The sequence below is a fragment of the Nitrincola salilacus genome (assembly GCF_046271865.1).
Classification (GTDB): domain Bacteria; phylum Pseudomonadota; class Gammaproteobacteria; order Pseudomonadales; family Balneatricaceae; genus Nitrincola; species Nitrincola salilacus.
In genome coordinates this window covers 2,590,071-2,705,413 of the sequence record NZ_CP176580.1, presented here as the reverse complement: position 1 = coordinate 2,705,413, position 115,343 = coordinate 2,590,071, and the positions used below count along the sequence as shown (strand labels likewise).

General features: G+C 51.3%; 103 protein-coding genes (2 of these 103 cut by a window edge). 77 read left to right on the top strand and 26 right to left on the bottom strand.

The genetic code is table 11. The annotated features are described in order from the left end of the window. Both ACK3CJ_RS12775 and ACK3CJ_RS12770 read right to left on the bottom strand, forming a co-directional pair. Window positions 1-586, bottom strand: the start of a protein-coding gene (locus ACK3CJ_RS12775) for a 3'-5' exonuclease (protein WP_409522597.1). 1,445 nt of this gene lie to the left of the window's left edge; only the first 586 of its 2,031 coding nucleotides appear in the window; its start codon is at window positions 584-586; the stop codon falls past the left edge of the window. A gap of 4 nt (window positions 587-590) precedes the next feature. Then, a complete protein-coding gene (locus ACK3CJ_RS12770; protein ID WP_409522596.1) occupies window positions 591-962 on the bottom strand; it encodes a response regulator transcription factor in 372 nt (123 codons plus the stop codon). Window positions 963-1,103: 141 nt separating this feature from the next. Here ACK3CJ_RS12770 and ACK3CJ_RS12765 point away from each other — a divergent pair, with 141 nt between their 5' ends. Beyond that, window positions 1,104-2,312: an EAL domain-containing protein gene (locus ACK3CJ_RS12765; protein WP_409522595.1), complete on the top strand. Its 1,209-nt coding sequence runs from the start codon at window positions 1,104-1,106 to the stop codon at window positions 2,310-2,312. A 72-nt stretch (window positions 2,313-2,384) separates the two neighbouring features. On the opposite strand, the gene ACK3CJ_RS12760 is transcribed toward ACK3CJ_RS12765, so the two are convergent. From ACK3CJ_RS12760 to purM, 3 genes are read right to left on the bottom strand one after another with little or no spacing between them, the layout of a single operon-like run. Further along, entirely contained in the window at window positions 2,385-3,092 is a 708-nt protein-coding gene (locus ACK3CJ_RS12760) for a DUF3108 domain-containing protein (RefSeq protein ID WP_409522594.1), read from the bottom strand. A gap of 34 nt (window positions 3,093-3,126) precedes the next feature. Further along, on the bottom strand, window positions 3,127-3,771 hold the full coding sequence (gene purN / locus ACK3CJ_RS12755) for a phosphoribosylglycinamide formyltransferase (protein ID WP_409522593.1): 645 nt from the start codon (window positions 3,769-3,771) through the stop codon (window positions 3,127-3,129). Between the two features lie 3 nt (window positions 3,772-3,774). Beyond that, complete coding sequence (purM, locus tag ACK3CJ_RS12750; protein ID WP_409522592.1) at window positions 3,775-4,833, bottom strand: phosphoribosylformylglycinamidine cyclo-ligase; 1,059 nt, start codon at window positions 4,831-4,833, stop codon at window positions 3,775-3,777. Between the two features lie 130 nt (window positions 4,834-4,963). Between purM and ACK3CJ_RS12745 the strand changes: the two genes are divergently transcribed. The 5 genes from ACK3CJ_RS12745 (at window position 4,964) to ACK3CJ_RS12725 (ending at window position 9,117) form a co-directional block, all read left to right on the top strand. Further along, the gene (locus tag ACK3CJ_RS12745) at window positions 4,964-6,154 is read left to right on the top strand and encodes a DUF2066 domain-containing protein (RefSeq protein WP_409522591.1); all 1,191 of its coding nucleotides are present in this window, start codon (window positions 4,964-4,966) and stop codon (window positions 6,152-6,154) included. A gap of 12 nt (window positions 6,155-6,166) precedes the next feature. Continuing rightward, window positions 6,167-6,874 carry a DnaA regulatory inactivator Hda gene (gene hda, locus ACK3CJ_RS12740; RefSeq protein WP_409522590.1) on the top strand — a complete coding sequence of 236 codons (708 nt, stop codon included), beginning with the start codon at window positions 6,167-6,169 and terminating at the stop codon, window positions 6,872-6,874. A gap of 62 nt (window positions 6,875-6,936) precedes the next feature. Then, on the top strand, window positions 6,937-7,161 hold the full coding sequence (locus ACK3CJ_RS12735; RefSeq protein WP_409522589.1) for a hypothetical protein: 225 nt from the start codon (window positions 6,937-6,939) through the stop codon (window positions 7,159-7,161). Window positions 7,162-7,194: 33 nt separating this feature from the next. After that, the gene (tcdA, locus tag ACK3CJ_RS12730) at window positions 7,195-7,995 is read left to right on the top strand and encodes a tRNA cyclic N6-threonylcarbamoyladenosine(37) synthase TcdA (RefSeq protein ID WP_409522588.1); all 801 of its coding nucleotides are present in this window, start codon (window positions 7,195-7,197) and stop codon (window positions 7,993-7,995) included. A gap of 48 nt (window positions 7,996-8,043) precedes the next feature. Continuing rightward, a complete protein-coding gene (locus tag ACK3CJ_RS12725) occupies window positions 8,044-9,117 on the top strand; it encodes an FAD:protein FMN transferase (RefSeq protein ID WP_409522587.1) in 1,074 nt (357 codons plus the stop codon). A gap of 330 nt (window positions 9,118-9,447) precedes the next feature. Here ACK3CJ_RS12725 and ACK3CJ_RS12720 read toward each other — a convergent pair whose 3' ends face one another. Next, window positions 9,448-10,314 (bottom strand): prephenate dehydratase, encoded by an 867-nt coding sequence (locus ACK3CJ_RS12720; RefSeq protein ID WP_409522586.1) that lies wholly within the window; start codon window positions 10,312-10,314, stop codon window positions 9,448-9,450. 158 nt (window positions 10,315-10,472) lie between these two features. Here ACK3CJ_RS12720 and rapA point away from each other — a divergent pair, with 158 nt between their 5' ends. Continuing rightward, on the top strand, window positions 10,473-13,331 hold the full coding sequence (gene rapA, locus ACK3CJ_RS12715) for an RNA polymerase-associated protein RapA (RefSeq protein WP_409522585.1): 2,859 nt from the start codon (window positions 10,473-10,475) through the stop codon (window positions 13,329-13,331). Here the strand turns inward: rapA and ACK3CJ_RS12710 are convergent. Continuing rightward, window positions 13,321-14,496, bottom strand: a complete 1,176-nt coding sequence (locus ACK3CJ_RS12710; RefSeq protein WP_409522584.1) for an MFS transporter — start codon at window positions 14,494-14,496, stop codon at window positions 13,321-13,323. The genes rapA and ACK3CJ_RS12710 overlap by 11 nt on opposite strands. A 521-nt stretch (window positions 14,497-15,017) precedes the next feature. Here ACK3CJ_RS12710 and ACK3CJ_RS12705 point away from each other — a divergent pair. Both ACK3CJ_RS12705 and amt read left to right on the top strand, forming a co-directional pair. Next, on the top strand, window positions 15,018-16,280 hold the full coding sequence (locus ACK3CJ_RS12705) for a methyl-accepting chemotaxis protein (RefSeq protein WP_409522583.1): 1,263 nt from the start codon (window positions 15,018-15,020) through the stop codon (window positions 16,278-16,280). 243 nt (window positions 16,281-16,523) lie between these two features. Continuing rightward, window positions 16,524-18,806: an ammonium transporter gene (gene amt, locus ACK3CJ_RS12700; RefSeq protein WP_409522582.1), complete on the top strand. Its 2,283-nt coding sequence runs from the start codon at window positions 16,524-16,526 to the stop codon at window positions 18,804-18,806. Here amt and ACK3CJ_RS12695 read toward each other — a convergent pair. Beyond that, on the bottom strand, window positions 18,803-19,063 hold the full coding sequence (locus ACK3CJ_RS12695) for a hypothetical protein (protein WP_409522581.1): 261 nt from the start codon (window positions 19,061-19,063) through the stop codon (window positions 18,803-18,805). The genes amt and ACK3CJ_RS12695 overlap by 4 nt on opposite strands. A gap of 137 nt (window positions 19,064-19,200) precedes the next feature. After that, window positions 19,201-20,202 carry a GlxA family transcriptional regulator gene (locus ACK3CJ_RS12690; RefSeq protein WP_409522580.1) on the bottom strand — a complete coding sequence of 334 codons (1,002 nt, stop codon included), beginning with the start codon at window positions 20,200-20,202 and terminating at the stop codon, window positions 19,201-19,203. A 197-nt stretch (window positions 20,203-20,399) separates the two neighbouring features. Here ACK3CJ_RS12690 and ACK3CJ_RS12685 point away from each other — a divergent pair, with 197 nt between their 5' ends. Continuing rightward, a complete protein-coding gene (locus ACK3CJ_RS12685) occupies window positions 20,400-20,990 on the top strand; it encodes a LysE family translocator (RefSeq protein WP_409522579.1) in 591 nt (196 codons plus the stop codon). A gap of 438 nt (window positions 20,991-21,428) precedes the next feature. Here the strand turns inward: ACK3CJ_RS12685 and ACK3CJ_RS12680 are convergent, their stop codons facing one another. Next, window positions 21,429-22,046, bottom strand: a complete 618-nt coding sequence (locus ACK3CJ_RS12680) for a DUF6036 family nucleotidyltransferase (protein WP_409522578.1) — start codon at window positions 22,044-22,046, stop codon at window positions 21,429-21,431. Between the two features lie 417 nt (window positions 22,047-22,463). On the opposite strand from ACK3CJ_RS12680, the gene ACK3CJ_RS12675 reads away from it, so the two are divergent. From ACK3CJ_RS12675 to thiI, 25 genes are all read left to right on the top strand, one after another. Continuing rightward, window positions 22,464-22,667: a YjfB family protein gene (locus tag ACK3CJ_RS12675; RefSeq protein ID WP_409522577.1), complete on the top strand. Its 204-nt coding sequence runs from the start codon at window positions 22,464-22,466 to the stop codon at window positions 22,665-22,667. A gap of 105 nt (window positions 22,668-22,772) precedes the next feature. Beyond that, window positions 22,773-24,773, top strand: coding sequence for a DNA topoisomerase III (locus ACK3CJ_RS12670; RefSeq protein WP_409522575.1), 2,001 nt, complete (start codon window positions 22,773-22,775; stop codon window positions 24,771-24,773). 229 nt (window positions 24,774-25,002) lie between these two features. After that, window positions 25,003-25,896, top strand: a complete 894-nt coding sequence (locus ACK3CJ_RS12665) for a hypothetical protein (protein WP_409522573.1) — start codon at window positions 25,003-25,005, stop codon at window positions 25,894-25,896. Between the two features lies 1 nt (window position 25,897). Beyond that, window positions 25,898-26,368, top strand: a complete 471-nt coding sequence (locus ACK3CJ_RS12660; protein WP_409522572.1) for a type II toxin-antitoxin system death-on-curing family toxin — start codon at window positions 25,898-25,900, stop codon at window positions 26,366-26,368. A gap of 331 nt (window positions 26,369-26,699) precedes the next feature. Next, window positions 26,700-27,311, top strand: a complete 612-nt coding sequence (locus ACK3CJ_RS12655) for a beta-ketoacyl synthase chain length factor (protein WP_409522571.1) — start codon at window positions 26,700-26,702, stop codon at window positions 27,309-27,311. Further along, complete coding sequence (locus tag ACK3CJ_RS12650) at window positions 27,304-28,098, top strand: lysophospholipid acyltransferase family protein (protein ID WP_409522570.1); 795 nt, start codon at window positions 27,304-27,306, stop codon at window positions 28,096-28,098. Before ACK3CJ_RS12655 ends, ACK3CJ_RS12650 begins: the two co-directional genes overlap by 8 nt. Continuing rightward, window positions 28,079-28,333, top strand: coding sequence for a phosphopantetheine-binding protein (locus tag ACK3CJ_RS12645; protein ID WP_409526590.1), 255 nt, complete (start codon window positions 28,079-28,081; stop codon window positions 28,331-28,333). The genes ACK3CJ_RS12650 and ACK3CJ_RS12645 overlap by 20 nt, the downstream gene beginning before the upstream one ends. Window positions 28,334-28,345: 12 nt before the next feature. After that, window positions 28,346-28,594: an acyl carrier protein gene (locus tag ACK3CJ_RS12640; protein WP_409522569.1), complete on the top strand. Its 249-nt coding sequence runs from the start codon at window positions 28,346-28,348 to the stop codon at window positions 28,592-28,594. Further along, the gene (locus ACK3CJ_RS12635; protein ID WP_409522568.1) at window positions 28,594-29,163 is read left to right on the top strand and encodes a hypothetical protein; all 570 of its coding nucleotides are present in this window, start codon (window positions 28,594-28,596) and stop codon (window positions 29,161-29,163) included. Before ACK3CJ_RS12640 ends, ACK3CJ_RS12635 begins: the two co-directional genes overlap by 1 nt. Then, window positions 29,144-30,559: an AMP-binding protein gene (locus ACK3CJ_RS12630; RefSeq protein WP_409522567.1), complete on the top strand. Its 1,416-nt coding sequence runs from the start codon at window positions 29,144-29,146 to the stop codon at window positions 30,557-30,559. The genes ACK3CJ_RS12635 and ACK3CJ_RS12630 overlap by 20 nt, the downstream gene beginning before the upstream one ends. Beyond that, window positions 30,559-30,939 (top strand): hypothetical protein, encoded by a 381-nt coding sequence (locus tag ACK3CJ_RS12625; RefSeq protein WP_409522566.1) that lies wholly within the window; start codon window positions 30,559-30,561, stop codon window positions 30,937-30,939. Before ACK3CJ_RS12630 ends, ACK3CJ_RS12625 begins: the two co-directional genes overlap by 1 nt. Then, the gene (locus ACK3CJ_RS12620) at window positions 30,929-31,684 is read left to right on the top strand and encodes a glycosyltransferase family 2 protein (RefSeq protein ID WP_409522565.1); all 756 of its coding nucleotides are present in this window, start codon (window positions 30,929-30,931) and stop codon (window positions 31,682-31,684) included. Before ACK3CJ_RS12625 ends, ACK3CJ_RS12620 begins: the two co-directional genes overlap by 11 nt. Further along, window positions 31,668-32,651, top strand: a complete 984-nt coding sequence (locus ACK3CJ_RS12615; RefSeq protein ID WP_409522564.1) for a lipid A biosynthesis acyltransferase — start codon at window positions 31,668-31,670, stop codon at window positions 32,649-32,651. Before ACK3CJ_RS12620 ends, ACK3CJ_RS12615 begins: the two co-directional genes overlap by 17 nt. Continuing rightward, entirely contained in the window at window positions 32,635-34,269 is a 1,635-nt protein-coding gene (locus tag ACK3CJ_RS12610) for an HAL/PAL/TAL family ammonia-lyase (RefSeq protein ID WP_409522563.1), read from the top strand. Before ACK3CJ_RS12615 ends, ACK3CJ_RS12610 begins: the two co-directional genes overlap by 17 nt. Continuing rightward, the gene (locus tag ACK3CJ_RS12605; RefSeq protein ID WP_409522562.1) at window positions 34,266-34,679 is read left to right on the top strand and encodes an acyl-CoA thioesterase; all 414 of its coding nucleotides are present in this window, start codon (window positions 34,266-34,268) and stop codon (window positions 34,677-34,679) included. The genes ACK3CJ_RS12610 and ACK3CJ_RS12605 overlap by 4 nt, the downstream gene beginning before the upstream one ends. Further along, window positions 34,669-35,280, top strand: coding sequence for an outer membrane lipoprotein carrier protein LolA (locus ACK3CJ_RS12600; RefSeq protein WP_409522561.1), 612 nt, complete (start codon window positions 34,669-34,671; stop codon window positions 35,278-35,280). The genes ACK3CJ_RS12605 and ACK3CJ_RS12600 overlap by 11 nt, the downstream gene beginning before the upstream one ends. After that, window positions 35,277-37,541, top strand: coding sequence for an MMPL family transporter (locus ACK3CJ_RS12595; protein WP_409522560.1), 2,265 nt, complete (start codon window positions 35,277-35,279; stop codon window positions 37,539-37,541). Before ACK3CJ_RS12600 ends, ACK3CJ_RS12595 begins: the two co-directional genes overlap by 4 nt. Then, window positions 37,542-38,795, top strand: coding sequence for an NAD(P)/FAD-dependent oxidoreductase (locus tag ACK3CJ_RS12590; RefSeq protein WP_409522559.1), 1,254 nt, complete (start codon window positions 37,542-37,544; stop codon window positions 38,793-38,795). Beyond that, window positions 38,771-39,349 (top strand): DUF3261 domain-containing protein, encoded by a 579-nt coding sequence (locus tag ACK3CJ_RS12585; protein ID WP_409522558.1) that lies wholly within the window; start codon window positions 38,771-38,773, stop codon window positions 39,347-39,349. The genes ACK3CJ_RS12590 and ACK3CJ_RS12585 overlap by 25 nt, the downstream gene beginning before the upstream one ends. Next, a complete protein-coding gene (locus ACK3CJ_RS12580; protein WP_409522557.1) occupies window positions 39,349-40,536 on the top strand; it encodes a beta-ketoacyl-[acyl-carrier-protein] synthase family protein in 1,188 nt (395 codons plus the stop codon). Before ACK3CJ_RS12585 ends, ACK3CJ_RS12580 begins: the two co-directional genes overlap by 1 nt. Then, complete coding sequence (locus tag ACK3CJ_RS12575; RefSeq protein WP_409522556.1) at window positions 40,533-40,985, top strand: hotdog family protein; 453 nt, start codon at window positions 40,533-40,535, stop codon at window positions 40,983-40,985. The genes ACK3CJ_RS12580 and ACK3CJ_RS12575 overlap by 4 nt, the downstream gene beginning before the upstream one ends. A gap of 2 nt (window positions 40,986-40,987) precedes the next feature. Then, entirely contained in the window at window positions 40,988-41,710 is a 723-nt protein-coding gene (locus tag ACK3CJ_RS12570) for a 3-ketoacyl-ACP reductase FabG2 (RefSeq protein WP_409522555.1), read from the top strand. Further along, a complete protein-coding gene (locus ACK3CJ_RS12565) occupies window positions 41,710-42,939 on the top strand; it encodes a beta-ketoacyl-ACP synthase (RefSeq protein ID WP_409522554.1) in 1,230 nt (409 codons plus the stop codon). Before ACK3CJ_RS12570 ends, ACK3CJ_RS12565 begins: the two co-directional genes overlap by 1 nt. A gap of 71 nt (window positions 42,940-43,010) precedes the next feature. Continuing rightward, window positions 43,011-43,442: an excinuclease ATPase subunit gene (locus ACK3CJ_RS12560; protein WP_409522553.1), complete on the top strand. Its 432-nt coding sequence runs from the start codon at window positions 43,011-43,013 to the stop codon at window positions 43,440-43,442. Between the two features lie 173 nt (window positions 43,443-43,615). Then, on the top strand, window positions 43,616-45,109 hold the full coding sequence (gene thiI, locus ACK3CJ_RS12555; RefSeq protein WP_409522552.1) for a tRNA uracil 4-sulfurtransferase ThiI: 1,494 nt from the start codon (window positions 43,616-43,618) through the stop codon (window positions 45,107-45,109). 31 nt (window positions 45,110-45,140) lie between these two features. Here thiI and ACK3CJ_RS12550 read toward each other — a convergent pair whose 3' ends face one another. Together ACK3CJ_RS12550 and ACK3CJ_RS12545 are read right to left on the bottom strand one after the other, a co-directional pair. Continuing rightward, window positions 45,141-46,097 carry a YbgA family protein gene (locus ACK3CJ_RS12550; protein WP_409522551.1) on the bottom strand — a complete coding sequence of 319 codons (957 nt, stop codon included), beginning with the start codon at window positions 46,095-46,097 and terminating at the stop codon, window positions 45,141-45,143. A gap of 150 nt (window positions 46,098-46,247) precedes the next feature. Then, window positions 46,248-47,315, bottom strand: a complete 1,068-nt coding sequence (locus ACK3CJ_RS12545) for a 3-deoxy-7-phosphoheptulonate synthase (RefSeq protein ID WP_409522550.1) — start codon at window positions 47,313-47,315, stop codon at window positions 46,248-46,250. 203 nt (window positions 47,316-47,518) lie between these two features. On the opposite strand from ACK3CJ_RS12545, the gene dsbD reads away from it, so the two are divergent. Further along, a complete protein-coding gene (gene dsbD / locus ACK3CJ_RS12540; protein ID WP_409522549.1) occupies window positions 47,519-49,423 on the top strand; it encodes a protein-disulfide reductase DsbD in 1,905 nt (634 codons plus the stop codon). 19 nt (window positions 49,424-49,442) lie between these two features. Here the strand turns inward: dsbD and ACK3CJ_RS12535 are convergent, their stop codons facing one another. Beyond that, a complete protein-coding gene (locus tag ACK3CJ_RS12535; RefSeq protein WP_409522548.1) occupies window positions 49,443-49,817 on the bottom strand; it encodes a helix-turn-helix domain-containing protein in 375 nt (124 codons plus the stop codon). Window positions 49,818-50,481: 664 nt separating this feature from the next. On the opposite strand from ACK3CJ_RS12535, the gene ACK3CJ_RS12530 reads away from it, so the two are divergent. Further along, window positions 50,482-51,330, top strand: a complete 849-nt coding sequence (locus tag ACK3CJ_RS12530; protein ID WP_409522547.1) for an EAL domain-containing protein — start codon at window positions 50,482-50,484, stop codon at window positions 51,328-51,330. Between the two features lie 260 nt (window positions 51,331-51,590). Here the strand turns inward: ACK3CJ_RS12530 and ACK3CJ_RS12525 are convergent, their stop codons facing one another. Beyond that, window positions 51,591-52,529, bottom strand: coding sequence for a sodium-dependent bicarbonate transport family permease (locus tag ACK3CJ_RS12525; RefSeq protein WP_409522546.1), 939 nt, complete (start codon window positions 52,527-52,529; stop codon window positions 51,591-51,593). A 174-nt stretch (window positions 52,530-52,703) separates the two neighbouring features. Between ACK3CJ_RS12525 and ACK3CJ_RS12520 the strand changes: the two genes are divergently transcribed. Genes ACK3CJ_RS12520 through ACK3CJ_RS12510 form a run of 3 tightly spaced genes read left to right on the top strand, consistent with a single transcriptional unit; the run spans window position 52,704 to window position 55,770 of the window. Beyond that, complete coding sequence (locus ACK3CJ_RS12520; RefSeq protein WP_409522545.1) at window positions 52,704-53,660, top strand: LysR family transcriptional regulator; 957 nt, start codon at window positions 52,704-52,706, stop codon at window positions 53,658-53,660. Between the two features lie 57 nt (window positions 53,661-53,717). Next, on the top strand, window positions 53,718-54,383 hold the full coding sequence (locus ACK3CJ_RS12515; protein ID WP_409522544.1) for a response regulator: 666 nt from the start codon (window positions 53,718-53,720) through the stop codon (window positions 54,381-54,383). A 1-nt stretch (window position 54,384) separates the two neighbouring features. Beyond that, window positions 54,385-55,770, top strand: a complete 1,386-nt coding sequence (locus ACK3CJ_RS12510; RefSeq protein ID WP_409522543.1) for a sensor histidine kinase — start codon at window positions 54,385-54,387, stop codon at window positions 55,768-55,770. Here ACK3CJ_RS12510 and ACK3CJ_RS12505 read toward each other — a convergent pair. The 4 genes from ACK3CJ_RS12505 to ACK3CJ_RS12490 are packed head-to-tail and all read right to left on the bottom strand — an operon-like array spanning window position 55,744 to window position 59,874. Continuing rightward, window positions 55,744-56,760, bottom strand: coding sequence for an AbrB family transcriptional regulator (locus ACK3CJ_RS12505; protein ID WP_409522542.1), 1,017 nt, complete (start codon window positions 56,758-56,760; stop codon window positions 55,744-55,746). The genes ACK3CJ_RS12510 and ACK3CJ_RS12505 overlap by 27 nt on opposite strands. A gap of 60 nt (window positions 56,761-56,820) precedes the next feature. Further along, on the bottom strand, window positions 56,821-58,344 hold the full coding sequence (locus ACK3CJ_RS12500; protein ID WP_409522541.1) for a tripartite tricarboxylate transporter permease: 1,524 nt from the start codon (window positions 58,342-58,344) through the stop codon (window positions 56,821-56,823). A 23-nt stretch (window positions 58,345-58,367) separates the two neighbouring features. After that, a complete protein-coding gene (locus ACK3CJ_RS12495) occupies window positions 58,368-58,820 on the bottom strand; it encodes a tripartite tricarboxylate transporter TctB family protein (RefSeq protein WP_409522540.1) in 453 nt (150 codons plus the stop codon). A 58-nt stretch (window positions 58,821-58,878) separates the two neighbouring features. Next, complete coding sequence (locus ACK3CJ_RS12490) at window positions 58,879-59,874, bottom strand: Bug family tripartite tricarboxylate transporter substrate binding protein (protein WP_409522539.1); 996 nt, start codon at window positions 59,872-59,874, stop codon at window positions 58,879-58,881. 223 nt (window positions 59,875-60,097) lie between these two features. Here ACK3CJ_RS12490 and ACK3CJ_RS12485 point away from each other — a divergent pair, with 223 nt between their 5' ends. Together ACK3CJ_RS12485 and ACK3CJ_RS12480 are read left to right on the top strand one after the other, a co-directional pair. Then, window positions 60,098-61,012 (top strand): D-2-hydroxyacid dehydrogenase family protein, encoded by a 915-nt coding sequence (locus ACK3CJ_RS12485; RefSeq protein ID WP_409522538.1) that lies wholly within the window; start codon window positions 60,098-60,100, stop codon window positions 61,010-61,012. Window positions 61,013-61,194: 182 nt separating this feature from the next. Continuing rightward, window positions 61,195-62,097 carry a phytanoyl-CoA dioxygenase family protein gene (locus tag ACK3CJ_RS12480; protein ID WP_409522537.1) on the top strand — a complete coding sequence of 301 codons (903 nt, stop codon included), beginning with the start codon at window positions 61,195-61,197 and terminating at the stop codon, window positions 62,095-62,097. A 52-nt stretch (window positions 62,098-62,149) separates the two neighbouring features. On the opposite strand, the gene ACK3CJ_RS12475 is transcribed toward ACK3CJ_RS12480, so the two are convergent. After that, entirely contained in the window at window positions 62,150-64,099 is a 1,950-nt protein-coding gene (locus ACK3CJ_RS12475; RefSeq protein WP_409522536.1) for an acetoacetate--CoA ligase, read from the bottom strand. Between the two features lie 100 nt (window positions 64,100-64,199). Then, a complete protein-coding gene (locus ACK3CJ_RS12470; RefSeq protein ID WP_409522535.1) occupies window positions 64,200-65,006 on the bottom strand; it encodes a hydrolase in 807 nt (268 codons plus the stop codon). A gap of 65 nt (window positions 65,007-65,071) precedes the next feature. Between ACK3CJ_RS12470 and paaY the strand changes: the two genes are divergently transcribed. Beyond that, on the top strand, window positions 65,072-65,686 hold the full coding sequence (gene paaY, locus ACK3CJ_RS12465; RefSeq protein ID WP_409522534.1) for a phenylacetic acid degradation protein PaaY: 615 nt from the start codon (window positions 65,072-65,074) through the stop codon (window positions 65,684-65,686). Window positions 65,687-65,744: 58 nt separating this feature from the next. Here paaY and ACK3CJ_RS12460 read toward each other — a convergent pair whose 3' ends face one another. From ACK3CJ_RS12460 to paaX, 3 genes are all read right to left on the bottom strand, one after another. Then, window positions 65,745-66,308, bottom strand: a complete 564-nt coding sequence (locus ACK3CJ_RS12460; RefSeq protein WP_409522533.1) for a DUF2889 domain-containing protein — start codon at window positions 66,306-66,308, stop codon at window positions 65,745-65,747. Between the two features lie 79 nt (window positions 66,309-66,387). Next, a complete protein-coding gene (locus ACK3CJ_RS12455) occupies window positions 66,388-67,731 on the bottom strand; it encodes an FAD-dependent oxidoreductase (protein ID WP_409522532.1) in 1,344 nt (447 codons plus the stop codon). Further along, window positions 67,732-68,652, bottom strand: a complete 921-nt coding sequence (gene paaX, locus ACK3CJ_RS12450) for a phenylacetic acid degradation operon negative regulatory protein PaaX (protein WP_409522531.1) — start codon at window positions 68,650-68,652, stop codon at window positions 67,732-67,734. A gap of 281 nt (window positions 68,653-68,933) precedes the next feature. Here paaX and ACK3CJ_RS12445 point away from each other — a divergent pair, with 281 nt between their 5' ends. Next, window positions 68,934-69,461, top strand: coding sequence for a VOC family protein (locus tag ACK3CJ_RS12445; protein WP_409522530.1), 528 nt, complete (start codon window positions 68,934-68,936; stop codon window positions 69,459-69,461). 34 nt (window positions 69,462-69,495) lie between these two features. After that, window positions 69,496-71,054, top strand: a protein-coding gene (locus ACK3CJ_RS12440) for an IS3 family transposase (protein ID WP_409522522.1) whose coding sequence is annotated in 2 segments (ribosomal slippage) — window positions 69,496-69,982 and window positions 69,982-71,054 — 1,560 coding nt in all. Because the reading frame shifts where the segments join, the coding sequence is not laid out codon by codon here. A 120-nt stretch (window positions 71,055-71,174) separates the two neighbouring features. On the opposite strand, the gene ACK3CJ_RS12435 is transcribed toward ACK3CJ_RS12440, so the two are convergent. Then, on the bottom strand, window positions 71,175-72,080 hold the full coding sequence (locus ACK3CJ_RS12435; RefSeq protein WP_409522529.1) for a LysR family transcriptional regulator: 906 nt from the start codon (window positions 72,078-72,080) through the stop codon (window positions 71,175-71,177). Window positions 72,081-72,404: 324 nt separating this feature from the next. Between ACK3CJ_RS12435 and ACK3CJ_RS12430 the strand changes: the two genes are divergently transcribed. From ACK3CJ_RS12430 to ACK3CJ_RS12280, 31 genes are all read left to right on the top strand, one after another. Continuing rightward, window positions 72,405-73,436 (top strand): amino acid ABC transporter substrate-binding protein, encoded by a 1,032-nt coding sequence (locus tag ACK3CJ_RS12430; protein WP_409522528.1) that lies wholly within the window; start codon window positions 72,405-72,407, stop codon window positions 73,434-73,436. 74 nt (window positions 73,437-73,510) lie between these two features. Next, window positions 73,511-74,743: an amino acid ABC transporter permease gene (locus ACK3CJ_RS12425; RefSeq protein WP_409522527.1), complete on the top strand. Its 1,233-nt coding sequence runs from the start codon at window positions 73,511-73,513 to the stop codon at window positions 74,741-74,743. After that, the gene (locus ACK3CJ_RS12420) at window positions 74,744-76,102 is read left to right on the top strand and encodes an amino acid ABC transporter permease (protein WP_409522526.1); all 1,359 of its coding nucleotides are present in this window, start codon (window positions 74,744-74,746) and stop codon (window positions 76,100-76,102) included. Continuing rightward, complete coding sequence (locus ACK3CJ_RS12415) at window positions 76,102-76,872, top strand: amino acid ABC transporter ATP-binding protein (RefSeq protein WP_409522525.1); 771 nt, start codon at window positions 76,102-76,104, stop codon at window positions 76,870-76,872. Before ACK3CJ_RS12420 ends, ACK3CJ_RS12415 begins: the two co-directional genes overlap by 1 nt. Window positions 76,873-76,920: 48 nt before the next feature. Next, complete coding sequence (locus ACK3CJ_RS12410; protein WP_409522524.1) at window positions 76,921-78,231, top strand: NAD(P)/FAD-dependent oxidoreductase; 1,311 nt, start codon at window positions 76,921-76,923, stop codon at window positions 78,229-78,231. Window positions 78,232-78,598: 367 nt separating this feature from the next. Further along, the gene (locus tag ACK3CJ_RS12405) at window positions 78,599-80,284 is read left to right on the top strand and encodes an IS1634 family transposase (protein ID WP_409522523.1); all 1,686 of its coding nucleotides are present in this window, start codon (window positions 78,599-78,601) and stop codon (window positions 80,282-80,284) included. Window positions 80,285-80,632: 348 nt separating this feature from the next. Then, window positions 80,633-82,191 (top strand): IS3 family transposase gene (locus ACK3CJ_RS12400; RefSeq protein ID WP_409522522.1). Its coding sequence is split into 2 segments (ribosomal slippage): window positions 80,633-81,119 and window positions 81,119-82,191, totalling 1,560 coding nucleotides; the frame shifts between segments, so codons are not numbered across the junction. Between the two features lie 242 nt (window positions 82,192-82,433). Continuing rightward, complete coding sequence (locus ACK3CJ_RS12395) at window positions 82,434-82,664, top strand: hypothetical protein (protein WP_409522521.1); 231 nt, start codon at window positions 82,434-82,436, stop codon at window positions 82,662-82,664. Between the two features lie 310 nt (window positions 82,665-82,974). Beyond that, on the top strand, window positions 82,975-84,405 hold the full coding sequence (locus ACK3CJ_RS12390) for a TolC family protein (RefSeq protein ID WP_409522520.1): 1,431 nt from the start codon (window positions 82,975-82,977) through the stop codon (window positions 84,403-84,405). Continuing rightward, entirely contained in the window at window positions 84,402-85,178 is a 777-nt protein-coding gene (locus tag ACK3CJ_RS12385; RefSeq protein ID WP_409522519.1) for an efflux RND transporter periplasmic adaptor subunit, read from the top strand. Before ACK3CJ_RS12390 ends, ACK3CJ_RS12385 begins: the two co-directional genes overlap by 4 nt. 25 nt (window positions 85,179-85,203) lie before the next feature. Continuing rightward, complete coding sequence (locus ACK3CJ_RS12380; RefSeq protein ID WP_409522518.1) at window positions 85,204-89,805, top strand: Ig-like domain-containing protein; 4,602 nt, start codon at window positions 85,204-85,206, stop codon at window positions 89,803-89,805. Further along, window positions 89,798-91,225 carry an HlyD family efflux transporter periplasmic adaptor subunit gene (locus ACK3CJ_RS12375; protein ID WP_409522517.1) on the top strand — a complete coding sequence of 476 codons (1,428 nt, stop codon included), beginning with the start codon at window positions 89,798-89,800 and terminating at the stop codon, window positions 91,223-91,225. The genes ACK3CJ_RS12380 and ACK3CJ_RS12375 overlap by 8 nt, the downstream gene beginning before the upstream one ends. Continuing rightward, window positions 91,222-93,330 carry an HlyD family efflux transporter periplasmic adaptor subunit gene (locus ACK3CJ_RS12370; protein ID WP_409522516.1) on the top strand — a complete coding sequence of 703 codons (2,109 nt, stop codon included), beginning with the start codon at window positions 91,222-91,224 and terminating at the stop codon, window positions 93,328-93,330. Before ACK3CJ_RS12375 ends, ACK3CJ_RS12370 begins: the two co-directional genes overlap by 4 nt. 278 nt (window positions 93,331-93,608) lie before the next feature. Beyond that, the gene (locus tag ACK3CJ_RS12365; protein ID WP_409522515.1) at window positions 93,609-94,232 is read left to right on the top strand and encodes a SagB/ThcOx family dehydrogenase; all 624 of its coding nucleotides are present in this window, start codon (window positions 93,609-93,611) and stop codon (window positions 94,230-94,232) included. A 421-nt stretch (window positions 94,233-94,653) separates the two neighbouring features. Next, the gene (locus ACK3CJ_RS12360) at window positions 94,654-95,646 is read left to right on the top strand and encodes a cytochrome-c peroxidase (protein ID WP_409522514.1); all 993 of its coding nucleotides are present in this window, start codon (window positions 94,654-94,656) and stop codon (window positions 95,644-95,646) included. Between the two features lie 22 nt (window positions 95,647-95,668). Beyond that, window positions 95,669-97,270, top strand: coding sequence for a methyl-accepting chemotaxis protein (locus tag ACK3CJ_RS12355; protein ID WP_409522513.1), 1,602 nt, complete (start codon window positions 95,669-95,671; stop codon window positions 97,268-97,270). Window positions 97,271-97,523: 253 nt separating this feature from the next. After that, window positions 97,524-99,878: a bifunctional salicylyl-CoA 5-hydroxylase/oxidoreductase gene (locus ACK3CJ_RS12350; RefSeq protein WP_409522512.1), complete on the top strand. Its 2,355-nt coding sequence runs from the start codon at window positions 97,524-97,526 to the stop codon at window positions 99,876-99,878. Between the two features lie 33 nt (window positions 99,879-99,911). Continuing rightward, on the top strand, window positions 99,912-100,343 hold the full coding sequence (locus tag ACK3CJ_RS12345; protein ID WP_409522511.1) for an acyl-CoA thioesterase: 432 nt from the start codon (window positions 99,912-99,914) through the stop codon (window positions 100,341-100,343). A gap of 45 nt (window positions 100,344-100,388) precedes the next feature. Beyond that, window positions 100,389-101,993 (top strand): AMP-binding protein, encoded by a 1,605-nt coding sequence (locus ACK3CJ_RS12340; protein ID WP_409522510.1) that lies wholly within the window; start codon window positions 100,389-100,391, stop codon window positions 101,991-101,993. Window positions 101,994-102,120: 127 nt separating this feature from the next. Next, window positions 102,121-103,290, top strand: a complete 1,170-nt coding sequence (locus ACK3CJ_RS12335; RefSeq protein WP_409522509.1) for an ABC transporter substrate-binding protein — start codon at window positions 102,121-102,123, stop codon at window positions 103,288-103,290. A gap of 142 nt (window positions 103,291-103,432) precedes the next feature. Further along, entirely contained in the window at window positions 103,433-104,353 is a 921-nt protein-coding gene (locus ACK3CJ_RS12330) for a branched-chain amino acid ABC transporter permease (RefSeq protein WP_409522508.1), read from the top strand. Window positions 104,354-104,357: 4 nt separating this feature from the next. Beyond that, window positions 104,358-105,386: a branched-chain amino acid ABC transporter permease gene (locus ACK3CJ_RS12325; protein ID WP_409522507.1), complete on the top strand. Its 1,029-nt coding sequence runs from the start codon at window positions 104,358-104,360 to the stop codon at window positions 105,384-105,386. After that, on the top strand, window positions 105,383-106,156 hold the full coding sequence (locus tag ACK3CJ_RS12320) for an ABC transporter ATP-binding protein (RefSeq protein ID WP_409522506.1): 774 nt from the start codon (window positions 105,383-105,385) through the stop codon (window positions 106,154-106,156). Before ACK3CJ_RS12325 ends, ACK3CJ_RS12320 begins: the two co-directional genes overlap by 4 nt. Next, window positions 106,153-106,863, top strand: coding sequence for an ABC transporter ATP-binding protein (locus ACK3CJ_RS12315; RefSeq protein ID WP_409522505.1), 711 nt, complete (start codon window positions 106,153-106,155; stop codon window positions 106,861-106,863). The genes ACK3CJ_RS12320 and ACK3CJ_RS12315 overlap by 4 nt, the downstream gene beginning before the upstream one ends. Window positions 106,864-106,955: 92 nt before the next feature. After that, a complete protein-coding gene (locus ACK3CJ_RS12310) occupies window positions 106,956-107,798 on the top strand; it encodes an alpha/beta hydrolase (RefSeq protein WP_409522504.1) in 843 nt (280 codons plus the stop codon). Window positions 107,799-107,964: 166 nt separating this feature from the next. After that, window positions 107,965-108,729 (top strand): SDR family NAD(P)-dependent oxidoreductase, encoded by a 765-nt coding sequence (locus ACK3CJ_RS12305; protein ID WP_409522503.1) that lies wholly within the window; start codon window positions 107,965-107,967, stop codon window positions 108,727-108,729. 32 nt (window positions 108,730-108,761) lie between these two features. Then, entirely contained in the window at window positions 108,762-109,571 is an 810-nt protein-coding gene (locus ACK3CJ_RS12300) for an enoyl-CoA hydratase family protein (protein WP_409522502.1), read from the top strand. Window positions 109,572-109,602: 31 nt separating this feature from the next. Next, window positions 109,603-110,793: an acyl-CoA dehydrogenase family protein gene (locus ACK3CJ_RS12295; protein WP_409522501.1), complete on the top strand. Its 1,191-nt coding sequence runs from the start codon at window positions 109,603-109,605 to the stop codon at window positions 110,791-110,793. Between the two features lie 17 nt (window positions 110,794-110,810). Next, window positions 110,811-111,206 carry a RidA family protein gene (locus tag ACK3CJ_RS12290; RefSeq protein WP_409522500.1) on the top strand — a complete coding sequence of 132 codons (396 nt, stop codon included), beginning with the start codon at window positions 110,811-110,813 and terminating at the stop codon, window positions 111,204-111,206. A gap of 167 nt (window positions 111,207-111,373) precedes the next feature. Next, window positions 111,374-112,390 carry a low-specificity L-threonine aldolase gene (ltaE, locus tag ACK3CJ_RS12285; protein ID WP_409522499.1) on the top strand — a complete coding sequence of 339 codons (1,017 nt, stop codon included), beginning with the start codon at window positions 111,374-111,376 and terminating at the stop codon, window positions 112,388-112,390. 140 nt (window positions 112,391-112,530) lie between these two features. After that, the gene (locus ACK3CJ_RS12280; protein ID WP_409522498.1) at window positions 112,531-112,998 is read left to right on the top strand and encodes a MarR family winged helix-turn-helix transcriptional regulator; all 468 of its coding nucleotides are present in this window, start codon (window positions 112,531-112,533) and stop codon (window positions 112,996-112,998) included. A gap of 57 nt (window positions 112,999-113,055) precedes the next feature. On the opposite strand, the gene ACK3CJ_RS12275 is transcribed toward ACK3CJ_RS12280, so the two are convergent. Then, window positions 113,056-113,694: a thiopurine S-methyltransferase gene (locus ACK3CJ_RS12275; RefSeq protein ID WP_409522497.1), complete on the bottom strand. Its 639-nt coding sequence runs from the start codon at window positions 113,692-113,694 to the stop codon at window positions 113,056-113,058. 24 nt (window positions 113,695-113,718) lie between these two features. After that, on the bottom strand, window positions 113,719-114,768 hold the full coding sequence (locus ACK3CJ_RS12270; protein WP_409522496.1) for a sensor domain-containing diguanylate cyclase: 1,050 nt from the start codon (window positions 114,766-114,768) through the stop codon (window positions 113,719-113,721). A gap of 161 nt (window positions 114,769-114,929) precedes the next feature. Here ACK3CJ_RS12270 and ACK3CJ_RS12265 point away from each other — a divergent pair, with 161 nt between their 5' ends. Continuing rightward, window positions 114,930-115,343, top strand: partial view of an efflux RND transporter periplasmic adaptor subunit gene (locus ACK3CJ_RS12265; protein ID WP_409522495.1) — the 5' portion only. The gene runs 861 nt beyond the window's last position; only the first 414 of its 1,275 coding nucleotides appear in the window; it begins with the start codon at window positions 114,930-114,932; its stop codon lies beyond the right edge, outside the window.

Genomic DNA, 115,343 nt, shown 5'->3' with positions numbered 1-115,343 from the left:
CTGCCGGGAGTCTGTCGAGTGTATCGGTCAGGTTTTTCAGTGGCAGGAGCTGGCCAAGATGTCGGCCGAGGCCCAGCGCTGGGTGATTGGTAAAGAAATGCTCTGCAGAAGGATTGAGCATCAATACACGTTGATGGCTGTCGCACAGCAGCAGAGGGGTCTCAAGTACCTGCAGCACAGCCTCAAGTTCGTGACGGATTCTGGTTGCGTCGCTGGCACCCTCTTCTCTGGCAGAGGACAGGGTATCACGATCTTTCTGCCAGCGTTGACGCAGTCGCTCAAGATCCGGCCTCAGTGAAGAGAGCCAGCCCTCGGGTGGAAAGTCCTCTCGGGCATCAGGATTGGCTGCCAGGCGAGCAAACTGAACCTGAAGGTGGCGTAAAGGGGCGAAGAGTTTACGTTCAAGTAGTATACCGATGAGTGCCAGAATTGCGCTGCTGCTCATTGCGGTGATCCAGAGCAGCCAGCGAGATGTGCCCGTAGGGGCGAGGGCAGATTCCAGCACAAACGCCAGTGCCAGCCCGCCAAAAAATGTCAGGCCTGTCAAAAGCAGCCATATTCCCAGTAACTGCTGGCGCTTAGGCATAGGTCTATCCCGATTCGTTAATCAGATTACGCACTTTGTTCACCAGAGCCTGGGTTGAGAAGGGCTTGGTGATATAGTCATCTGCACCGAGAGCAAGACCTTTCTCTCGCTCAACCTCACGACCATGGGCAGTCAGCATGATGACCTGCAATTTCTTGAGCTCATCACTGCTTCTGATTTTTTCCAGGACATCAAAGCCACTGATACCCGGCAGGCTTATATCCAGCAACACGAGATCGGGACGCTTCTCTTCGATCACTTCGAGCGCTGTTTCGCCATCGCCAGCCGTAAATACCTCAAACCCAGCCTGCTCCATCAGAAATTCCAGCGAGAGGAGTATGTTGGGTTCGTCATCAACAACCAGTACTTTTGTCATGGTCGATTCTCCGCAGTTCAGGCTATATTGTCATGAGTGTAGTGCTCAGTGGTAGTGCAGGAAAGTATAAGATGCCTTTTTAGGGTGCTGGCCTGTCTTTTGCATTAGATGGATGCGTTATCATCAAGGTAGTCAAATGTAATGAATATATTTCCGTGGTTTCAACCGATCATCGAGATTGCCAGTGGAAGAGTGGCGGGTTACGAGGCATTAGCTCGCACACGGAATGAGAAGGGTGAGATTGTTTCGGCAGCACAGATCTTCTGTGATGCAACAAGAACAATTGAGGAGCGCAGGGATCTGGACAGGCATGTTCGGAGGCAGGCATTGGAAAAGTTTGCGGGGCAACAGGATAATCAGTTCCTGACTGTCAACATTTCACCTCAGTGGATAGATTCTCTATCGAATCTGGATCTGTTGCCTACCCTTGAGATGTTGAAGGATGCTGGTGTCAGCCCGGACCGTGTCGTGATAGAGATTACTGAGCTGAATGGTGATATCGAGAGGATCAGAGCATTTTCAGAACGCTACAGACAGGAAGGGGTGCGGATTGCGTTTGATGATTTTGGCACCGGTTTTCAGCAACTGGATCGCATTCTGGCGTTCAGACCGGATATCATCAAGTTGGATATGAGAATGTTTCGTCATGGTGCGCAGGAGCACCAAAAGAGTGCATTGTTGCAGATGGTTGGCGATATGGGAGCAAGGCTCGGCTGCAAGATCATCTGTGAGGGTGTTGAAACGCCGGAAGAGTTTTTTCTCGCGCTGCATTGTAATGCCAGCTATATCCAGGGGTTTATTTTTGACCCGGCACTGCCCGAATTTGTAGCAGAGGATGCCAAGTGCAGTCAGATGAACGGTCTGCTGAATCAGCATCTGGATCTTGCCATAGATGAGACAACGCGGCGTCAGTGGCATGCTGAGCGGCTGCATTCAGAGTTGATCGCGCTGCGGGAGTTGCTGGTAAGTGGTGGCGAAGGTGGGCTCGAAGCCCATCATCCGGATGAGGATGTGCTACGGTTTTATATCTGTAACAGGGCGGGGCAGCAGATTTCACCCAATTACAGTTATGATCTCGGTATCTGGCAGGCAGATGACAGTGTTATCGGCAATAACTGGAGTTGGCGTCCCTATTTTTATCAACTGGTAGGGGCGAGTGATTTTGAACGCCGAGTGCTGCGCTCATCGCCATATCTGGATATTGCGACAGGTGAACGCTGTTATACCCTGTCACTGGCGCTTGATGATACTCGAGTGCTGTTGGTGGATGTGAAGGATCGGGCCAAGAGCAAGAATCAGATCTCTTCACTGATCTCATGCCATAGTGATTTGATGCCGGCATTGTCTTGAAATTATATGAACTGAGTTGATTCGGGCTGGATGGGGTCCGAATCAACTGCTTGAGAGAGGGGCGGTTGCCTTCTATTGCTCCAGGCTCTTGAGATACAGCAGATAGTTTTTACCGTCAGTCTCCACCTGATGAATACGAATCACCATATAGTCCAGCTCTGGAGCAAACCAGATGTAAGTTTCACGGTTGGCTCCCTCGCCACGGTCTCGCTCTACTTTGATAGCCTTCAATTGACCGAGTGGGGTGTCTATCACTTCTTCCCCGATGACTCGAAAGCGGTACTCCTGGAGTCTGCCTCCGTCCGCAACCTCATATACTAGCTCTTCTTTCCCGGCAGCCAGGTCCATGCGCATCTGTAGTTGATAGCTGAGCTTATCCTGCACGCCGGGTGAGATGGTCATTCGCCAGGGCTGGTTTTCAATATCGGTGGTGACGCTGTCGTTTTCCCAGTCAAAAGACAGCGAGGCTTCGCGATTCTTACCCATCACACGGCGCTGATAGTCATACTTGAGAGGTTTGAGGAGGCCGTCGTCAACCGCAAACTGACTGACTTCCCGTATGCTGGCAAACATGGCCGAGGCCTCAATCGAGAGTTGCCAGCTGCCATTATCAAGCTTTTTCAGCTCTCGAGTTGCTTCGCCGGTAAAAGAGATCCCGACATCCATCTCATTGCTGTAAATAGCTTTGTAGGGTGTCAGGTTCAGCTCATCCGCAAGTGTGCAGGACGCGCTGCCCAACAGGGTCAGCATAAGGGTTGCCAGTGTTGCAGCTTTTTTCATACAAGCTCCGATAGGTGCGCAGAACGAAATAGGGTCAATCTTTCAGTTGGAAACCGCTTGCTGAAAGTAGTTCACCATCAAGCCAGACACTTTTATCTGTGAGGCGTAAACGGTGGCTGCAGAACCAGCTGACCGCCATTGGGTAGATTCTGTGCTCCAGTTGATGAACGCGCTGCTGAAGTGACGTTGCGTCATCACCCGGGCTGATATTGGTTCTGGCCTGGATGATCAGAGGGCCTCCATCCAGTTCTTCAGTGACAAAGTGCACTGTGCACCCATGTACTGCATCACCTGCTTCAATTGCTCTCTGGTGTGTGTTCAGTCCTTTGTAGAGCGGAAGCAGGGAGGGGTGGATGTTCATCATCCGCCCCTGATAATGACGCACGAAGTCAGCTGTCAGAATACGCATGAATCCAGCCAGCAGTAACAGGTCCGGCTGATACTGATCGATCAGTTCAAGCAGCGCCTGATCAAAGCTGTCACGATCCGGATACTGCTTGTGATCCAGCGAGTGCGCCGCGATCCCGGCGTTTTCAGCGCGCTGAAGCCCATAGGCATCGGCGCGGTTACTGATGACCGCGACTATCTGCCCATCGATTTCACCCTGGCTGATGCCATCGATGATCGCTTGCAGATTGGAGCCGCTGCCGGAGATCAGCACCACTATCTTCGGTGCCATCTATCAGGCCCCCAGACTACGCATCTCAACCTGTTCTTCACCTGGCTGGGCAGTCTCTATGCTGCCGATCATCCAGGCTGTCTCACCAGCGCGCTGCATCTCGGCCAGTACTTTATCCTTATCGCTGTCACGCACGCAGATAATCATGCCGACGCCGCAGTTAAAAGTACGATACATCTCTTTCATATCAACATTGCCGGCTTCCTGCAGCCAGTTGAACACAGGAGGAAGCTCCCAGCTTGCGGTGTTCAGAACTGCCTTGGTATTGGCAGGCAATACGCGCGGGATATTCTCCAGCAGGCCGCCGCCGGTGATGTGAGACAGTGCATTCACCTGACAGTTTTTCATCAGTGCAAGCAGATTCTTGACATAGATGCGGGTTGGTTCCAGCAGAGCGGCAGCCAGTGTGGTATCTCCGAGCGGCTGCTGCAGGTCTGCACCGGTCACTTCAATGATCTTGCGAATCAGCGAGTAGCCGTTGGAGTGGGGGCCGGAAGATGCCAGCGCAATCAGCGCATCGCCAGGCTGCACACGTGAGCCGTCAATGATCTCTTCTTTTTCGACTACGCCGACGCAGAAGCCAGCCAGATCGTAATCATCTCCTTCGTACATGCCCGGCATCTCTGCCGTTTCGCCACCAACCAGAGCGGCACCGGCCAGTTCGCAGCCGCGGCCTATGCCTGTCACGACGTCGGCCGCCATGTCCACATTGAGGCGGCCTGTGGCATAGTAGTCGAGGAACAGCAGAGGCTCTGCGCCAGCCACGATCAGGTCATTAACGCACATCGCCACAAGATCTATGCCGATGGTATCGTGCTTGCCCAGATCCATTGCCAGTCTGAGTTTGGTGCCGACACCATCTGTTCCGGATACCAGTACAGGCTTGCGGTAGCCTTCGGGAATCTCGCACAGCGCGCCGAATCCGCCCAGTCCGCCGAGTACCTCTGGTCGGGCTGTCTTGCGGGCGACGCCTTTGATGCGTTCAACAAGGGCATTGCCTGCATCGATATCGACACCTGCATCTTTATAACTCAGTGAAGTTTTGTCAGAACCTGTAGACATGGCGTTAAGAACCTTTCCAACCAGCGGGGGATCAAAGAAATTTGGTGTGCAAGTTTATCAGGTTGATGGAGAGGGGGCTATTGTGTGTTAAAGTTGGCGCAAAATTTATTGGTATTTGGTTCTGATTCCCATGTTATTACGTCAATATCTGCTTGCGATCTCTCTTGCCTTTCTGCTGATGCTCCCGGCAACATCAGTATTGGCAGTGGATGAGGCGTTGCTGAGTACCGGAAGGATAACAACTCGCGACGTCAGCGCTTTTCCCTCAGATGAACAGTTGCAGGAAGCGCTGGCGCAAGTGTTGATCAGGATCAGTGGTCAGCGTGATGTCACCAATCGAGAGGCAGCGAGGTTTCTGTTGTCAGATGCCGGACGTTTTCTGCAGCAGTTCCGATTTGCCCCGTTGGCAGTGCCTGATTCGCAGGGAATGACGAATGAGCTGGAAATTGTGTTTGACGGGCGCTCATTGACAGAAGAGATGCGTGAGCTGGGAATGCCCGTAGTTGAGGCGGTCCGGCCCAGGGTTTTGCTCTGGCTGGCACAGGAGCAGGGTGGTCGGCGTGACTTTGTCGACTCGTCTGATGAGTTGATTCAGAGTTTGCAGCAGGCGGCCAGGCAGCGTGGATTGCCGTTGTTTTTGCCGATACTTGATTTGACCGATCAGCAGGCTCTCCCGGTGGATGATCTCTGGGGCTTTTTCTCAGCGCCTATACAGCAGGCTTCTGCTCGCTATGGTGCGGATCTGGTGATGTCTGCCCGCGTTATCGGAGCGGGCAATACAACGCAGATTCAAGCAAGCCTCTGGGCTCCGGGTGCGCAGCAGATTCTTCAGGCTTCTGGTGACAGACAGTCGGCTGCCCGTCAGTTAATGGAGCAGGTTGCCGATTTTGTGTTGCAACCGGGTATGACTGCGCAGTCTCAGGCTTTATCGCCGCAGCAGAATATGCAACTGCCGCAGGCTGTCCAGCCAATTATTCAGCAGCCGCTACAGCAACCCATTCAGCCGGTACGTCCAAATGCCTCAATGCAGCCCTCGGTGGTGGCGGAGCCTTTTTCAGAGACGGCCCTGGAGTACACTCCGCCGGGCATACTGGTGACCATTTACGGTCTGGACGGTGCGGGTGCTTATCTTGAGGCTACCGGACTGCTCAGAAATCTGAGTGGTGTCCAGTCTGTGATGCCAGCGACGCTGATCCAGAATTCGGCACAGGTCAGATTGGTGTATGAAGGCTCCAGTGCGGAACTGGAGCAGCTTCTGAATCAGGAGCCAAGACTGCAGCGACGGTCTGGCGGAAGTTCACTCGAGTACATCTGGAATTGATATAGGATCAGGATGACGGAGCAGACAGCCCCTTTTCAGCTACCTCTTGGTATAACGCTGCGTGATGATGCCCGATTCGAGAACTTCGTTGTCGGCGATAATGCGCTGTTGTATGAGGCACTCAGGCACTCGGCTTCAGGCCAGGGAGAACAGTTGCTGTATCTCTGGGGGCAGCCGAGTACGGGGTGCTCGCACCTGCTGCAATCCTGTTGCCACCTTGCAGACTCAACCAAGCGTCAGGCTGTTTATCTGCCGCTGGCAGAGCTGCTGCAGCATGGTCCTGTTCTGCTTGAGGATATGGATCAACTTGAGCTGGTTTGTATCGATGATATCGAACAGATCGCGGGTCTTGCGGCATGGGAGGAGGCGGTATTCCATCTATTCAACCGTATGCGTGCCCAACATCACACCCTGTTGATCGCAGGGAAACAGCCGCCTAAAACCTTGGGGTTGAATCTGTCTGATCTTGAGTCACGTCTGCATTGGGGCATGGTGTTCCGCGTTAATCCGATTAAGGATGAAGAGAAGGTGGTTGCCCTGAAGTCACGTGCTCAGGCACGTGGTTTTGAGCTCAGTGATGAGGTGGTGAAGTATATGATGCATCATGGTAGTCGCGATATGGCGAGCCTGTTGAGTGTACTGAATCGTCTGGATCATGCCTCGCTCAGTGCCCAGCGGCGTATTACTGTTCCTTTTGTCAAACAGGTTATGGGTTGGTAGTTGAAAGATGAAAAAGGTGACTGGTGACAAGGTGGTAGGAAGCAAGGTGATAGGTAAAAGTGATGTCTGATCCCCGCAGTGAAGAGACGGTTCGCGATTTTCATGCCCGTTCCGAAGAGGAGCAGCAGGCGTTTCTGACCAACACCTGGTGCGATAACTGCCAGCAGGTGGATCTGGGAATGAGCGAGCCCAGAGAGTATGAGTTGCAGGGTACGATCTTTATCGAAGGGATCTGCAAGGGGTGCGGTCATCTTGTTTGTACTGAATTAACGGATGATAGTTTCTGATTTGGTTTCAATCTGTTGAGGTAAAGTGTCAAAGTGTCATCTGATCAATTTCAGGAGCGTTTCGGCGGGACCCGCCGCCTCTATGGCGAGAGTATCACGGAATTTTTCGCCAGTGCTCATGTGGCAGTCATCGGTATCGGAGGTGTGGGGTCCTGGGTCGCAGAGGCGCTGGCCAGATCCGCGATAGGTCAGATGACACTGATCGATATGGACGACCTGTGCATCAGTAACACCAATCGTCAGATCCATGCGATGAGCTCTACTATTGGTCAGTCCAAAGTGACAGTGATGGCGCAGCGAATTCGTGATATCAATCCCGCCTGTCAGGTAAATGAAGTATTTGATTTCATCAGTCCGCAGAATATCGAGCAGTTGCTGCCACCAGGGCTGGATTATGTCATTGATGCAATCGACAGTGTGCGTGACAAAGCTGCACTGCTGGCCTGGTGTAAGCGACATAAAATTCCGGTCATCACCATCGGTGGCGCTGGCGGTCAGGTTGATCCCACTCAGATCGCGGTCGCGGACCTGAGTCGAACTCAGCAGGATCCTCTGGCGGCGAAGCTGCGTTCGGTCTTGCGTCGGTATTACAATTTTGGCCGAGGCAAGGACAAGTTTGGCATTGACTGCGTTTACTCGACAGAGCAGCTTCGCTATCCACAACCCGATGGCAGCGTCTGTCATCAGAAAACGGCCACTGATGGCGCCATGCGTCTGGATTGTGCTGGTGGATTTGGTGCCAGTACCTGTGTCACGGCGAGTTTCGCTTTTGTCGCAGTGGCGCGTGTTCTGCAAAAAATGCAGGAGCGTTACGAGCGTCGTCAATCTGCCTGATCCTAAGACTACCCGATCTACCAATTTGCCCAGTCGGAATTAAAGTTCATGCACACCTCATTTTTGCAGCGTCTTCACTTTTCTGTTTTTCTGTCTCTGGCTGTTCTGTTGGCTACTGTGCTGGCAGGGTGCTCCAAGCCTGAGCAGGCTAATCCAAGGCTGGAGGGTAAGATCTATGGCACTTTCTGGCAGGTAACACTGCCTGGCTCCTTTACTGAGACCCGTATTTCCGAGCTGAATGATGGCATTGTCGAGGTGTTACAGCAGATCGATGCCAGTATGTCGACCTATCGTGATGATTCGGAGCTGATGCTGTTCAACCGTATGCCAGCCGGTGAGTGGATGTCGCTATCCAGGCCCCTGTTGGATGTGCTGCTGCTCAGTCAGTCCATCTCCGAGATCAGCGATGGCTCCTTCGATGTAACGGTTGGCCGATTGGTGAACTTGTGGAGCTTTGGGCCTGAGCAGAGACCACTGGCGGTTCCGGATGAGGCTGAGTTGCAAGAGCGCCTTGCACAAGTGGGTTATCATCATTTGGAGCTGGACGCCGAAGGTGGTCGAGCACGCCGACACAGTGATTGCTTTGTGGATCTTTCAGCCGTTGCCAAGGGGTTTGCTGTGGATGAGGTGGGTCGCTGGCTTAATAGACAGGGGCTGGATCATTTTCTGGTGAATATCGGTGGTGAGCTGTTGGCCGGTGGCGAGCGTGAGCCTGGGCAACCCTGGCGTATCGGTGTTGAGGTGCCGCATGAGGGGTTGCCGACAGCGCATCACGTATTGCCGCTCCGTGATATGTCGGTAGCCACTTCCGGCGACTATCGCAACTTTTTTGAAGAGAATGGGCAGCGTTTTTCTCATACAATCGATCCAACCACCGGCTGGCCAATCCGGCATAACCTTGCGTCAGTCACCGTTCTAACCCCGGATAATGCAAGTGCGGATGCCTGGGCAACTGCCTTTATGGTGATGGGGGCTGAGCGTAGTCTTGAAGTGGCGGAAGAGCAGGGGATTAAGTTGTTGCTGATCACGCGAGAAAATGAAGGATGGCGCAGTTATATCTCAGAAACCATGAGAGAGTATGTCGGGCCAGAGATGGCGGAAGAGATTCTTGCTCAGCATTGATGAAAATAAGCGATGCTCTGACTAATCCAGTCAGTTCAGTTTTGAAGTTGACGTATTAAAAGCAGCGCATGGAATTCTGTGTGCTGAGAAGTGAAGATTGTAAAAAGCCCCTCCCCCGAAGGAGAGGGGAATCAAAGTGCATACAACTCAGGAAGAGTTGAGAGATGGGATGCGATAGGTTCCATCTGGAGATGCAAAACCTTTCGCTGTCCTGAACAAGGTCAGGACACTTATCAAGATAGGCTATTTTTGTGCATTGCACAATAACAACAGCCCTTTATCTATAGACAACTTTAGTCTAAAAAAACAGTTTCTTGCTGCGCTGCAGCATTAGATATCAATGCGCAGGTGGCTGAGTCGGAAGGGGTGGGCCTGATAAGTGCCCATGACCCTCACCTCCTTGGCAAAAAAGTGCAGCTCCTGAAGTGCGTGCTGCATCGCCTGATCATGCGGATGCCCCTCTACATCAAGATGAAAGCTTGTTACCTGCATGGTTTCGGACGCCATGTAGCTTTCCAGTTTGACGATGTTCAGCCCATTGGTGGCAAATCCACCGAGTGTCTTGTACAGTGCCGCCGGAATATTGCGAGTCTTGAACATGATGGTGGTCATATAGCGCAGCTTGTCCTCCAGAGGGGGCATGCGGCTCTCTTTGGCCAGGATCAGAAAGCGGGTCGTGTTGCCGGTCTTATCCTGAAAATTCTCACGCAGAATATCCAGGCCATACAACTCTGCCGCCAGACTGGATGCGATGGAAGCCTGATCCGGTACGCGCGACTCGGACAGTTCACGTGCAGATCCAGCTGTATCGAGACTGGCAACTTGAACCAGACCCAGCTCCTTGATGTTACCTTCGCACTGAGCCAACGCCTGAGGGTGCGAGGATATGCTGCGCAGGTTTTCAATTTTGGTGCCCGGAAGAGCCAGAAGGCAGTGGTTCACCGGTTCAAAGTGTTCTCCGATGATATGCAGCTGGGTTTTCGGCATCAGGCGATAGATCTCTTCAACACGCCCGGCGGTGGAATTTTCCAGTGGGATCATGGCCAGGCGAGCCTCACCGCGCTCCACCATAAACATCGCTTCAACAAAGCTCCTGCAGGCTTTGGCTTTCAGTTCAGGATGAACTCTGCTGCAGGAAAGATGGGAATAGGCACCTTCGATGCCCTGATAGGCGATAATATCGTTATTCTGAGTCATGATGGCCTTGTTCAACTAAGCACGGTTCATAAAGCATTCATTATGTCACAGGGTTTTGAAATAGGCACGATCAGGCTTTGAAATCAACGAGATCAGAGCCTATCATTGCGACAGCAATATCGTTTCCGATAGTGGACGCAGAAATAAGGGTAAACAGATTGGCACAGATAGAGTTTGTTCCGGGACAACGCTGGATCAGTAATACAGAAGCAGAACTGGGGCTGGGGCTTGTACTGGAGTGCGCAAACAGGCGAGTAGAACTGATTTTTCCGGCTGTTGAGGACCGTAGAACCTATGCATCGGATAACGCGCCTTTAAGTCGTGTCTGCTATGAGGTGGGAGAGACAGTCACTGATAATCAGGGTGTTGAGCTGGAGATCCGTGAGCGCGTGGAGCATAAGGGCTGTTTTATCTATATTGGACTGGACTCCGAGGGTGAGGAGCGGATCCTGCCCGAGTTGGAGTTGAACAGCGCAGTGCATTTCAGTCGTCCGCAGGAGCGCTTGTTTGCTGGCCAGATCGATCGGCATGGTTTGTACAAACTCAGAGTAGAAACACTGGTGCATCAGCATAGATTGCGTCAATCGCCGGCATATGGTCTGACTGGTCCCAGAGTGCAGTTGTTGCCGCATCAGTTCCATATTGCAGCAGAGCTGGCTTCACGCCATGCGCCGCGTGCCTTGCTGGCAGATGAGGTCGGACTTGGCAAAACCATTGAGGCGGGTCTGTTGATTCATCAGCGCCTGTTCAGCGGAAATGCTTCTCGTGTGCTGATTGTGGTACCAGATTCGCTGGTGCATCAGTGGCTGGTAGAGATGCTGCGCCGGTTTAATCTGAGCTTTACCCTGCTGGATGAAGAACGTTGCGAGGCGCTGGAGGAATCAGGTACCGACAACCCCTTTGAGGGTAGCCAGTTGGTGATCTGCGCGCTGTCACTGCTGACACGTCATGAAAATCGTCAACAGCAGGCAGAACAGGCAGGCTGGGATCTGCTGGTGGTGGATGAGGCACATCATCTGGGCTGGAGCCGAGAGGTCGCGAGCCATGCCTACCTCTGTATCGAAGCGCTGGCTGCACTGTCGCCCGGCGTGCTGTTGCTGACAGCGACGCCTGAGCAGTTGGGGCCTGCCGGGCACTTTGCCCGACTCAAACTGCTGGACCCTGAACGTTATCATGATCTGGATGCCTTTCTGGCAGAGGAGCGCCAGTACCATCATCTGAATCGTATTGTGGCACCTTTGCTGGAAACCAACGGAGCCGAGCTGCTGCGAGGGGACACCTTACTGCAGCGTGAAGCTGAGGCCTGGGCGGGTAAGGATGCCATTGCCAGCTGGCTTGCACTGCCACAGATAGAGCAGCCCGCAGCATTGAACAAGCTGGTAAAAGAGCTGGTGGATCGACAGGGTACAGGTCGCGTACTGTTCCGTAACACGCGCCAGACCATCAGTGGCTTCCCTGCACGTATTCTGCATACCTATCCGCTGGAGCCGCATGATATATACGACATCATGCAGGGTGATGCCGAACTTGAGTCCTGCCTGCACCCCGAGTTGTTGCTGGGTGAGGACTGGATCAAGCTGGATCCGCGTGTTGAGTGGCTGCAGGAGTGGATCAGAAGTAACAAGAAAGAGAAGGCACTGATTATCTGTGCGCATGCTGCCAGCGCCATCGCTCTGGAAAACCATCTGTCGATGCAGGGCGTTCGCAGCTCTGTATTCCATGAAGGGATGAGCCTGGTTAACCGGGATCGCAGTGCGGCATATTTTGCAGATGAGGAGCTGGGTGCGCAGGTGCTGGTCTGTTCCGAGATCGGCAGTGAAGGGCGCAACTTTCAGTTCTGCCATCATCTGATTCTGTTTGATCTGCCCCTGAGCCCCGATCTGGTGGAGCAGCGTATCGGGCGTCTGGATCGTATCGGGCAGCATCGGGATGTACAGATTCATCTGCCTTATTATCGCAGCAGCCCGGCAGAGGTGTTGATGCGCTGGTACCGGGATGGCCTGGATCTGTTCAGTCGTGTCTGCGCTGTCGGGGATGCGCTCTACCACCAGTTTGCCAAGCCTCTGCGCGATGCCATGCATGAGCCGGGTGATCCCTATTCACTGGCGCGTCTGATCGACGAAACACTGCTGGTGCGAGAGGAGCTCGAAAACGAACTGGCGAATGGGCGAGATCGCCTGCTGGAGCTCAGCAGTTGCAATACGGCAGTGGCCGAACGGCTGCTGGAGCAGGTGAGGGAGCACGAATCAAACGATCTGCTGCAACCCTATGCTGAACGCCTGTTTGATCGGGTAGGTATCAGTGTTCAGCCTCATGGGCAGAAGGGCATTATCCTGCAGCAGGGTGAGAATATGCTCTGCCATCTGGCGGGTTTGCCGGAAGAGGGTTTGACCCTGACCTTCAGTCGCAAGCAGGCGCTGGCGCGTGAAGATATCCAGTTTCTGACCTGGGAGCACCCATTACTGAATGAGGTGATGGAACTGATCGGGCGTGGTGAACTGGGTAACAACACGATCTGTACCCTGAGGCTGCCTGCGCTGACGCCCGGTCTGATCCTGCTGGAAGCGATTTATGATCTGCATCTGTCGGCCCCCAGATCCTTTCAGCTTTCGCGTTTTCTGCCCTGTTGCTACCTGCGTACACTGGTAGACAGTGAGGGCAGAGATTTGTCGGGGGCTCTGGGGCATGCGCCTCTTAATCAGTTGGCGCAGCCTATCCCGCTTTCGACTTCGCAGAAGATGATGCGTCTGGCGCGTGAGCAGATCAGCAGCCAGTTGACGAAATCAGGAGCTATGGCTGAAAAGCAGCGACCAGCGATCATTGAGCAGGCGCTGGAAAAACTGCATCAGTTCAGAGACGCCGAATATGACCGCCTTCAGGCACTGGCGGCGGTCAACCCGGCTATCCGTGAAGAGGAACTAGCCGTCCATCAACGGGAGACACGGCAGATGCACGATGCGCTGAGCCGTGCCGATCTTAAGCTGGATGCCCTGCGGGTGATTATCGTCAGCGAATAAGGATGCCTGATGACTGCTTGCGGTGACTGATCCAGACCATGAACATGGCGATCAGCACTGCAGGCAGCATCAGCAGGTTCAGTACTTCCCAGCCAAGCTGCATCTGAAAATGGCCAGCCATCAGGCTGCCCAGAGCGGCAGCGCCGAATACACAAAAATCATTCAATCCCTGTACCTTGGCTTTTTCGGCGGGCCGATAGGTATGCGTCAGTAGTGATGTCGCACCGATGAAGGTGAAATTCCAGCCGATACCCAGTGCAACAAGCGCCGTCCAGAAATGCCAGTACAGGATGCCGAGTTGATTCAGCAGTATGCAACTGATCAGCAGCAGGCACCCGCTCTGGATGATCTTGATCTCACCAAATCGGCTGATCAACTTTCCGGTGAAGAATGAGGGCAGGAACATCCCCAGTACATGCCATTGGATCACACTGGCAGTACTGCTGAAGTTGAATCCACACTCCACCATTGCCAGCGGAGTCGCTGTCATAACCAGTACCATAACCCCATAACCGATCATGCCGGATGAGATGGCCGCCACCAGTTGTGGTTGTTTCAACAGGTCGGCATAAGAGCGCACATCTCCATGCTGTTCGGCAAAACCGGGTTTTTTCAGCGGCAGTGAACTGATCAGTATCAGGGTGATGATATACAGCATGATCAGCGCAGCAAATGCGCCCAGGTATTGGCGGTCAGGGAAGAAGTGTTCTGTCCAGATGGCCAGGTTGGGTCCCAGTATGGCGGCGAGCACACCGCCGGCCATCACCATCCCGATAGCGCGTGAGTGCAGTGCTGGTTCACAGCCTTCTATGGCTGCAAAACGATATTGCTGCCCGACGCCTATGGCCATACCCAGCAGAAAAGTGCTGATACAGAAAAGCACAAAATGATTGTCGGAGAGGGCGACGAAGGCCAGTATCGCACCAGCAACACCTATCAGATTGCCCAGCAAAAATCCGGTTTTCCGTCCTAGCCAGCGCATCAGATGCGCTGCCGGAATGGTGACACCCATCAGGCCGAGAAACTGTAAAGCGACCGGAAGGGTAACAAGTGCAAAAGACGGGGCAATCTGCTGCCCGATCAGCGCTGTGACCGATACCAGCAGAATATTACCTGTTACGAGCAGCGCCTGACCCAGCGCAAGACCCCAGACTGTAATGGGCATCCTTGTCTCCCTGATTATGAAAGAAAAAGTGAATATAACATGAAGGCCTCAAGGGTACCTTCAAATTTTAGCCATCACATGGCTACTTGGATTGTGACCTTGCTGATAGGCATGGGCCTTGGGGTCAACCGATGGAACTCCCCCCTCAACTGCTCTCAGAACCCGGCATGAACCTCTCAGATCACCGGGCGCCTATCAACCATGATCATGAATGCTATGGCAGCATTTATTGATCTTGTGTCGTCAAATGATGATGAAAAATCAATAAAGGCTGCCTGTCCTGGTTGGAGGTGAAAGTGATACCCGCACAAACCAGTACCAGCAATCCCGACGTTGACCTTCTCATATTCCGAATAACCTGTTTATACTGGCTCGGTTGCCTGGGCTGGATAGCCGCTACCGGCAATTGGTCTTTGGCTTTCTTTTCGGGCTTGATACTTCTACCTATTGCCGCCTTGGCGGGTACACGGTTCGCCGGGCATAGAATGTCACGGCACATCTTGGCGGCCACCCTGAGCATCATGACCAGTATCCAGGTGCTGCAGAGCGGTGGCATGATTGAAGCCCACTTCGGCTACTTTGTGATAGCTGCCCTGTTTTTCGTGTATCGGGACCCTTGGGTATTCCTGACTCACGTGGTTTTCGGGGCTGTTGCCCACGTTTCCCTGTTTGTGGCCCAGCATCAGCAGTGGGCCGGTATCCTGTTTTACTCACCAGACAACTGTTCCCTGGGAATTGTTGTCTTGCACGCGGCCTATCTTGTGTTGGAGTGCGGCGCCTTGGCGTGGCTGGCAAACAATGCCAAGTTCGACTACGAACTGGCCCAGGCTCTGGGATCTGTCGACAACAACGGCGATGGCCAGCACAATTTGACTGTGCGGCTGGATCACAAGAACCCTCTGGGCCAATGCTTTAACCGCTTGATGGACTCCCTGCAAACCACGTTGGGCGGCGCCATTAATACCGCTGACAATGTTAAAACCAAGCTCAGCCATTTGATGTCGAAGCTCTCACTTATTGACCATTTAACCCAGGAAGAGCACAACAAGACCTGCGCGATTGCCAGTGCCACGGAAGAAATGTCCGCAACCATTGCGCACATGGTGACAGAAATGACCAACGCTTACGACGAAGCCAACGTTTCGCTTGCGGCCAATAAGAATGCCACCAAGAACCTGTTTTCCAGTCACCGGGCTATTAACGAACTCTGCGGTATGCTCGCCCAGTCTGAGGAAACCGCTAACTCCCTTTCCAGGAACACCAATGAAGTGTCCGGTATTCTGAAGGTGATTAATGATATCGCCGAACAAACCAATTTGCTGGCTTTAAATGCCGCTATTGAAGCGGCGAGGGCGGGTGATCAGGGCCGGGGTTTTGCGGTAGTGGCCGACGAAGTACGCTCCCTTTCTACTCGCACCCGGGACTCGACCAAACTCATTGCCGATACCATGACGCAACTTCAAACCAGTAGCAAAGATGCGGTGGCCTTGATGAAACAATCCATTTCTCACGCTCAAAACAGCGCCGACAAAATACAGCAGGCCGTGGAGGATCTTGATATTTCAAGCAGTCGCATCGAAAACCTTACTCAGGCTAATGCCACGCTGCTGAGTGCTGCGGAGCAGCAAAATGCGGCCAGCGTGAGTATTGCCGAAGGCGCTCAGAGTATCCACCAACTGATCGAGAACTTGTCCGAGGAAATACGGTTGGTTAGAAAAACGGGAACCGACATTACCCAGGATACCGTTAGCCTTCATGAGGCTGTGGCGGTATTTCGAATCTGAACCTCTTTCGCTGGATGATCAGGCTCTGGATCACGCCGACGCACTTAGCCCAATGCTTTGGTAAGCGGATTTTTCGACAACAGGTCCGGGAGTTGAAACAGTCACGCTAAAGAGCTGAATAACGGCTGACTGAAATGTCGTTTTCATATGACACAAAAATCAATAAACGCCATATTTCACCTCCTGCCAGTGATCTGGATAATGCCTATGGAGTGAAATTCTAACTCAAATGGATTGATTCAGATGACCGCCGATGCCGTTCAAAGCAATATGGATCTGTTATGGATACTCATAGCCACTGCTATGGTGTTATTAATGCAGGGTGGTTTTACTGCGCTTGAATCTGGGGTTACACGACAAAAAAACACCATTAATGTTGCCACCAAAAATATGGTTGACTTTGTGGTGGCAGTGCTCGCCTTTTTCCTACTTGGGTATGCCCTAATGTTCGGGGAAACCATGGGTGGTTGGTTTGGTACAACGGGGTTTGCTTTAAAAGACCACACCGAGCCCGCAGAATACGCATTTTGGGTGTTTCAGGCAGCCTTTGTAGGTACTGCAGCCACCATAGTATCTGGCGCCATTGCAGAGCGTTGCAAGTTTTCCGCTTATATGATTATCAGCGTTGTGGTGAGCGCTTTAATTTATCCGGTATCTGGCCATTGGATTTGGGGAGATGGCGGCTGGCTAGCGGAGTTGGGTTTTGTCGACTTTGCGGGTTCTACTGTTGTGCACAGTCTGGGAGCTTGGGTCGGACTTGCTGGTGCTATTGTGCTCGGCCCTCGAATGGGACGCTTCAATAAGGACGGTAGCTCCAATGATATACCCGGCCATTCTCTAGTTCTTGCCGTTATTGGTGTACTGGTGCTTTGGTTTGGCTGGTTTGGCTTTAACGGCGGTTCTGAACTGGCCGCGAACGATGCAGTTCCCGGCATCATCGTTAACACCATGTTGGCAGCGTCCGCGGGTGGGGTATTCTGCCTACTGGTCTCATTTATAATGCATCCGGTGGTGAATGTAGAAAAACTGATCAATGGCGTTATTGGCGGGCTGGTAGCGGTAACGGCCGGAGCTTCAATTTTAGAACCTTGGTCGGCCGTGGTTATTGGCACAGTGGGTGGACTCGTTACCTACGGCGCAGATTGGTTACTGACCCAGATGCGTATTGATGACCCTGTGCGTGTCGTACCTGCTCATGGCTGTGCCGGTGTAGCGGGGACCTTGGGGCTTGCCTTATTAGCACCTATTGATACTTTACCCGCGCAGTCGGCCATGGCTCAGCTTGGCATACAAACAATTGGGGTGGGAGCCGTAGCCGTATGGGGCCTCGGGCTCAGTTTTATTCTGTTTTGGTCATTAAAGTTTATGGGCATATTGCGTGTTTCACCCGAAGGGGAACAAATGGGCTTAAACGTCCATGAGCATGGTGCTTCATCTAGTTTATTAGAAGCCTCAATGGCTTTACGGTCGGTATCTCTCGCCACCACCGGTGGCAAAGCCAATCTGGGCTTGCGCATACCCGTAGAGCCCAACAGTGAGGCTGGTGAAATAGCGGAGATTACGAATGTCCTGTTAGGGAATTTGGATACAACGGTCGCGGGCCTGCGTGCGAAAACTCTGAGCTCTCATGAGTCGGCAAATGCCATGAACAGTATGAATGCCTCTATTGCCAAGCAGATGAATATTCAAAATGACCAGTTATCGAAGACATTGTACGCCATCTCCGATATTTCTAAGTCTGTACATCTTGTGGCTGAAAATTCCGCTGCCACCGCCAGCAAAAGTGGGGATATAAGAGATGCCGCAGCCCAAGGCTATGAGGAGATCCAGTCAAGCCAAAACGAACTGACCGAGTTAGCTCAGTCGTTTGTCCGTTCCAGAGAAGAGATTACCGCGTTAAATGGCGATGCCAAAGCCATTGGCAATGTATTGAAACTGATTAGCGATATCGCTGAACAAACCAACTTACTGGCACTGAATGCCGCAATTGAGGCCGCGCGGGCAGGTGATAGTGGCCGGGGTTTTGCCGTAGTGGCTGAAAAAGTGCGCGAACTCGCCAATAGATCGCAAGAGGCAACCGGCGAAATTGATGAGGTGATCGGTCGAATACAGCGTAGAGTTGCCTTAAGTTCAGACATCGCCGAACGCTCTCAACTGCAAATGACATCTACAGAGGAGCGCTTAGAAAAATCCGGTCAGTCTCTGGCGCATGTGTTGGCATCGGTAGAGGAGCTTGTAGGTTATGCTTTCGATGTGGCATCACAAACGGAAGAACAAGCAGCCGTATTAGCGTCTGTCCGCGAGCTGATCGAAGAGGTCTATCAGAACGGTCAAATCATCAGTGGCGACTCATTGCTCGGTGAGCAACTCGCTTTCAGCCTTTTGAATTCAATCGATAACATCAATCTTGCCTTATCAGGATTTACTACGACATCCCCAAATTTGTCAGAACCCATCTATACATTGGGCCTCTTGGATAACGGTACTGGAATATCGGAAAAGCCTACTCAACATTACCTGCATTAAAGCAATGTACTGACGGGTATCTGTGCAGAGGAGAGGGCGACGAAGGCCAGTATCGCACCTGCAACACCTATCAGATTGCCCAGCAAAAATCCGGTTTTCCGTCCCAACCAGCGCATCAGGTGCGCTGCCGGAATCGTGACTCCCATCAGGCTGAGAAACTGCACAGCGACCGGAAGGGTAATCAGTGCAAATGACGGGGTTATCTGCTGTCCGATCAGCGCCTGACCCAGCGCAAGTCCCCAGACTGTAATGGGCATCCTTGTCTCCCTGATATATAGCATGAAGGCCTCAAGGGTGCCTTCACATTGTCGTTCTTGTTGTATTTGACGTAAGGTTTGACAAATTGTGTAGCAAAGACGGCCCCCGGGTTCTATCCGATAGCCAACAATGTTGCTCAACTATCAAGCCCAAACCTTTCTCTATACAGTGTGGGATTAATTCCCAGCCTCCGGGTAAATGCACGCCGTAAGCGTTCTTCATTTTCAAATCCACAGCGCTTTGAAATAGATTTAATTTTCATACAAGTGGTTTCAAGGAGAAGGCGTGCGGATTCAATACGAAGTGTTTCCACTGCTTTTTGAGGAGTGACTTCGGTCAATTTTTTGTACTCTCTGGCAAAGTTGCGTGGACTCATCGCCATGAAATCAGCCAGTGTATTGATCGATAAATCTTTGTCGAGGTTATCGATAATCCAACTATGGAGCGCATCGAACCGTCCTGACGAATCGCTACATTGTAAGTGAAGTGTGGAGCTGAATTGGTTTTGGCCACCAGGTCTCTTGAGATATACCACTAGATCGCGAGCTACGGATAGCGCGATAGCTCTGTTGTGATCTTCTTGTACTATAGCAAGCGCCAAATCAATGCCAGCAGTGACGCCCGCCGAGGTCCACAGTCCATGGTCATTGATATAGATGGGGGAGCTTTCAACTTTAATATCAGGATATCGTAATTGCAGTTCTACACAATGTTCCCAGTGTGTCGCAACTCGTTTTTGATGAAGGCAGCCTGTTGCGGCCAGCAAAAAAGCGCCCATACAGATAGAACCAATTCGGCGACAGGGAGTTATAAATCGTTTGAGAAGATTTATCAGGTTTTCATTATTTAGAAGAGAGTAAATACCCCGTCCACCAGCAATAAGGATTGTATTAGCTTTTTTACATAGCTCCTCATCCAGTCGGAAAGTATCAAGCGAGATCCCGGTGTCGGTGAGCACAAGACCACCATCCGGGCTAGCAACAATCACCTCATAAGGTAAAGAAACTTCATCGGTAATCAGCGCCGAAGAGAACACCTGTGCAGGGCCTGCTATGTCCAGCAAGTTAACGTTTGGATAGGCCAGCAAAACAATGAGATGCTTTTTTTGAAAATCAGATTTGGCGGAAAATGTGGTCACGTTGTCCTTCTCGTAAAGAATTTTGCCTGTAACATTCAGAAAATCAACCTGTTCTAAAGGAATCTCGCCGGGAACGCAATTGTAATTTTCGATTGATCATTATTTGTATATTTAATTATCTGTTCCTACGCATATCCGAGCATTAACTATTGTAAGGCTGCTGTCAGTAGGCGTTCAGACTCGTGGAGTAACTTTAGATGTCTATTACAGAAACGATCGCTTTAATTGCATTTTTATTTCCGTTGGCATACAGCCCCGGGCCAGGAAACCTGTTCTTTGCATCACTGGGATATGGTGTAGGCGTAAGGCGCTCTTTACCTTCAAATTTTAGTTATCACATGGCTACCTGGATTGTGACCTTCCTGATAGGGATGGGGCTCGGAATGGCGGTTATTAGTAATCTTTATGTCTCTATTACACTTAAATACGTGGGTGCTTTGTACGTCGCTTATCTTGGTTATCTATTCTTCACGGCTTCCACTATGGATGAGACTATCACCAGCAATAAAAAAACTGACTTGGCTACTGGAGCAATGCTATTGCTCACTAATCCAAAAGCATACGTGATAATAGCTTTAATGTTCACTCAGTTTCAGCCTGCAGCAGATCTTGAGCGTACTATATATATAGCCACTATTTTCACTATCAATAATTTTATTGCCTTCACACTTTGGACAGTTGCTGGTTTTTATCTCAGGAAAATTTTTGCCGACTCTATCACAGCAAAATTAGCTAATCGTTTCTTCGGCGTTTGTTTGATGGGTGTTGCTGTCTGGATGACTGTATAGCATCAATACCAGCTCAGGTACTCAGGCCGTGACTATGTCCAGTTGCATCTGCATAGGTCCGGGTCTGAAGAGGTAGCAGTGCTTTACGCAACGGAGCCGTCGCATCACTTAAACCCCATCGTTTACCAGGAGAGTAACGTCCCTGGATAGGTGTATCGTTATTGTCCAGCAGTTGCCTATGGAAACGTCTGGTGAGTTCTTGAAGATGTCGAGCTGTATCACGAGGGCACACGGGGTATTGGCTAAGCAACTCAAGAACGCAGAGGGTACGCTGGAATTGCTCGCGGGGCATTAAATCGCATAGACACTCTAATTCCCTTTGTGTAGGGCAATAGCCGCGATACCAAAGCGCTTCAGCAAGCTGTTTTACATCATCCACACTGCTCTCAAGGGGACGCGAACCCACGCGATATAGCCGTTTTCGTGTGACGGAAGGTGTCATGCCCGCTCCTCTCTGCTGCGATAATCGTCTAACACCGCTCTAAGGTTCCCTGATATTTGCTTTTGGTTTCCAACATAATAATTGATAGCTTCTCGGGCAAAGCGTTCAAACTCATCAATATCAACGTACGGGAGTTGAAGCAATGATTGTATATCCTGCTGGTCACGATCACCAAAACGGCCAAGCTTCGAGATGGCAACATCAATCGCACTCGCGATATACACCTCGACGTTTGGGATATTGCTCTGTGTTACCAACCGGATGATGCGGTCTTCATAATCTTCGTGTAAAGGACCCAGTGTTGTGTTGAAGCTGGAATCCAGTTCCAGCACCTGCGACACCCCCTCTTCGTCTGCAAAAATGTACGCATCCTCATCAAGTAGTGCAATAACTTCTGATTTCTTGGCATAACCATGAGATGCAATCTCTGCGTCTATATCCGCACTGCCTCTTGTCTGCGTGTGTATATGAACAGCACAACCACCGAAGACAATCGCTTGAAAAACTCCCTTGTCACCACAAGCGAATACAGGTTCAAGCACATCGAAAAAAGCCACAAGTGCATGGCCTAATGCTGTCTCGGGTTGGATTGTCGGATAGCTATCCAGTTTCATATAAATGCTTGTCCCTATAAGTCACAGCCAAAAAATTTATCATCCTACTCTCTAGCAAGCCACCTGAGGGTTAAAAAAATAATGCGGCATACAAACAGTCTTGCATCTTCAGTCTGATGAAGTATACAGCATTAGACTGGATGTCTATCTTGAGGGCTGCGGACGATGCTGAAATACTGATGACATTATCCACCTGTTACCCATACTACCAATTTCGGGGGCACTATCAATGCCGGTCGTTTGATGTTCGGTGGTTGCCGTCAGGTTACAAACTTTCACGATAGGTCTTCAGTTTCACAGCTGTCGGCCGATCACATGACTATCGGCACTCAAGCTGTTAGAGTGCCTGCATGGCTACATATGATATCTTGTAGTCAGGAATTTCTGCAGTCAGGAATTGCGAAAAAGGAGTCAAATATGAGTATGGTCAGTAGTCTGAGCAGTGTGTTCACAGGACTCGAGTCGGCACAACTTAAGAATCAGGTGTCTGTCAAAGTCGCTAAAATGGCACTGGATCAGGCAGCGCAACAGGGGCAGATGTTGGTTAATCTGATTCCCGATGCTCCTGCCAGCAGTGGTTCATCCGGTTCGCTGGGCCAGATTATCAATACTAAAGCCTGATTCATTTCGATATCAGGTCACATCCAGATACAATACTTTTACAGTTTCAAAAACTGTATAGCTTCAGAGCACTTATAACTCCAACACCCTTCAGATAAGCCCTGCATGATACTTTACATCGCTGAAAAACCGAGTCTGGGTCGTGCAATTGCTGAGGCGTTACCCGGTTCAAGGCAGAAGGGTGAAGGTTTTATCCGATGCGGCTCGGATGCGGTCGTGAGTTGGTGCATTGGTCATCTTCTGGAGCAGGCCGAGCCAGACGCTTATGATCCTCTCTTCAAACAGTGGCGCCCGGAGCATCTTCCGATTATTCCCACCCAGTGGCAGCTGCAACCCAAGAGCAATACGCGCAAGCAGTTGACGGTGCTGCGCAAACTGATCAAAGATGCGGATCAGTTGGTACATGCTGGCGATCCTGATCGTGAGGGTCAGTTACTGGTCGATGAAGTGATCGCCTATCTCAAGGTACCTGCCGAGAAACGTCAGCGCATGCAACGCTGCCTGATCAATGACCTCAACCTGGATGCGGTGCGTCGGGCATTGGGGCGACTGCAATCCAATCATGACTTTGTACCACTATCCACTTCTGCGCTGGCGCGATCCCGTGCTGACTGGCTTTATGGCATCAATCTGACCCGAGCCTGTACGCTGCAAGGCAGAAAGGCTGGTTATCAGGGGGTGCTGTCTGTCGGGCGTGTACAAACGCCGGTGCTGGGGCTGGTGGTCAGGCGCGATGAGACGATTGAGCATTTCGTTGCCAAGGCCTATTACGAAGTGCTGGCGCTGCTTGAAACTGCAAAAGGTGAACAGTTTCGCGCAAAATGGCTGCCGAGCGAGGCTTGTCTGCCCTATCAGGACGAGGAGGGGCGAGTCCTTTCGCGTGCACTGGCAGACAATGTGGTCAGGCGTATTACCGGACAGCCGGGTGTCGTGACCGAGACAAGTCGCCAGCGCAAAAAACAGGCGGCGCCACTGCCTTACAGTCTGTCATCTCTGCAGATAGACGCGGCCCGGCGCTTTGGCTTCAGCGCGCAACAGGTGCTGGACCTGTGCCAGGGCCTGTATGAACGGCATAAACTGATCACCTATCCCCGCTCAGATTCACGCTATCTACCGCAAGAGCACTTTGCTCAGGCGGATAGTGTGGTCAAGGCGATCTATCAGGTCAGCCCGGCGCTTCAGGACGCTGTGGCAGGTGCTGATCTCAGGCTGCGCAGCAAGGCCTGGAATGACAGTAAGGTTGATGCACACCATGCGATCATCCCCACGCAGAAGAAACTTGATCCAGCGCGTTTGTCTTCGCAGGAGCAGAAGCTCTACGAACTGATTGCGCGACAATATCTGATGCAGTTCTATCCACCCTGGCAATATGAAGACAGACGCATCGATGTTGAGGTGGCAGGCGGTCAGTTTGTGGCCAAGGCTCGCCAGACAGTTGATCCCGGGTGGAAGGTTCTGACCGGTAGTACTGCCGCTTCAGATGAGCCAGGTGATGAGTATGAACAGTCATCACTGCCTGATCTGAAAAAAGGAGACGCTTTGACCTGCCTCCAGGGCGAGTTGCTGGAGAAGCAGACACAGCCACCGAAACCCTTCACTGATGCTACTTTGTTGTCTGCCATGACCGGCATCTCACGTTATGTCAGTGACCCAGAAGTACGCAAGATCCTGAAGGAAACTGATGGGCTGGGGACCGAAGCAACGCGTGCCGGTATCATTGAGCTGCTGTTCAGGCGACAGTTTCTGGTACGCCAGGGTAAGCAGATCCATTCCACTGAAGCCGGGCGAGGTCTGATCAACAGCCTGCCGGAAGCTACGACTCTGCCGGATATGACTGCGCAATGGGAAGCGCAGCTGGACGGGATCAGCAAACGTGAAACCAGCTATGCCGCATTTATGCAGCCAATGGAGGGTTACCTCCGGCAGTTGCTGGAGGAGGTGTTCATGAAAGTACCTCAGATACCGGCTTCGGCAGCTCCTGTCAGGCGGCGGGCGGCGAAAAAGCCTGCTGGCAAATCGGCTGGCAAATCACGATCACCGAGAGGTTCCGCAGCCACTACTGAAGCCCGCAAGAAATCACGGACGCGCAAAACGACCAGTACGTGATGGTTGAGCGGTGTTGGTGGACACTGGCATATTGTTGATGCGATTGTTACTAATATGTAAAACCTAGATGCTGCCTTGGTATAAGGCAACAATACAGAGGCAGTACGAGATGGCTAAAGACCTCACCGAATCATCCCACGATCGCCAGAACATCCTCAACAACCGATATGCCCTGCAACAGGCTGAGCAGCATCTGGGCTTGGGTGGCGTTCAGTATCAGGGAGAAACGGTGTTTACGAAGCAGCAGCTTATGCTGCTGTATGAGGTGAGTGACAGTACTATTGAAAAATATCTGGTGAGCCATGCCAATGAACTAAAAGCCAATGGCTACACAGTGCTAAAAGGGAGTAAGCTCAAGGAATTCAAAAAGTTAATGGATGGTACCGTAACCAATTACGGTACCAAAATCAGTGCTCTTGGCGTGTTTTCTTTTCGAGCAGTATTAAATCTGGGTATGCTGCTCACCGAAAGCGAAACCGCCCGTCTTCTGCGCTCGCGCTTGCTCGACATCGTTTTGGACGTGATGGCTGAGCGTGCTGGCGGACACACCAAGTTCATCAACCAGCGGGATGAAAACTACCTGCTGGCTGCGTTCCAGGAAGAGAACTATCGTCGCCAATTTACAGACGCCCTGGATAGCTTTGTTGAGGGTAACCACTGGAAGTACGCCCGCTTTACCAACCTGATCTACCAAAGTATTTTCCATGAGAATGCAACGGAATATAAAAAGGTGTTGAGGCTGGCAGAAAAAGAAAAAATCCGCGAGACCATGTATTCTGAGGTGCTGAACCTTATCGCCAGCTTTGAGTCCGGTATTGCGCATGAGTTGGAAAAGGCCAGTCAGGCCAAGGGTGGCAAGCTAACCCAGAAAGAAGCTGAGAATTTGTTTGCCAGCTTTGAGCAGCACCCGTTGTTCAGGCCGTTAATCCTCGATGCGAGAACTAAAATGGCCAGCCGGGATCTGTGCTTCAGAGACGCTTTGCATGAAAAATTGGAAGCTTACATTCAGTCGGTACCTGAAGCCGATTTCGAGCGTTTTCTGGGTGAAAAGAGCAAGTCTCTGGAAGAGCAATTGAGTGATCCGGACACTCTCGCTGTATTCAAGCGCCTGAAGGATCGCTGATATGGCCGATTCAGACCTAGGCATCCGGTATCTTTATTTCGATGCTAGACATGCAGTAGAGATTCACGATTGGATCATAGAGAACTCTGGTGGGCTTGCCGGTACCAAGGATATCGGGCAGTTGGAAAGCCCACTGGAGCATATCCAAAATGACTTGTACTACCCAGAAATGGAAGACAAGCTCACGCATTTGGTGTTTTCCATTAATAAACATCATGCATTCAACGATGGAAATAAGCGATCTTCGCTTGCCTTGGGTGCCTACTTCCTTGAGCTGAACGGCTTCGATTACGTGGTAAAACGGTTTGTGAAAGAGATGGAGAACATCGCTGTCTGGGTGGCGGATAACGTGATTGATAAAGGTCTGCTGTACCAGATTATCAGCTCAATTCTTTATGAGGATGACTACTCAGAGGCTGTTAAGTTGGCTATTGTGGAAGCGATAGAGACCGCAAGCAGCTCTAAAAATTAAACGCGAATGAGTGATCTTGTGATGGGGGTATGGTGCAGCTAAATTTTCATTATGTTTGAAAATGTTGGTCCATTCAGTATCAAGGCCATCCAGAATAGCAGTGGATTGAGTGAGGGATGGCATTTCTGTTTTACATCCATGCTTAATCTTCTATATGATTGCGCCCTTTCAAACAAAAGCTTATAAATGGAATTTTACAGGCAGTAATCTATCGATGGATTTTCATATCAAAGCCTGGTCTGCATGGTTGCCCGAAATGAGGGCTGCTAGTGCGCCCACAGTGAATTGTCCACAAGACAGTGGTGCGTCTGACCTGTCTGAAGTCCCTGCAATGACTCGACGTCGGCTGAGCAATCAGGCCCGCAAGGCATTTCGAGTGGCGCTGGATGTCGATGAGAGCAGGGGCGCACCCTGTATATTTGCATCACGCCATGGCGATCTTCGCAGAACACTTGAGTTGATCAATGCTCTGGTAGCCGATGAGTCGATCTCTCCAACGCAGTTTTCGCTTTCTGTACATAATGCGATAAGTGGCCAATACAGTATTTTCACCGGTAATCAGGCAGACTGTAATGCCATTGCTGCCGGAGCAGACAGCTTGCAGTATGCCGTACTGGAAGCTGCTGCGCGTCTTGTGTCGGAACCTGATCTGGAGGAGGTGTTGGTTGTTTATTCCGATGATCAGGTGCCAGAAGTCTATCAGCCATACTGTCAGGAGCCCTCAGCGCTGAGTGCGATTGCACTGCTGCTCTCCAATCATGAGGGGGAGCGGGTAAGGTTCAGCAGGCAAACGATTGAGCCTGAGCATGCTGGCTTTGAGAAGATCAATGCTGAAAACACCGTTTCAGATCAGTTAGTCGACCTGATCTCTTTTCTGAACGGGGCGCATGATCAATATCGGAGGATCTCCCAAGGGCAATCCTGGGAGTGGTCTCGTGGATGAGATTGGAAGCTTTGCGAATAGACTCTATCGGATAGTGGCGACAGGTTTCTGCTTCAGTTGTTTTGGGCTGGGTGGATTGATGCTATCGCTGCTGGTTTTTCCAATGCAGCGCTTGTTTGTGCGGGATACAGTGCGTAGGCGGCAGCTTGCGCGCGCTTCTGTGCATAAAGGCTTTGCTTTTTTTATCTGGCTGATGCAACGCGTGGGTGTCATCAATTATGACTTTTCGGTACAGGCGTTGCTGAGTGATGTACGGGGAAAAATCATCATCGCCAACCATCCCAGCCTGATCGATGTTGTGGCACTGATCGCGATGACCCCCAATGCGGATTGTGTGGTCAAGGAGCAGTTGTTTCGCAATCCCTTTGTACGAGGCGTGATTGCGAGCACCGGGTATATCAGTAATTCGGATCCGGATGGTTTGATAGCAGATTGTGCCGCATCGCTGGCTGCGGGTAACAATCTGATAATTTTCCCAGAGGGGACGCGGACAACGCCGGGATCTGAGCTGAGTTTTCAGCGGGGTGCTGCCAATATAGCGCTTCGCAGCAGGTCCGACTTTCTGGCGCTGTTGATTCGCTGTGAACCCAGCACATTGACTAAGCAGGAATCCTGGTATCAGGTGCCAGAGCGCAAACCGACACTTGCCATCCATTACCTGAAAGAGATTCCACTGACAGCCTATCTCGGCGAAGTCTCTATCTCGTTGGCGGCAAGGCATTTAACGAAAGATCTTCAGCAATATTATCAACAGGTAGTGAATGAAAATGGATGCACTGAAGCATGAATTGAAGCGGCTGATTATTCAGACTCTGGAGCTTGAAGATATCACCCCTGATGACATAAAGGACGATGAGCCCCTGTTTGTTGATGGCCTGGGACTTGATTCAATTGATGCGCTGGAGTTGGGGTTGGCCATCAAAAACCACTACAACATCAAGTTTGATGCCAATGCAGAGCAAACCAGAGAGCATTTTTCCAGCATCAACAGTCTGGCTGGTTATATCAGTTCGAAAAGTTAAGGGAGTGATGAGATGAAAACAAAAGCAGAGGTTTATGTTGTACTGAAGGATATTCTGGTGAAAGAGTTCGAGCTGGATGCCGAGCAGATCAACCTGGATGCCAACCTCTATGAAGATCTGGATCTGGATAGTATTGATGCGGTGGATCTGGTGGTAAAACTGCATGAAATTACCGGTAAAAAGGTTGATCCCGAAGCTTTCAAAAGTGTCCGAACGGTAGGTGATGTGGTTGAAGAAGTGTTCAGTCTGATCGCTGCCTGATGAAAATCAGGGCGGCTCTTCCACGGCTGCTGCAGCTTCTGGTGCTGGTTTACCCTCTGTATGTCTGGCTGGCGATTGGCAGATGGGGGCCGGTGGCGGCCATCGTGCCACTGGCGTTGATTGCGCTTGTGAAGAGCTTCTATTCAGATGCCGGTGCAAAAGGTGCGCGTTGGTTCTTTGCGCTCACAGTGGGTTTGATATTGATTCTGCTGTCAGCAGGGCAGGCGGAGCAGGCATTACTCTTCTACCCGGTATGGATCAATCTGGGCATGCTGATGCTGTTCGCCTGGTCGCTATGGTTCCCTCCCACGGTGATCGAGCGAATAGCCCGTGCGATGGAGGGTGCAGTGGGGAATGAGCTGGATGAACAAGGAGTCGCCTATACCCGCAAAGTCACACAGGTATGGTGTCTATTCTTTATCATGAATGGCGCCGTGGCGATGAGTACTGCACTCTATGGCGACTGGGATCTATGGGTTCTGTATAACGGTTTGATCGCCTATTGTCTGATGGGTTTGTTGATGTTGATAGAATGGCGGGTAAGGAAAATTGTTAAATCAGGACGATAATCAGTTTGAAATCAGTTGGTCCAATCCTGAGCAGGTTATCTTTGCTCAGGGGCAGGAACTGATCACGGTTCGAGATTGGCTGATACAGTTGCAAGCAGTGGTGCAGTACTGTGAGGCGAGGCAGGGCGATAGTGTCTTGCTTTACCATCCTGACACAGTGAGTTTTTCACTCTGGTTCTGTGCTCTGACTCATCTGGGCAAACAGATTATTCTGGCTCCCAATGCCCAGCCAGAAACATTAGCTGAGGCCGCCCTCCATGCTGACTGGTCAGTGCCTGAGTCTTTTCCGCCGTATCGTGACGACTCCTTTGCGCTGAAGCAAAACGATTCGGATCTCTTATCTGGACAGCCACTTAAGCAATCGCTCAAACTATCGCTCAAACTATCGCTCAGCAGGCAGTCCCGGATCTGTTTTTTCACCTCAGGTTCAACCGGCATCCCAAAACTGATCCGCAAGACACTCGACCAGTTGCTGATAGAAGTGGGTTGCCTCGAACGTGCTTTCGGCGATGCGCTGTTGTCGGAGTCTGTTTTTGCAGCAACCGTATCTCATCAGCATATCTATGGTCTGTTGTTCCGTATTCTCTGGCCTCTGAGCACCGAGCGGGTGATCTATCGTTCATCTATCGCCTTTTTCGAACAATGGCAGTCTTTGCTGGAAGCACACTCCGTGGTGCTGATTGCCAGTCCGGCGCATCTGTCCCGATTTGCAGAGCTGGATCAGCTGTCGGCGAGCAAATCGAATATCAGTGCCATCTTCAGCTCGGGCGGGCCTCTGGCCGATCATCTGCCCTCTTTTTACACAGAGCACCTGGGGCAGGCACCTATCGAGATATTCGGCAGTACTGAAACCGGTGGGATCGCCTTTCGGCAGCGTCATGGCCACAGTCATCGTCAACAACAGCAATACAGCACGTTCTGGCACGCATTCAAGGATGTCACGCTCAGTCAGGCAGATGATGGCTGTCTGATTATTCGTTCGCCGTATCTGGACTCTTGTGAGCCCTACCAGACTCAGGATCAGGTCCTTTTTCATTCACCGGATAGCTTTGAACTGCTCGGAAGGGCAGACAGAATCGTCAAGGTTGAAGAGAAGCGCCTGTCACTGACCGAACTGGAAAAACTGTGCTTGCAACATCCTTTCATCAAGGAGGTGATTGCGTTGGTGTTGAGTCATTCCAGAGTGCAGCTTGCACTGGTGGTTGTGTTGACCGAGCAGGGGCAGGCACAATTGGAACAGCAGGGAAAACGAGCGCTGAATGAGTTGTTGCGCAGTCATCTGTCAACGCGCTTTGAGCGGGTACAGTTACCGAAAAAATTCCGCTATGTGGCGCAACTGCCCTATAACGAGCAGGGAAAGCTACCCAGGCAAACACTCGAGGCACTGTTTCTCTGATGGCTAAACACAGTCCTGAATCGTTTACCGAACACTTTCCAGAGTTACTCTCGGAGCAGATTGAGGCGGAGCGAGTCGAGCTGGATCTGGCTGTTTCTGAGCGTGTTCACTACTTCGATGGACACTTTCCAGGGGCTCCCGTGCTGGCTGGTGTCGCGCAGCTTCATTGGGTGGTGCACTATACGCAGCGCTATTTCCCGCAGTTGCTTGAGGTCACTGCAGTTGAGGTGCTGAAATTTCAGGTGATGGTACGCCCCGGCAGCAGGCTTCGGCTGGTGCTTGAACAGACTAAACCGGGAGTGACTCTTTTCAGCTATACACTGGAAGATGAAAAAGTGGCATCTGGTCGTCTTAAATGGGAGGTGGCAGGTGCCGAGTAACTGCTTTCTGATCCCGATCTACAATCATGACGATACGATCACCGCGACTGTGCGAACATTGAGTGAGTATCAACTGCCGGTGATCATTGTCGATGACGGCTCAGATGAGCGCACACGGCAGGTATTGCAGCAACTGCAACAGGATGAGCCGCTGGTGCAGTTACTGACGCTGGATAAGAATATCGGCAAGGGCGGGGCTGTTATGGCCGGTATGCGCCATGCAGTTGAACAGGGTTATACCCATGCGCTGCAGGTTGATGCGGATGGCCAGCATGATCTGGCTGATATTCCCGCTTTGTGGGCGCTGTCGGCCGCAAATCCAGAGGCATTGATCAGTGGCCTGCCCCTATACGATGACTCAATTCCGCGCAGCCGCCTGATTGGCCGCTACATCACCCACGTCTGGGTCTGGATTGAGACGCTCTCATTTTCTGTGAAGGATTCGATGTGTGGTTTCAGAGTCTATCCCTTGGCCAACTGTATTGAGCTGATAGACACCTCCCGGCTTGGCAAGCGGATGGACTTTGATACGGAGATCATGGTCAGGCTCTACTGGCGCGATATCAGCGTGCTGTTTCTGCCAACTCGGGTGATCTACCCTCAGGGTGGGCGCTCCCATTTCAAACTGTTGCAGGACAACTGGCTGATCAGCAAGATGCACACGCGACTCTTTTTCGGCATGTTGTGGCGCCTGCCTGGTTTGTTGAGTTTCAAATGGCGGAGAGCTCATGCCACCGGCAGCTGAACACTGGGCAAAAAAACGCGAAAGGGGCAGTTACTTCGGTATTCAGGTCCTGCTGTTTCTCTATCGCTATGGTGGTCGATGGTTGATTCTGGCATCGCTGGTACCGGTGCTGGGCTATTTCTTTGTCACGGATCGTGTGGCCAGAAACGCATCGCGGGATTTTCTGCGCCGCGTTCATCATCGCAGTGGTAGCAATAGCCGGTTTTCATCTGAACCGGGCTACTGGCAGAGTTACTGTCACTTCTGGCAGTTCGCGCTGGCAGCACTGGCAAAGCTGGATGCCTGGATTGGCCGCATCACACCCGATCAGGTCAGTCAGGGTGGGTCGGTAAGTTTTGCCGATCTGGTAGCGAGCAGAACCGGTGGCGTACTGATCGGCAGTCATCTGGGCAACAAAGAGGTTTGCCGAGCATTGGTGCGCTCACGCTATCCAACCCGCATCAATGTGCTGGTTTTTACCCGACACGCACGGGCCTTTAACAGAGCGCTGAAAGAAGCGAATAATCAGGTCGATCTCAACCTGATTCAGGTGGATGGTATTACACCGGCATTGACGATCATGCTTAAAGAGCGCGTTGAGCAGGGTGAGTTTGTCGTGATTGTCGGCGATCGTATCTCGGCGGCATCACCGGAGCGGTCGGTCTGGGTGGACTTTCTCGGGCAACCTGCACCTTTTGCGATAGGCCCCTGGGTGCTTGCCAGCGTGCTTGATTGTCCGGTGCATCTGCTGTTCTGCATGAAGATCCGGCAGGGGTATGAGCTGACATTTGAGCCTTTTGCCGAGCGGATCAGACTGCCACGAAAAACCCGCGACGCGGATATCACGCAACTGGTCGCTCGCTATGCAGAGCGACTGGAGCATTTCGCCTGTCGATATCCGCTGCAGTGGTTTAATTTTTATGATTTCTGGCAGCTACCCGCAGCTGTCAGCCAAGATAAGGAAGCGCCACGTGACGCCAGTCATTGAGAGCACGGATAACCTGATCGCCAGTCAGTCATCTGATATCGCTGAATCCAGTATCGCCGAATCCAGTATCGATAAAGAGATACGTTTTGGTGAAGGCAGGCTCAGTATCGAGCAGATCAATGCCATCGCAAGGCAGAAGCTGCCCGTGAGCCTGTCAGGTAGCGCCGAGTTTACGCGCAAGATAGATACGGCCGTGGCCTTTCTTGACCGGCTGCTTGAAGAGGATGGTGTTATTTATGGTGTCACGACTGGATATGGCGATAGCTGTACCGTCAAGGTGCCGCTGTCGCAGGTATATGAACTGCCGATCCATCTGACACGGTTTCATGGTTGTGGCCTGGGTGATAACTTTTCGTCACAGGAAGGTCGCGCCATTCTGGCAACCCGTCTGTGCTCACTGACGCAGGGTTACTCCGGCGTCAGCTGGGAGCTGCTCAGACAACTGACTCTCTTTCTCAATCAGGATGTTGTACCGGTGATTCCGCAGGAGGGCAGTGTGGGTGCCAGTGGTGATCTGACACCGTTGTCCTATGTGGCAGCCTGCCTGATCGGTGAGCGTGAAGTCTACTATCAGAACCAGGTACGTCCTGCCGCGGAGGTGCTGGCTGAGCTGAAGTCAGCACCGATCCGGTTGCGCCCGAAAGAGGGGCTGGCGATCATGAACGGTACAGCGGTGATGACGGCGCTGGCCTGTATCGCTTACGAGCGTGCCGAGTATCTGACGCGCCTGTCCAGTCGACTCACCGCACTGGCAAGCCTGGCACTGCAGGGCAATGGTCATCACTTTGATGAGATATTGTTCAGCGTTAAACCGCATCCGGGTCAGAATGAAGTGGCTGGCTGGATACGTGATGACCTGAATCATCATGAGCATCTGCGCAACTCCGATCGTTTGCAGGATCGTTACTCCATCCGCTGTGCGCCGCATATCACCGGCGTGCTGAGAGATGCTCTGCCCTGGTTCAGACAGATGATCGAAAACGAACTGAACAGCGCCAATGACAATCCGATTATCGATGGGATCGGTGAGCATGTGCTGCATGGCGGGCATTTTTACGGTGGTCATATCGCCATGGTAATGGACAGCATGAAGAATGCGGTCGCCAATCTTGCTGACCTGCATGATCGCCAGATGGCACTGTTGATGGACGTGAAGTTCAATAACGGCTTGCCTGCCAATCTTTCCGCGGCCGAAGCGGACCGACAGTATATCAATCACGGCTTCAAGGCGGTTCAGATAGGCTGCTCCGCCTGGACGGCAGAGGCTCTGAAGCTGACCATGCCTGCCAGTGTCTTCTCGCGCTCGACCGAATGCCACAATCAGGACAAGGTGAGTATGGGGACGATAGCGGCGCGTGACTGTCTGCGTGTTCTGCAACTGACCGAGCAGGTCATGGCGGCCATGTTGATGGCGGTTCAGCAGGGGGTTCAGTTGCGTATACGCCAGGGGCAGCTCTCTTCGTCCAGCTTGACACCCGCTATTCAATCGATGCTGGCCGAGTTGCAGGAATCCTGCCCATTACTGACCGAAGACCGTCGGCTGGACAGCAGCCTGCGTGATCTGGTGGCTCAGATACAGCAGCAGAGCTGGTCACTTTATCAGAAGGAGGCTGGATGATAACTGCCGACATCATTATCGATGTGCCCTTTTTTGATGTGGATCCGATGCAGGTGGTCTGGCACGGTAACTATGCCAAATATCTGGAGGCCGCCAGAACCGAACTGCTGCGCAGCATCCACTATGACTATCAGGATATGTATGAATCCGGGTATATGTGGCCGGTGGTGGATATGCGCATCAAGTATATTGGGCCGGCAAGGTTTGCTCAGAAAATCAGAGTCGAAGCACAACTGGTTGAATGGGAAAATCGATTGAAAATCAATTACCTGATTAAAGATGCCGACAGTGGTAAAAAGCTGACCAAGGCCAGTACCGTACAGGTGGCTGTTGCTATGGATACACAGGAGATGTGCTTTCGCTCACCAGATATACTCTTTGAAAAGCTGGGCTTGTCTAATGAAGGCTAAGTATCTGCTCATTCTGTCTGGTGCTTTGTCTTGTTCTTTGCTCTTTGCAGCAGCGCTTGCTGCCGATAGCGAGATACAGTTGCCGGACTGGCAGGGGCTGGACGGCAGAGTGAATTTTACCCAGCACAAACATATCAGTGGGCTGAAAAAGCCGGTGCTCAGCAGTGGCTATCTTCTGTTGGAGGATGAGCAGCTCCTGTGGCATACCCAGAAGCCGGTCAGCAGCCAGGTATTGATCAGTGCTGCTGGCGTATCACAGTTAACTGATGGTGCTGCTGTTGGTAGTGCGGAGGCTATTGCCGGTAGCGAAATCATCGGTCAGTTGTTACTGGCTGTACTGCAGCAGAGAACAGCGTTTCTGCATCAATATTTCACCCTGACAAGTGCGGGTGAAGACTGTTTTGAGTTGCGACCACATCAGCCACCCGTTGATCAGTTTTTTACGCAGATGACGCTGTGTGGTGACCAGACCCTGAACACGATCAACCTGCTTGAGCATAACGGCAACAGGACGCTGATTGAGTTGGAACTGGATGCTGATCAGTCTGTTGACGGGGTTGATAGAGAGGTTGGGGCTGATATCGGGGTGAAGACCGAGTGATTCGCCACGCTCGTATCATCTGTCTACTCGGTGCCTGGATACTGGTGCTGTTGCTGCTGGGGCTGAAGCTGCCGCAGGTGGCCTGGAACAGCAGTATCACAGCGGCGCTGCCTTCTGCACAGGAGCCATGGCAGCAGCAATTGTTGAAGCAGAACCGCAGCAGTCGACAGTTCAGCCTGCTACTCAGTGGACCGGACACAGTTGATTTGCAGGGCGTTGCACAACAGTTGCAGCACTTGCAAGAGGGCGTTACCTGGCATCAGCCGCTTGAGTTGATGCAGATGTTGCAGCAGCAATATCAGGCACATCAGGGGCAGTTGGCTTCTGATGAACATTGGGATCTATTAAGCCGTGGTGAATATGAGGCGCTGATTCAGTCTGCATGGCAGCGCATTCTGAGCCCGGCCCCGGTGCTGGATCAGGCACTGGTGCTGGACCCTCTGTTGCTGACACAGCAGTATCTTGAGCAACAGTCGGGTGGTTATCGACAGCTCAGGCCTGCCTTGATGGGGTTTGAATGGCGCTCGGGTGATCGTGCAGTGATGCTATTGAACGCAGAGCTGGAGTATGACCCCTTTGAGAACCAGCAGCAGGCTCAACTGCTGGACGATAGGTTAACCCAACTGGTTGATGAGCTGCGGCTGCAGTGGTCGGATCTGCAACTCAGTCGCAGCGGTGTGTTGTTTCATGCCGTTGCTGCTGCGCAGACAGCCAGAAGTGAGATGACGCTTTTTGGTGGTTTGTCGGCACTGATTATCCTGTTGATGCTGGTGCTTGTTTTCAGAAGCCTGAAACCGCTTTGGCTGTCGGGGGTGGTGATGCTGATCTCTGTCACGACCGGCCTGACAGCGCTGCTGCTGATTTTTCCGCAGCCGCATATTCTGGCGTTGGTGTTTGCCACAACCCTGATCGGCATTGCGGTGGACTACTCCTTTCATGGAATGGTCTCGGCCAACCAGAGCGCTGAACGTTTTCGCAACATGCTGCCAAGTCTGACGCTGGGCTTGCTGAGCACCTTGCTGGGTTATCTGCTGCTGATCTGGTTGCCCTTCAGTCTGTTGCAACAGGTAGCTGTTTTCATCGCTGGGGGGCTTATCGCAGCCTATTTGAGTGTCTGGGTACTGTATCCCTATCTGATCAAGGCTGGACAATTTCCTGTCAGTCGCTGGGCTTGTGCAGTCAGTCATCATCTGGCGCTGAGGATCGATCGCACAAGGCGTCATCGGGCAATTTTCCTGTTGCTGGTGGCCGTGGTCATTGCGGTTGGCAGTTATCTTGCCAATCCCGTATTTACGGACAGCGTCAGGGCCTTTAATCAGACACCGGCGCTTCTGGCTGAGCAGGAGCGGCAGGTCCGCCAGTTGGGAGCGCAACCCTGGGACAGCCGTTTTCTGGTCGTGCTGGCAGATGATATTGAATCCGTGTTACAGCAGGAGGAGATGCTCAAACCCCTGTTACACCAGTGGCAGCAACAAGGGATTTTGAGTGGGTGGCAGGCATTATCGGATAGGGTACCTTCACACGATCGACAGGAAGCGCTTCAGCAGATGCTGGGCAAGGCCTACCAGAGCTCAGTTGTGCAACAGTTTCTGGATGAGCTGGGGCTGGAGGTACCGACTCCGGTACAGAGCAAGCTGGACCCCGAATCCTTGCAGCTCTTTACCCGACAGCATCTGGTGGCGGTGGAGGAGCAGCTTGCCAGTCTGATATTTTTGAGCGGGCTTGAGGGTGATGCCAATATGGTGCACGACAGTGTGATCCAAGAAGAGCTGGATAAATGGCCGCAGGTACACTGGTTTGATCCGGTGGGTGATGCCGATAACAGCATCGGTGAGATACGTGAGCAGTTGGGTATCTGGATACTGCTGGCGCTTGGTTTGTCGGTGTTGCTGCTCAGTTGGCGTCTGGGCCCTGCCAGATCTGCCGCGACACTTCTTTACTTGCTGATCGCCATGGCCGGTAGTCTGGCGTTCAGCCAGTGGTTTCAGTCGCAATTGACCCTGTTCAATCTGGTGGCGGTGTTGCTGGTATTGGCGCTGGCGCTGGATTATGCCGTGTTCTTTGCCTCAGAGCTGCCCTTGCCGGAGGTTATACAGGCGGTATCTCTGTCGGCGCTTACCAGCGGTGTCGCGTTTGGATTGCTGAGTTTCAGTCAGACACCGGCTATTGCCGCTTTTGGTCTGACAGTGTTCAGCGGTGTGGCACTGGCTGCACTGTTTGCCCCTTTGATAAGTTGTATAAGTGGACGAGGTAAGCGATAGATGGAACGCGTGGATGTGATCATTATTGGTGCCGGACCTTCCGGCGCCTGTGCCGGTGCGCTGCTGGCCCGTGCCGGGAAACGAGTGCTGTGTATCGAAAAACAGCACTTCCCGCGCTTCTCCATCGGAGAAAGTCTGTTACCTCACTGTATGGAGTTTCTGGCCAGTGCGGGCTTGCTGGACGCTGTAGAGGCGGGGGCGCTGGAACATGGCTTTCAGTTCAAGGATGGCGCTGCTTTTCTGAAGCAGGGCCAGCACACAGAGTTTGATTTCACGAAGAAAAGCTCGCCGGGTCCTGGCACCACTTATCAGGTCAAGCGTGCAGCCTTTGATCAACTACTGGCTGATGCTGCGAGTAAGCAGGGCATGGAGATACGCTACGGCGAGGCGGTAGAGTCGCTGGAATATCAAAAATCATATCAAGAGTCAGTCGCATTGAGTATCCGCAAGGAAGGCGGCGAGAACTATCGTGTACAAGCGGGGTTCGTGCTGGATGCCAGCGGCTTTGGACGTGTGTTGCCGCGCTTGCTGGATCTGGAGGAACCGTCGAATTTTCCTGTGCGTCAGGCCAACTTCTGTCATATCAAAGACCAGATCAGCGACCCTGCATTCGATCGCAATAAAATACTGATTACGGTCCATCCCACACAGCAGGATGTCTGGTTCTGGCTGATCCCTTTCAGTGACGGCACAGCCAGTCTTGGCGTTGTCGGCTGCCCTGAACGCTTTAATGAGGAGCAGACTTCAGAGCAGAAGCTATGGGAAAAAGTGCATGATGAACCCGACTTATCCGCATTGTTGAGCAATGCTACCATGATAAGTGAAGCACGAGATCTGACGGGATATTCCGCCAATGTGCGTAGCCTGTATGGGAAACGTTATGCGCTGTTGGGTAATGCCGGTGAGTTCCTTGATCCGGTTTTTTCATCTGGTGTGACTATCGCCTTGCGCTCTTCAGAGAAGGCCGTACCTTTGGTATTGCGTGAACTGGATGGCGAAAATGTTGATTGGGAAGTGGAGTATAGCGTCCCATTACGCAAAGGAATCAATACGTTCCGCTGCTTTGTTGAGGCGTGGTATGATGGTCGCTTCCAGAATATTATCTTCAACCCGGATCGCCAGCCGGAGATCAGCGCCATGATCAGTTCCATTCTGGCCGGTTATGCGTGGGATCAGAATAACCCCTATGTGGCTGAAACCAGTCGCCGTATCCAGGTATTGAGTGATCTATGTTCAGACTCTTTGGCATCCTGATTTTTGGCCTGCTGCTGAGTGCCTGTCAGGTATTGTCGTCAACTGCGGCAAAAGACAGTGTGCCGATGGCAGGCGGCAGTTATCGTCTTTATCCGGGTTGGCCGGGACCAGACCAGCAATGGTTACAGCATATTCAATGGCGTAATGGCACGAAGACGCATGAGTTCATGCTATCGGCCAGTTTGACTGAACACAGTATATTGTTGGTAGGTATGTCGCCACTGGGGCAGGAGCTGTGGCGCTTGAGTTATGATGAGACCGGTGGCCTTCAGACAGCTGGCGTTGAGCCGTTTAATGACCCAGAGTTCGCGTCCAGAGTATTGGCAGAGATGCAGCTTGCGCTACTGCCGATGGAGCTGCTCGAACCCAGATTGACGAAGTTGCGCATGACAGAAGCATTGACATCCAACTATCAGCGCCGCCTGATTGATGCAGAGGGCGGTGAGGTATTGTCTATCATCTGGAAAGGTGAACCGGAGCCACAGAGATTGATAGAGCTGACACAGGCGCATTATCAACTGATAATCACAACACTTGAAGTGGAGATGCTGTGATGACTGGCTACAGCCTGAGTGCGATGGGAGTCTGTTGTGCCCTGGGTAAGGATAAGATGTCTGTCTGGGAGAGTGCATCGCAAGGTGATCGTACCGGCATGGTTCTGAGGGCCGATCTTCTGATAGATGCCCAGCCGGTTCGTGTGGGGCAGGTTGCAGACCCCTTACCGATTCTGAGCGAGTGGCCGAGTGAACTGCGCAGTCGTAACAACCAGTTGGCTCTACTGGCGTTTGAGCAGATACGCGACGAAGTGGAGGGCGCCCGCGAACGTTTTGGCGCGGGCCGGGTGGGGGTTGTGATAGGTACCAGTACCTCAGGTATTGCAGAAGGTGAGCAGGCGCTCAGACACTATCAACAGAAGGGTAGCATGCCGCCGGATTACCATTACAGCAAACAGGAGATGATGGCGCCTGCCGATTTCATTGCCCGTCTGGCCTGTGTGACCGGTCCCAGCTATGTGATCTCAACCGCCTGCTCTTCAAGTGCAAGAGCCTTGATGAGCGCTCGTACATTGTTGCAGGCAGACCTGGTCGATGCCGTGATCGTCGGTGGTGTAGATTCTCTGTGCCAACTGACGCTGAATGGCTTCAAGGCACTGGAATCCATTTCTGCAGATCTGTGTCAGCCTTTCAGTCTGAACCGCGATGGCATTAATATCGGGGAAGGCGCCGCACTGTTTCTGATGACAAAAGAGTCAGGAGACAGTGTTCGACTGTTTGGGACGGGTGCAGCATCAGATGCGCATCATATGTCAGCACCTCACCCACAGGGCAGAGGTGCGCGCAAGGCAATAGAGCAAGCGTGTCGGCAGGCAGAGCTCCAGCCAGGCGATCTTGATTATATCAATCTGCACGGTACCGCAACGCGCCTGAATGACAGCATGGAAAGTCATGTACTCAATGAGCTGAGTGCGATGGCAGTGCCTGCAAGCTCCACCAAGGGTATGACAGGCCACACGCTGGGCGCTGCCGGCGCGATAGAAGCGGCTTTATGCTGGCTGACACTCTCTGATCTCAATACCGGGGATCAATTGCTTCCGCACTGCTGGGATAATCAACCGGATCCTGAGCTGGCGCCGCTGGCATTTGTTGAGAAGGGTCAGTGTCGGCCCGTCAGCCGCTGTCTGAGTAACTCCTTTGCTTTTGGTGGTAATAATCTGGCCCTTATTTTTGGACGAGACAGATGATTACAGGTTATGACATAGAAGCGGTACTGCCGCATGCGCATCCGATGATACTGCTGAGTGAGTTCGTCGAAGCGGGTGAATCTCATGCGCACTGCCGGGTGACAGTCGCACCCGACAGCCCGTTTTTTGATCCTGCCACTGAGTCCGTACCCAGTTATGTCGGTGTGGAGTATATGGCGCAGACTATTGCTGCGTTTGCCGGTGCCAATGCGCTGGCATCCGGGGAAGAGGTCAAAATCGGCTTTTTACTGGGATGTCGCAAATATCAACCTGAGGTTACTCGGTTCTATCAAGGCAGTGTGCTGGAGGTGCGAGCCGAAAAGCTGATGATGGATGAGTCAGGCCTGAGCGTTTTCGCGTGCAGGATAGATCAGGATGACAAGTTACTGGTCGAGGCCAGATTAAATGTATTTCAGCCTGAAGATCACCAGGCGTGGTTAGCGGAGTGAACATGAAAAGAGTCTTGGTGACCGGATCAGGTCGTGGCATAGGCAGAGCAGTAGCGATCAAACTGGCACAGGATGGTTTTGAAGTTACGGTTCACTGTCGCAGTGACCTGTCATCGGCACAGGAAACCGTTACAGCCATAGAAGCGCTGGGGTCAACGAGTCGTATTCTGCAGTTTGATGTTGCAGACAGACAGTCCGCTCGTGAGGTGCTTGAGGCAGAGGTTGCCGAGCGAGGCGCCTATTATGGTGTTGTCTGTAATGCCGGTATCACACGGGATAATGCTTTTCCTGCACTTACGGAGCAGGACTGGGATCAGGTGATTCATACCAACCTGGATGGCTTTTACAATGTTTTGCACCCTCTGGTGATGCCGATGATTCAACTGCGAAAGGGTGGGCGGATCGTCACCATGGCGTCGGTTTCAGGGCTGGTGGGTAATCGGGGCCAGGTCAATTACAGCGCATCCAAAGCGGGTCTGATCGGGGCCACCAAAGCCCTGTCGCTGGAGCTGGCCAAGCGCAAGATCACTGTCAACTGCGTTGCACCGGGGCTGATCGAAACGGATATGATCAATGATCTGGTATCTGATGAACTGATGAAAATGATACCTCTGCGACGTGCCGGCCAGGTTGATGAAGTTGCCGCTACAGTGGCTTTTTTGTTTTCAGATCCTGCAGCCTATATCACCCGGCAGGTGATCTCTGTGAATGGTGGAATTGCGTGATGAAGCGAGTCGTTGTTACGGGTATGTCGGTCATCACGGCGTTGGGTGATGAGTGGAGCGGTTTTCGGCAGAAGCTTGAGACAGGCGAAAATGCAGTTCGGCAAATGCCGGAATGGGACAGATATGAGGGGCTGAACACCCGGCTCGCGGCACCTGTGACACATTTCGAACGTCCCTCTCACTACTCGCGTAAAATGGTTCGCTCCATGGGGCGGGTTTCATTGATGGCAACACGGGCAACTGAACTCGCGCTGGAGCAGGCGGGATTGCTGAATGATCCGATACTGAGCAGTGGCAGTTGCGGTATTGCGTATGGCTCCTCAATCGGCAGCACGGCACCCATTCTGGCATTCGGGCGTATGATGGATACCGGCAGCATGACCGGTGTTACGGCCACCAGCTATATTCAGATGATGTCACATACAACGGCCGTTAATGTCGGTGTTTTCTTTGGTCTTAAGGGTCGGGTGCATACCACTAGCTCTGCCTGCACGTCAGGTTCTCAGGGTATCGGATATGCCTATGAGGCGATCAAGTTCGGTCGTCAGGCGCTGATGGTAGCCGGTGGTGCGGAGGAGTTGTGCGTCACCGAAGCGGTCGTATTCGATACGCTCTATGCCACCAGCGTAAAAAACCAGACCCCGGAACTGACACCGCGCCCTTTTGATCGGCAGCGCGATGGGCTGGTGATAGGTGAGGGGGCAGGCACCCTTATTCTGGAGGAGCTGGAGCATGCGCTGGCAAGAGGGGCAACCATCTATGCAGAAATCGTCGGTTTCGGTACCAATTCCGATGGTGTTCATGTCACGCAACCCACCGATACCACAATGGAGACCGCTATGCGACTGGCGTTGTCGGATGCCGATCTGCAGCCAGAACAGATCGGCTATGTGAATGCGCATGGAACGGCGACTGATCGCGGAGATATTGCTGAGTCGCATGCCACTCATCGAGTGTTTGGCGCGCGGCAACCCATCAGTTCGCTCAAAAGCTATCTTGGCCATACACTTGGTGCCTGCGGATCAATTGAAAGTTGGGCCAGTATCAATATGATGCGTGAGAACCGATTTATGCCCACGATCAACTTGCAGGAGGTGGATCCCGCCTGTGCAGAACTGGATTACATAGTGGATCATCCGCGCTCGCTGGAAACTGAGTATGTGATGAGCAATAACTTTGCCTTTGGAGGGATCAACACCTCGTTGATCTTCAGGAAGTGGAATAGCTGAGGTCACTATGGCCTCAGGGAAACAGGAACCGGTGGAAGCCGGATTGTAAAATCAGATAAGGACCTCATGACATGCGTAAAATGCTGAAGTTGGCAATCATCTCCTCTCTATTGATCTGTGGCACGGCGCAAGCTCGTGATCAGGTTATTGATTTGCCTCTGGATCAGATAATGGGTACACCCAAGGCCAATGGTGCGTTGTTGTCTGTGCCTGTGTACTTTGCCGGACAGTCGCATCCTGCCGTCACCAGCAGTGGTGGTGAAATCAGTACGAGCAAGAAAACCAATGCATTCGCCAAGTCAGATAGCGATGCCTGCCAGTGGGTTTTACTCTCTGCGCTGAAAGCGCTGCAGGATACTGCACGCCAGCGTGGTTATGATGCTGTGGTCAATATCCGTTCAAACTACAAACATAATGAGTTTGTCAGCAGCACTCATTATCAGTGTGGTGCCGGCGCGATCATGGCGGGTGTTGCGCTGAAGGGTGATATGGTCAAATTCTGATCAGAGTGATGTTTACGTTGGAGGGTTATGTTGGCTGATCGTAAAATGATCAGCCCTTAACTGCGCGCCACAGATTTTTTCGTGTACAATCCCCACCCCTGAGCCTTCCCGGTCCGTATCCTCAACTTATTAATTAGCGGAGAAATGCTGCCTGTCTGCAGCCTGAGCCTGTCATGAAGTTTATTGTTCGATTGTTTGCAGAGATCACCATCAAAACCCGTCCGGTTCGCAATCAGCAGATCAGGCAGTTAAAGAAGAATATCCGCACGATTCTGAGCTACCTGGATGAAGGGGTAGAGGTCAGTGGTAACTGGGATATGATCGAGGTGACCAGCAGTGCCGATGCCTCTGCGGAGGTGAATGCGCAGATCAGTGATACGCTGACCTGCATACCCGGCATCAGCTATTTTCTGGAAGCGCGCGAGTATCTGCTGGAGGATTTCGATACCATCTGCAGGCAGACCTTGTCTGAGGTAGGCGACAGCCTTCGTGGCAAGTCCTTTTCTGTGCGTGTGCATCGGACCGGGCATCATGATTTTCGCTCTATCGATCTGGAACGTTATGTTGGCGGTTATCTTAATCAGAACACCGATAATGGCGGCGTCAAACTGAAAGATCCCGATATCCAGGTGATGCTGCAGATCAATCATGATCGCCTGTTCATCGTCAGCCGTCGTCGTGAGGGAATGGGTGGCTATCCGCTGGGTTCACAGGAAGCAGTTGCAACGTTGATCTCGGGTGGTTTTGATTCATCGGTTGCCACCTATCAGATGCTGCAGCGTGGTATCTGCACTCACTTCATCTTCTTCAGTCTCGGTGGCCGTGCGCACGAAGAGGGTGTCAAGCAGATCGCCTATCATATCTGGAAACGCTATGGCGCCTCGCATAATGTCCGTTTTGTCACGGTACCTTTTGAGGGGGTGGTCGAGAATATCCTGACACAGGTGCATAACTCACAGATGGGGGTTGTGCTGAAGCGCCAGATGATGAAGTGTGCTGATAAAATCGCAGATCATCTGAAGGCGACTGCGCTGGTTACGGGAGAGGCGATCTCTCAGGTATCCAGCCAGACGCTGACCAATCTGCAGGTGATCGATCGCAGTATCGATCGCTTGATCTTGCGTCCTCTGATTGCCACCAACAAGCAACGTATCGTTGATGAAGCCAAGCGTATCGGTACGGCGGACTTTGCTGCCGCCATGCCGGAATACTGCGGCGTGATCAGTCGTAAGCCGACCACGCGCGCGAAACTTCAAGTGGTAGAGGCAGAGGAGTCAAAGCTCGATCCGGCGGTGATAGAGGCGGCATTGAAGAGTGCTCGCTATCAGCCGATCTCCAAAGTGATGGAGGATTTCGAGAGTCTTCCTGATGTTCGCACGGCTGATATCACCGTAGCTTCAGAACTGCCAGTGACCATCATCGACCTGCGTGCACCGGATGAAGTGGAAGCTGCACCGTTGGCAATGACGGATTATGATCAGATATGTGTACCTTTTTATCAGTTGCACAGCCGGTTTGCCGAACTGGATCAGTCGCGTGAATACTGGCTGTACTGCGATCGAGGCGTGATGAGCCGCTTACAGGCGGTCAACCTGTTGGATGCCGGATTCAGTAATGTGAAGCTGTGCCCGGCTGAAATCGTGCTGAAGGCTTCACCATCGGCGTAGGGTGAAACCCTCCTGTCTCTTAGTATCGCCGTTAATAGGCGTAATGCAGCTTCAACTCTTCCGGGTGTGGGTTCAGATACACCTGCTGGGCGATATAGGGGTCTTCCCATTCGCCCAGATAGTGCTTCAGCAGGGTCATGGGTACCAGTAGCGGCAACAGGCCCTGACGGTATTTACTTATCTGGGTGCTCAGCTCCTCGCGTTGCCTGGGTGTCAGTCGAGACGAGAAGTAGCCCTGGATATGCTGCAACACATTGGTGTGGCTCTTGCGGGTGGCATGATGCATCAGAGCACGCATGAACCCTTCAAAATAGGCTGTTGCATCCCGTTCCAGATTGTCTGATAAATTACCCAGCAGTCTGCCGAGTGCGCGGTAACTATCCTGATGATGTGCCATCACCAGCAGTTTGTAGCGACTGTGAAACTGAATCAGCGCATGCCGAGTGAATCCTTCCTGTTTCAGGCGGTGCCAGTCATGATAGGCATAAACACGCGTAATGAAGTTCTCGCGCAGCACCTGATCATTGAGTCGCCCTTCTTCTTCAACCGGCAGTAGTGGCCAGGTGTCCATCAGCTTTTGAGTAAACAGCCCGACGCCCGTTGATGAGGTGGGGCCGCCTTGGGCCGGATAGACTTTAACGCGCTCCATACCACAGGTGGGTGACTTGGCGCAGACAATATAGCCACTGAGATAATCCAGCTCAGCCGTTTTCTGCTCGGCATAACTGTGCAGTTGCTCAGTGACATCGAAGCTGTCATCACTGGCTCGCGCACGGATGTCGCCATCATGATCCACCAGACGGATCGTCTTGCGTGGTGCGCCCATTCCAATGCCCATCTCGGGGCAGGTCGGAATGAAACTGAACACACTGGACAACTCATCAAGGCAATAGCGAGATGCCTTATGTCCACCATCATAGCGAACCTTCTGCCCGAGCAGGCAACTGCTGATGCCGATCTGGATCTGTTCAGGTTTATAGTGCGACATATCGGTACCTGCTGAATCATGGAAGTGTTTCAGTGTAGTACGCAGATAATGACAGTGTGGATCATGTAGTTTTATTGGGATTGTACGGGAGAGACTGATGGGGATAGTTGGCCGGACAGGGCGCCCGGCCAACATTTATCAAACACTTTATCAGCGGCTTGGTAGCACAGGCTTAAGTTTGTGGTGCATGGCACGCAGAGATTCTTCAGTACTTTTCCAATCGATGCAGGCATCAGTGACGGAGACACCGTATTTGAGTTCTGCCAGATTTTCGGGGATGTTTTGATTTCCCCACTCCAGGTTACTTTCAATCATCAGACCGATGATTGACTTGTTACCTTCGAGAATCTGGTTGGCGGCATTTTCTGCAACCAGTGGCTGCAGTGCAGGATCTTTGCTGGAGTTGGCATGGCTGCAGTCGATCATGATGTTGTTGATCAGACCGGCTTTATCCATCGCCTGCTCGCAGAGCTTCACACTGACGGAGTCATAGTTGGGCTTGCCGTTACCACCGCGCAGAACAACATGTCCATACTGGTTGCCACGTGTGCGTACGATGGATACCTGACCATCGCCATCTATGCCCAGAAAACTGTGCGGGTGGCTGACGGACTGCATCGCATTGATGGCAACGGTCAGGCCACCGTCAGTACCATTTTTGAATCCGACCGCGCAGGAGAGGCCGGACGACATCTCGCGGTGTGTCTGAGACTCAGTGGTGCGAGCACCGATCGCAGACCAGCTGATCAGATCCTGAATATATTGTGGTGAAATAGGGTCCAGCGCTTCAGTGGCCAGTGGCAGACCCATTTCAGACAGATCCAGCAGCAGCTTACGCGCAATGTGCAGACCCTCTTCGATATCAAAAGAGTCATTCATGTGCGGATCATTGATCAGCCCTTTCCAGCCAACCGTTGTGCGGGGCTTTTCAAAATAGACGCGCATGACCAGATACAGAGAATCCTTCACCTCTTCAGACAGCGCTTTCAGCCTGCGACCATATTCCAGTGCTGCTTCGGTGTCATGAATGGAGCAGGGACCAATCACCACCATCAGGCGTTTGTCCTTGCGATCCAGAATATCCTTGATCGTCTGACGGCCGTGCATCACGGTGTTGGCGGCCAATTCAGTGATCGGAAGTTTGTCTTTGAGGGTTTCCGGGGTGATGATCGGAACGTTCGATTCAATATTCAGGTCTTCTACACGTGTATCACTCATCTTGCTTTCCTGACAGGGTGCTGGTATCCAATACGGCTGTTTACGCCGACTCCAGCTCCTTTTTACCATAATGACTGCGCGCTTATAAGGGGACAAAGGTTTATAATCGGATATGATGAACGTTTTTTTCACGTACGTGTCTACGTTGATCATAACCTGTGTTCAGGTTCGGTTATTCAAAGTCAGATCGAAAGGAAGTTACTTTGTATTTCAATGCCGCTAAGAGAGCACTTGGTGCTGTTCTGATCCTGTTATTCAGTCTGCTGCTGATTTCATCTGCCCAGGCAAGTCTGCTGGGTGTTTTTACGTCATCAAAGCAGCATCCGCTACCGGTTGAGCAGGCCTTTAAGCTGCAGGTTGACCTCCCTCATAATGGTGTGCTGCGCCTGAACTGGGCGATTGAAGATGAGTATTATCTGTATCGCGACCACCTGAAAATTGACCTGCCTGAAGGGTTGGAACTGGTGGATCAGCAGATTCAGGGTGGACCACAGAAGGATGACTCCCTGTTTGGTGATGTCACGGTCTGGTATGAGGCGGCGACGGCACAATTTCTGATCGGTACGGATGGGCGTGATCTGAAGAATGCGATGGTCACGATCACCTATCAAGGTTGCTGGGAGGGTGGCATCTGTTATGCCCCTGAGCAGGAGAGCATCCCGCTGAGTTCATTGCCCCTGGCGGCGGGCCTGAGTTGGCCAGACGGTCTGGCCCAGGTTGCTGACCCTTCAAACTCCGTGCAAACAACAGCAGCTCAGACAGCAACTCCGATAGCTGCTCAGATAGAAAAAACGACAGCCGCACCTCTGGCAGAGCATGATCGTTTCAGTCAGTTGCTGGCAGGTAAAGGATTGATGCTGATTCTGACTGCTTTCTTTGTGGCTGGCCTGGCCTTGTCCTTTACACCCTGCGTATTTCCGATGATTCCGATCCTCTCCAGCATCATAGCCGGTCATGGCATGCGGATCACGACAGGGAGAGCTTTCGGATTGTCTATGGTATACGTACTGGCCATGGCACTGACCTATACAGTAGCTGGTGTGCTGGCGGGCCTGTTTGGCAGCAACATCCAGGCAAGCTTTCAGAACCCCTGGGTGATTGGTACTTTCAGTGCGATTTTTGTTCTGCTGGCTCTTTCCATGTTCGGATTCTACGAACTGCAGCTGCCCTCTGCACTGCAGTCACGCTTCAATCGCGTCAGTCAGGAACAGCGTGGCGGACGCATCACCGGCGTTGCCGTGATGGGCTTTCTGTCGGCTCTGATTGTCGGTCCCTGCATGGCTGCACCTCTTGCAGGTGCATTGATCTACATTGGCCAGACAGGTGATCCGGTGTTGGGTGGTGCTGCACTTTTCGCCATGTCGATGGGCATGGGCGTACCCTTGTTGCTGGTTGGGGCATCGGCTGGCAAGTTGCTACCCAAGGCGGGCGCTTGGATGAATGCGATCAAGGCAGGCTTTGGTGTATCGCTGCTGCTGATGGCTGTCTGGATGCTGGATCGTGTGGTATCAATACAGGTCACCATGGCCTTGACCAGTGTGATACTGCTGGTGACGGCCGTGTATCTGAATACGCTGGATCGGCTGCACGATAAGGTATCTGGTTGGCACAAACTCTGGAAAGGGGTTGGTGTCATCTCTATGATCTATGGTGCCGCGTTAATGATCGGCCTGTTGTCGGGTGGTAACAGCATGCTCTACCCGCTGCAGGGGCTGGCTGGTACGGTAGCGGGAGAGCGTCAGACCTCTTCCTTGCCTTTCAATACAGTTTATTCGTTACAGGAACTGGATCAACAACTGGCTGTGGCAGAGCGCAGTGGCCAGTCATCGATGCTCTATTTTACTGCTGACTGGTGTGTCACCTGTGCAGAGTTGGAATTCATCACCTTTGCTGATGCACAGGTCCAGAGCCGCCTTGGCCAGGTCAATCTGATCAAGGTGGATATCACTGCAAATGATGACAGGTCAAAAGCATTGAGCCAGCGCTACAATGTATTTGGTCCCCCTGCACTGATCTTTTATGACAAAGAGGGGGCAATGCGACCTGAGCTGACTGTATACGGCGTGATACGACCGACTGGCTTGCTGAACCAGCTAGCAGGGTTGTAGAGCCGCCACAACCGTTCCATTATGTGATCTTATGGTCACTAACGGAGCCTTTGGCACTATGATTTTTGGCGCTATGATCTTTGGCACTGCGACCTTTGAGCAGCTTGGCAAACTCCAGTAACAATTCCTTATCGTGATCAAGTAGGGCTACAAACACAGCATTAAGAGCAACCTGCCTGCCATCTATTGCATTTTGATCAGCAATAGAAAAAATTTCACTCAGACTGAAATCAAGCGCCGATGCAATGCGATATAGCAAGTCCAGGCTTGGCTTTGACTCTCCGCGCTCAATTCTGGAAAGATTACCGACGTAAGAGCCTGTTTTTTCAGCTAACTGCTGTAGTGTCAGGCCCTTCTTTGTTCTGAGGATCTTGAGTGCGTTTCCCAGACTCATGATGGGCTCTCCTATAACTCACGTTCAAGGTTGTACTTTTTTCACCCTGAATATTTCCCTATTTTATTTCAGATGTGTGGATTTGCATGAGTTATATAACTCGGTACGCATCTTCTTTCATTTTAATATGCCAAACAATCCAATCAATATTAATATAATAAAAAATCAGTTTCATTATATTGATATAGATTAAATAAGTCTTCAATAGTATAGCCTTTTTATGTGGTGAATTTCCTGTGATTTGTCGAAATAAAGTATATCTACGCTGATTTTTCATTAACGGATCAAAGAGAAGATCACAAGGGTGGGTCTGGAGTGATTGATCTGTTTGAAAACGGTTGTTTGCACGAGTAGAGGTATGCTCATGGCCTCATTGAGAAGTGCTTTTCTGAAGCCATATGAGTGGTATCAATAATCATTTACATAAACACCTGTTTGAATATGCCTATCCTTAAGTCAGGTCTGTGGCTAATATCCCATGCCGTCTGAGAATTAGGTGTAACTAATGTTTGGATGAGCATCCTGCTCTTGTGGTAAAGATGAGGGTCCTGTTGCTATTGCATGAAAAGCAATATATTTTATAAAAAAATGCTTGTAATGCATAATATTTCGTCTAGAGTAATGAATTGAAGCAGTGTGCAACTGGAACGGAATGGCTGGTAGTATGGAAGACACTGATTTTTTGGTAATCAAAAGCGTGGTAGAAAGTGGGCACTTTGATATTGTGTTTCAGCCTGTTGTCAACATTCAGGAGGGAAAAGTTATTTATTATGAAGTGCTTTCAAGGTTTGATATACCTGGTTTTGGAACAGAGCGCCACATAAACACAGAGAAAACCATTCAATTAATCGAATCATATGATCTTAATTACTGCTTTGATTTCAGAGTTCTGAGTAAGGCTCTTCGTGCTGTCAGTGAAATAAGATCCAGTTGTGGAGTATATATTTCCATAGCTGTAAACTTTTGCGCTAGAACAATTTCGGATGATTCATTTGTATGTGAATTATCCTCTCTTCTTTGTCAGTATGATATTGATCCAGATAAACTGGTTATCGAAATAACGGAGCATGCTGTTCTGAGCGAAAAGCTACATAATACTGTTCTTCCTGGGCTAGTGGATCTTGGTTATACGGTTGCTGCAGATGACTTCATGTCTGGTTATTCAAACTTCAGTGTTCTTTCAGATCCTAACATAAAAATAATCAAGATTGATAAGTCCGTTACAGTTAATCTTGATAGCTCTGAATTTGCGAGAAAGTTCATGAGAGGAATACTTTTCCTGGTTGAGTCACTAGGGAAGAAGGTGGTTGTAGAAGGAGTTGAAACTTCATCACAGTATTTATTTCTGAGTACCATTGGCTGTCAATGCTTGCAGGGTTTCTATTTTTCCAGAGCGATGGATGCTGAATCTATTGAGCTGTTTATAGATGATTTTTCAAGTCGCAGATGGCCGAACGTTTTTGACTTGTCTGTTGAAGAAGATGAAATTGCTACACTGTTGTTTGATAGCTGACCAACCTTACATCAGAATTCAGGGTTAAATGATTTTTTTGTTGAGTAATATTTCATCATTCATTAATATAAAATTTAATAAATCTGATTTTGATATGCATGGCTGTTATCTCGAATTTTCCATTTTAATCACTAGTTCCTATACTGTCACAATAATTGAAGAGGTGTTCTTTTTTGTTTTGGACCAATGGGATGTCTATATTGCCCAGGTTGACAATTGATATCATGCCTGGGAAGTCTATCTAATGCTCCATCCATCAGTTATACCATCAATGCTGTCAGCCACTGATGATAAAGGGGAATCCCGATCATCACATTGAAGGGGAAGGTCAGCCCCAGTGCCGCCAGCATTGCCAGACCAATATCCGCTTCAGGAATTGCGTTGCGAATAGCCGCCGGTGCAGCAATATAGGAAGCACTGGCGGTCATGGTGGCGAGTATCAGAATTGATCCGACCGGCAACTCCAACCATATCCCCATCAACATGCCGCTCATCGCCAGAATAGGCGGCGCAACCAATGCAAACACCAATACACGCCAGTGCTGACGTGGAAAGGGACGTAGCGTGGTGGCAGCCGTCAGACCCATATCCAGCAGGAACAGTGCCAGCACCACCTGGAATGCGCCTGTCAGCAGTCCTGTTACATCAGCGCCGTTAACCGGTCCATACATGAAGCCGATAATCACACCACCTACCAGCAGGATCACGCCCCGGTTGGTCAGCGCCTCGTGCCACAGACTGCCCAGAGTACCTTGGCTGGTTGGATTAAGTCGCCGATAGAGCAGCAACGCCATGATGATCGCCGGTAATTCCAGCATTACCAGATAAAGAGTGACCTCTGGGCCGATCGGCAGTTGATGAGTCTGGCTATAGGCCAGCGCTACAGCGAAGGTACCGGCACTGACAGAACCGTAGTGTGCAGCAATGCTGGCACTGTTGGCTGAAGATAGCCTGACCACTTTACGTAACAGGGGTAACAGGATCAGAGGTGTCAGAGCACCGATCAGAATAACGCCAGCAAGCTCCGGTAACAGCGACAGGTGTAACTGGCCATGCAGCGCAATACCGCCTTTCAGGCCGATTGTCAGCATCAGCATCAGACTAAGCAGATCATAAGCTGCTTTGGGAACGGTCAGGTCGGAGCGCACAAGTCCGGCAACAAGACCCAGCAGAAAAAACATCACGATAATATCAGGCACAGGAGTCTATTCCTCAGCGATTGGTCAACAGGTAACTGCCTACGTGGTGCGAATTCTGCTTCAAACCGTTTATTTATACTAATTAAACTATTCGCACTACTATATAGATAATTGTCTATATGTTTATCTATATAGCGTCGTCATGTTCAGTTTGCCATCCATGCAGGAGAAGCCATGAAACTTCGCCATCTGACCTTCAGGTTGCTTGAGGTCTATGTCAGTGTCGTGCGTCACGGTAGTATCAGTGAAGCAGCCAGACAGTTGCATCTGACACAGCCGACCGTATCGCTTCAGCTTAAACGTCTGAGTGAGGCAGTGGGTGAGCCGCTGTTGGAGCACACACGTGGATCGGTAAAATTAACGGATGCTGGCGAGGTGCTGTTCAGTGCCTGTCAGGATATGCTTGGCCGGTTCAATGACCTGCAGGATAACCTGCACGAGCTGAAAGGTGGCCATGCCGGACACTTCAGCATAGCAATGGTGAATACGGCCCAATATGTGCTGCCGCGCCTGCTTGGGCCCTTCAGTCAGGACTATCCCGAGGTGGATGTCACGGTCGAGATAGGTAACCGGGAGCAGGTGTTGCAACGTTTCAATCAACAACTGGACGATATTTATATCTTCAGCCATCCTCCATCACTTGATCACGCCGCGGCAGCCCGGTTTCTGCGTAATCCATTGATCATGATTGCATCTGCCTCCCACCCGCTGGCTCTGGAGACAGTAGTGACCTTGCCTCAGTTGATTCAGGAGCGCTTTCTGCTGCGCGAACCGGGGTCAGCTACGCGGATGCTGTTCGACAGTTGGTTGCAGACACATGGCCTGCAACTGCGTCGTAGCCTGCAGATGGCCAGCAATGAGGCGATCCGTGTCGGAGTGGCAGCGGGAATGGGTCTTGCAGTGGTGTCGCAACATGCGCTCCCGCAGGGCGTCACAGGAATAGTGCCTCTTGCCGTGGAAGGAATGCCGTTGGAGAGTCATTGGCATTTCATTGTGCGGCGTGATCGGCGCCTACCCTATGCCGCTCGTCGCTTTTTGATTTATGCCGATGATCACCTGGAGAGCTGTCTTGATCCGACCTTTGTCTGTCATGAAATCCGAGCACTTCTTGATGAGCTGGCGTTAGCTTGAATAGTAGTTAGTGGTATGATTGGGCCTCGTTCTGTGACCTGATTAGACTGTCAATTCATGAAGATTTTAATTATTGAAGATAATGCCATTCTGGCACATGGTTTGAGAACAGTGATTGAGGAGGCTGGTTATAGAGCTGATGTTCTGCGTGATGGTGAGCAGGCTGCTTCATATTTAAAGAGCGGTCAATATGATCTATTGATGCTTGATCTCGGCCTCCCGGGCGTTGATGGTATAGAAGTGTTGCGCAACCTTCGTAAACGGAACAATCAGATACCGGTCATCATTATCTCTGCCAGAGATCGCCTGGATCAGCGCATTATGGGTCTTGACGAAGGTGCTGATGATTATCTGTGCAAACCCTTTTCACTTGAGGAGGTGGTTGCCAGAGTCAGAGCCGTGATCCGGCGTAGTCGCTCCTTTTCCGATAATCGCCTCAAGAATGGTGAACTGGAATTGTGCCTGACCTCGCGTGTATTAACCCTTAAAGGCGAGGAGGTGGTATTGCATCGGCGAGAAATGGCAGTGTTAGAATATTTTCTGATGAACCGCGGCCGGTTGCTGAGTAAGGATCAGGTCGCGGACAGCATCGCCTCTTTCGAACAGGATGTCAGTGCGGGTGCAATTGAAACCTATGTCTCCCGGATTCGTAAAAAACTGGCTGCAGCTGCGGGTATACGCACCGTGCGTGGCCTGGGGTATATGATGGATAATCTGGATTGACATGGTGAGAATAAACTCGGTTCGCAGTCATCTGATTGCCTGGATCATGCTGCCACTGGCAATACTGATTCCCCTGTCGCTCTATGCCAGTCATCTGGTCTTGACCCACCGTATCGAGCAGAGCTTTGATGGCATGCTGCGGATGGGAGCCTCGCGTTTCGAGGAGCGGCTTTATGTGGCCGAGGGTGAAATCAGGATCAATCTGCACTATCTCTCGGTCAATTCACTGGGAACGGGAGGCCAGGGAAAATTATTTTATCGGATTCGTGATGCTCAGGGGCGGTTACTGGCAGGTTTTGAAGGGCTGCAGGGGCCGGACGTCGATACAGACGTGGACTATTTTTATGACACATCCTTTGCAGGTACTGATCTGCGTGCCTTGCGTCTCTTTATACCGGTTCGCCGGGCACAAGGATCTCCTGTTGAAGTGATTGTGGCAGAGTCGAGGGAGGGCCGACTTAACCTGCTGCAGGAGTTCATGTCCAACCTGTTGGTGATCAATCTCGGACTGGGTCTGAGTGTATTGATCATCGCGCTATTTGCCATTCATAAGGGACTGTCGCCGCTCAAACGGATTGAGAAAGCTCTGCACAAGCGCTCCGCTCATGATCTCTCTCCCTTGCAGGAACGTGTCCCGAGAGAGGTCACGACACTGGTCGACAGTATCAATAAATTGATGGTTAGAATCAGAAATAACCTTCAACACATTCAGCAGTTTAATGCAGATGTGTCACATCAGTTGCGGACCCCCATCTCCGAGATTCAGGTACTGGCAGAGATCTCTGAACGGCAGTGCCAGGACCCAGCATTGAGAGAGCATCTGAAGGCGATACGCAATACAACGGAGTATGCAGCCCACACGACCCAGCAGCTACTCAAATATGCCAAGACAAAGAGCGACCTGGTGGATGTCTCGGCATTGGATGTCCATGATCTGCAAGAGGTTTGTCGTGATGCCTGTGCCTGGATGCTCAACAGAATCCATAGCCGAGGACAGGAGCTCGAGTTCATCACTGATGAGATGAACAGTATGATACGCTGTGACCCGATTATGGTGCAGTGGTTGCTGACCAACCTGATTGATAATGCCAGTGTGCATGCCGGTGGTTCTTTGGGGCGCTACCAGGGAGTGATACGGGTGCAGTTGCAACGAGAGGGTGCGACAAATGTCTGCCTGAGTGTGGAAGATGAAGGTGTCGGTATTGCCAACGAAGAGATAGCTCATGTCACAGAGCGCTTTTATCGCATCAATCGCGATGAAAAAGGTTCGGGGCTGGGGTTGTCGATTGTCAGCCAGGTCGCCCAGTCTCATTCGGCCCGACTGGCGATGGGAGCAGGCGAAACGGGTGGTTTGAGGGTGTCAGTTTACTTCCCGCTGGCGGGCTGACAGCAAGCGGCAGAGTAATGGGGTCAGCATAATTAACAGGAACATTCTGATCAGATGGATCAGTACCACATAGAGGGGATCAATGCCGGCGGCCGTTGCAATCAACGCCATCTCTCCCACACCACCTGGTACAAGTGCCAAAAACGTGTGAGACAAAGGGATTCCGGTCAGCATCGAGGTCAGCCCGGCAAACAGGCTGGCAATGATCATGGCCAACACCGTTGCCAGAGCCGCATATCTGCTGACCTTCAGTAGTTGCTTCAGGCATGTACCCTGAAAACGACAGCCTATCGAAGACCCCAATACAATAAATGTGACTATCATGATCCAACCGGGTAACTGTATCTCATGACCGCTCAGAGAGAGAAGTACACTACAGATCAAAGGTCCGAGAAACTCCGCCATAGGTAGCCGTATCTGGCGAGCCACCCACCATCCAAGAGGCACCAGCAACAGTAATGGAACAGCTGATAGCTGGCCTGAAGCCGGGTCTGGTCCCTCCAGTTCGGTCCCTGGAATGAAGTGAAAAATCATCGAGGTGATGATCACTACCATAGCAATGCGCAGGGTCTGGGCGATTGCTATCCATCTCGCATCCCCACCGAGTTGATCTCCTTGAATGACAACGGCATTCATGGTGCCGGGGAGTGAAGAGAAGATCGATGTAATTAGATCCAGCCCCGCCAGTTTCCGAAATATCAGGCTGTTCAGAACAATAGTCATAGAGACAGAGAGCACCATCAGCACCAGGCTGGGATACCACTTGAGAGACTCACTCAGCAGCGTTGGATCAAAACCGCTGCCAAGCCAGAAACCCAGTACACCAAGACACAGTCGATTGAGGCTTTTATTCACTGCTGTAGGGGTACCACACAGGGCCAGAAGAGTGATCAGCAGTAGAGGACCCAGCATCCAGGGCAGTGGCAGGTTACACCACCAGGCAACCAGACCACCAGCAGCGCCAATTAACAGCGTGTAGATCGTTTTCAATATTCGTTACTCAAGCTGCCCTGTATCCCGGCAGGATCAGGGCGTGTGCGAATCGCTAGTTCAATCGGCAGAACTCAGGCTGGGCTTTCTCTGGAACAGACCTCTGATCAGCATCATAAAGTGCTTGCCGAACAGAGAGATCAGTAACAAAAATAGAATTATCAGCGTGACTGGGCGCTCAAGAATATAGCTGATATCTCCACCACTGATCTGATAGCTGTGCAGCAGTGTTTTCTCAGCCATGGCCCCCAGTAGTATACCTATCACTGCTGCAGGTACCGAATATCCGTAGCGCCGCATCAGCCAACCTATAATAGCAAAAGCCAACACGGTGAATGGACCGACAAAGTTACCGGTCAGGCCGAATGAGCCAAACACCGCCAGTACCAATACACTGGGGATCAGATAACGCATCGGGACTTTAATGATATTGGCCAGTAATGGAATGAGCAGAATACCGAGAATCATCAGGAAGAACACCTGCGCGAAATTGGCGAAAATGATGGCATAGACGATATCAGTCTGCTCACGAATAAACTGTGGGCCACCAGTGATGTTGTGCATGGCAAATGCAGCGAGCATCACCGCCGTGGCACCTCCACCTGGTATACCCAACGCAAGCAGTGTCGCCATGGAGCCAGCCTCTGAGGTGCTGTTGGCAGATTCGGATGCGACAATCCCTTTCGGATTACCTTTGCCGAATGAATCTGGATCAGCATCACGTCTTTTGGTTTCCACATAGGAGAGTAGATTGGAAACGGAGGAGCCGACGCCAGGCACTGCTCCGACGAAGACGCCGATCAGACAACCTCTGAGCATGACCAGAGGGGACGCAAATGCCATCTTGAACCCTTTTATAATCTTACCAAGATCTACCTTGCGTGATGCGTCGCTTTCGACGATATACTGCTTATTTGCCAGTCGGAACAGTTCGGATGCAGCGAACATGCCCATCATTGCCGGTATAACAGGTATACCATCGAATAGATAGAAACTGCCCAAGGTGCCACGTGCCATGCCTATTTCATTGAATCCGATTGTGCCGATCAGGAGCCCAGCGAAACCAGCGATCAGGCCTTTGAGCATATGCTCGCCCCTTAAACTGGCAATCAGTGTCATACCCCAGAGAATGACCATGAACATCTCAGATGGACCCAGTTTAAGAACCATCAGCGAGATGGGCTGAATCAGCATGAACAGTATCAGGTAACCTACCAGGACACCGAAAACAGAAGAGGCCAACGCAATTCCGAGTGCCTGGTTGTGCAGGCCTTTGCGAGCCATGGGGTAACCGTCAAATGCCGTGGCGATAGCGGAGGATGTGCCGGGAATATTCATCAGAATAGCCGGTATACCACTGCCGAAAGAGCCACCGGTAAAGATTGCCGTCAGGAACAGCATTGCCTGCATGAAGTCCATATGCAGGGTCATGGGAAGAAAAATGGCCATCGCCATGGATATCTGAAGACCCGGCGTTGCACCGAAAATCAATCCGATGATGATACCGGGAATCACAATCAGCCAAGGCGTCAGGCTGGATGAAAGTAAAGACAGGGCATCTGCGCTGGCTGCTAAATCGATCATGGCAGGTAAATCTCTGAAAAGGGTTAATCAATCGGTAAAAACGTCATGGGCATTGGGTAGGGCAGCATGAAGGCAAAAAACAGTGCTGTCGCCAGACCAAAAGTCAGGCTGTATCCGATTACCATCCACCAGTTCGTTTCCTGTTTCATGCGCAGAAAAATTGCCACAAACAGTACCGTGCCAAGATCAAAGCCCAGCCAGGGCAGTGTCAGGACATAGGCACTGAACAGAAGGACGATGGGTAGTATCTCTTTTACGGGCTCATCATCGACTGCTTCAAACAGCGTCTTGCGCCATAGGCTGATCAGCAGCTCGGCGAGACAGAGAATCAGAACGGCTGTAGCGACCGGCAGTATCAGAAGCAGGTTGGGAACGCTGGAAGAGACCCGTATGGCATCGCTCAGATACCAGATAGTAAACCCGGCCAGCCCCAGCAACATGCCAAGATGGCCGCGATCATTTTTGGAAATATTCATGTAATCTCCCGCTGCCCGGATCATTATGATCCGGGCTGAAATGAGACGAGTTGTGATATCAATTGAGGATGTGGGCGTATTTGCGGAAGGTTTCGAAATTTTCCAGCATCAACTGATTGGATTTATCCGGGCCTATCCATAATCCGCCGATTTCGTGGCTTTTCAGTTCGTCCTGCAGTGTTTTCTGAGCCAGAGCACTTTGCATAGCTTCGCTTAGCTTGCGAAAACGCTCAGGATGACGACGCTTAAACTCAGCACTGACGGCAAACCCTCTCATGGAGCCTTGCAGAACCGGAACCTGATATCCCAGCGGTGCAATCGCTTCATTCACCGTCGGTACATCCCACTGGTCGACACGCTCTTCACTGACGATGGCAAGGGGGGTAAGAAATTCACGAATGCTTTCACTGCCCTGAGCACTGATCAGGATCAGATCGACCTGGCCACCGGCAACTGCTGTACGAGCTTCTCCACCGCTGTTATAGGTCACCAGATTGAGATTGCTTTGCGGGATTCCATACTCTTCAAGCAGTATGCGCGCCATCAAGTGACCTGCCGACCCCTGAACTACGGCTGCACGCACTTTGCCAGGTTCATTCTTGATGGTCTCGATCACCTCGGGCAGACTGTTAAAGCCGCTGTCGCTATTAACCGCAATCAGATCAAGATCAAACCATTGGAAATTCAGGTAGGAGAAGTCCTCAACCGTATAGGTGGCATTGCCTGCCAGAATTGTATTGGTGAGATAGGGAGCGAAGGTTGATGAAAACAGGTGGTAGCCCTCATCCGGGGCATTCAGGATGTAGTTGGCCGCGATCTGCGTGCCGGCTCCAGGGCGGTTGGTCACCCGCATCGGTACACCCAACTCTTTGGATAGATGACTGGCCATGATGCGTGTCATACGGTCGGCACTGCCGCCAGTACCGAAGCCTACAACAGTTTCGATGGGTCGAGCCGGATAGTTGTCCGCCTGAGCCATACTGGTTGAAATAATAACAGGAAGTGTGAGAGCTACAGCCGTAGCTTTAAGCGCTTGAGAGAAAGAAATTGCCATTTTGTAAACCTTTTTATTTATTGTCTGAGTGGCAGCCATCAACAGCATGGGAGGGGTGCTGATGGTACTCTGGCAATATATTCATCTAGTCTGGCAGAAAGCTGTCATAATTGAAAAAAGTTCATAAATCAGACTGAATACCAGTCAATCAATATCTATGGATAGGTGTGAAGGACAAATGAAGTGCATAATCCTTGATGATTATCAAAAGGTTGCATTGAAAATGGCTGACTGGTCATCGCTGGCTGAGCGCGTAGAGGTAATCAACATTTCTGAGCACATCAGCGATCATGATCAACTGGTTGAGAAAGTTCGGGATTGTCAGATACTGGTGGTGATGCGTGAGCGAACACCTTTGAGCGCCGAGTTGATTAACAGGTTACCCAGCCTGCGTTTGATCATCACGTCAGGTATGCGTAATGCATCCATTGACCTTACGGCCGCACAGGAAAGAGGAATAACTGTCTGTGGAACTCAGAGCCGATCCGAACCACCAACCGAGTTGACCTGGGCCTTAATCCTGGGCTTGGCTCGACATATTACGACAGAACATGCCGCCCTGCGTAGTAATGGGCCTTGGCAAAGCACTCTGGGTGTTAGCCTTCATGGCAAAACACTGGGTTTGCTGGGGCTGGGAAAGATAGGTGAGGCGGTTGCTCGAGTAGGGCAGGCGTTTGGCATGCAGGTGGTTGCCTGGAGTCAGAATCTGACGCAGGAGCGGACCAATGCGGTGGGGGTGTCGCTGGCTGCATCAAAAGAGGATCTGCTGAGTCGCAGTGATGTGGTTTCGATACATCTGGTGTTGAGTGAACGGACGTGTGGTCTTGTAGGAGCTAAAGAGTTAGGTCTGATGAAGCCAAGTGCTTTTCTGGTCAACACATCACGCGCTGCGATCATTGATCAGGCGGCGTTGATTCATGCACTTGAGCAGGGCCTTATTGCGGGTGCTGGTCTGGATGTGTTTGAGCAGGAGCCACTGCCTGGCGATGATCCGATGCGCTCATTACCCAATTTGCTGGCCACACCGCATCTAGGTTATGTGGCAGATGCCAATTACCAGTATTACTTCAGTCAGGCGGTGGAGGATATTCACGCTTTTCTGGCTGGAGAACCGATCAGGGAGCTATCGGTGTCGTGAAAAACTTGAAACACAAATTGTCGGCGTTCTACAAATGGCCATTATGGCTTCTGCAGCTGTGTAGCTGGGGAAAAAGCTTTAAAAACAACCCTATCATCGGTAGCTACCTGTTAAACCGATGCGGTTTGCATGTGCTGAGGGTTGTGCTTTCTCAGACTCTGTTTCGATTCAGGTTATGGTTATTGTCACCACTGGTCAGTCCAGAGGATCGTCGCCAGTTTATACGTAATGGATTTCTACTCAAGCATGATTTTTTACCAGCAGAAGAGTTTGAGAAACTGCGCAGTGAGATGGAAGATTTTGAGGGTCCCATACGTGAGTTTGTTGAAGGCACAACGCTGACCCAGCGCGCCTTCATGACGCAGGATAAGCGGGAGCTTAGTCCACAACTCAAGGCATTTACCGAGAAGCCTGAGCTGGATAGGCTGGTTCGATGGTGCTCATCCAAAAATCGGCCACCACTTTTCTATATAGAAAACCTGTGCAACCATGCCAACGTCAGCCCAAGGCCTGATCCTCAACGTGATCTCCATGCAGATACATTCCACCCATGTGTCAAAGGGTGGTTGTTTATTGATGCCGTGGATGATCAGAATGGCCCTCACGTTTATGTTCCGCAGTCTCATCGACTGAGCTGGAAAAGGTTGCGCTGGGAATATCGTCAAAGTCTTGAGGCTTCAAAAGTGGGGGCGCAGCGGCAGAAGGGAAGGTACTGGGATGGCTCCTTTCGAGTGACTGAGCAGGAGCTGTCGGAAATGGATTTGAAGGCGGTCAGCTTTAAAGTGCCGGCTAATACGTTATTGATCGGTAATGTTTACGGCTTTCATTGCAGAGGTGAGGCCAGAAGCCCAAGTCATCGAATGACGATCTGGATGCAGGCCAGAGATAACCCTTTCAACCCTCTGTTTACGCCGTTTCCGAGAGCAACGGCTCGTGTGTTCGAAAAGGTATGGAGTCGTGTGCTTGAACGCCAGGACCGGCCTAAAATCGAGGCAGGAACTCTGAGAAGTTTTGTGGGGAAATTTGATCGAACGCATCAGGTGGCGAGAGTTGAGCGGGAAACCTCAGTGACGGAAGCCAACTGATCCGAACAATGACCGGGATACAGTTGCTGTATCCCAGTCTGTTTTTTAGCTGTCAGCACTGCAGCTCAGGCAGGTCCTTGAACAGTTCCAGTGCTTCAGGGTTGGCCAGTGCATCCTTGTTTTTGACCGCTTCACCCAACACGACCTTACGCACGGCCAGCTCGACGATCTTGCCACTGATCGTGCGCGGAATATCGCTGACCTGAATCACCTTAGCTGGTACATGACGCGGTGTGGTGCTGGCGCGGATGGTGTCCTTGATCTTCTTGGTCAGCGCATCATCCAGAGTAAAACCCTCTTTCAGACGGACAAAGAGTACGACACGGACATCGTTATCCCAGGGCTGGCCGATACAGAGACTTTCCAGCACTTCATCCACTTTTTCCACCTGGCGATAGATCTCGGCGGTGCCGATACGCACGCCACCCGGGTTCAGAACTGCATCGGAGCGGCCATGGATGATCACACCATCATGATGGGTGATCTCGCCATAGTCACCGTGAGCCCAGATGTTGTCATACAGGTCGAAATAGGCGCTGCGGAATTTGCTTTCATCCTCATCATCCCAGAAGCCGATCGGCATGCAGGGGAAGGGTTTAACACAGACCAGCTCACCTTTCTCACCCTGAACGGCCTGGCCGTTATCATCAAAGATCTCGACCGCCATCCCCAGGCCGCGGCATTGCAGCTCGCCGGCCCAGACCGGACGAATCGGGCAGCCCAGCGCAAAGCAGGAGACGATGTCGGTTCCACCAGAAATAGAGGAGAGCTGCAGATCTGCCTTGATATCACGATAAACATAATCAAAGCTTTCATGCGCCAATGGCGAGCCGGTGGAGAGCACTGCTTTCAGGCGACTGAGTTCATACTTCTCTCTAGGAATAACTTCGGCTTTTTCAAGCGCCGCAATATATTTGGCGCTGGTGCCGAATACGCTGATCCCTTCCTGCTCAGCAATATCCCACAGTACGGTCGGGCGGGGTGCAAAAGGTGAGCCGTCAAACAGCACAACTTTGCAGCCGACAGCCAGACCACTGACCAGCCAGTTCCACATCATCCAGCCACAGGTGGTGTAGTAGAAGAGAGTGTCGTCGCGATCCAGATCTGTGTGCAGCATATGCTCTTTCAAATGCTGAATCAGTGTGCCGCCGACACTGTGTACAATACATTTGGGTACACCGGTGGTGCCGGAGGAGTACATCACATAGAGTGGGTCATCAAAGGCAACCTGCTCGAAAGTGATCTCGGTGGCCTCGGTATCGACAAAGTCCTGCAGCAGCACGGCGTTTTTCAGCGGGCTGATATCCGGATTTTCATCCATGTAGGGCACAACGATGATCTTCTCAACTGAGTGCAGCAGATCGGCGATTTCACTGACGCGCTCGATGCTGCTGAGGACCTTGCCGTTGTAGCGATAGCCATCGGCAGTGAACATCACCTTGGGTTTGACCTGGCCAAAACGATCAATTACGCCGTTGATGCCAAAGTCAGGCGAGCAGGAGCTCCATACCGCACCAATAGAGGTGGTGGCCAGCATGGCAATGACCGTGTCGGCGATATTGGGCATAAACCCTGAGACGCGATCACCTTTGGTGATGCCCTGTTTGCGCAGGGCGCTGGCCAGTTGGGCAACACGGGAGTAGAGCTGGGCATAGCTGAGCTCTACTCGATAGTCGGTTTCTCCGCGAAATACCAGTGCGGGGCGATCATCACGATAGTGCAGCAGGTTCTCGGCAAAATTCAGGCGTGCCTGCGGGAACCAGGTGGCACCAGGCATTTTATCGCCATCCAGCAGTACCTGATCACCTTTATTGCTGGCGATGATGCCGGAGTAATCCCAGAAACTGTTCCAGAAGGTTTCGTGTTGATCGACACTCCAGCGGTAGAGATCGTCATAGTGACCCATTTTCAGATTGTGCTGCTGATTCATGGCCTGCATGAAATGGTACATCCGGGTTGATTGGATGCGCTCTGAGCTGGGTGTCCAGAGTGGTGTTGACATTGACCTCTCCTATTATTGTTGGGTCATGCCCTCTGTTTATCCGCAGAAACACTTTGCCTCTGGCAATGCGGAATACAGCAGGGTGAACGACTTTATGAAATTAGCGAAGAAAGTTTTTGCTGATATGTCTGAAGCTGTCAGTTGCAGCCTTCTGCATCCATTCAAAGGCAACCATCTCGCGGCTGACTACTTCAACGCCGTTTTGGCGGAAGCGATCGAGTGCCAGATCTTTGTCCCGGGGATTGCGTGATGATACGCAGTCTGCAACGACAAACACCTCATGATTTTGTTGTTTGAGTTCCAACGCTGTCTGCAGAACGCAAACGTGTGCTTCCATACCGATGATGATGACTTGAGAATAGGGCTGGATCATTGCACGACATTGAGATTCAGCGGCGCAGGAGAAGTAGACCTTTTCCATAACGGTTTCTGTGGGCAGAATCGCCTTCAATGAATCGATGGTGTGGCCAAGGCCCTGAGGATATTGTTCGGATGTCAGGATAGGGATTTTCAGCTCGCTTGCCACTTCTATGAGCCAGCGGCAATTGGTGATCATCTGTTCGCTTTCATGAATAGCAGGAACAAGTTTCCCTTGAATATCAACAACTAAGAGGCAAGATGTGTCGGGCTTGATTAACATAAAAGTATCCTGATTATTTTTTTTGTCATCTACTTTAGCAGCGATAATAGCATTGCTGCACTGCAAAATGAAACGGCTTTTTTGTGAGCATGCCGCACCAGAATGATACATCTGGGATCGAGTGCTATCGATGCATCTTCTGGCACAGGTCTTTTCATCAGGCGTATATAATACAGTTTTTAGTAGAAAATAATCATTTTGTGTATCGCAAAGCTTGAATGTATGCTGTACCCGAGAGTTTGCCATGAGCAGGCTATATTGAACCATTATCAGGATGTTGTATCGTCATTCAGCCGCTTATGACGGCTTTGCGATGCGCCCAGGAGTCATTTATGAAAGTCTATGCTATTGATGGTATCACGCCAGTGGTTCACCCGACTGCGTTTGTGCATCCGACAGCCGTGCTGATCGGTGATGTGATTATCGGTCCGCGTTGTTATGTCGGTCCTGCGGCATGTCTGCGAGGTGATTTCGGTCGCCTGGTGCTGGAGGAGGGAGCCAATATTCAGGACACTTGCGTCATGCATGGCTTCCCGGGTACAGATACGATTGTCGAGCAGGATGGCCATATCGGACATGGCGCCGTTTTGCATGGCTGTGTGATCAAACGCAATGCACTGGTTGGCATGAATGCGGTCGTGATGGATGGTGCAGTCGTGGGTGAGTCAGCAATGGTGGCTGCCATGGCTTTTGTTAAAGCCAAATTTGTCGTGCCGGACAGAACACTGGTAGCAGGCTCTCCGGCGCGGATTATCCGCGAGCTGTCGGATCAGGAGATCGGCTGGAAGGAGCTGGGCACGAAGCAGTATCAGGATCTGGCGATTCGCAGCCTGAATACCATGCAGGAAGTTGAGGCGCTGACTGAGGTGGAAGCAGATCGCAAGCGAATGAGTTTCGATGATGATGTGCTGCCGCTGTATCAGCTCAAAGAGAAAGAGGGCAGCTGACAGCAAATCAGGAGCCGATCAGTGATCTGGCTCCTGATTTGAGAGGATACAGGGAGGCTTAATCGCCTGAGCTGGCAAAATGCGGCCAGTATTTCTGTACCACAGGCCCGGTACTGTCGAATGTGTGGCAACTGTTCAGCAGTGGTGGCGGTTCGGCGCCGGCATCCCAATTGCCCTTGTCTCTGCCCTGGCGCGCCTGATGCGTTGCCTGATAAGCCGTGGTGGCCAGTGGCCCAAGCAGCTCCACCAGATGAGTGCAGCCCTGTACACCACCGAAAAGGCTACGGGTTTTTTTGGTGAATCCAGACTCGATCTTGAGGCCAATTAACTGACGATAAGCATCGGCAATTGAAGGGCATAGATCAAACGGCGTGAAGTCCATGCTGGCTTCGGCGTCGAGAATATTCAGGTCAAGATCCACTGTGATACGCAGCGCCATTCCATGCAGCGGCTCACCAACGGGAATATAACCATCATTGCGCTCGATACAGCGCATTCTGAAGGTCTTGGTATCGGTGAGGTGGCCTTCAATGTCCCACAGGCCGTCATCACGCAGATAACCCTGGCAGATCACTTCGCGAGTATGTTGCAGGCTTCTTGATGTTGGTTCTGAAAGTGGCATAAGGGTCCAGACGGAAAAAGGGTTACGGACTCCAGTAATGAATGCAGAGCCATTGCGGTGTGGTTGCTTCAGTACTGATTTATTTTGTTGCCGCGATCAACTGATCAAGCCGACGAAACTTTACTCTCGGTTTGCCTGCAGTGGCACGAGCGATTTCCGCCGCATCAATTTTCTGCCAGTCGGCATAACTCAGCGAGCGGATACCACGCTGTTGAAGCAGAGCAGAGACAGCATTAAAGCCTTCTGCAGGTGCAGTGACAGGGTGGTGTTGCAGGTCGGACATTATTGTTTTAGCGACCGTCATGGCATCGACGCGGTTGCTGGGGATCACACCCTGAGGGCCATGCTTGCTCCAGCCCAGAGTATAAACGCCCGCTTCAACCCGACCATCGAGGTTGGATATGATACCGCGTTTTTCATCAAAGGGCATGTCTTGAATCGTAACTGAGCGATACCCGATAGCGGTGATAAGTGTATCTATCTCGAGCAGCGTCGAGTCACTTACCGTCTTACCCGACTGATCACAGCTGGTTTGAAGTGTGCTTTGCAGCTCAACTGCGGCTAGCTGACCCTGAACCGCACTCAATCTGATGGGAGTGTGATGAAACAGCAGGTGCAGATTGATCGGCTTATCGCTTACCTCTCTGGATGCAAACTCATGCAGCAAGTCCAGGTTTTTTTGCAGGCGAATTTTGTCCTTCGGATCTGTTTCTTCAGGTACTTCAGCGGGTAGCTGTGCCTTGTCTACTACAACAGCGCACTCTTCCAGTTCACCTAGTTCTTTCAGCTCCATTGGAGTAAAGCTTGCCTGAAGTGGTCCACGGCGGCCGATCAGGTAGATCTCTTCTATACCGGCCTCGCGAATAGTCTGTTCTGCAACAGGATCGATATCTGAGCTGGCCATTTCGGCAGGGGATTTGGCTAATACGCGGGCAATATCCAGCGCAACATTACCATTGCCAATGATGGCAACTCTGCGACCCAGTCGCGGTTTCAGCTGTTCCTGATCGGGGTGGGCGTTGTACCAGCAGGCAAAAGCGCCTGATCCATAAATACCAGAAGCAAGTGAATCGCCAGGAATATCGAGTTTACGATCCCGCAGGGCACCGGTTGCGACTATCACCAGGTGATAGTGTTGTTTCAGCTCTTCGTAGCTCAGATCCTGGCCTATCTGCACATGCCCGATAAAGCGGACATTGGGAAGCTGCAGTGTACGATCCAGTTGGCGAACGATCTGTTTTGTCACTTGGTGATCCGGTGCAACTCCTGCCCGAACCAGGCCGAAAGGGGTTGGCAGACGCTCAAACATATCGATCTGCACAGAGGGAAGCTTTTTAGCCAGTATGTCGGCGATAAAGCAGCCAGACGGTCCGCTACCGATTACAGCGATCTGCACAACCGGCTGGTCGGATGGCTCAGTCATTTACAGCCCACCGAAGCGTTTGTAAAAGCGTGGTGCCGGTTCCGGCAATGGGCCGTCTGCTGTTTCCTGGGATTCGCTCAGATATTGATCAGCCTGCTTGTGAATCAGTCGATAGATGTTACGACACAAAATCCGAGCTGAGGTGCCGGTCCAGTCTGCCGGGAGCAGTTTCTCCGGCAGCAGTGGATCGCGCAGTAGAATTCGACGGTAATAGTGAATCATCAGCGTGCGTAACTGGAAGCACTGCTCTGGGCTGAGATCATCGGCTTGCTCAACAGCGCGCAGAATAGGGCGGAAGTAGTTGAGGAAGGTTTGATAATCCTCTGACAGCTGCTGCAGATTCCAGCACTCATGTACCAGTTGCTTCATTGTGGTCGATGTATGGCTGCCGACCATTTGTGACTTCATATGTATCACTTCACCGGTGACACACAGATCCTGCAAGGTGTTGTTCAGCTCCTGAGTATCGGCCATGGGGTGACCCATCAGGCCGGGTGCAATATTACCAAACCCCTGCCACTCCAGTTCCTTCTTCACTACTTTGCGTAACTCATTGTCGAGTTGGGTCGTGATCACCAGATCCCACTGACCATCCCACTCGGGGTGCAGTGCCGCGTAGATACGACGAAAGGCGCTTTCAAAGCGTTTGCGACCACTGTCGGTAAGGCTGTAATAGCTGCGTCTACCAACCTGTGATGATGTGAGCCAGCCCTCACGAGTCAGCCGGAAGATGGAGGTTCGCACCAGGCGCTGATTCAATCCGAGAGGTTCCAGCAGCTTGATCAGACTGCCCATCCAGACAGTGCCGCCACGAGGGGCAATGGAGTCGCCATAGATGGTGATGATAAGTGACCCGCCACGAATCGGACGCTGATCCTGAAAGGTTTGGATGAGTTCGTCAATACAACGTAGTTTTGTCATGAGAATGATAGGGCAACTGCTACTGATGAAAGGAATGTCTGAAGTGTAAGTTGAATTGGCGAGGTCTTCAATATGAGTAATTTCCCCATATTTCTGTATCAGATTGAATACGGTTTCTGAACTGGGGGTATATAGACTCTTTCTCAACGAGAAATAATGTTTAATACATTGAAATTAATAAGTAAATTTATATTTTCCATTTTTGACATTGGTTTCGTATGTAACTATTATCGATCAACTCCTTTCAAGAACTGATTCAAAATAACAAACAGGAAATGTCCATGATCGAAATCAAACAGATACATCACGTTGCTTATCGCTGTCATGATGCCAAAGAAACGGTTGAGTGGTACAAGGATAAGCTCAACATGGACTTTCTGGTGGCTATAGCCGAGGATAAAGTCCCCTCAACCAAAGAGCCAGATCCCTATATGCATCTGTTTCTTGATGCCGGGCAGGGCAATATTCTGGCGTTCTTTGAGATCACCAACCAGCCAACCATGAGCAAGGATCCGAATACGCCTGCATGGGTTCAGCATATTGCCTTCGAAGTGGCAGATGAGCAGGCCCTGATGGATGCCAAGGAAGAGCTGGAAGGCAAAGGCGTTGATGTTCTCGGTCCAACCGATCATGGCATTATCAAATCTATCTACTTCTTTGATCCTAATGGCCATAGACTTGAGTTGACCTGCCGTCTGGGTACAGCAGAGCAGATGCGGCAACTGAAAGAGGTTGCGCCGGTGATGCTGGAGGAATGGTCGAAAACCCCGCCGTGTCAGAGTAGTTGTCCGGTCTTCTTTTCACAATAGTTAGTGTCAGACGGCGGGTGGTTAGCAGGTTCAAATGGCTGTTTATTCACCAGTAAGAAAAGAAGCAATATTAAAGAAGTTATTACCGCCGTTAAATCGCTCCGTGGCGCAGTTGGCTACAGAGGAAGGCATTTCTGAGCAGACGCTGTACAATTGGCGCAATCAGTTAAAAGCTCAAGGATATGCCGTGCCGGTCAGTGGACAAAAGCCTGATGATTGGTCAGGAGAAGCAAAGTTGGCGGTGGTGATTGAAACTGCCCCGTTATCAGAAACCGAGTTAAGCCAGTATTGCCGAGAAAAAGGCTTGTTGGTTGAGCAGGTTAAAGAGTGGCGCAGCGCCTGTGTGATGGGCAATGTGAGCGAGGTTCAGCACAAGGCTGCTGAGAAAAAGCAGGCCAGAGAAGATAAAAAGCGGATTAAGCAGTTAGAGCGCGAGCTAAACCGTAAAGAGAAAGCTCTGGCGGAGGCGGCAGCGTTGCTGGTCCTGCGAAAAAAGCTCAGAGCGTACTACGGCGAGGAGGACGAGGACAGTTAACGACGGTGAGCGAGCGCAACTTAAACCTAAGCTGGTTTGATGAAGCCGTGTTAGCGGGAGCCAGGCGCGATAAGGCCGCTCAGGAGCTTGAGATACCATTGCGCTCACTTCGCCGTTGGCGCGATGAGCAAGGCGCTGTGCTCGAAGATAAGCGGCCCACGGCAATAAGACCAGAGCCGAAGAACAAGCTTAATGAAGCCGAGCGCGAGCAGATATTAGCAACGTGTAATCGCGACGAATACGCCAGCTTGCCGCCATCACAAATTGTGCCACGGCTGGCAGATGATGGTGTCTACTTGGCCTCGGAATCGACGATGTACAGGGTGCTTAAAGCGGCAAATCAGCAACACCACCGAGGCAAAAGCAAAGCACCGGTGAGCCGAGCTAAGCCTACCAGTTACAGTGCTTCAGCACCAAACCAGGTGTGGTGTTGGGACATCAGCTATATGCCGTCTGGTATTCGAGGGCTGTACTGGTATTTATACGCGATCATCGATATTTACAGCCGAAAACTGGTCGCGTGGGAAGTGCACGAAAAAGAATGCAGCCAGTTGGCCAGTGAGCTGGTACAGCGCGCGTTACTGCGTGAGCAATGCTTGTTTAAGCCACTGGTGTTGCACTCGGATAACGGTAGCCCGATGAAAGGCAGCACGCTCAGGGTAAAATTGCAGGAGCTGGGTGTAACGTCCTCGTACAGCAGGCCCAGAGTGAGCAATGATAACCCGTATGTGGAATCGTTGTTCAAAACGGTGAAGTACTGCCCACAGTGGCCATCAGGCGGCTTTGCTACCTTAGAAAGCGCCAGAGTATGGATGATGGGTTTTACGACGTTCTATAACCATGAGCACCGCCATAGCGGTATACGGTTCGTGACACCGGTGCAGCGCCACAAGCAGCAAGACGAGGCACTTCTGGCAAAACGGAAGTCGGTGTATGAACAAGCGAAATCAGAGTATCCAGAGCGATGGTCTGGCAGAGCAACAAGAAACTGGACGCCTATAGGCTCAGTAAGTCTGAACCCAGATCGGGAAATCGTACCGGTTCAGGCAGCAGCGTAAAACGAGAAAATCGGACAACTACCTTGAAAAACTCCGAAACCAAGACAGTACCGAAGCATGCAGCCTGGCTGCATGAGAAAGAGTTTTCAAACTCCTGATGAAAACAGTTGGAATGTGATATCAATCAAACCGAGTTTGTATTTCCAATTTATTGATGAGTGTGTCGTAAAAATCTTTAGCGATGCCAGACAGAGGGCTCAAATTAGACGTTAGCACCTCCAACGGCTCTACAATGCTGGGCGAAAAAGGTCTCAGGACAACATTGGGTAGTTGGAAGACTTTATTAAAGTAACGAAAGTTCAGGATATCGACCAATGTGGTACCCATGCCTAAGTTGACAAAAGACAAGCCATGGATCGTCGTATGTACTTCTATGGTTCGATTGAATGTCAGCCCTCTGTCAGAATAAACACCCTTCAATGTTTTTGTTGTTGCGTTCTCTGAATCGAGCGTGATCCAGTTTAGATCCATTAAATCCTGAGGTTGGATGATTTCCAGCTGTGCGGCGGGGTGATCTTTTGGCACGGCGCAATAACAGGGTAAATCAAATGCAACGGAGTCATGTTTTGATGAGCTCTGAGCTTTATCAACTAACCCGATCTGGTACTGCCCTGAGGCAATGCCTTGTCGGATAGCCGAACACCCGGACAGGTGTAAGCTGACATCGACACCAGGGTTTGTGTTCATATACTCGGCGATCAGCTCGGGTAAAAATTGGTACGATGGTCCAAAAATCGTACAAATACGCAGCCTTCCTGTTTTGCTATTCTTTGCCCCCTTTATGCTATCCTGCAGATGATTTACACCTTGCAACAAGCCATATACCTCTTCGTGTAGGTACAGGGCTTCGTCGGTTGGTATAAGCTTTCCGTTATTACGTACAAACAGTTTGTAACCTATTTCATCCTCAAAATTTGCAAGCATCTTGCTCACCGCTGGCTGGCTGACATAGCTACGTTCTGCTGCGCGAGTGATGCTTCCCGTGACGAATACTTCGTGAAATACACGTAATTTATTGATGTTCATAGGCATAACCTAAAGTTATTAGACTATTTAAAATATTCAGTGTGATTATAGATGATCTTCCCATAAGATCCTAACTGTTAGCTGTTCAGCCTGCATCGGAGCACATTGAAAAGAGCTACTAGCCGATGCGGCGGTTGGAGTCATAACCTACTCCAGTGTGTCGACAAGTCGAGGGGGCTCAGTACGGATTAGTTGCGAACAGGTACCAGGAAGCTGATTGCAGCAGTGGTTGAGGCCGAATATCAATTTTTTGAGCGGTACTCTTAACAGCAAATGAGCATCGTTAAAATAAAAATAATCAACTGAATATAAAAGGAATGAACAATGAATAAGTTCTCTGTGGCGCTAGCAGTTGCTACCACATTTTTGGCGGCAAATAGCTATGCAAATGACAGCACATCAACCCTGAATGCAGTGAAAGAGCGCGGTTATGTAAATTGTGTTATTGGTAACTCTTTTCCAGGCTTTTACAGCTTAGATAAAGAGGGTGAATGGCAGGGAATGGACATTGATATTTGCCGTGGTGTAGCTGCTGCCGTGTTTGGCGATGCCTCAAAGGTGACTTTTTTGCCAGTACAGTGGGCGCAAAGTTTCACCTCTATCAAAAGTGGTGCAGGTGACATCTTATCAAAAGGCATGACGTGGACGCTTTCCCGCGATGCTGGTCAAGGTCTGGATTTCTTGGACACCTATTTCTACGACGGTCAAGGTTTCATGGTTCGTAAAGATCTTGGGGTGACATCCGTTAAGGAGTTACAAGGTGCGACCGTCTGTGTATTGACTGGAACATCGAGCGAATTGAATATTGCTGACTATAGCCGTGCGAATAATTTAAATATAAAGACTGTGGTGTTTGATGATTCCTCTGTTCGTAATACGGCCTTTTTTAATAATAATTGTGATGCCTTAACAAACGATAAATCTGGTTTGGCTGCTCAGCGTTCTGCTGCACCAAATCCGAGTGACTATATTATTCTGCCTGAGACGATTTCCAAAGAAGCTTTGTCATTTATGGTGAAACAGAACGATAGCGAATGGGCCAATGTTGTTAAATGGACGTTTGCTGCCATGGTTGCGGCTGAAGAGTTTGGTGTGACGTCTGAAAACGTAGAAAAAATGCGTGAAGAAAGCGAAAGCCCAGTGATTAGACGTTTGCTGGGTGTAGAAGGCGATCTTAATAAGGGCTTAGGCCTGACGGAGGACTGGGCTTATCAAGTCATTAAAAATGTTGGTAACTACGGTGAAATATATGAGCGCAACGTAGGACCAAACAGTGTGTTGGGTCTTGAACGTGATAATACGCTGAATGCGTTATGGATCAATGGTGGCATGATGTACGCTAAATCTTTCCGATAATAGCATTAAGGCAATAGATAGGTTTTGGCCTATCTATTGCAATCTCGTTTTTCTCCTTCGTGTGGTGCATAGATATGACCCAGCCTTCTGTAACGAAACAGCCTGAAAGCGCATCAAGGGGAACCGGATCATCAAGATTCTTGGCTAGAAATGGTGCTAGTTTTTTGAACACTTATTCGAGTAGATCGGTTGTTTTTCAGGCAATTGCTTTAGTGAGTGTGTTGTTTTGTTTATGGTTTTTGTTTTCCAATGCTAGTGAAAATTTAAATAGACTAGGGATGACGTTTGGCTTTGATTTTCTGCAAGTTACAGCAGGATTTAATATCAGTTGGAGCCTGATTCCGTATGATCCAAGTATGAGTTATTGGCGAGTATTTTTAGTTGGCATAGTCAACACGCTTGTGCTTTCCTTTAGTGTCATTATCTTTGGTACGTTGATTGGTACTGTGGTTGGAATATTACGATTGTCCAGTAATCCATTGGCGTCTCAATTAGCACGCTGGTATGTGGAAGTTGTACGTAATGTCCCGTTGTTAATTCAAATTATTTTTTGGTTTACGGTGGTATTTTCGACATTGCCAGCACCGCGTCAAAGCTACCATTTAAAGGATTGGGTATTTCTTAACAATCGAGGGCTTTATGTCACTACTATTGAAAGCACCTTGTCTTGGGGATTAATAATTGCACTCATTGGTGTTTTGATAGCGATAGCTTATGGCCTCATTTATGCGTATAAATCCTTTGTGAAATCCGCTGGATCGAGCCCCAGTGCTTTCTATATTGGCATAATCGTGTGGTGTGTGACTGCGGTTGGGGTCGCCTGGTTTTTTGCAAAATCCATGACCTTGTCCATTCCCGTATTGCAAGGGTTTAACTACACTGGCGGGATGTTTCTTCCTGCATCTTTTGGTGCGGCGTTTGTGGCGATGACAGTATATCGATCTGCAGCAATAGCAGAAACTGTTCGTGCTGGTATGCAGTCCATTGATAGAGGCCAGCACGAAGCTGCATTTACGATTGGTTTTTCTCGGCTTCAGTCTCTACGTTTGATCCTTATCCCCCAAGCAGTTCGTTCGATTATTCCACCAATGACAAACTCTTGGTTGACCAGTGTGAAGGACTCTTCGCTTGCAGTCGCCATAGGTTTTCCTGAACTGGTTTCTGTGTTTATGCAAACGTCGATGAATCAGACTGGTCGTGCCATAGAAATTATTTTCATGGTGATGGGGTTCTATATTTTCATCAGTTTGTTGATCTCATATTTGCTCAATAAGTACAACGATCATGTACAGTATAAGGTGAGTTAGATGGACGATCATAGTATGAAAAATGACTCCGCGTTGAAGAAATTTGTGCCATCGCCATCACGTCCTCCTCTCAAGAGTAATAGAGGCTTTATCGTAACGGTACGAGATCGTTGTTTTAATAGTGTAGGCAATAGCTTGCTGACCTTGTGTGTCTCGGTTGTGCTGTTTTATTTGCTGAAACATATTTTGGATTGGGCGGTCTTTAACGCGGTTTTTATTGCAGACAATCGTCGTCAATGTATGGATCTGAGTGCAGAGGGTGCTTGCTGGGCTGGTGTGATAAGCTGGTTTAATAGCTTGATTTATGGTCGGTTTCCCATTGAAGAGCAGTGGAGAGTCAATCTTGGCGTCATGCTTGGGGTGGTGTGGTTACTGCCGTTGAAGTCTAAGCGTTTGCCCTTGCGGAATTTTATTTTGCTGTCCTGGATTGGTTTATATCCCTTTGTCGGTGCTTACCTCTTCCTGGGAGGACGCTTTGGTTCAGAGTTAGGGATCATTCATGGCGTAATGACTTGCTTGGCTCTGTCATTCCTGCTGATGATATATGGTAACTGGCTACTTTCTGTATTGGGGCGTAAAGGACTGGATGAACTGTTTGCTCCTCTACTATCCCACTGGTTTCAGCGTCGTGTTCACCTGTTAAGTTTTATTATGTCTTGGTTGATAATGGCAGTATTGGTGTCTTTTTTCGTCAGCCAAGTGGCTCTTCAGCCTGTGGCAATAGAGCGTTGGGGTGGGCTGTTTTTAACCTTCATCATTGCAGGTTTTGCTATTACCATGGCCATTCCTGTCGGTGTGGTGCTGGCTCTTGGACGACGTTCTAAGTTGCCAGTAATTCATTGGATTTCCATGACGGTGATTGAACTGGTTCGTTCTGTTCCCTTGATTACTGTATTGTTTATGGCGGTGACATTACTACCTATATTTTTACCTGCCAATGTTGAATTCAATAAACTAGCCCAAGTATTAGTGGCTGTATGTATTTTTGCTGGCGCCTATATGGCAGAAAACATTCGCGGTGGATTGCAGGCAATGCCAAAAGGTCAATACGAAGCCGCAAAAACGCTTGGCTTGGGCTACTGGAAAACCATGATTCTGATTATTTTGCCTCAAGCCTTGAAAATGATGATTCCAAATATCATGACGTCATTTATAAGTCTGCTTAAAGATACAACATTGGTTTCGATTGTTGGCTTGTTTGACATTATGCTGATGGCTCGAAATATTGCGAACGATAAAGATTGGATCGGCCTACATACAGAGCCACTGGTGATGATTTCAGTGCTTTTTTTCGTCCTATGCTACGGTATGTCACAGTACAGTTTAAATCTTGAGAAAAAATTAAAGGTGGATCGATAATGACGATTTCTTCAGGAGAATCAGCTGAAAAAAACGTGACGAATACGGCCATTAAAATAGAAAAATTAAACAAATGGTATGGTGATCATCATGTCCTTAAAAATATTTCTTTAGATATCCGCGAAGGTGAAATCATGGTGGTTTGTGGCCCATCAGGGTCAGGTAAATCTACGCTCATACGTTCTTTGAATCATCTGGAAGAATATCAGGAGGGTGTGGTATCGATTTTTGGTCAGCAACTTGCACGAGATCGTCAGAGCCAGAAAATTATTCATCAAACGATGGGGATGGTGTTTCAGAGCTTTAATTTATTTCCTCATCTTAATGTTCTGCAAAACTGCACCTTGAGCTTAACCTGGTTGCGCAAGATGTCAGAAAAGGATGCTAATAAAATGGCAATGCGTTTGCTTGATCGTGTAGGCATCGCTAATTTGGCAGAGCGTTATCCAGGTCAGTTATCTGGTGGGCAACAACAGCGTGTTGCGATTTCCAGATCTCTTGCCATGGAGCCGAAAATCATGCTCTTTGATGAACCGACTTCCGCATTAGATCCAGAAATGGTGAAGGAAGTATTAGATGTGATGATCGACTTGGCAAAAACTGGCATGACGATGGTTTGTGTGACCCATGAGATGCAGTTTGCACGACAAGTTGCGGATCGAGTGGTCTTTATGGCAGAAGGCGAAATCGTCGAAGTGGGCCCGCCAGAGCAAGTGCTCCTGAATCCTCAATGGGATCGTACTAAAGAGTTTCTACAACACGTGTTCTAGTGTCAGCACAGCGCACTTACTTTTTATTTTTCATGGAATGCAATCGATATGTTGGCAAAAAATATATCAACTTATACCAACATGCCTTATTGGTTGGCGGATACGTCGTTGACGGACACCATCCATTCTAATGCGCGTTTCGAGATCCCTCAAAAAGCCGATGCAGTCATTGTTGGTGGCGGATTTACGGGTATCTCTGCCGCCATTACGTTAGCACGAGCTGGCTTGAAAGTGGTTTTGCTTGAGGGTGGGCGTTTAGGAGAAGGAGCCAGCTGTCGTAATGGTGGATTACTTGGTCCAAGCTTCAGTAAGCTGGGAGTGAATGGTTTGGAACGTCAGTATGGTCGTGACAAGGTTCATTCCACCATAAGAGAGAGTTTGCTTGCATTCAACTGGTTGGTGGACTTTATCAAAGAGGAACAGATCGATTGTGATTTGTCTTTATGTGGCCGCTTTCGTGGTGCCAGCCATCCTGGCCATTACGCGGGACTGATCGAGCAGGCTGAAGAGCTGGCCAAGGTGGTGGATTTTCCGGCGGTTGCTGTCAGCCGTCAGGATCAGTTTCAAGAAGTAGGTTCCAATGCTTATTACGGTGGCGTTGTTTATCCTACGGATGGCACTCTGCAGCCAGCAAAACTCCATCGCGGACTTTGTAAAATCGCTCAGCAAGCCGGGGTGTTATTGTTGGAGCACACAAAGGTTCGTGGCGTAGCCAAGCAAGGCAGTACTTATAAAGTTCAGTATGATGGTGGTGTGATCGATACAGATCAAGTGATTATCGCCACAAATGGTTACACTGGCGGCGAGTTTGGCAAATTTAAGCGTCGTATCATTCCGATTCGCTCTGCCATGGTGGCGACGGAGGAGCTTCCAGAATCTGTGATTCGTTCAGTAAGTCCAAAATTACGAGCGCATGGTGGAACAGAGCGATTGGTGGCTTATTATCGACCTTCGCCAGACGGTAAACGCATTCTATTTGGCGGTCGGGCGTTTGGGCAAGGTGATCAACCGCAACTGTATTCGAAATACTTACAGGATTTCATGATTCGTACCTTTCCCCAGTTGGAAGAAACGAAAATCGATTATGCCTGGTCAGGCTTTGTTGCTTATACCTTCGATCATGTACCACACATTGGTAAAATGGATGACATGTATTACGCCATGGGATATTGCGGATCTGGTGTAGGGCGAGCCAACTACTTCGGGCGAAAAATTGCCCAGCAAGTACTGAACCTTGTTGAAGGTCATACGTCATTTGATGAGTTTCCTTTCAAATCACGTCCTCTATACACAGGTACGCCTTGGTTTCTTCCAGCTATCATGAAATGGCACGATTTTGCTGACCGACGCGGTTGGTAGCTGTGGTGCTAAAATTGACTCAAGAACTCAGAGCCTCAGTGAATCGCTGGGATCTGAACCCTTGCTGTGTGAAGCGCTTATCAGCTTCCATCTTCAGGTCGGCACAAGGCCTTCAAGGTCAGTTGATAGTGTATATCGAGAAGCTATCTGAGCTGTTGGTGCCGAGCATCATTATTACAGAGATATCCACACCACCGCCGCCGGTCTCCCGAGTTCGACAGTTATCCACTGAATAACCCCTGTTTTCCTGTACCGACACCAGTAATCATGCGGGTTTAGGTGTTGATATTTTCAAATGCCATGTAATGGCATGTCTGTGGATAACTATTTCCTTTTAATAGTGCTTTAAAATTGATATAGTCATGGCATGTTTGTCAAAGTCACTACATCCGGTCCCCGCAAATACGTTCAGCTCGTGGAAGCCTATCGAGACGAGAACGGCCGCCCGAAGCAACGTACGATTGCCACACTGGGGCGGCTGGACAAGCTCGGCGACGAGCTGGAGTCCGTTGTCGAAGGACTCTGCCGTATCACGGGTCGCTCACTACCCGATAAGCCCGACGTTGCGTTCGAGTCATCCCGTGCGCTCGGCGACGTCTGGGCGTTGACTCAGCTCTGGAATGCCCTGGGCTTTGATCAGTTACGCAAGGTCTTTCGGGGTACCCGGCACAGCATCCAGATTGAGTCGCTGATCCGCATCATGGTCATGAACCGGCTGACCTCACCCGACTCCAAACTGGGCGTCCTGCGCTGGCTGGAGACCGTGTGCATACCGGGTGTCAGCGGTATGGACAAGATCGATCATCAACACCTGCTGCGCGCCATGGATGCGCTCAATGAGCATCAGGCTGCGGTAAATGACAAAGTAACAGAGCTGCTGCGGCCCTTGATTGATCAGGAGTTGTCTGTTGTATTTTACGACATGACCACGATTCGAGCAGAAGGTCTGACACAACAGGCGAACGAGTTGCGTCAATATGGACGCTCCAAAGAGGGCGGCATCCGGCGTCAGGTCATGCTGGGTATGGTCCAGACTGCGGATGGCTTGCCGCTGTACCACGAAGTGTTCGAAGGTAACACCGCCGAGGTCAAAACCCTGCAGCCCACGGTGCAGACCATCATTGAGCGCTTTCCGGTTAAACGTATTATCGTGGTGGCTGACCGTGGCTTACTGTCGATCGATAACCTGGAAGAGCTGCAACAGATCACCCTGCCCAGCGGCCAGCCACTGGAGTTCATTCTGGCCGTGCCGGGGCGGCGATACGGCGACTTTGAACCGATACTGGAACCGCTGCAGAGCAGCGTGTTCGCCGACGCCACCGCAGAAGTGATCACAGAATCCAAATGGCAGAAACAACGCCTGATCATTGCTCATGATCCCCGACGGGCGGCGGATGAAATTGCCACCCGTGATGCGCGAATCGAAGCGCTTGAGCAGGAAGCGGAACGGCTTGCCGCCAAGCTGGATCGACAGGATGAGGGCGAGAAAGCGCGTGGCCGCAAGCTCTCAGGCGGTGGGGCCACGGCCCGTCTGTATAAAGAAGTCAGCGAGTCTGGCTTGGCAAAGATCGTTAAAGTCAATCTGAAGAGTCCACTGTTCAGCTATGATGTGGATGCTTCTGCCTTGCAGCAAGCGCGCCTGATGGATGGCAAACTGCTGCTGGTCACCAACGTGCAGGATCTGGCGCCTGACGAAGTGGTCAGACACTACAAGTCGCTGGCGGATATCGAGCGTGGCTTCAAGGCGTTGAAATCAGACATTGAGATCGGGCCGGTGTACCACCGGTTACCGGAACGTATCCGGGCACATGCGATGATCTGCTTCATTGCGCTGGTCCTGCATAGAGTGATGCGGATGCGCCTCAAGGCAGCAGACTCAGCGCACTCACCGATGAGAGCCCTGGCGCAGTTGCGTCGTATCCAGTATCACCAGGCAAGCCTGAATGGCAGCCCTGTCACAGGTCTCTCATCCATGACGAGTGAGCAGTTGGATATACTCAAAGCACTGAACATCGAAAAACCGACGGTTAGCACTGATTATCTGAGTTTGTAGTGGAACGTTTTTGATCGCGATCTATATAAATCAGTTACTTATACGCTGAACTGTTGAACTCGGGCGGTCTGGCCCGCATCTGGAAGGACAATATCGACGGCTATGTGCTCATTGCCGTCTACGTAGGCAATGAGGGCTGTGCGTCGCCAAATAATCAACAATAACTCAAATGGAGTGCGGCGTGAGTTCTGACAATAGATAATATTTGCCATTTTAACAGGCGAGGTCGGAAAGTTTAAACAGGGAATTTCCGGTAGTGCCGGATGGTGGGCCCGCCGTGTCAGAGTAGTTGTCCGGTCTTCTTTTCACAATAGTTAGTGTCAGACGGCGGGTGGTTAGCAGGTTCAAATGGCTGTTTATTCACCAGTAAGAAAAGAAGCAATATTAAAGAAGTTATTACCGCCGTTAAATCGCTCCGTGGCGCAGTTGGCTACAGAGGAAGGCATTTCTGAGCAGACGCTGTACAATTGGCGCAATCAGTTAAAAGCTCAAGGATATGCCGTGCCGGTCAGTGGACAAAAGCCTGATGATTGGTCAGGAGAAGCAAAGTTGGCGGTGGTGATTGAAACTGCCCCGTTATCAGAAACCGAGTTAAGCCAGTATTGCCGAGAAAAAGGCTTGTTGGTTGAGCAGGTTAAAGAGTGGCGCAGCGCCTGTGTGATGGGCAATGTGAGCGAGGTTCAGCACAAGGCTGCTGAGAAAAAGCAGGCCAGAGAAGATAAAAAGCGGATTAAGCAGTTAGAGCGCGAGCTAAACCGTAAAGAGAAAGCTCTGGCGGAGGCGGCAGCGTTGCTGGTCCTGCGAAAAAAGCTCAGAGCGTACTACGGCGAGGAGGACGAGGACAGTTAACGACGGTGAGCGAGCGCAACTTAAACCTAAGCTGGTTTGATGAAGCCGTGTTAGCGGGAGCCAGGCGCGATAAGGCCGCTCAGGAGCTTGAGATACCATTGCGCTCACTTCGCCGTTGGCGCGATGAGCAAGGCGCTGTGCTCGAAGATAAGCGGCCCACGGCAATAAGACCAGAGCCGAAGAACAAGCTTAATGAAGCCGAGCGCGAGCAGATATTAGCAACGTGTAATCGCGACGAATACGCCAGCTTGCCGCCATCACAAATTGTGCCACGGCTGGCAGATGATGGTGTCTACTTGGCCTCGGAATCGACGATGTACAGGGTGCTTAAAGCGGCAAATCAGCAACACCACCGAGGCAAAAGCAAAGCACCGGTGAGCCGAGCTAAGCCTACCAGTTACAGTGCTTCAGCACCAAACCAGGTGTGGTGTTGGGACATCAGCTATATGCCGTCTGGTATTCGAGGGCTGTACTGGTATTTATACGCGATCATCGATATTTACAGCCGAAAACTGGTCGCGTGGGAAGTGCACGAAAAAGAATGCAGCCAGTTGGCCAGTGAGCTGGTACAGCGCGCGTTACTGCGTGAGCAATGCTTGTTTAAGCCACTGGTGTTGCACTCGGATAACGGTAGCCCGATGAAAGGCAGCACGCTCAGGGTAAAATTGCAGGAGCTGGGTGTAACGTCCTCGTACAGCAGGCCCAGAGTGAGCAATGATAACCCGTATGTGGAATCGTTGTTCAAAACGGTGAAGTACTGCCCACAGTGGCCATCAGGCGGCTTTGCTACCTTAGAAAGCGCCAGAGTATGGATGATGGGTTTTACGACGTTCTATAACCATGAGCACCGCCATAGCGGTATACGGTTCGTGACACCGGTGCAGCGCCACAAGCAGCAAGACGAGGCACTTCTGGCAAAACGGAAGTCGGTGTATGAACAAGCGAAATCAGAGTATCCAGAGCGATGGTCTGGCAGAGCAACAAGAAACTGGACGCCTATAGGCTCAGTAAGTCTGAACCCAGATCGGGAAATCGTACCGGTTCAGGCAGCAGCGTAAAACGAGAAAATCGGACAACTACCTTGAAAAACTCCGTGGGTAAGTCGCGGACTCAGATAATTGGTGGATCAAAAAAGTAAATAAAAAACGACAATGGTGTAGGGGTAATCTTACAACATGATACATTTTATTTACTGTATATCACTTAATTATGAGTGTGCGAATTTATTGTCTTAATTAGGGTTGACTAATCGCTGTTTTGAGGATATTTTCTGGCATTACTAGGGAGTAGGCGGATGATTATGACTAAGCCAGAATGGAGTGAAGGGCAGCCCCTAAGGGGTTCAAAAAGATTGTTTGCCCATGTGATAATTAATGATCACAAGATAAATTTCTCTTCACTATTCAGGAGTATCTCTGGTGCTTTTGAAGATATTATATTCCTGGCTTCCTATTATCCGATAATTACAAATGAAAGAAGCGCTGCTGAATATTCGAGGTGCTCAAGTGTTTTTATAAAAAGAACATTGTGACGGATTTCGAAGTTAGATTTGTTGTCTGAATGGCAGCTGGAATAGTTTTAAAATCTCAGTTTGAGTCTTTTTGATTGAGTTAATAAGCTATTGGTTTTAGTTTGAAACCGAATTAAGGTTGTATATTGATAGTGCACTCTCTCAATAGCAATCTTTGTATCTATTGAAAATTCAATACCAGTATATAGGATGTTTTAAGATGGCTCAGAGCAGTAATCGAATGCGTGCACATGAGTGTGCGCACCTTATAAAAATAAAACCAATCTCGATGTTAGTATCAGCGCTTTTATTATCTGGCTGCGCTGTGCACATGGAGCCCCTTTCGTCAGATGCGCTATTACAGGTTGCGCAGCAGGATCGCCAACTCATTATAGAGCAGATAGACCCCATCACAGCTCCAGTTAGTTTGGACGAAGCTATAGCGCGTGCGTTGAAGCATAATCTGGAACACCGCACCCGCATGATGGAGCAAGCACTGGCTCTGGGTCAGTTTGAAGCAGGGCGTTACGATATGCTGCCGCGATTGATGGCCGATGCAGGTTACTCATCCCGCAACAGGTATCCCCTGCGAGATTCGGTAAATCAGGATGGCCAGGTGTCAGAAAGCAGTCGGTCTATCTCAAGTGATCTCAGTCATTCCACATTTGATCTGGGTTTGACCTGGAATTTACTCGATTTTGGTGCCAGCTATTACAGCGCGAAGCAGAGTGCAGACCGTGTGCTCATCGCCAATGAACGCCGCCGCAAGGCGATGCACCTGCTGATTCAGAATGTGCGCACAGCATACTGGCGTGCGGCTGCAGCTCAGCAGCTCAGCGATAGTGTGCGTCAGACCATTGCGGATGCAGAAGCTGCGTTGGCTGATTCGCGTCGTATCTCCTCCGAGCAGTTACGCTCACCGTTGGAGGCCTGGCGCTATCAGCGTACCTTACTGGAGAACTTGCGATTGCTGGAGGGGGTTGATCGAGAGCTTTCAGCTGCACGTATTGAATTGACAGGCCTGATGGGGCTGGCACCGGGTGCAGCCCTTCGTCTTGCACTGCCTGATACTGTGGAATTGCCCATGCCCGATATGCCAGTGGAGCGTATGGAAGAGCTTGCCTTGATGAGTAATGCCGATCTTCGTGAGCAGTTTTACAATGCCCGCATCGCTGCTGATGAAACGCGTAAGGAGTTGCTGCGACTGTTGCCAGGGATCACCCTGAGCTACACATGGAAGCACGATGATGATAGTTACCTTGTTCAGAATAACTGGAACGAAGCGGGTGTCCGGGTCAGTTACAATCTGTTAAACCTGCTGGCAGCACCATCAAAAATGCGTGCTGCAGATGCCAACGAGCAGGTAGCTGAAACCCGTCGCATGGCTTTACAGATGTCGCTGCTGACGCAGGTTCATCTATCACGTCATCAGTTAAACGATGCAATGCGTCAATATGAACGGGCTGAAGAAATTTTCCAGGTTGATAACCAATTGGCTCAGCATGCCTCGCGCATGGCTTCCAGTCAGGTTGGTAGTCAGCTCGATAGTATATCGGCTAATGTAACCTATATCCTCAGTTCTGTCAGGCGCTACCATGCACTTGCGCGCGTGCATGAGTCATCCAGCAAGCTGCAAGCTGTGATGGGGCTGGAGCCCGAAATAGGCAGTCTGGATGAGTTGAACCTGGATCAACTGACCCAGCAGGTTGCTGTCTCCATAGGGGAGTGGGCAGGTACAACTCCTGTTGAGAGCACACCATGAAAGGTGTGCTGTCTGCACTAATGCTTGGCTTGAGCTGCGCACTTGTCTCTACGGGGGATGCCTCTGCTCAAGACGCTGAGCCAGTTGGGTTACAGCGTTTTACAGCTGGGCAGGAGGTGATGCGCGCGCAGCTTTCGCCGCAGCGTTTCACAACTCTGGCTGCTGGCCTCTCGGCACGTATTAATACTCTATCGGTGCATGAAGGTGAGCGCTTTGATGAAGGTCAGGTGTTGGTTGAGTTTGATTGTGGCCAGCAGACGGCGCAGCTCAACAAAGCCAATGCTCAACTGAGCGCCGCACAGAATCAGCACCAGGGTAATCAACATCTTGCTCAGCTGAATGCCATCGGTCAAGTGGAGTTACGCAGCAGTGAAATTGAAATTGCCAAAGCCAGAGCCGATCTTGCCTATCTGCAGGAGATTCGCAAGCACTGCATCATTCACGCCCCTTTTTCAGGTCGTGTGGGTGAAGTTCAGGTTCGGGCATTGCAGTTCATTCAAGCTGGCCAACCTTTGCTGGAGTTGATTGACGACAGCACTCTGGAGCTTGAGTTTCGTGTGCCTTCGCGCTGGCTGAGTTGGTTGCAGCCCGAGTATCAGTTTGAAGTGCATATAGACGAAACCGAACGCACTTACCCTGTGCGTTTGTTGCGTACTGCCGCTCGTGTAGATCCCATTAGTCAGACTATTAGAGCTATTGCCGTTATTGATGGTCATTACAGCGAACTGATAGCTGGTATGAGTGGCCGTATTCTTTTGAATCCACCGCAATAAATATTAGATTGTAGGAAATCTTGCCATGACAAAAGATATTAACAAGAAAATCAGAAAATCCTTTAATCGCAACCGTCATGGCATGATGCGCCTGGAGCCACGTGTCATGTTTGATGGTGCTGGTGCGGTGGATGCCATTGCTGTTATGACGGTGGACGATGTAGAACATTATATAGCCCCACCAGCGGTTGGTGATGCCGAAGTGATCGAAACTACAGAGATTGCCACCGACTTTTCTGAGGTAGATAAGCAAGCAAGAGAATCGATCCTGGCTTTCTTGGACGGTGATGGTATAGAGGAGAAGTTTTTTGCTGTTCTGCACGGTAACCAGAGCGAACCCAGTGCCGAATGGTTAGATCGCGGATATCAATTGTTTGATCTATTGAATGACAATGAATATGCGGTCAATTTCCGTTTCCTTGATAACGCGCAGATGTCTGGTCTCTTGGCGGCCTTCGCCGCCGAAGGCCCAGGCGGCGAACCGACCATCATCATTAATATTGATTGGTGGAACCAGTCTGATTCAGAGCAGCGTCTGGAAGTGTTGGTAGAAGAGTACGGTCACAGCTTCGATCATTTCCTCAATTTGGACGTCGACACAGCAGGAGACGAGGGTAAAGCCTTCGCTATACAAGTGTTGGAACTTCCTAAAGATGCCCAAGCTGACATGCGCATTGCTGGCGAAAATGATCATTACTCAATTTTGCTAGATGGTCAGAGTTATGCTGTTGAGGCAGCGGGTGGTTCCAGCCCGGTCATCAGCTTTCCAACTACAGCTATTGTTAATGACTATTCGATTGTGACCAGTACCGACCAGGGTTTTACGGTTACGGCTCGGCAAATTTCCGATGGACAGCTGAGTGAGGTTTCAGCCGAGTACATCAGCATAGTCAATAGTTTCCCATTTGGTTTTGGTGTGAAGGGGCCAGTGTCTAATGGCGCGGATGGTGAAATTGGTTATGACCATGTAACCGGGCTGTCCGAGGAACTCATCATCGATTTCGATAATCGAGTGCCCTCGGTGGATGTCAAAATTGCATGGATGAGCGCGAGTGAAAGTGCCAGCTATACGCTCTACCTCAATGGTGAGGTGGTTCAGGCGCATACGATTCTGAACGATACGCTGAATGTAGTGGGTACAGACCAGATAGATGGTCCTTTTACTATTCAAGCGGATAACGGTAGCCCCTTCGACCGGATTGTGTTTAGTGCGCCTGGTGTAAATGATGACTATCTTATCAATGAGATCAGTTTTCCAAGGATAAATTCGGTTACTGCGCAAGAGGATGCAACGTTTGAGTTTACTGATGGGAATGCGCTCAGCGTATCTGACTCGGATGGTGATGTTACTAGTGTTTCCCTGGATGTGAATCATGGCACACTAAATGTCATATTGTCGGGTGGTGCGTCCATTAGTGAAGGGGCTAATGATAGTGATAGCCTGACCATCAGCGGCACCCAGACAGAAATAAATGCCACTTTGGCGACACTAAAGTACCAGTCGAACGTTGACTATAATGGACCCGATACCCTTACTGTCATCGCAACGGACAGTACGGATATGACGGACACTGTTAAGGTGCCGATTATTGTTTCCGCAGTGCAGGACGCCTTTGATGACACTGCGAGTACGACCAGTGGCCAGTCGGTAAACATTGATGTGTTGGCCAACGACGAGTTTGAGGGCTCGCCGGTGACGGTAACGGCTGTGAGCCAGCCGGCTAATGGCACGGTAGTGAATAACAATGATGGCACGGTGACCTACACGCCTGATGCCAGCTTTATCGGCACGGATACCTTCACCTACACGGCGAGGACGCCTGATGGAGTAGCTGAGACTGCTACGGTGACGGTGACGGTGGGCGAGAACCCGACGGTCATCGATGGCGACTTCAGTGGTACGGGGGGCGAAGACACAGACATCACCGGCACACTGACGGCCACCGATGACGATGGGTTGGCGGCCACTCCGTTTACAGTGACGAGCCTGCCAGGCAACGGTACCGCCAGCATTGATGCCAATGGCAACTGGACCTACACGCCCGATGATGACTGGCACGGTGCCGATAGCTTCACGGTCACGGTAACCGATGCTCTAGGTAATGCTACGACCCAGGTGATCAACATCACGGTCAGCCCGGAGCAGGATGCGTTTAATGACACCGCGAGTACGACCAGTGGCCAGTCGGTAGACATTGATGTGTTGGTCAACGACGAGTTTGAAGGAACGCCGGTGACGGTGACGGCTGTGAGCCAGCCGGCTAATGGCACGGTAGTGAATAACAATGATGGCACAGTGACCTACACGCCCGATGCCAGCTTTGTCGGCACGGATACCTTCACCTACACGGCGAGGACGCCTGATGGGGTAGCTGAGACTGCTACGGTGACGGTGACGGTGGGCGAGAACCCGACGGTCATCGATGGCGACTTCAGTGGTACGGGGGGCGAAGACACAGACATCACCGGCACACTGACGGCCACCGATGACGATGGGTTGGCGGCCACTCCGTTTACAGTGACGAGCCTGCCAAACAACGGTACCGCCAGCATTGATGCCAATGGCAACTGGACCTATACGCCCGATGATGACTGGCACGGTGCCGATAGCTTCACGGTCACGGTAACCGATGCTCTAGGTAATGCTACGACCCAGGTGATCAACATCACGGTCAGCCCGGAGCAGGATGCGTTTAATGACACCGCGAGTACGACCAGTGGCCAGTCGGTAGACATTGATGTGTTGGTCAACGACGAGTTTGAGGGCTCGCCGGTGACGGTAACGGCTGTGAGCCAGCCGGCTAATGGCACGGTAGTGAATAACAATGATGGCACGGTGACCTACACGCCTGATGCCAGCTTTATCGGCACGGATACCTTCACCTACACGGCGAGGACGCCTGATGGAGTAGCTGAGACTGCTACGGTGACGGTGACGGTGGGCGAGAACCCGACGGTCATCGATGGCGACTTCAGTGGTACGGGGGGCGAAGACACAGACATCACCGGCACACTGACGGCCACCGATGACGATGGGTTGGCGGCCACTCCGTTTACAGTGACGAGCCTGCCAGGCAACGGTACCGCCAGCATTGATGCCAATGGCAACTGGACCTACACGCCCGATGATGACTGGCACGGTGCCGATAGCTTCACGGTCACGGTAACCGATGCTCTAGGCAATGCTACGACCCAGGTGATCAACATCACGGTCAGCCCGGAGCAGGATGCGTTTAATGACACCGCGAGTACGACCAGTGGCCAGTCGGTAGACATTGATGTGTTGGTCAACGACGAGTTTGAGGGCTCGCCGGTGACGGTAACGGCTGTGAGCCAGCCGGCTAATGGCACGGTAGTGAATAACAATGATGGCACGGTGACCTACACGCCTGATGCCAGCTTTATCGGCACGGATACCTTCACCTACACGGCGAGGACGCCTGATGGAGTAGCTGAGACTGCTACGGTGACGGTGACTGTTCAGCCGCAACCACTACTCCCTGAACCTATTGCACCGCAAACTCCGGAACCTCAGGCCCCTGCACCTCAGCTCACGCCACAGGAACCAATACAGTCTGCGCCTGAAAGCAGTTCCAACTGGCTGGATCAGTTGTTTGACTCCATGACCAGCACCGCTCCCTGGGACTCGTTCAATGCGCTCTTTACTGATGTCCCAACGTCATTGGGCGAAGAGCATCAATTGACCAATGAGCGCAATATTCCGGATCTCAATATCGGTGACAATGGAGAGGTACGCTTTACCATACCGGCGGATACGTTTGGCCATACTGATCCACAAGCCATAATTGATCTGACGGCAACGATGGTTGATGGAACACCCTTGCCCAGTTGGTTAAGGTTTGACCCCGCAACCGGGCAAATCAGCGGTACAGCCCCGGAGGACTATCAAGGTGAACTTCAGGTCCGTGTAGTGGCGCGGGATGATGCCGGTCGTCAAGCTGAAACCCTGGTGCGTGTCAGTGATGGCAGCAGTGCTCCGCGCGCGGGTCAGGACATGAACCTGAGCACGACAGTAACGCCCGAAAGCAGTGTCGTTATGGCTAGTAGCTCAGAGCCCTACAGCGGGCCGACCACATCGGCATCCGGTTTTGCTGTAGCGGTGGACAGCACACAGGTGGTGAACGGTGAGCATCTACTGAAAGTGGCACGAGCCATACCTGATCAGATGTTTGCTGCAGGCAGTGACCAACTGTTGTTCATCATTCCAACGGATGCTTTTGTGCATACGGATTCGAGTGCTCGGGTGGCGTTGCATGCTGAACTTGTTGATGGGACGGGTCTGCCAGACTGGCTGGAATTTGATCCGGAAAAAGGCGAGTTCCGAGGTGTGCCGCCAGAGGGCTTTGAAGGAGAGCTGTTAATTAAGGTCATCGCTCGCGACCAGGACGGCAGAGAAGCTGAAACTCTGGTCAGAGTGCGTATTCAGCAAGTGAGTGCAGCCGACAGTACGGGTCGTGCCGGTCTCATTGCACTGATGCAGGATGAAGGGCTAATGGCCTGGAAAGCAGAGCGTGATGATTTGATCCGAATGGCACTTTTGGCTACTGGTGATACGGATGCAATAGCTCAGCAGAGTGCGCAGGTGGTTGCTGAAACCAGTGTCTGATCTAAGTACAAAGCCCACAAGGGGAGGGCCCTCTGCAGTTGAAGCTAAACTGCTGGCCACTCTCCTGCATCTGCAACATCGGGCACGGGCGGCGACTGAACTGTCGGAGCTTGATTTCATTCTGGTGAATGAAAGCTTTAATCTGTTTCCTTACCGTCAGGCAGCGCTCTGGTTGAAGGATGGTGGTATTAAGGCGCTCTCGGGGATGGCCATTCCAGAGGGCAATGCCCCCTATGTGCACTGGCTCAACAGTCTGATACGACAGCTTCCGCCTGAAGGCATGACAACGGCCCAGGTGCTCAAACCGGACAGTATGAGCGAAGCGGTGCGGGCACAATGGGGCGAGTGGTTGCCCGCTGAAGTGTTGCTGATACCGATACCTGCCTTGCGTCAGTTTCGGGGTGGCTTTTTAGTACTGGCGCGGGATATTTCCTGGCAGCCGGCAGAGATCTCACTGCTGTCCCAGTGGGGGCAGGCCTGGTCACATGCACGTGCTCTGGTTGAACTTCGGGGTGGGTTGAAATCGCTTGTCACGATTCTGCAAAGTCGAGCTGCTGACGAAGCTTATCCGTCCTCCGGTGGGGGGAAAGCCGGTTTGCAGCAACGCCTGCGCAGCCCACGTATTTGGGTTCTGCTGCTGTTGATTACACTCATGTTTGTGCCAGTACGTTTGACCGTATTGGCTCCGGCAGAACTGGTTCCTCGCAATCCGGATATTATCCGCGCACCTTTGGATGGTGTTGTGGAGCAGATTCTGGTGCAACCGAATGAATGGGTGGCGCAGGGCACACCACTACTGGTTTTCGAACGCTCTGCCATTAGCAACCGACTGCTGGTGGCACAGGGTGTGCTGAACACCTTGCGTGCTGAATACCGCCAGCGTGCGCAGCAAGCACTCAGTGATTCTGCCGGAGCGGTGGAGTTGGCCATGCTGGAAGGGCAGATGCGCGAGAAAGAGCTCGAGATCGATTATCTGAGTAATCTTCTGAGCCGAGGCGAGGTATTATCGCCCCAGGCGGGTGTAGTGTTACTGGATGATCCTTTGCAGTGGGTGGGCCGTCCTGTTGTGACCGGTCAGCGTATCCTTGTGGTGGCCGATGAGCAGGCGGTGCAACTGGAGGCCTGGTTGGCACCAGGTGATGCCATTTCACTGGAACCGGGTGCGCGCGTGCGTCTGTTTCTGAATGCGGATCCTCTTAACCCAGTGGAGGCTGAGCTGGAGTATGTTGCGTTTCAGGCCCAGGAGCGACCCGATGGCCAGTACGCCTACCGTGTGCAGGCGCGTTTGTTGGATGAGACTGCAGCAGCTGTTCGTGTCGGTCTCAAAGGTACAGCTAAACTGGAGGGTGAGCGTGTAACGCTGGCATACTGGATGCTACGTCGTCCGTTGGCTTCATTACGGGGCTGGTTGGGGTTATGAGCTCCTGGCCACAGTTGCGAGAAGAGCTGGCACTGTATAAGAGTTCAATCGCTGCAGATGGATCACCCAGTTGGACCTTGCATGATCCTGCACGCAACCTTTATTTTCGAATCGACTGGCTTACGTTTGAAGTGTTGTCACAATGGCATCTTCAGGATGCGACAGCCATTTGTACCGCCATCGAAACTGAAACCACTCTGGAACCTGATGTTACAGATGTGGAAGGGATTGTGCGTTTTTTGCTTGAAAACGAGCTGATCCAGCGCCACGGTGAGCAGGATACCCGTTGGTTTCTGGAGCAGAAGGCTCGACATAAAACCAGCCCTTTGACCTGGTTACTGCATCGTTATCTGTTTTTTCGAGTTCCTCTGTGGAAGCCTGATGCCTGGTTACAGTCCACTCAGTGGCTGGTGCGCCCCTTCTACACGCGCCGTTTTTTTATGTTGACCTTTATCGTTTTGTGGCTGGGTTTGTTTGAAGCAGCAAGGCAATGGGAACGATTCACTGCCACTCTGGTGGATACGTTTACACTGAATGGTCTGGTTGCTTTTCTGATCACGCTGGTATTTGTTAAATTTTTCCATGAGCTGGGACATGCCTACACGGCTAAGCGGTTTGGCTGTCGTGTACCGGCTATGGGGGTTGCTTTTCTGGTGCTCTTTCCCATGGCCTATACTGATGTCAATGAGGTGTGGAAGCTGAGACAGCGCCGACAGCGTCTCTGTGTGGGGGCCGCTGGCGTTACCACAGAACTGCTGATTGCAGTCTGGGCTCTGCTGGTCTGGACGTTGTTACCCGATGGTTATCTGCGCACCGGTGCCTTCCTGCTTGCCACGACTACCTGGATCTCCACAATACTAATCAACGCGTCTCCCTTTTTACGTTTTGATGGATATTTTCTGTTGATGGACTGGTTGGACATGCCCAATCTGCATCAACGTGCATTTGCCTTGGGGCGTTGGCGCTTGCGAGAGTTGCTGTTTCGTTTGAATGAACCTGTACCAGAGTACCTGCCTGAGCACAGGCGCCGGGGGGTGATCCTATTCGCCTGGTTCACCTGGTTGTATCGATTAGTTGTTTTTGTCGGCATCGCACTGCTGGTCTACTGGCTGGTGCCGAAACCACTGGGACCTTTTCTGACCGCAGTTGAACTGACCTGGTTTATTGGTCGTCCTGTCTGGAATGAACTTAAAGAATGGGGGAGACGCATGCCGATCATTATTCGTAGTCCGCGTCTGGGTGTGCTGGGCCTGGTTTTTGCTGGAGTGCTGCTCCTCCTGATCTGGCCCTGGGATGCACGCATTAGCGCTCAGGGTCTACTGCAACCACGTACTCTATATACTCTTTATGCCCCGAGCGCATCCATGTTGACTCAGGTGTATGTTCAAAGTGGGGAGAAGGTTGAGGCGGAACAAGTGTTGATGGTGCTGGACAATCCTGACTTGAATATTCAGCAGGCACAGCTGGAACCACGACTGAATACGCTGTTATGGCAGGAACAACGGGTAGGGATGGACAGTCGTTTGCTGGAGCGACGCCATGTACTGGCGGCGGACAGAGCTAAAGTTGAAGCTGAACGAGTGTCGATCAGTGATGAGCAGAAACGCAATACCCTGCGATCCCCATACGCCGGGCTATATTTTGCTTTGGAACAAAACCTGAAACCCGGCATATGGCTGGCGGCTAGTGAACCACTGGGGGTGGTCGCCGATCCAGGTCAGTGGCAGGTGGAAACCTTTCTGTCTGAAGCGGATTTGGAGCGCGTCAGAGAACAGAACCGAGCGCACTTCTATCCGGAAACGCCTTCACTGAGGCGAGTGGATTTAAAGGTGGTGCGCATCGATAAAGACGCCACACGCAGTCTACAAAGTGGCGAGCTGGCGTTAGGGCGAGGTGGTCGCATCGCCGTGCGACGCTCCGCCAGTGGGGATTTGGTACCTGAGCAATCAATCTATCGTGTGGTACTGGAACCAGTCGGACACTACCAACCTGAGACTGCACAGATTCAGCGAGGCCGAGTTGTGATTCTGGGCGAGCCTCGCTCGATTATGAGCCGTTATTGGCGTACGGCGTTGGCAGTGATAATCCGAGAGGCAAATTTTTAATGTTTCTGAATCAGTAACTTAAAACCTCGTAAGCTTTCACGAAAGCCAGTCTGTAGTCATGCAACCTGTGGCGGCAGTATTGGTCTATCGGTCTGTCTTCAACGCCAGAATTACACTTTGAATATATCAATGTCTTTGTTGGGGTGGATAGTCTTGTCATTTATTATAAGGGCCGCAGGGGGTTATCTTCTGAGGTTTTTTATTTCAACAGTCAAGGCAAGGTTTGCAAGGTTGTTGCACACTATGAATAAGCCCGTTCATGCAAGGGAAGTAAATTCATGATTTTTGATTTACCTACGCCGGATATGCGAGCGTCCAAGTCATTGGCTGACTGCATCGAGGATCGTCGAAGTGTACGGGAATATAGCGAATCGCCCATTTCTGTTTCATACCTATCACAGTTGCTTTGGTCAGCACAGGGAATTACCGGGCCAGACCGAAAAAGAGCAACTCCCTCAGCGGGAGGGCTATATCCACTCCATCTTCGTATTTTGGTGCGGCGAGTTTCGGAGCTGGAGCCGGGAGTTTATGAGTACGATAGCGATAACCATTCACTGCGATTATTAAATAGCCAGTTTCCGGAGGCAAGCATGGAAGGTGTCGGAATTGGCGATCAGCCTTGGTTGAGTGAGTCTGCTATCGTTATTGGCGTAGCAGCGAGGCTGGAAGAGTCCACTAAGCACTTTGCATCTCAGCCCCCAAAAGGAGAGCGTGGAAAACGATATGTTTACATGGAATCTGGTGCTTTAGCTCAAAACGTCCACCTTCAAGCGACTGATTTAGGGTTGGGCTGTGTTCTGGTGGCAGGCTTCGAAGACTCACAGGCCAAGTCGGTACTGTTGCTGCCACCAGAATTAGAACCCACTGCGCTACTTTGTATCGGGCATCAACTGAGCATCTAGGAGGCTGTCGGACTTTGGGCATGATGTAGGCATTTGTTGACACAAAACAGGAAAAAGAAGACGCTCAGATTCAATTATTGTTGATATTAATTCCACTGTTATTCAATCATATTTACCTTATTTCCAGCATGGCAAATCTTACTCTCGGTATCATGTGACCCAAACTCACGGGATAAACCGGAGAGTCGTGAAGGCACTTTACCGGGAGGTGAGTTTGCCTGAGCCGGGAACCGTATCTCAATGCGTTCTGTGTTGAGAATGGCATGGTCATGGGGCAGTTCTGAGAAGCTCCCTCTGTCAGGATTGATGTCGCGTCCCCTATTACACGATTTTTAATCGTTAAGGAGCGACTGGAGATGTGCGTGCATCGCTATTACGGTTCGCAATCTGGTGGCGAGATTTGAAGTTAAGGGAATCATAAATGAAGAAACTGATGATGCTTTTGACCCTGCTGTTCGCAATTGGCTTGGTATCGGCGGCTGACGATATGCGAAGTATGTACGAACGTCCAGAAAGCATACCCTTTCCAGATGATAATTCTTATTCTGCGGTCAAGGCGACATTAGGGAAAATGCTTTTTTTCGATCCCCGGCTCAGCAGAGATCAAAACATGAACTGTGCTTCATGCCACAATCCATCCTTCGGCTGGGAAGCACCGCTGGCTAAAGCGGTGGGTGCCCAGGCTCAACCGCTGAGGCGGCACGCGCCGACAATTCTGAATATGGCCTGGTCAGGTAACGCATTATTCTGGGATGGCAGGGCGGCTTCTCTTGAAGAACAGGCCGGAGGACCCATAGAGAGCCCTGTAGAAATGAACCTGCCGCTTTATGAAGCCGTCAGCCGTTTGCAAAAGATCGAGGGTTACCGGCACTGGTTTGACCAGGCTTTTCCAGATGAAGGCCTTAACCAGAATACAATACGTAAAGCGATTGCCACCTTCGAAAGAACAGTGGTGGCAACAGAAGCGCCTTTTGATCAATGGGTGAAAGGCGATGAGTCTTCGATTGATGAATCGGCAAAACGTGGCTTTAAATTGTTTAATGGCAAAGCCCAGTGTGTAGCCTGCCACATGGGTTGGAACTTTACCGATAATCAATTCCACGATATTGGCCTCCCAGACATGGAAGACATGGGACGATATGAAATCACCGGGCGCAATAAAGATATGCATCATTTCAAAACGCCAGGGTTGAGAAATATCACTCAACGCGCGCCTTATATGCATGACGGCAGTCTACCTACACTTGAGTCCGTAATCGTTCACTATATGAGTGGCGGGGTGCATCGGGATTCGGTTTCACCATTGATGCAGCCCTTTACTCTGGATGAGGGAGAAAAGGCCGATCTCATTGCATTTCTGGAGACATTAACCGGGCCGGATATGGTGGTGTCTCTCCCGAACTTACCGAATTAAAAAAACCAGGGAATGTTGCATCATGACAATTTATAAGCGATTAATGCTGAGCTTTATGTTGATGGCTACCATGACCCTGGTGCTCGGGGGCATTCTTTCGTATCAACTTTATCGATTGGGAAACAATACCCATGATATGTTTGAGAAGACACTAAGCGCTGTTGATACTGCTCGTGGAGCTTGGGAACATTTTAGAAATGCAAAAGACTATGCCAATTCGGTTCAGCTCATGATTGAGCTTCATGAGTCTGCAGAAGTAGCAAACATTTTTTCCAAACGCTATGAGCTGATGCTTGACAATTTGAGCGATCTGGAAAATAACCAGTTAACATCCGAGATTACCGGTAGTGTTTCTAACAGCAAAAAACTGGCTGGTCAGTGGCGGGATGCCCAACTGAAGATCATCACCGGCAATGGCCTCAGTAATCTGCCATCTGCATCATATTTGCAAGGTTTGGAGTCAGCATTGGAAGCGGCAATGGGTGACATTGTGACGATAACAATCAGCCATGCCAACGAGCAGCAGCTTACAGCAAAAGAGACTGTCCATGATGTGATTGGCATGGCATTGGCTATGTTGATTGGCGTCAGTATCCTCGCCTTCACACTGGCCGTGTTTATCAGTAACTCACTGACCCGGCCCATCAAGCAGCTTCATACCTTCATGACTGAGTTGGCAGCAGGGCGTGGAGACTTGACCAAACGTATGGAGGAAAAAGGTCACGATGAACTTGGCCTGGTTGCCCAAAAATTCAATCAGTTCATAGAAACACTCCAACAAATGGTCAGTAAGACTCTGGACTCTGCAAAAGGCTTACATAATGCAACTGAACATTTTCAACAAAAAACGACAGACCTGAGCAGAAATGTAGAGCAGCAGAAAAATACGATTGCAAGTACGACCCAAACGGCCGCGCAATTACGTAATTCCACCAACACGATTGTTGGCGAGACGCAAACAGCCAGTAATGTGGCCCAAAGAGTTTCTGAGCAAGCATCAGATAGTCAACGTATCGTATTGCAGTCAATGGAGAGCATTGAATCCCTGGCCTCATCCATGACAACCACGTCAGGGTATATCAATGCGCTTACTGAAAGCAGTACACGCATAAGTCAGTTTGTGGCTGTTATTAAAGAAATCACTGAACAGACCAATTTGCTGGCGCTTAACGCAGCGATTGAAGCTGCAAGAGCCGGAGAATACGGCCGTGGATTTGCCGTTGTAGCTGGTGAAGTGCGTGCACTGGCTGCCAAAACACAAGCCTCCACGGTTGACATTCAGACTATCATCGAATCAATCCAGGAGGACGTTGCCGACTCGGTAAGAAATATGAACATTAATAGTGAGCAGGCAAAAAAATGTGTTGAACAAAATGCCAGCGTCCGTGATGCCTTGGCATTGATGGCCGAGTCAGTGGCTGAAATAAATGATATGAACCTGCGGATATTGAAAGCCACGGAACAACAGCAGAACAGTACCAATGAAGTGGATATGGATATGCAGAAGGTCCACAGTATTGCAGAACAGTCCGATACGGATATGGCAGAGATGCAAGACCAGAGTCTGGCGTTACAAAAAACGGCCAAATCACTGACTGAGCTTGTTCAGGGCTTTGCTATTTAGAACCTACTCTCACACTAATGGTCTCAGCCGCTGAATCGACACACTTGCCCTCAGTATGTCTAAGGCGTAGACAGTAAAGGAAACAAGAGCCCTCCTGATACCTGCTTAAATTCTAATCTCTGAATGAGTAAAAATATCTTCTAAAAATACTTTACATATGAAATGATCAGATCTAATCTAATTAGAACTAAACCTGTTTTCCGACTATAGTTGAAGCAAGGTCCGGTTATCAGGATCCGAGCAGGAGTTGAGAATGAAGATTACGGTAGTGGGCGGTGGTCCCGGTGGGCTCTACTTTGCGCTCTTGACTAAAAAGGCTCGCCCCGACTGGGTGGTCGAGGTTTATGAGCACAACAGGGAGGATGACACCTTCGGTTTCGGTGTGGTTTTTTCTGACGAAACGCTGGGCGAGTTCCTGTCGCGTGATCCGCAATCCTATGAGCGTTTGAGAACCGGCTTTGCCTACTGGGACGATATTGCCATCCACTATAAAGGGCAGGAGATACGTTGTGGCGGAAACGGTTTCTGCGGTACATCCCGCTTTGCGCTGCTGGCTCTGCTGCATGATCGTTGCCGGGAGGAGGGTGTTGCCCTGCACTTTGGTGAAAGGGTTGAGGCAGCAGATCTCGAAACCCGCTTTGCCGATTCCGACATCATCCTCGCAACGGATGGCATCAACTCTCAGATACGTACGCACTATGCGGAACATTTCCAGCCCAGCATCACGACACGCTCCAACCGCTTCTGCTGGATGGGCTCAACCCGCCCGATGGATGAGTTCAACTATTTCTTCAAAGAGACTGAGCATGGTGTGATCTGTGCCCATACCTATCAGTATGAGCCGGGCCGTTCCACCTGGGTGTTCGAGATGAATGAGGAGTGCTGGCAGGGGCATGGGTTTGAAGAGTTTGACGAACCGGGCAGTGCGGCCAAGCTGGAGAAGATCTTTGCTGATGAACTGATTGGTCACCCTTTGTTGATCAACCGCTCTTACTGGCGACGCTTCCCGCGTATCTTCTGCGAACACTGGTACCACAAGAATATCGTGATTCTCGGCGATGCCAAGGCATCTGCTCATTTCTCCATCGGTTCCGGTACAAAGCTGGCGATGGAGTGTGCCATAGCGCTGTCGGATGCTGTACTCGAGTACGCCGAAATCAGTGTCGAAGCAGCGTTCAAGGCCTACGACGATGAGCGGCGTACGCCTTGTCAGGTGATACAGCATAATGCGGATGTGTCGCTGGCCTGGTTTGAGCACATGGAGCGCTCCTTCGATATGGAGCCGATGCAGTTTGCGATGGTGGTGATGTGTCGTGCCAAATCGGTAACCTACGAGAATCTGATCATACGTGATCCGGCATTTGTCGAAAAAGCGGATAACGAATGGTACGAACGCTATTATCGAGAAACCGGCTACGATTATCGCAAGACGCGGCCGACTCCCATGTTCACCCGCTTCAAACTGCGTGACATGGAGCTGCCCAATCGCATCGTCATGTCACCGATGGCGCAATATTCCGCAGATCGTGACGGCAACCCCACCGACTGGCACCTGGTTCATTATGCTTCACATGGCATGGGGGGCATGGGTCTGATCTACACAGAGATGACCTGCCCATCACCCGATGCGCGGATAACGCTCGGTTGCCCAGGTATGTGGACGGATACTCAGGAGCAACAGTGGAAGCGCATCGTAGAGATGATTCATCAGCACGGTGATACCAAGGTCTGCATGCAGCTTGGGCATTCCGGGCGTAAAGGCTCAACGCAACTCGGTTGGGAGAAGATGGATCACCCGATTGCAGAAGCAGACGATAACTGGCCGGTTGTGTCAGCCTCGCCGATTCCTTATATGGAAGGTATCAATCAGGTGCCGCTGGAGTTGGATGAGGTCGGCATGGACCGCATCACGGCCGAGTTTGTTGATGCGACCCGCCGCGCAGGTCGTGCCGGTTTTGATATGGTTGAGCTGCACTGCGCACATGGCTATCTGTTTGCCAGCTTTCTGTCACCGCTGACTAATCAGCGCTCGGATCAGTATGGTGGTTCAATCGAGAATCGGTTGCGCTTTCCGTTGCGGGTATTCCGCGCGATGCGCGAAGTGTTCCCAGTCGGTAAGCCGATGGCCGTTCGCGTATCCGGCTGCGACTGGAAGGAGGGTGGTATCACGGAGGCTGATCTGATTGCGATAGCCGAGGCTTTTCGTGATGCAGGCTGTGATCTGCTGGATGTGTCATCCGGCCAGACAGTGGCGGATCAAAAGCCGACCTATGGCCGCATGTATCAGGCCTATCTGGCCGAAGCGGTGCGCAATGTACCCAAAGTCCCGGCCATGACGGTGGGAGCGATCACCGATCCGGCGCAGATCAACACGCTGTTGCATACGCGTCGGGCGGACCTTGTGGCACTGGCTCGTCCCCATCTGTGGAATCCGTTTTTCGGTCATCAGGCAGAGGCCTGGTATGGCGTAAGGGATCAGGCCTGGCCGAAACCTTATCTGTCGGGCAGGGCGCAGGCGCACAACGAACAGAAGAAACAGCGTGAGCGGCTCTATGAACTGCAAACCAAGGCACGCCCACCCAGCCATGCCATACCTGAGACGGATTAAGCGTGTCTGATCATATCGGAGAGGGGGTGATATATGAGTAGCGTTTTTACCGTCAGCTATCCGGTACGTTTTGCTGATTGTGATCCTGCCGGTATCGCGTTTTATCCGCGTCTGATGGAGATGGGTAACAATCTGGTTGAGGAGTGGTTTGATCGGGCATTGGATCTGAGCTTTCGAAGAATGCATCTGGAGGGCGATACAGGTGTTCCGACGGTGCATCTGGAGGTGGATTTCAGGCGTCCTGCACAACTGGGTTCTACACTTGAATGGACACTTCAGGTGATTGAGCTGGGGCAAACGTCGGTCAGGTTGCGCTTGCAGGCACGTGATGCGGCTGGGCGTCTGGCGCTTGAGATCCGACCGAGACTGGTGCTGTGCGACATGACGGGGGATGAGCCGATATCCCGGGTGATACCTGATCTGCTGCGTGCGCGCATGCAGGAATTTACCGAGACAAGTGGCTGATAAAAATAACAGGCGACTGTCGAGTTCTATGTAGGAGACCCAACGATGGCGCACACTGCCCATATTGATACGTTTGTGCGGGATAATCTTCCGCCGACTGAACAGTGGCCGGAGCTGATTTTCAATCGACCCGAGCTGCAGTTTACTGAGTACCTGAATGCTGTGGATCAACTGCTTGACCGTGCGGTGGATGAGGGTGATGGCGAGCGCCAGGCCATTATTGGCAAGGGTGTGAGCTGGAGCTATGCTGAACTGCAAAGGCAGGTCAATCGCATTGCGAATGTGCTGGTGCAGGATCTGCAGTTGCAAACAGGTAATCGTGTACTGCTGCGGGGTATGAACAGCCCGATGCTGGCAGCCTGCTGGCTGGCCGTGTTGAAGGCCGGTGGCGTGGCAGTAGGCACCATGCCGCTGTTACGTGCCAAAGAGCTAAAGGATATCGCTCAGGCGGCACGGATTACACATGCCATCTGTGACGAGTCACTGGCACCGGAGCTGCAACTGGCTACTGAATCCTGCGAAACTCTGACACAAGTGATCCACTATGGTGGCACTGGAGAGCTTGAAAAACTGGCAGCCAACAAGTCGGATGAATTTGCTGCTGTTAATACGGCTGCAGAAGATCCTGCATTGATCGCATTCACGTCTGGTACCACTGGCATTCCAAAAGGCACCATCCATTTCCATCGAGATATCATGGCGATGTGCGAAGTATTTCCTCGTCACTGTCTGAAACCCAACCGTGATGATGTGTTTATCGGCACACCGCCACTGGCATTTACCTTCGGCCTTGGCGGGCTGTTGTGTTTCCCTCTCTGGGCCAGAGCCAGCACGGTACTACTGGAGAAACTCGCACCGGAGCCGCTGCTGGAAGCAATTGAGAAACATGGTGCAACTATCTGTTTTACATCTCCTACTGCCTATCGTCATATGACTCCTCTGGTATCTGAATATAACATTTCCAGCCTGCAGAAATGCGTATCGGCGGGGGAAGCACTGCCGACTGATACACGCGATAAATGGCGCGAAGCCACCGGGATCGAGATCCATGATGGTATCGGTGGCACCGAGATGATCCATATCTATCTGGGATCGTCACCGGAGGACTATCGCGCTGGTGCACTGGGTCGCATGCTGCCCGGTTATATCGGCATGATCGTTGACGATCAGATGCAACCACTGCCGACGGGGGAGGTTGGCAAGCTGGCCGTCAAGGGGCCAACTGGCTGTCGATATCTGGCAGATGAGCGTCAGACCGACTACGTTGTTAACGGCTGGAACCTGCCGGGTGATGCGTTTTACATGGATGAGGATAGCTATTTTTATTACCAGGCACGTGTTGATGACATGATCGTCACCTCAGGCTACAACGTGGCTAGCCCAGAAGTGGAGTCTGCCTTGCTGGCACATCCGGCAGTGGCTGAGTGTGGTGTGGTGGGTGTGTCAGACCCTCACAGAGGACAGGTGATCAAGGCCTATGTGGTGCTTAATGTCGACTATGTGGGTGATGATGAAATGACGGTCGAATTGCAGAATTTTGTGAAAAATACTGTTGCGCCCTATAAATACCCTCGTCAAATCAAATATATTGATGCATTACCGAGAACTGAGACCGGTAAACTACAACGTTTCAAGCTCAAACAATTGTAGTAACAGATGAGTGTAACTACAGATAGATTTAACAACAGAAAGATAAGCAATCAGGCAGTCTGATGAATCCCGGCGATGTCGGCGATAAAGGATGATTGCGATACTAACAACAAGACTGGAGTTAACCATGCACAAGAAACATTTACTGGCCGCTTCACTGGCCGCGTTGCTTGCAGCCAGCACTGTTCAGGCCGCTGATTCAATCAAGGTCGGAATGATGACAACCCTGTCGGGTCCGGCGGCTGGATTGGGTGTCGATATCCGTGATGGTTTTAACCTGGCGGTGAAACATCTGGGCGGTAATTTTGGAGATCTCAACACCGAAGTCCTGATCTCGGACGATGCTCAGAACCCGGAAACTGCACGCCAGATCGCAGAGCGCTTCACCCTGCGTGATCGTGTCGATGTGGCCACCGGCGTCGTGTTCTCCAACATCATGCTGGCTGTCGGGCCGAGCTTCTTCGATTCTGAGACCTTCTATATCAGTGCCAATGCTGGCCCGAGTGAATATGCCGGTGCCGAATGTAATCCTTACTTCTTCAATGTCGCCTGGCAGAACGACAACCTGCATGAGGCGATGGGTAAGCATGTCGCCAATGAAGGCTTCAAGAAAGTCGCGCTGCTGGCTCCCAACTATCCGGCCGGTATCGATGCTCTGAATGGCTTTAAACGCTTCTATCAGGGAGATGTGGCTGTCGAACTCTACTCACGTCTGGGCCAGCTCGACTATGCAACTGAGATTGCACAGATCCGTCAGACACGTCCTGATGCACTTTATATCTTCCTGCCAGGTGGCATGGGCATCAACTTCATCAAGCAGTATGCCTCTTCCGGCATGATGAACCGCACACCGCTGTTTGCGCCGGGCTTCTCCGGTGACGAAGATTTCGTCAATGCGATTGGTGAAGATATGGTGGGGCTGTTTAATACCACTCACTGGTATCGTGAAATGGACAACGAACTGAATCAGCGCTTTGTCACAGACTTTCAGGGTGACTATGGGCGTCTGCCAACGCTTTACGCGTCGCAGGGTTATGATGCAGCGATGCTGATTGATGCCGCCGTGCGTGCCGTGGATGGCAATATTGAAGACAAGGATGCATTCCGCGAAGCACTGCGTTCTGTAGATGCCCCGACTGTCCGTGGCAACTACACCTTCGGTAACAACCATTATCCGATTCAGAACTACTACTTACGTGAAGTGGTACGCGAAGATGACGGTACGGTTCGTAACCATTTTGCAGCCGAGGTCATGACTGACCATCAGGATGCTTACGCCAAAGATTGCAACATGTAAGCAGGCTGACTCAGCCGCAGCACCTGATGCCATGTCAGGTGCTGCTTACGTCACACAGATGTATTCAGTTGTCGTGTTCGTTGCACCGCATCAGATGCCATTGTTGTTGCACGTGCTGCATGACGCGTTGGAGAACTGTTGAATGGGTTATCTAATTATCGAGCAGATGCTCAACGGATTACAGTACGGTTTGATGCTGTTTCTGTTGGCTGCTGGCCTGACGCTGGTTTTCGGGATCATGGATCTGATCAACTTGGCGCACGGTTCTTTGTATATGATCGGTGCTTTTCTGGCCGCCACCTTTTTTCAGATGCTGGGCAGTTTTTTCCCGGCGCTATTGCTGGCTATTGTTGCCACGGCTTTTATCGGCTTTATTCTTGAAAGGCTGCTCTATCGCAAGCTGCAGACGATGAGTCATCTGTCACAGGTGCTGGCAACCTTTGCTTTGATCCTGATCGCGAATGAATCGATCAAGATCATTTTTGGTGCGCAACCGCTGATGATCAGCATGCCGTCGGGTCTGTCCCGCGCCATCGAGATCGTACCGGATGAACTTTACTATCCGGCCTATCGCATGCTGATTATCGGGGTGGGCTTTGCAGTGGCTATCGGCCTGTATCTGTTGGTGAACAAGACGCGGACCGGCATGTGGATGCGGGCTGGGGCCTCCAATCGTGAGATGGCTGCCGTAATGGGGGTGCGTATCAAGCCACTGTTCACACTGGTGTTCGTGCTGGGTGCAGCCCTCTGCGCCTTGGCTGGTGCGTTGCTGGGCCCATTGCTGGCTGTCACCATAGGGATGGGCGAATCGATTCTGATACCGGCTTTTCAGGTGATTGTGATCGGTGGCATCGGATCAATGCGAGGTGCCCTGATAGGCTCTTTGCTGGTGGGAATGATCGATACAGTGGGCAAGTTACTGCTGGTGCTTGGTCTGGGCTTTATCACAGACCCCACCAATGCCGGTACGCTGGGCTCAACCCTGGCATCTCTCTCCATCAGCGTGTTGATGGTCGCTGTACTCTACTTCCGCCCGCAAGGGCTGTTCCCGGCGCGAGGATAAGCTGATGAATCGATTCGGTCCTTCGCATAGTAAGGATACGCCACTGCATACCGGGCTGCCCAATCCCTGGTCTGCCATTCTTGTGGCCGTGCTGCTGGTGATTTTTCCGCTGGCAATGAGTTACATGGGTGAAGATTTTTATATCGGTATGGGGAGCCGAATTCTGATCATGGCACTGGCGGCAACGGCCCTCAACCTGGCGTTGGGTTATGGCGGCATGATCAGTCTCGGGCATGCTGCATTCCTGGGCATCGGCGGCTATACCGTGGCTATTCTGGCCAAAGCCGGTCTTGTTTCAGCGCTGCTGGTGTTTCCACTGGCTATCGTGATGGCATCCTTTGCCGCCTTTCTGATCGGCCTGATCAGTCTGCGCACCAAGGGCGTTTATTTCATCATGATCACGCTGGCGTTTGCGGAGGTATTTTATTACCTGGCGATCTCACTGCCAAATTTCGGTGGAGATGATGGCTTGCAACTGAGGGAGCGCTCAAGTGTTCCCGGTATAGGGCTAGATAATGCGCTGACCTTCTACTTCTTTGTGCTGCTGCTGTCGGGCCTGGCCATCGTGTTGATGTATCGACTGGTTTCTTCGCGCTTTGGGCGAGCTGTAGTGGCAATACGTGAGAATGAAAAGCGCATGGCGGCCATCGGTTATCCGGTATACCGCATCCAGTTGATGGCCTTCACACTGTCAGGTGGTCTGGCAGGTCTTGCCGGTGCGCTGCTGGTCAATCTCAATATGAGCGTGACACCACACATGCTGAACTGGCATCAATCAGGCATTCTGATTGTCATGGTGATACTGGGTGGCTCGGGATATTTCTGGGGCGGTTTGACCGGTGCAGCGTTGTTTCTGATACTGGAAGAGGTGATCGCCGATCATACCGAGCACTGGAACCTGTTTCTGGGTGCGATGCTGCTGTTTATCGTCCTGGCAGCACCGAATGGTGTCATGAGCCTCAGGGATCGTGTACTGGGATTGTTCAGTCGCTCCAGCAGCAAGGCAGCGTCTGAGCAGGAGGTGCCAAAATGAGCCATATCATTCTTGAGGTCAAAGATCTGGTGAAACGCTTCGGCGGGCTTGTGGCATCGGATATTCAGCACCTGGAGGTGAGACAGGGTGAAATTCATGCCCTGATAGGGCCGAACGGTGCGGGCAAGACCACGCTCCTGTCGCAACTCAGTGGTGAGATGAAACCGGATGCCGGAGCGATTCTCTTCGAGGGCGAGGACATCTCAGCGCTGCCGGTACACAAGCGGGTGCAGGCAGGAATCGCACGCTCCTATCAGATCACGACTCTGCTGCCACGGCTGACTGTGCGTGAGAATCTGGCGCTGGCGGTTCAGGCGCGTACCGGGCACTCATTCGACTTTCTCGGCACCGTCATGGATGAAACAGATCTTGACGAAGGTGCGATCAATACCGCTGCGCGTGTGGGACTGAGCCCTGAGCTGAATCAGATCGTCGGCACCCTGTCGCATGGCAAGCAGCGTCTGCTGGAGCTGGGGATGGCGCTGGCCTGTGAGCCCAGACTGATCCTGCTGGATGAGCCGATGGCAGGGACCGATGTGGAGGAGTCACACAATATGGGTACCTTGATGCTGTCGCTGAAAAAACAGCATACGATCATTCTGGTTGAGCATGATATCGATGCCGTATTCCGACTTGCCGACCGTATCTCGGTTCTGGTTGCTGGCAAAGTGATAGCTACAGGGAGTGCAGAAGAGATCAAACACAATCCTGCCGTTATCACCGCCTATCTGGGTGAAGAGGACGCTGAAGAGCTTGAGGTGAACGGATGAGTGCGCTTCTGACAATAGAAAATCTGGAAACCGGTTACGGCCCCAGTCAGGTGCTGTTTGGTGTCAATCTGGAAGTACAGAGTGGCGAGGCGTCGACTCTGCTGGGCCGAAACGGGATGGGCAAGACCACTTTGCTGAAAGCGGTATTCGGCCAATTACCGGCATGGCAGGGCGAGATACGCTTTCTGGGTGAGAAGATCAATGGCAGGTCCACCGAGCAGATCGCTCAGATGGGGCTGGCTCTGGTACCGGAAGGGCGACAGATCTTCCCCAACCTGAGTGTTGAAGAGAATCTGGTGGCGTTTCATGCCAATCGCAACAAGGGCGAGAAGCCGTGGAAGCTGGATGATATCTATGAGCTGTTCCCGCGTCTGAAAGAACGTGCCGGGAATATGGGCAATCAGTTATCCGGTGGCGAGCAGCAGATGCTGGCGGTAGGGCGTGCCCTGATGACCAATCCCTATCTGTTGATTCTTGATGAGGCAACCGAAGGCTTGTCACCGATCATTCGCAAGGAGATTTGGCAGGTGCTGGCAAGGCTGAAGGAGGCCGGGCAATCCTTTCTGGTGATCGATAAATACTTTAAAGAACTTGTCAGAGTCACCGATCGACACACCTTCGTTGAGAAGGGCTGCAGTGTCTGGTCGGGTGATACCGAAACACTGCAGCGTTCACCGGATCTCTGGAAGCGTTACATGGGTGTCTGACAAGGATGTCTGATAAGGGTGTTTGACAAGCGTGTCTGCCAAGTGTTTCTGACAAAAGTGTCGACAGGAATGGCTGTAGGAGTGTGTGAATAATGAAAGTGGATTTTGCAGCAGAATATGATGTGCGCGCCCAGATCCCTGGTTTCGAGCAGGTGATCAACAGCTGGACAGCCAGATCGCAAGCGGTGCAGCACCAGTTACCGGGCAGGGTGGATATCGCTTATGGCGACAGTCCGGATGAGACGCTGGATTACTTTTCTCCAACGGGCGTGATCAAGCCACCCTTGCTGGTTTTTCTGCATGGCGGATTCTGGCGCAAGCTGCATAAGGATGATTTTACCTGGATCGCTCCGCCCTATCTGGAGGAGGGGGTTGCGGTTGCTGTGATCAACTATGGTCTGGCACCAGCTACCAATCTGGAAACCATTGTTGAGCAGATTCGCAAGAGTATCGCCTGGCTCTATCTGCACGCCGATGAGCTGGGTTTTGATACAGATCGGATCACCGTGTCAGGGCACTCCGCAGGTGGGCATCTGACCTGTATGGCGATGGCGACAGACTGGGTGGCACGCGACAGCCGTTTACCGGCTGACCTGTTGGCAGCGGGCATAGCCTTGAGCCCGGTGGTGGATCTGACTCCGCTGAAGGAGGTGCCGATGCTGGAAAATGATCTGCATTTTACACCGGAACGCATAGCAACACTGAGCCCGAGTAAACTGCATCCAACGACGGCTGCGCCGGTAATCGGCTCGGTGGGCGGGCTTGAGAGCAACGAGTTCAAGCGGCAGCGTCAGATACTGGCTGAATCCTGGTCGGGTGTCTGGAAGGGAGCTGTGGATATGCCCGACAGGGATCATCTGACCCTGTGTGAAGCGTTTGCCGAGCCAGAAACGGAGCTGTTTGTACGTAGTCTGGCATTGATAAAGCAGCCTTGAGCCCAGAGTGTTTTTAAGTTCAGGGTGATAATGTTTGACATTTAAAATAATAATATCGAAAATAAATAGTTCATATAAAAACATTTCTTAACTAATGTTTTGTGGTTAAAGTTTGACCAGAACAGTTTATAAATAAAATCTTATCAAGAACTACAGGCGAGGCCCCATGGAGGAATTGACAGACAGACATGCCATCGTGACCGGTGGCGCCACCGGGATCGGGCGGGCAATTGCTGAGCGTCTGCATGCCGAGGGTGCCAGAGTGACTGTGATGGCGCGTGATGAAACGCGTCTGCAGGCTATGTGTCAGGCGTTCCCGGGTATGCAGTATCAGGTGCTGGATGTCACTGACGAGGCGAGTGTTCAGCAGGCCTTCAAGGCCGCCGAACTGGCGTCAGGTGCGGTAAGTGTGTTGGTGAATAATGCCGGCTCGGCCAGAACAGCCCCCTTTGCCAGAACCAGTGCAGCACAGTGGCAGCAGATGCTGGATGTCAATCTGACCGGTGTTTTTCACTGTATTCAGGCGGCGTTGCCGAGCCTCACTCAGGGAGACTATGGTCGTCTGATCAATATTGCGAGCACTTCCGGTCTGAAGGGGTACGCCTACACCGCAGCCTATACCGCTGCCAAACATGGAGTCATCGGCCTGACCCGCGTGCTGGCTCTGGAGCTGACCAATACCCATACAACCGTCAATGCCATCTGCCCCGGTTTCACCAATACCGATATCGTATCCGAGGCGATCAGTAATATCGTCAGCAAAACCGGTCGTACAGAGGCCGAAGCCTTGGCAGAACTGGTCAAACACAACCCTCAGAAGCGTCTGATAGAGCCTGAAGAGGTGGCTGCACAGGTGGTCTGGCTCTGTTCCGATGCAGCGCGTTCGGTGAACGGGCAGGCACTGGTACTGGCAGGCGGCGAGATCATGTAATCCGGATCAACCGGATGGGAGAGAAACAGGTTATGAATCCACAAACGTATCAGCCAACCCACTTTCAGTGGACCTTCACGGATGGTGTTGCCGTGATTCGACTCGATCGGCCGGAGCGCAAAAACCCGCTGACGTTCGAGTCCTATGCCGAGTTGCGTGATCTCTATCGCGAGCTGGTCTATGTGCCGGAGGTCAAGGCGATCGTGCTGGCACCCAATGGCGGTAACTTCTGTTCGGGTGGCGATGTGCATGACATCATCGGCCCGCTGATTAAGCAGGATATGCCCGGGCTGCTCAAGTTTACACGCATGACCGGCGATCTGGTCAAGGCGATGCGCCACTGTCCGCAGCCCATCATTGCCGCGGTGGATGGGGTGTCGGTCGGGGCGGGTGCGATCATTGCGATGGCATCCGATATGCGGCTGGGGACTGCACGCAGCAAAACGGCCTTCCTGTTCAATCGAGTTGGCCTGGCAGGCTGCGACATGGGTGCCTGCGCTATTCTGCCACGCATTATCGGTCAGGGGCGGGCATCAGAATTGCTGTTTACCGGTCGCAGCCTGGGTGGGGAAGAGGCGATGCAGTGGGGTTACTTCAATCGTCTGGTTGAGCCGGAGCAGCTTGAAGATGAAGCGATGAAACTGGCCAGACGGCTGGCCGAAGGGCCGACCTTTGCCAATGGCATCACCAAGAACCAGCTCAACCATGAGTGGGACATGAGTCTGGATGCTGCCATCGAGGCAGAAGCTCAGGCACAGGCGATCTGCATGGCCACGAAGGATTTCGAGCGCGCCTATGAGGCATTCGTGAACAAGACTACGCCGCTGTTTGAAGGTAACTAGCAGGGTATGGTCATCAGTACAGGACAGTGTGATGTCAGACCGATCTTTTCTTGACTGGCCCTTTTTTGAGCCACACCATCGCGAACTCGCGCAACAGCTGGATCAGTGGTGCCAGGAGCGTCTGGAACCACTGTTACAGGCACATGCCGATCATGATAGCCATGAAGCACTGGATACCGCGTGCCGTGCCATCCTGCAAGCGCTGGCCGAAGATGGCTGGATACGTTATGCAGTCCCGAAGGCCTATGGTGGTGTTCATGAATCACTGGATGTGCGCTCGCTGTGCCTGATCCGCGAAACGCTGGCGCGTTATGCGGGCTTGGCGGATTTCATGTTTGCGATGCAGGGGCTTGGTAGTGGCACCATCACCTTATATGGCACCGAGGCGCAGAAACAGCAGTATCTGCCCGATGTGGCTGCCGGTCGCAAGATAGCAGCTTTCGCCCTGACTGAACTTGAGACAGGCTCGGATGTGGCGGCGATGAAAAGTGATGCTCTGCTGCAGGGTGATCACTATCTGCTTAACGGAGCCAAGACCTTTATCTCCAACGGTGGGATAGCCGACTTCTATGTCAGCATCCTGCGCACCGGAGAGGCTGCTGGATCCAGAGGGCTATCGGCATTTATTGTCGATGCGGACTCCCCGGGCTTCTCGATCCGTGAGCGACTCGATGTGATTGCTCCGCATCCTCTGGCTACGATCGATTATCAGGATTGCAAAATCCCGGTGTCTCAGCTGCTCGGCGAGCCGGGACAGGGTTTCAAGGCCGCGATGGCCACGCTGGATATTTTCCGTACTACAGTCGGTGCTGCTGCGCTTGGGTTTGCTCGGTGTGCTCTGGATGAAGCGACGCATCACTCTTCAAGCCGCATGCTGTTCAACGCGCCACTGTCGGATCTGCAACTGGTGCAGGCGATGCTGGCGGATTCTGCGCTGGATGTCGATGCCAGTGCCTTGCTGATCTATCGCGCAGCCTGGACCCGCGATGTGCGTGGCGAACGTGTCACGCGTGAAGCGGCGATGGCCAAACTGCATGCCACCGAACAGGCGCAGAAAGTGATAGATCGAGCGGTACAGATTCATGGCGGCGGCGGTGTGCTACGTGGCAATAAGGTGGAGGAGCTCTACAGGGAGATTCGTGCTCTGCGCATCTATGAAGGTGCAACAGAGGTGCAGAAAGTAGTGATAGCACGTCAGCATCTGATGCGTGAACTGGGATAATAACGAGGTAAATAATAATGAAACAACTCCTGCCAGAAGGCTGGGTTCGCCCCAAGGGATATTCCGCCGGCATCGAAGTAACGGCCGGTCGTATGGTGTTTGTTGCAGGCCTGGTAGGCTGGGATGAGAACGAGCAGTTTGTTTCTGATGATCTCGTCGATCAGTTCCGTCAGGTGCTGGTCAATACCTGTGCCGTATTACAAGAAGCCGGTGGCGGGCCAGAGCATGTCGTGCGCATGACCTGGTATGTCACTAACAAGCAGGAGTATCTGAGCCGATTGTCTGAAGTCGGGACAACCTATCGTGATGTCATGGGCAAGAACTTCCCGGCAATGGCCTGTGTTGAGGTGGCAGATCTGATGGAGGATAGTGCCAAGATCGAGATAGAGACTACCGCCGTTATTCCCGCCTGATTTTTTCACTGACACCATGACCCGCTGCCAGGAGGGTGTCAGTTTTTTATTCTTTCGCTATACGTCTCCTGCTGATTGCAAGGCGTATGGCGATTGTATTCTCCGCTTCATCATGATTTGATACCGGTCTTTGAAAAACTGCACCCCGCGATATTAAGGATGAGGCAATGCTTGATTTCAGATCCGACACTGTAACCACCCCGACAACTGCCATGCGCGAGGCGATGGCCAATGCACCCGTGGGCGATGATGTCTATGGAGATGACCCGACAGTCAATGAACTGGAAGCCTGGACTGCCAAGCGTCATGGGTTCGAAGCGGCACTGTTCACTTCATCGGGTACACAGGCCAATCTGCTGGCGCTGATGAGTCACTGTCAGCGGGGTGATGAATATCTGTGTGGCCAATTGGCACACAACTACAAGTATGAAGCGGGTGGCGCGGCAGTACTCGGTTCCATTCAGCCTCAGCCGATTGAGAATGAGGCCGATGGTAGCCTGAGCTTTGAAAAACTTGCCGCCGCCGTGAAGCCGGATGATTTCCACTTTGCCCGCACGCGTTTGCTCAGCCTTGAGAACACTATCGGCGGTAAGGTATTGACGCTAGAGTATATGCAGCAGGCACGTGAGTTTTGCGACGAACAGGGGTTGGCGCTGCATCTTGACGGCGCGCGTATCTATAACGCAGCGGTTGCGCTCGGCGTGGATGTGGCAGAAGTGGCACGTCCGTTTGATTCCATCACGATCTGCCTCTCTAAAGGGCTCTGCGCACCGGTAGGTTCACTACTGCTGGGCACGCATGAACTGATCGCCAGTGCTCGCCGGATTCGCAAGATGCTGGGTGGTGGTATGCGTCAGGTGGGGATTCTGGCAGCAGCCGGTAAACTGGCAATGACGGAGCAGGTGGCACGTCTGGCAGATGATCATGCCAATGCGATCTATCTGGGAGAGCAGCTTGATCAACTGCCGGGTATCACGGTAAAACCTGAGTGGGTCAACACCAATATACTGTATGCGGATCTGGAAGCGGGGATCGAGATAGAGCCTCTTCGCCAGCATCTGAAAGAGGCAGGTTTTCTGGTTTCTCTGGAGCAGCGCACTCGGTTTGTAACACACAAGGATATCGATCGCGCGGGGATCGAACGAATGATTCAGAATCTGCGCGATTATCTCGCGAGCAGATAACGTACGACTCAGTATAGGTGTTTTCCTTTAATTGAAAATAGTTAAGGTCTAATCTAAAATGACCTAAACTATTGCAATACTATAAAACAAAAGGGAGTAAGCCTGTGTCCGCTGATAATAGTACGGGATCAGCACCTGCAATGGAGAGCAGGTCTAACAGTGAAGGGCTGGCTGATCAGCATCAGGCGTTGCGACTGTGGCTCAAAATGATCAGTTGCACTAATCTGATCGAAAATAAAATTCGCAAACGCTTGAATGAGCAGTTTGCCTTTACTTTGCCGCGCTTTGATTATCTGGCCCAACTGAACAGAGAGCCGGATGGCATGACGATGGGTGAGCTGTCCAAGCGGATGATGGTGACAGGTGGTAATGTCACTGGTCTCACCGATCAACTGGTACGCGATGACCTCGTGGTGCGTGAGATGGACAGTGCAGATCGTCGGGTTTACCGCATCCACATGACGGCCAAGGGAGCGGAAAAATTTCGCGAGATGGCTGTCGAGCATGAAGTGTGGATTCGCGAGATCATGAGTGTAGTGGATGATAACGAGATTGATCAGTGCCTGAATATGCTGGCACGTATCAAGAAGCAGGCTCAGGATAGTTAATACAGGTATAGTTAATAACTGAACTGAGCCTGCAGGCTTGTTGCAGGTGGGAATTGATCAGGGTTTACGCTTAAGCGTGTAAACTACCTCCTTCAGCGGCTTGCCCTTCGGCCCCAGGCCATCCCAGCGACCTTTAAACGTTACTTCGAATCCCTCCCCGTATAAGGCTTCCACCTCATCCTGAGCAACACTGAAAGGTGGCCCTTTGAGCATGCCTTCAGGATACTCAAGTGTGATCAGCAGGATGCTGGCAGCAGTTGGCAGGAGCGCCTCCATATGACGAACATAGTCTTTGCGCATCGCAGGCGGCAACGCAATCAAGGCGGCACGGTCATAGACTGCACGAATCTGACCGAGATCCTCTCGGGTCAGTGCAAAAAAATCACCTCCAAGTAATCGCAACCCGTCCATGCTGTATTCAGTGAAGCGTTCACCTTTGCTGATAGCAGGGGATAGCTGGTTTTCATTGAAAAAGGCTTGCAGGGCTACTTCACTGATATCTATTCCCAGCAATGCATGCCCCTGCTCACGTAACCACAGCATATCCAGACTTTTACCGCACAAGGGCACAAAGACAGGGGCGTCGTTGGGGATCCCGAGTTCAGCCCAGTGGCTGTTCAGGTAGGCATTGATCTCTGACTGATGAAATCCTATCTGATTCTGTTCCCAGCGCTCGTGCCAGAATTGGTGTTCCACGTTGTATCCTCTCCAATTAATATATCAGTTAACAACCACCACCCGATTTCGTCCCTGCAGTTTGGCTTCCAGCAATGCTGAATCGGCGCGGGCAAAAAGTGTTTCAAAGTTATCTTCTGTTTTATGCTGTCCGGAACGGGTGTAGGTGGTGCCAAAGCTTGCAGTTATTCTGACTGCTTTTCCTTCCCAGATGAAAGGTGTTTCATCCAGTGCTTTTCGCAGTTCATCAGCCTCTACTGAGTTTTGTTCGGATGTGTCCGGCTGCCATAGAGCGAACTCCTCACCACCAAAACGCGCCAGCAGGGCATGAGCGGGCAGTCTGGATTTCAAGGTGTCGGAGAGATGAACCAGCGCAGCGTCACCTGCCTGATGCCCGTACTCATCGTTGACCCGCTTGAAAAAGTCAATATCCAGAATTGTCAGCTGTCCTGGCTGGTGCTCCTGCAGGGCCTGCTCTATCAGTTTTATCAAATGCCGCCGGTTGAAAAGTGCCGTCAGATAATCGTGATTTGCCTCCCAGTGCAGTCGGGCACGAAGTATGGCATTTGTCAGGAGGACCGAAGCGATCTCCAGTGCTGCGACATAACTTTCCGGGTAGGACTTGGGTTTGTCGCAATCATCAAAACCAAGGATTCCCCACCACTGACTATTCACCATGATGGGGATGGTCAGCATGGAGTGAATACTCTGGCGTACAAACTCATTCAGCAGATGACCCGACAGGGAGCAGCGATGGTGTTGGCGCCACTCGCCTCGAAGGCGTGCTTCGTAAAGCTCTTTAACGTCGTCGTCCTTTACTTCGACACGCTGATGATGAAGCTGAAGGTCATCAAAGTTAGACAATTCAGGGCGAGCCGCCCACTCATGAATGTATTCGGTAATGTAATAATCATCACCTTTTTCGATCAGCCTGAACATCCAGACACGACTGGAACCCGTACTGATACCCAGCTCTTCCAGAAACTGGGTGATGCCCTCGCGCCAGTCGACGCTTTCATTCAGGCGCTTGGCTGCTCGGGCCACGGCTAGGAAGAGTTCACTGTCTGACCTGGCTCTGGCTGTCATATTATTCATCAGATGGCAGTTTCCCTTCAGCAGTCTAATGTGCACACTGGCAACAACAGAATAGCAGACTCATTGCCAATGTGGAGATCGGCGTGGTCACTGTGCTATAGAGGCAAATTCTTATACTATATAAGCATAATCTTATTTTAATTCATACAGGCTGCCTGTTCATGTCAGGATTTACATCTCGGTTGATTCGATATCTGGTGCCCCTGCTACTAATTCTGGTTGCGATCGCTGGATTTCTCCATCTCAAATCGACAAAACCTGAAGCACCACCCGCTGGTGATGAGGAGAGAAGCTGGCCTGTTGCTGCACTGATCGTGACGATAGCTGAACAGTCTCCAGAGGTGAGGCTTTTTGGCAAGATAGGTACCGCTTCAACCGCCAGTCTGCGTGCAAGATCGGCAGGTGATGTGGTCAGTGTGGCAGTGCAGGCAGGTCAGATGGTTGCCACAGGCGATCTGTTGCTGGAGCTGGACCCGACTGATGCACGGGTTGAGCGTGATCAGCGGCTGGCTGAACTTCAGGATCTGGACTCGCAGATTGAGCAGCGTGTTAGCCAGCATGCGTTGGATCGACAG

Excerpts from the sequence above, each read along its gene's own strand:
- ACK3CJ_RS12615 (WP_409522564.1), top strand. The coding sequence starts at position 31,668 with ATGCCACCGGCAGCTGAACACTGGGCAAAAAAACGCGAAAGGGGCAGT.
- ACK3CJ_RS12660 (WP_409522572.1), top strand. The coding sequence starts at position 25,898 with ATGGCCGATTCAGACCTAGGCATCCGGTATCTTTATTTCGATGCTAGA.
- ACK3CJ_RS12415 (WP_409522525.1), top strand. The coding sequence starts at position 76,102 with ATGACGATTTCTTCAGGAGAATCAGCTGAAAAAAACGTGACGAATACG.
- ACK3CJ_RS12585 (WP_409522558.1), top strand. The coding sequence starts at position 38,771 with ATGTTCAGACTCTTTGGCATCCTGATTTTTGGCCTGCTGCTGAGTGCC.
- ACK3CJ_RS12645 (WP_409526590.1), top strand. The coding sequence starts at position 28,079 with ATGGATGCACTGAAGCATGAATTGAAGCGGCTGATTATTCAGACTCTG.
- ACK3CJ_RS12485 (WP_409522538.1), top strand. The coding sequence starts at position 60,098 with ATGGCTGACTGGTCATCGCTGGCTGAGCGCGTAGAGGTAATCAACATT.
- ltaE (WP_409522499.1), top strand. The coding sequence starts at position 111,374 with ATGCTTGATTTCAGATCCGACACTGTAACCACCCCGACAACTGCCATG.
- ACK3CJ_RS12710 (WP_409522584.1), bottom strand. The coding sequence starts at position 14,496 with ATGCCCATTACAGTCTGGGGTCTTGCGCTGGGTCAGGCGCTGCTCGTA.
- paaX (WP_409522531.1), bottom strand. The coding sequence starts at position 68,652 with ATGACAAAACTACGTTGTATTGACGAACTCATCCAAACCTTTCAGGAT.
- ACK3CJ_RS12655 (WP_409522571.1), top strand. The coding sequence starts at position 26,700 with ATGACTCGACGTCGGCTGAGCAATCAGGCCCGCAAGGCATTTCGAGTG.
- purM (WP_409522592.1), bottom strand. The coding sequence starts at position 4,833 with ATGTCTACAGGTTCTGACAAAACTTCACTGAGTTATAAAGATGCAGGT.
- ACK3CJ_RS12455 (WP_409522532.1), bottom strand. The coding sequence starts at position 67,731 with ATGACTGAGCCATCCGACCAGCCGGTTGTGCAGATCGCTGTAATCGGT.
- ACK3CJ_RS12365 (WP_409522515.1), top strand. The coding sequence starts at position 93,609 with ATGATTTTTGATTTACCTACGCCGGATATGCGAGCGTCCAAGTCATTG.
- ACK3CJ_RS12435 (WP_409522529.1), bottom strand. The coding sequence starts at position 72,080 with ATGAACATCAATAAATTACGTGTATTTCACGAAGTATTCGTCACGGGA.
- purN (WP_409522593.1), bottom strand. The coding sequence starts at position 3,771 with ATGGCACCGAAGATAGTGGTGCTGATCTCCGGCAGCGGCTCCAATCTG.
- ACK3CJ_RS12545 (WP_409522550.1), bottom strand. The coding sequence starts at position 47,315 with ATGAGTGATACACGTGTAGAAGACCTGAATATTGAATCGAACGTTCCG.
- ACK3CJ_RS12600 (WP_409522561.1), top strand. The coding sequence starts at position 34,669 with ATGAAGGCTAAGTATCTGCTCATTCTGTCTGGTGCTTTGTCTTGTTCT.
- ACK3CJ_RS12495 (WP_409522540.1), bottom strand. The coding sequence starts at position 58,820 with ATGAATATTTCCAAAAATGATCGCGGCCATCTTGGCATGTTGCTGGGG.
- ACK3CJ_RS12720 (WP_409522586.1), bottom strand. The coding sequence starts at position 10,314 with ATGACTCAGAATAACGATATTATCGCCTATCAGGGCATCGAAGGTGCC.
- ACK3CJ_RS12760 (WP_409522594.1), bottom strand. The coding sequence starts at position 3,092 with ATGAAAAAAGCTGCAACACTGGCAACCCTTATGCTGACCCTGTTGGGC.
- thiI (WP_409522552.1), top strand. The coding sequence starts at position 43,616 with ATGAAGTTTATTGTTCGATTGTTTGCAGAGATCACCATCAAAACCCGT.
- ACK3CJ_RS12340 (WP_409522510.1), top strand. The coding sequence starts at position 100,389 with ATGGCGCACACTGCCCATATTGATACGTTTGTGCGGGATAATCTTCCG.
- ACK3CJ_RS12640 (WP_409522569.1), top strand. The coding sequence starts at position 28,346 with ATGAAAACAAAAGCAGAGGTTTATGTTGTACTGAAGGATATTCTGGTG.
- ACK3CJ_RS12350 (WP_409522512.1), top strand. The coding sequence starts at position 97,524 with ATGAAGATTACGGTAGTGGGCGGTGGTCCCGGTGGGCTCTACTTTGCG.
- ACK3CJ_RS12515 (WP_409522544.1), top strand. The coding sequence starts at position 53,718 with ATGAAGATTTTAATTATTGAAGATAATGCCATTCTGGCACATGGTTTG.
- ACK3CJ_RS12315 (WP_409522505.1), top strand. The coding sequence starts at position 106,153 with ATGAGTGCGCTTCTGACAATAGAAAATCTGGAAACCGGTTACGGCCCC.
- ACK3CJ_RS12420 (WP_409522526.1), top strand. The coding sequence starts at position 74,744 with ATGGACGATCATAGTATGAAAAATGACTCCGCGTTGAAGAAATTTGTG.
- ACK3CJ_RS12405 (WP_409522523.1), top strand. The coding sequence starts at position 78,599 with ATGTTTGTCAAAGTCACTACATCCGGTCCCCGCAAATACGTTCAGCTC.
- ACK3CJ_RS12460 (WP_409522533.1), bottom strand. The coding sequence starts at position 66,308 with ATGCCACTTTCAGAACCAACATCAAGAAGCCTGCAACATACTCGCGAA.
- ACK3CJ_RS12675 (WP_409522577.1), top strand. The coding sequence starts at position 22,464 with ATGAGTATGGTCAGTAGTCTGAGCAGTGTGTTCACAGGACTCGAGTCG.
- hda (WP_409522590.1), top strand. The coding sequence starts at position 6,167 with ATGACGGAGCAGACAGCCCCTTTTCAGCTACCTCTTGGTATAACGCTG.
- ACK3CJ_RS12355 (WP_409522513.1), top strand. The coding sequence starts at position 95,669 with ATGACAATTTATAAGCGATTAATGCTGAGCTTTATGTTGATGGCTACC.
- ACK3CJ_RS12280 (WP_409522498.1), top strand. The coding sequence starts at position 112,531 with ATGGAGAGCAGGTCTAACAGTGAAGGGCTGGCTGATCAGCATCAGGCG.
- ACK3CJ_RS12290 (WP_409522500.1), top strand. The coding sequence starts at position 110,811 with ATGAAACAACTCCTGCCAGAAGGCTGGGTTCGCCCCAAGGGATATTCC.
- ACK3CJ_RS12520 (WP_409522545.1), top strand. The coding sequence starts at position 52,704 with ATGAAACTTCGCCATCTGACCTTCAGGTTGCTTGAGGTCTATGTCAGT.
- ACK3CJ_RS12325 (WP_409522507.1), top strand. The coding sequence starts at position 104,358 with ATGAATCGATTCGGTCCTTCGCATAGTAAGGATACGCCACTGCATACC.
- ACK3CJ_RS12335 (WP_409522509.1), top strand. The coding sequence starts at position 102,121 with ATGCACAAGAAACATTTACTGGCCGCTTCACTGGCCGCGTTGCTTGCA.
- ACK3CJ_RS12270 (WP_409522496.1), bottom strand. The coding sequence starts at position 114,768 with ATGAATAATATGACAGCCAGAGCCAGGTCAGACAGTGAACTCTTCCTA.
- ACK3CJ_RS12705 (WP_409522583.1), top strand. The coding sequence starts at position 15,018 with ATGACCAGTATCCAGGTGCTGCAGAGCGGTGGCATGATTGAAGCCCAC.
- ACK3CJ_RS12695 (WP_409522581.1), bottom strand. The coding sequence starts at position 19,063 with ATGCCCATTACAGTCTGGGGACTTGCGCTGGGTCAGGCGCTGATCGGA.
- ACK3CJ_RS12430 (WP_409522528.1), top strand. The coding sequence starts at position 72,405 with ATGAATAAGTTCTCTGTGGCGCTAGCAGTTGCTACCACATTTTTGGCG.
- ACK3CJ_RS12345 (WP_409522511.1), top strand. The coding sequence starts at position 99,912 with ATGAGTAGCGTTTTTACCGTCAGCTATCCGGTACGTTTTGCTGATTGT.
- ACK3CJ_RS12725 (WP_409522587.1), top strand. The coding sequence starts at position 8,044 with ATGCACACCTCATTTTTGCAGCGTCTTCACTTTTCTGTTTTTCTGTCT.
- ACK3CJ_RS12330 (WP_409522508.1), top strand. The coding sequence starts at position 103,433 with ATGGGTTATCTAATTATCGAGCAGATGCTCAACGGATTACAGTACGGT.
- ACK3CJ_RS12370 (WP_409522516.1), top strand. The coding sequence starts at position 91,222 with ATGAGCTCCTGGCCACAGTTGCGAGAAGAGCTGGCACTGTATAAGAGT.
- ACK3CJ_RS12360 (WP_409522514.1), top strand. The coding sequence starts at position 94,654 with ATGAAGAAACTGATGATGCTTTTGACCCTGCTGTTCGCAATTGGCTTG.
- ACK3CJ_RS12535 (WP_409522548.1), bottom strand. The coding sequence starts at position 49,817 with ATGAGTCTGGGAAACGCACTCAAGATCCTCAGAACAAAGAAGGGCCTG.
- ACK3CJ_RS12410 (WP_409522524.1), top strand. The coding sequence starts at position 76,921 with ATGTTGGCAAAAAATATATCAACTTATACCAACATGCCTTATTGGTTG.
- ACK3CJ_RS12490 (WP_409522539.1), bottom strand. The coding sequence starts at position 59,874 with ATGGCAATTTCTTTCTCTCAAGCGCTTAAAGCTACGGCTGTAGCTCTC.
- ACK3CJ_RS12470 (WP_409522535.1), bottom strand. The coding sequence starts at position 65,006 with ATGGTTCAATATAGCCTGCTCATGGCAAACTCTCGGGTACAGCATACA.
- ACK3CJ_RS12300 (WP_409522502.1), top strand. The coding sequence starts at position 108,762 with ATGAATCCACAAACGTATCAGCCAACCCACTTTCAGTGGACCTTCACG.
- ACK3CJ_RS12635 (WP_409522568.1), top strand. The coding sequence starts at position 28,594 with ATGAAAATCAGGGCGGCTCTTCCACGGCTGCTGCAGCTTCTGGTGCTG.
- ACK3CJ_RS12680 (WP_409522578.1), bottom strand. The coding sequence starts at position 22,046 with ATGAAACTGGATAGCTATCCGACAATCCAACCCGAGACAGCATTAGGC.
- amt (WP_409522582.1), top strand. The coding sequence starts at position 16,524 with ATGACCGCCGATGCCGTTCAAAGCAATATGGATCTGTTATGGATACTC.
- ACK3CJ_RS12305 (WP_409522503.1), top strand. The coding sequence starts at position 107,965 with ATGGAGGAATTGACAGACAGACATGCCATCGTGACCGGTGGCGCCACC.
- ACK3CJ_RS12550 (WP_409522551.1), bottom strand. The coding sequence starts at position 46,097 with ATGTCGCACTATAAACCTGAACAGATCCAGATCGGCATCAGCAGTTGC.
- ACK3CJ_RS12560 (WP_409522553.1), top strand. The coding sequence starts at position 43,011 with ATGCGTAAAATGCTGAAGTTGGCAATCATCTCCTCTCTATTGATCTGT.
- ACK3CJ_RS12575 (WP_409522556.1), top strand. The coding sequence starts at position 40,533 with ATGATTACAGGTTATGACATAGAAGCGGTACTGCCGCATGCGCATCCG.
- ACK3CJ_RS12735 (WP_409522589.1), top strand. The coding sequence starts at position 6,937 with ATGTCTGATCCCCGCAGTGAAGAGACGGTTCGCGATTTTCATGCCCGT.
- ACK3CJ_RS12425 (WP_409522527.1), top strand. The coding sequence starts at position 73,511 with ATGACCCAGCCTTCTGTAACGAAACAGCCTGAAAGCGCATCAAGGGGA.
- ACK3CJ_RS12770 (WP_409522596.1), bottom strand. The coding sequence starts at position 962 with ATGACAAAAGTACTGGTTGTTGATGACGAACCCAACATACTCCTCTCG.
- ACK3CJ_RS12605 (WP_409522562.1), top strand. The coding sequence starts at position 34,266 with ATGATAACTGCCGACATCATTATCGATGTGCCCTTTTTTGATGTGGAT.
- ACK3CJ_RS12390 (WP_409522520.1), top strand. The coding sequence starts at position 82,975 with ATGGAGCCCCTTTCGTCAGATGCGCTATTACAGGTTGCGCAGCAGGAT.
- ACK3CJ_RS12500 (WP_409522541.1), bottom strand. The coding sequence starts at position 58,344 with ATGATCGATTTAGCAGCCAGCGCAGATGCCCTGTCTTTACTTTCATCC.
- ACK3CJ_RS12510 (WP_409522543.1), top strand. The coding sequence starts at position 54,385 with ATGGTGAGAATAAACTCGGTTCGCAGTCATCTGATTGCCTGGATCATG.
- paaY (WP_409522534.1), top strand. The coding sequence starts at position 65,072 with ATGAAAGTCTATGCTATTGATGGTATCACGCCAGTGGTTCACCCGACT.
- ACK3CJ_RS12580 (WP_409522557.1), top strand. The coding sequence starts at position 39,349 with ATGACTGGCTACAGCCTGAGTGCGATGGGAGTCTGTTGTGCCCTGGGT.
- ACK3CJ_RS12565 (WP_409522554.1), top strand. The coding sequence starts at position 41,710 with ATGAAGCGAGTCGTTGTTACGGGTATGTCGGTCATCACGGCGTTGGGT.
- ACK3CJ_RS12570 (WP_409522555.1), top strand. The coding sequence starts at position 40,988 with ATGAAAAGAGTCTTGGTGACCGGATCAGGTCGTGGCATAGGCAGAGCA.
- ACK3CJ_RS12320 (WP_409522506.1), top strand. The coding sequence starts at position 105,383 with ATGAGCCATATCATTCTTGAGGTCAAAGATCTGGTGAAACGCTTCGGC.
- ACK3CJ_RS12745 (WP_409522591.1), top strand. The coding sequence starts at position 4,964 with ATGTTATTACGTCAATATCTGCTTGCGATCTCTCTTGCCTTTCTGCTG.
- ACK3CJ_RS12310 (WP_409522504.1), top strand. The coding sequence starts at position 106,956 with ATGAAAGTGGATTTTGCAGCAGAATATGATGTGCGCGCCCAGATCCCT.
- ACK3CJ_RS12295 (WP_409522501.1), top strand. The coding sequence starts at position 109,603 with ATGTCAGACCGATCTTTTCTTGACTGGCCCTTTTTTGAGCCACACCAT.
- ACK3CJ_RS12380 (WP_409522518.1), top strand. The coding sequence starts at position 85,204 with ATGACAAAAGATATTAACAAGAAAATCAGAAAATCCTTTAATCGCAAC.
- ACK3CJ_RS12625 (WP_409522566.1), top strand. The coding sequence starts at position 30,559 with ATGGCTAAACACAGTCCTGAATCGTTTACCGAACACTTTCCAGAGTTA.
- ACK3CJ_RS12765 (WP_409522595.1), top strand. The coding sequence starts at position 1,104 with ATGAATATATTTCCGTGGTTTCAACCGATCATCGAGATTGCCAGTGGA.
- ACK3CJ_RS12670 (WP_409522575.1), top strand. The coding sequence starts at position 22,773 with ATGATACTTTACATCGCTGAAAAACCGAGTCTGGGTCGTGCAATTGCT.
- ACK3CJ_RS12385 (WP_409522519.1), top strand. The coding sequence starts at position 84,402 with ATGAAAGGTGTGCTGTCTGCACTAATGCTTGGCTTGAGCTGCGCACTT.
- ACK3CJ_RS12475 (WP_409522536.1), bottom strand. The coding sequence starts at position 64,099 with ATGTCAACACCACTCTGGACACCCAGCTCAGAGCGCATCCAATCAACC.
- ACK3CJ_RS12530 (WP_409522547.1), top strand. The coding sequence starts at position 50,482 with ATGGAAGACACTGATTTTTTGGTAATCAAAAGCGTGGTAGAAAGTGGG.
- ACK3CJ_RS12590 (WP_409522559.1), top strand. The coding sequence starts at position 37,542 with ATGGAACGCGTGGATGTGATCATTATTGGTGCCGGACCTTCCGGCGCC.
- ACK3CJ_RS12445 (WP_409522530.1), top strand. The coding sequence starts at position 68,934 with ATGATCGAAATCAAACAGATACATCACGTTGCTTATCGCTGTCATGAT.
- ACK3CJ_RS12395 (WP_409522521.1), top strand. The coding sequence starts at position 82,434 with ATGACTAAGCCAGAATGGAGTGAAGGGCAGCCCCTAAGGGGTTCAAAA.
- ACK3CJ_RS12685 (WP_409522579.1), top strand. The coding sequence starts at position 20,400 with ATGTCTATTACAGAAACGATCGCTTTAATTGCATTTTTATTTCCGTTG.